The 115,343-nt window shown below is 61.1% G+C and carries 98 protein-coding genes (1 of these 98 running past the window's edge); 58 read left to right on the forward strand and 40 right to left on the reverse strand.

Annotated elements, in window-relative coordinates; genetic code table 11:
• Both ACMYUN_RS11285 and ACMYUN_RS11290 read left to right on the forward strand, forming a co-directional pair.
• On the forward strand, nucleotides 1-1,167 hold the 3' portion of the coding sequence (locus tag ACMYUN_RS11285) for a POTRA domain-containing protein (protein WP_122699971.1). Its footprint begins 504 nt before the window's first position; 1,167 of the gene's 1,671 nt are visible here — the last part of the coding sequence; its start codon lies off the left edge, out of view; its stop codon occupies nucleotides 1,165-1,167.
• A gap of 520 nt (nucleotides 1,168-1,687) precedes the next feature.
• The gene (locus ACMYUN_RS11290) at nucleotides 1,688-2,050 is read left to right on the forward strand and encodes a DUF6124 family protein (RefSeq protein ID WP_129998110.1); all 363 of its coding nucleotides are present in this window, start codon (nucleotides 1,688-1,690) and stop codon (nucleotides 2,048-2,050) included.
• Nucleotides 2,051-2,247: 197 nt separating this feature from the next.
• Here ACMYUN_RS11290 and ACMYUN_RS11295 read toward each other — a convergent pair whose 3' ends face one another.
• The 3 genes from ACMYUN_RS11295 to ACMYUN_RS11305 all read right to left on the reverse strand — a co-directional run bounded on the left by ACMYUN_RS11295 (nucleotide 2,248) and on the right by ACMYUN_RS11305 (nucleotide 3,854).
• On the reverse strand, nucleotides 2,248-2,778 hold the full coding sequence (locus tag ACMYUN_RS11295) for a hypothetical protein (RefSeq protein WP_415763730.1): 531 nt from the start codon (nucleotides 2,776-2,778) through the stop codon (nucleotides 2,248-2,250).
• Nucleotides 2,779-3,168: 390 nt separating this feature from the next.
• Nucleotides 3,169-3,576 carry a response regulator gene (locus ACMYUN_RS11300; RefSeq protein ID WP_310403722.1) on the reverse strand — a complete coding sequence of 136 codons (408 nt, stop codon included), beginning with the start codon at nucleotides 3,574-3,576 and terminating at the stop codon, nucleotides 3,169-3,171.
• Between the two features lie 71 nt (nucleotides 3,577-3,647).
• On the reverse strand, nucleotides 3,648-3,854 hold the full coding sequence (locus ACMYUN_RS11305) for a Flp family type IVb pilin (protein WP_415763969.1): 207 nt from the start codon (nucleotides 3,852-3,854) through the stop codon (nucleotides 3,648-3,650).
• 337 nt (nucleotides 3,855-4,191) lie between these two features.
• On the opposite strand from ACMYUN_RS11305, the gene cpaB reads away from it, so the two are divergent.
• Genes cpaB through ACMYUN_RS11345 form a run of 8 tightly spaced genes read left to right on the forward strand, consistent with a single transcriptional unit; the run spans nucleotide 4,192 to nucleotide 11,639 of the window.
• Nucleotides 4,192-5,133, forward strand: coding sequence for a Flp pilus assembly protein CpaB (gene cpaB / locus ACMYUN_RS11310; protein ID WP_415763731.1), 942 nt, complete (start codon nucleotides 4,192-4,194; stop codon nucleotides 5,131-5,133).
• A 20-nt stretch (nucleotides 5,134-5,153) separates the two neighbouring features.
• Nucleotides 5,154-6,371, forward strand: coding sequence for a type II and III secretion system protein family protein (locus ACMYUN_RS11315; RefSeq protein ID WP_024011445.1), 1,218 nt, complete (start codon nucleotides 5,154-5,156; stop codon nucleotides 6,369-6,371).
• Nucleotides 6,368-7,558, forward strand: a complete 1,191-nt coding sequence (locus ACMYUN_RS11320; RefSeq protein ID WP_129998115.1) for a pilus assembly protein — start codon at nucleotides 6,368-6,370, stop codon at nucleotides 7,556-7,558. Before ACMYUN_RS11315 ends, ACMYUN_RS11320 begins: the two co-directional genes overlap by 4 nt.
• Entirely contained in the window at nucleotides 7,555-8,823 is a 1,269-nt protein-coding gene (locus ACMYUN_RS11325) for a CpaF family protein (RefSeq protein ID WP_129998116.1), read from the forward strand. The genes ACMYUN_RS11320 and ACMYUN_RS11325 overlap by 4 nt, the downstream gene beginning before the upstream one ends.
• A gap of 17 nt (nucleotides 8,824-8,840) precedes the next feature.
• Nucleotides 8,841-9,725: a type II secretion system F family protein gene (locus ACMYUN_RS11330; RefSeq protein ID WP_415763732.1), complete on the forward strand. Its 885-nt coding sequence runs from the start codon at nucleotides 8,841-8,843 to the stop codon at nucleotides 9,723-9,725.
• Nucleotide 9,726: 1 nt separating this feature from the next.
• Nucleotides 9,727-10,611, forward strand: a complete 885-nt coding sequence (locus ACMYUN_RS11335; protein WP_415763733.1) for a type II secretion system F family protein — start codon at nucleotides 9,727-9,729, stop codon at nucleotides 10,609-10,611.
• Nucleotides 10,612-10,634: 23 nt separating this feature from the next.
• Nucleotides 10,635-11,357: a tetratricopeptide repeat protein gene (locus ACMYUN_RS11340; RefSeq protein ID WP_186567268.1), complete on the forward strand. Its 723-nt coding sequence runs from the start codon at nucleotides 10,635-10,637 to the stop codon at nucleotides 11,355-11,357.
• Nucleotides 11,358-11,366: 9 nt separating this feature from the next.
• The gene (locus ACMYUN_RS11345; RefSeq protein ID WP_110647083.1) at nucleotides 11,367-11,639 is read left to right on the forward strand and encodes a DUF3613 domain-containing protein; all 273 of its coding nucleotides are present in this window, start codon (nucleotides 11,367-11,369) and stop codon (nucleotides 11,637-11,639) included.
• A gap of 107 nt (nucleotides 11,640-11,746) precedes the next feature.
• On the opposite strand, the gene ACMYUN_RS11350 is transcribed toward ACMYUN_RS11345, so the two are convergent.
• The 3 genes from ACMYUN_RS11350 to ACMYUN_RS11360 all read right to left on the reverse strand — a co-directional run bounded on the left by ACMYUN_RS11350 (nucleotide 11,747) and on the right by ACMYUN_RS11360 (nucleotide 14,352).
• Complete coding sequence (locus tag ACMYUN_RS11350) at nucleotides 11,747-12,109, reverse strand: DUF6124 family protein (protein ID WP_076565574.1); 363 nt, start codon at nucleotides 12,107-12,109, stop codon at nucleotides 11,747-11,749.
• A gap of 885 nt (nucleotides 12,110-12,994) precedes the next feature.
• Nucleotides 12,995-13,762 carry a response regulator gene (locus tag ACMYUN_RS11355; RefSeq protein ID WP_415763734.1) on the reverse strand — a complete coding sequence of 256 codons (768 nt, stop codon included), beginning with the start codon at nucleotides 13,760-13,762 and terminating at the stop codon, nucleotides 12,995-12,997.
• A gap of 119 nt (nucleotides 13,763-13,881) precedes the next feature.
• On the reverse strand, nucleotides 13,882-14,352 hold the full coding sequence (locus tag ACMYUN_RS11360; protein ID WP_415763735.1) for an A24 family peptidase: 471 nt from the start codon (nucleotides 14,350-14,352) through the stop codon (nucleotides 13,882-13,884).
• Nucleotides 14,353-14,427: 75 nt separating this feature from the next.
• Between ACMYUN_RS11360 and ACMYUN_RS11365 the strand changes: the two genes are divergently transcribed.
• Entirely contained in the window at nucleotides 14,428-14,874 is a 447-nt protein-coding gene (locus ACMYUN_RS11365) for a TadE/TadG family type IV pilus assembly protein (RefSeq protein WP_415763736.1), read from the forward strand.
• Nucleotides 14,871-17,633 carry an ATP-binding protein gene (locus tag ACMYUN_RS11370; RefSeq protein WP_415763737.1) on the forward strand — a complete coding sequence of 921 codons (2,763 nt, stop codon included), beginning with the start codon at nucleotides 14,871-14,873 and terminating at the stop codon, nucleotides 17,631-17,633. The genes ACMYUN_RS11365 and ACMYUN_RS11370 overlap by 4 nt, the downstream gene beginning before the upstream one ends.
• On the opposite strand, the gene ACMYUN_RS11375 is transcribed toward ACMYUN_RS11370, so the two are convergent.
• The 5 genes from ACMYUN_RS11375 to ACMYUN_RS11395 form a co-directional block, all read right to left on the reverse strand.
• Nucleotides 17,618-19,615, reverse strand: a complete 1,998-nt coding sequence (locus tag ACMYUN_RS11375; protein WP_415763738.1) for a pilus assembly protein TadG-related protein — start codon at nucleotides 19,613-19,615, stop codon at nucleotides 17,618-17,620. The genes ACMYUN_RS11370 and ACMYUN_RS11375 overlap by 16 nt on opposite strands.
• 1,690 nt (nucleotides 19,616-21,305) lie before the next feature.
• The gene (locus ACMYUN_RS11380) at nucleotides 21,306-21,863 is read right to left on the reverse strand and encodes a DUF4136 domain-containing protein (protein WP_415763739.1); all 558 of its coding nucleotides are present in this window, start codon (nucleotides 21,861-21,863) and stop codon (nucleotides 21,306-21,308) included.
• Nucleotides 21,864-21,904: 41 nt separating this feature from the next.
• Nucleotides 21,905-22,516 (reverse strand): DUF4136 domain-containing protein, encoded by a 612-nt coding sequence (locus tag ACMYUN_RS11385; protein ID WP_415763740.1) that lies wholly within the window; start codon nucleotides 22,514-22,516, stop codon nucleotides 21,905-21,907.
• 12 nt (nucleotides 22,517-22,528) lie between these two features.
• Complete coding sequence (locus ACMYUN_RS11390) at nucleotides 22,529-23,278, reverse strand: methyltransferase (RefSeq protein ID WP_129998128.1); 750 nt, start codon at nucleotides 23,276-23,278, stop codon at nucleotides 22,529-22,531.
• Nucleotides 23,278-23,580, reverse strand: a complete 303-nt coding sequence (locus ACMYUN_RS11395) for a MazG-like family protein (RefSeq protein ID WP_039757019.1) — start codon at nucleotides 23,578-23,580, stop codon at nucleotides 23,278-23,280. The genes ACMYUN_RS11390 and ACMYUN_RS11395 overlap by 1 nt, the downstream gene beginning before the upstream one ends.
• A 245-nt stretch (nucleotides 23,581-23,825) precedes the next feature.
• Between ACMYUN_RS11395 and ACMYUN_RS11400 the strand changes: the two genes are divergently transcribed.
• Both ACMYUN_RS11400 and ACMYUN_RS11405 read left to right on the forward strand, forming a co-directional pair.
• Nucleotides 23,826-24,119: a hypothetical protein gene (locus ACMYUN_RS11400; RefSeq protein ID WP_415763741.1), complete on the forward strand. Its 294-nt coding sequence runs from the start codon at nucleotides 23,826-23,828 to the stop codon at nucleotides 24,117-24,119.
• 148 nt (nucleotides 24,120-24,267) lie between these two features.
• Nucleotides 24,268-25,617 carry an MATE family efflux transporter gene (locus tag ACMYUN_RS11405; RefSeq protein WP_415763742.1) on the forward strand — a complete coding sequence of 450 codons (1,350 nt, stop codon included), beginning with the start codon at nucleotides 24,268-24,270 and terminating at the stop codon, nucleotides 25,615-25,617.
• Between the two features lie 9 nt (nucleotides 25,618-25,626).
• Here the strand turns inward: ACMYUN_RS11405 and ACMYUN_RS11410 are convergent, their stop codons facing one another.
• From ACMYUN_RS11410 to ACMYUN_RS11435, 6 genes are all read right to left on the reverse strand, one after another.
• On the reverse strand, nucleotides 25,627-26,418 hold the full coding sequence (locus ACMYUN_RS11410; protein ID WP_415763743.1) for a DUF4123 domain-containing protein: 792 nt from the start codon (nucleotides 26,416-26,418) through the stop codon (nucleotides 25,627-25,629).
• Nucleotides 26,415-27,755 (reverse strand): type VI secretion system Vgr family protein, encoded by a 1,341-nt coding sequence (locus tag ACMYUN_RS11415; protein ID WP_415763744.1) that lies wholly within the window; start codon nucleotides 27,753-27,755, stop codon nucleotides 26,415-26,417. Before ACMYUN_RS11415 ends, ACMYUN_RS11410 begins: the two co-directional genes overlap by 4 nt.
• A 233-nt stretch (nucleotides 27,756-27,988) precedes the next feature.
• Nucleotides 27,989-29,902, reverse strand: a complete 1,914-nt coding sequence (gene speA / locus ACMYUN_RS11420) for an arginine decarboxylase (protein WP_415763745.1) — start codon at nucleotides 29,900-29,902, stop codon at nucleotides 27,989-27,991.
• A gap of 220 nt (nucleotides 29,903-30,122) precedes the next feature.
• The gene (locus tag ACMYUN_RS11425) at nucleotides 30,123-30,494 is read right to left on the reverse strand and encodes a translation initiation factor Sui1 (RefSeq protein ID WP_007914613.1); all 372 of its coding nucleotides are present in this window, start codon (nucleotides 30,492-30,494) and stop codon (nucleotides 30,123-30,125) included.
• A gap of 185 nt (nucleotides 30,495-30,679) precedes the next feature.
• Nucleotides 30,680-31,237, reverse strand: coding sequence for an NUDIX hydrolase (locus tag ACMYUN_RS11430; protein ID WP_310403768.1), 558 nt, complete (start codon nucleotides 31,235-31,237; stop codon nucleotides 30,680-30,682).
• Between the two features lie 3 nt (nucleotides 31,238-31,240).
• Nucleotides 31,241-32,308, reverse strand: a complete 1,068-nt coding sequence (locus ACMYUN_RS11435) for a DUF2333 family protein (protein WP_016771859.1) — start codon at nucleotides 32,306-32,308, stop codon at nucleotides 31,241-31,243.
• A 414-nt stretch (nucleotides 32,309-32,722) separates the two neighbouring features.
• Between ACMYUN_RS11435 and gcbA the strand changes: the two genes are divergently transcribed.
• The 5 genes from gcbA (at nucleotide 32,723) to accC (ending at nucleotide 38,944) form a co-directional block, all read left to right on the forward strand.
• Nucleotides 32,723-34,393 carry a diguanylate cyclase GcbA gene (gene gcbA, locus ACMYUN_RS11440; RefSeq protein ID WP_016771860.1) on the forward strand — a complete coding sequence of 557 codons (1,671 nt, stop codon included), beginning with the start codon at nucleotides 32,723-32,725 and terminating at the stop codon, nucleotides 34,391-34,393.
• Nucleotides 34,394-35,347: 954 nt separating this feature from the next.
• Nucleotides 35,348-36,391 (forward strand): methyl-accepting chemotaxis protein, encoded by a 1,044-nt coding sequence (locus tag ACMYUN_RS11445; protein WP_397504600.1) that lies wholly within the window; start codon nucleotides 35,348-35,350, stop codon nucleotides 36,389-36,391.
• A 241-nt stretch (nucleotides 36,392-36,632) separates the two neighbouring features.
• Nucleotides 36,633-37,088: a type II 3-dehydroquinate dehydratase gene (gene aroQ, locus ACMYUN_RS11450; protein ID WP_016771861.1), complete on the forward strand. Its 456-nt coding sequence runs from the start codon at nucleotides 36,633-36,635 to the stop codon at nucleotides 37,086-37,088.
• Nucleotides 37,089-37,112: 24 nt separating this feature from the next.
• Nucleotides 37,113-37,571, forward strand: coding sequence for an acetyl-CoA carboxylase biotin carboxyl carrier protein (gene accB / locus ACMYUN_RS11455; RefSeq protein WP_016771862.1), 459 nt, complete (start codon nucleotides 37,113-37,115; stop codon nucleotides 37,569-37,571).
• Between the two features lie 17 nt (nucleotides 37,572-37,588).
• Nucleotides 37,589-38,944, forward strand: a complete 1,356-nt coding sequence (gene accC, locus ACMYUN_RS11460; protein ID WP_024011424.1) for an acetyl-CoA carboxylase biotin carboxylase subunit — start codon at nucleotides 37,589-37,591, stop codon at nucleotides 38,942-38,944.
• Nucleotides 38,945-39,009: 65 nt separating this feature from the next.
• Here the strand turns inward: accC and ACMYUN_RS11465 are convergent, their stop codons facing one another.
• Nucleotides 39,010-42,969: a type III effector 1 gene (locus ACMYUN_RS11465; protein WP_415763746.1), complete on the reverse strand. Its 3,960-nt coding sequence runs from the start codon at nucleotides 42,967-42,969 to the stop codon at nucleotides 39,010-39,012.
• 194 nt (nucleotides 42,970-43,163) lie between these two features.
• On the opposite strand from ACMYUN_RS11465, the gene prmA reads away from it, so the two are divergent.
• The 8 genes from prmA to ACMYUN_RS11505 all read left to right on the forward strand — a co-directional run bounded on the left by prmA (nucleotide 43,164) and on the right by ACMYUN_RS11505 (nucleotide 53,547).
• Complete coding sequence (gene prmA / locus ACMYUN_RS11470) at nucleotides 43,164-44,042, forward strand: 50S ribosomal protein L11 methyltransferase (protein WP_039757012.1); 879 nt, start codon at nucleotides 43,164-43,166, stop codon at nucleotides 44,040-44,042.
• Nucleotides 44,043-44,072: 30 nt separating this feature from the next.
• A complete protein-coding gene (locus ACMYUN_RS11475; RefSeq protein ID WP_415763747.1) occupies nucleotides 44,073-45,344 on the forward strand; it encodes a DUF3426 domain-containing protein in 1,272 nt (423 codons plus the stop codon).
• 185 nt (nucleotides 45,345-45,529) lie between these two features.
• The gene (dusB, locus tag ACMYUN_RS11480; RefSeq protein ID WP_310403781.1) at nucleotides 45,530-46,540 is read left to right on the forward strand and encodes a tRNA dihydrouridine synthase DusB; all 1,011 of its coding nucleotides are present in this window, start codon (nucleotides 45,530-45,532) and stop codon (nucleotides 46,538-46,540) included.
• Nucleotides 46,537-46,857 carry a DNA-binding transcriptional regulator Fis gene (gene fis, locus ACMYUN_RS11485; protein ID WP_002555375.1) on the forward strand — a complete coding sequence of 107 codons (321 nt, stop codon included), beginning with the start codon at nucleotides 46,537-46,539 and terminating at the stop codon, nucleotides 46,855-46,857. Before dusB ends, fis begins: the two co-directional genes overlap by 4 nt.
• A gap of 83 nt (nucleotides 46,858-46,940) precedes the next feature.
• The gene (purH, locus tag ACMYUN_RS11490) at nucleotides 46,941-48,548 is read left to right on the forward strand and encodes a bifunctional phosphoribosylaminoimidazolecarboxamide formyltransferase/IMP cyclohydrolase (RefSeq protein WP_415763748.1); all 1,608 of its coding nucleotides are present in this window, start codon (nucleotides 46,941-46,943) and stop codon (nucleotides 48,546-48,548) included.
• Nucleotides 48,549-48,715: 167 nt separating this feature from the next.
• Nucleotides 48,716-50,011 carry a phosphoribosylamine--glycine ligase gene (gene purD, locus ACMYUN_RS11495; protein ID WP_415763749.1) on the forward strand — a complete coding sequence of 432 codons (1,296 nt, stop codon included), beginning with the start codon at nucleotides 48,716-48,718 and terminating at the stop codon, nucleotides 50,009-50,011.
• 98 nt (nucleotides 50,012-50,109) lie between these two features.
• Nucleotides 50,110-52,887, forward strand: a complete 2,778-nt coding sequence (locus tag ACMYUN_RS11500) for a hybrid sensor histidine kinase/response regulator (RefSeq protein WP_310403789.1) — start codon at nucleotides 50,110-50,112, stop codon at nucleotides 52,885-52,887.
• A gap of 63 nt (nucleotides 52,888-52,950) precedes the next feature.
• Nucleotides 52,951-53,547, forward strand: a complete 597-nt coding sequence (locus ACMYUN_RS11505) for a MarC family protein (protein ID WP_016771870.1) — start codon at nucleotides 52,951-52,953, stop codon at nucleotides 53,545-53,547.
• A gap of 83 nt (nucleotides 53,548-53,630) precedes the next feature.
• Here ACMYUN_RS11505 and ACMYUN_RS11510 read toward each other — a convergent pair whose 3' ends face one another.
• The 8 genes from ACMYUN_RS11510 to ACMYUN_RS11545 form a co-directional block, all read right to left on the reverse strand.
• The gene (locus tag ACMYUN_RS11510; protein WP_415763750.1) at nucleotides 53,631-60,797 is read right to left on the reverse strand and encodes a TcdA/TcdB pore-forming domain-containing protein; all 7,167 of its coding nucleotides are present in this window, start codon (nucleotides 60,795-60,797) and stop codon (nucleotides 53,631-53,633) included.
• Between the two features lie 296 nt (nucleotides 60,798-61,093).
• Complete coding sequence (cobJ, locus tag ACMYUN_RS11515; protein WP_415763751.1) at nucleotides 61,094-62,791, reverse strand: precorrin-3B C(17)-methyltransferase; 1,698 nt, start codon at nucleotides 62,789-62,791, stop codon at nucleotides 61,094-61,096.
• Nucleotides 62,791-63,525, reverse strand: coding sequence for a precorrin-2 C(20)-methyltransferase (locus ACMYUN_RS11520; RefSeq protein ID WP_370695113.1), 735 nt, complete (start codon nucleotides 63,523-63,525; stop codon nucleotides 62,791-62,793). The genes cobJ and ACMYUN_RS11520 overlap by 1 nt, the downstream gene beginning before the upstream one ends.
• Nucleotides 63,522-64,148: a precorrin-8X methylmutase gene (locus tag ACMYUN_RS11525; protein WP_415763752.1), complete on the reverse strand. Its 627-nt coding sequence runs from the start codon at nucleotides 64,146-64,148 to the stop codon at nucleotides 63,522-63,524. Before ACMYUN_RS11525 ends, ACMYUN_RS11520 begins: the two co-directional genes overlap by 4 nt.
• On the reverse strand, nucleotides 64,141-65,439 hold the full coding sequence (gene cobG, locus ACMYUN_RS11530) for a precorrin-3B synthase (RefSeq protein WP_415763753.1): 1,299 nt from the start codon (nucleotides 65,437-65,439) through the stop codon (nucleotides 64,141-64,143). Before cobG ends, ACMYUN_RS11525 begins: the two co-directional genes overlap by 8 nt.
• A 156-nt stretch (nucleotides 65,440-65,595) precedes the next feature.
• A complete protein-coding gene (locus ACMYUN_RS11535; RefSeq protein ID WP_415763754.1) occupies nucleotides 65,596-66,246 on the reverse strand; it encodes a hypothetical protein in 651 nt (216 codons plus the stop codon).
• A gap of 51 nt (nucleotides 66,247-66,297) precedes the next feature.
• The gene (locus ACMYUN_RS11540) at nucleotides 66,298-67,116 is read right to left on the reverse strand and encodes a hypothetical protein (protein WP_310403802.1); all 819 of its coding nucleotides are present in this window, start codon (nucleotides 67,114-67,116) and stop codon (nucleotides 66,298-66,300) included.
• 142 nt (nucleotides 67,117-67,258) lie between these two features.
• On the reverse strand, nucleotides 67,259-67,930 hold the full coding sequence (locus ACMYUN_RS11545; protein WP_039757002.1) for a hypothetical protein: 672 nt from the start codon (nucleotides 67,928-67,930) through the stop codon (nucleotides 67,259-67,261).
• A gap of 224 nt (nucleotides 67,931-68,154) precedes the next feature.
• On the opposite strand from ACMYUN_RS11545, the gene cbiE reads away from it, so the two are divergent.
• From cbiE to ACMYUN_RS11595, 10 genes are all read left to right on the forward strand, one after another.
• Nucleotides 68,155-69,366, forward strand: a complete 1,212-nt coding sequence (gene cbiE / locus ACMYUN_RS11550; protein ID WP_415763755.1) for a precorrin-6y C5,15-methyltransferase (decarboxylating) subunit CbiE — start codon at nucleotides 68,155-68,157, stop codon at nucleotides 69,364-69,366.
• Complete coding sequence (locus ACMYUN_RS11555) at nucleotides 69,359-70,456, forward strand: cobalt-precorrin-5B (C(1))-methyltransferase (protein WP_415763756.1); 1,098 nt, start codon at nucleotides 69,359-69,361, stop codon at nucleotides 70,454-70,456. Before cbiE ends, ACMYUN_RS11555 begins: the two co-directional genes overlap by 8 nt.
• Nucleotides 70,453-71,181, forward strand: a complete 729-nt coding sequence (locus ACMYUN_RS11560) for a cobalt-precorrin-6A reductase (RefSeq protein WP_415763757.1) — start codon at nucleotides 70,453-70,455, stop codon at nucleotides 71,179-71,181. Before ACMYUN_RS11555 ends, ACMYUN_RS11560 begins: the two co-directional genes overlap by 4 nt.
• Nucleotides 71,182-71,339: 158 nt before the next feature.
• Complete coding sequence (locus tag ACMYUN_RS11565) at nucleotides 71,340-71,642, forward strand: type II toxin-antitoxin system RelE/ParE family toxin (protein ID WP_122606498.1); 303 nt, start codon at nucleotides 71,340-71,342, stop codon at nucleotides 71,640-71,642.
• Nucleotides 71,643-71,645: 3 nt separating this feature from the next.
• Nucleotides 71,646-71,936: an addiction module antidote protein gene (locus ACMYUN_RS11570; protein ID WP_007914567.1), complete on the forward strand. Its 291-nt coding sequence runs from the start codon at nucleotides 71,646-71,648 to the stop codon at nucleotides 71,934-71,936.
• Between the two features lie 98 nt (nucleotides 71,937-72,034).
• A complete protein-coding gene (locus ACMYUN_RS11575; RefSeq protein ID WP_415763758.1) occupies nucleotides 72,035-72,433 on the forward strand; it encodes a DUF2946 domain-containing protein in 399 nt (132 codons plus the stop codon).
• Nucleotides 72,434-72,481: 48 nt separating this feature from the next.
• The gene (locus ACMYUN_RS11580; RefSeq protein WP_415763759.1) at nucleotides 72,482-72,961 is read left to right on the forward strand and encodes a copper chaperone PCu(A)C; all 480 of its coding nucleotides are present in this window, start codon (nucleotides 72,482-72,484) and stop codon (nucleotides 72,959-72,961) included.
• Nucleotides 72,962-72,982: 21 nt separating this feature from the next.
• The gene (locus ACMYUN_RS11585; RefSeq protein WP_415763760.1) at nucleotides 72,983-73,429 is read left to right on the forward strand and encodes a DUF2946 domain-containing protein; all 447 of its coding nucleotides are present in this window, start codon (nucleotides 72,983-72,985) and stop codon (nucleotides 73,427-73,429) included.
• Between the two features lie 84 nt (nucleotides 73,430-73,513).
• Nucleotides 73,514-75,634: a TonB-dependent copper receptor gene (locus ACMYUN_RS11590; protein ID WP_415763761.1), complete on the forward strand. Its 2,121-nt coding sequence runs from the start codon at nucleotides 73,514-73,516 to the stop codon at nucleotides 75,632-75,634.
• A gap of 146 nt (nucleotides 75,635-75,780) precedes the next feature.
• Nucleotides 75,781-77,154, forward strand: coding sequence for a PepSY-associated TM helix domain-containing protein (locus tag ACMYUN_RS11595; RefSeq protein WP_415763762.1), 1,374 nt, complete (start codon nucleotides 75,781-75,783; stop codon nucleotides 77,152-77,154).
• A gap of 50 nt (nucleotides 77,155-77,204) precedes the next feature.
• Here the strand turns inward: ACMYUN_RS11595 and ACMYUN_RS11600 are convergent, their stop codons facing one another.
• Nucleotides 77,205-82,160 (reverse strand): DUF4329 domain-containing protein, encoded by a 4,956-nt coding sequence (locus tag ACMYUN_RS11600; protein ID WP_415763763.1) that lies wholly within the window; start codon nucleotides 82,158-82,160, stop codon nucleotides 77,205-77,207.
• A 29-nt stretch (nucleotides 82,161-82,189) separates the two neighbouring features.
• Between ACMYUN_RS11600 and urtA the strand changes: the two genes are divergently transcribed.
• The 11 genes from urtA (at nucleotide 82,190) to ureC (ending at nucleotide 92,398) form a co-directional block, all read left to right on the forward strand.
• Nucleotides 82,190-83,455, forward strand: coding sequence for an urea ABC transporter substrate-binding protein (gene urtA, locus ACMYUN_RS11605; protein WP_090280971.1), 1,266 nt, complete (start codon nucleotides 82,190-82,192; stop codon nucleotides 83,453-83,455).
• Nucleotides 83,456-83,596: 141 nt separating this feature from the next.
• Nucleotides 83,597-85,099 (forward strand): urea ABC transporter permease subunit UrtB, encoded by a 1,503-nt coding sequence (gene urtB / locus ACMYUN_RS11610; RefSeq protein WP_415763764.1) that lies wholly within the window; start codon nucleotides 83,597-83,599, stop codon nucleotides 85,097-85,099.
• Nucleotides 85,099-86,178 carry an urea ABC transporter permease subunit UrtC gene (urtC, locus tag ACMYUN_RS11615; protein ID WP_129998152.1) on the forward strand — a complete coding sequence of 360 codons (1,080 nt, stop codon included), beginning with the start codon at nucleotides 85,099-85,101 and terminating at the stop codon, nucleotides 86,176-86,178. The genes urtB and urtC overlap by 1 nt, the downstream gene beginning before the upstream one ends.
• Nucleotides 86,175-87,044 (forward strand): urea ABC transporter ATP-binding protein UrtD, encoded by an 870-nt coding sequence (gene urtD, locus ACMYUN_RS11620; RefSeq protein WP_415763765.1) that lies wholly within the window; start codon nucleotides 86,175-86,177, stop codon nucleotides 87,042-87,044. Before urtC ends, urtD begins: the two co-directional genes overlap by 4 nt.
• Nucleotides 87,045-87,160: 116 nt before the next feature.
• Entirely contained in the window at nucleotides 87,161-87,859 is a 699-nt protein-coding gene (gene urtE / locus ACMYUN_RS11625; RefSeq protein WP_039756988.1) for an urea ABC transporter ATP-binding subunit UrtE, read from the forward strand.
• Between the two features lie 44 nt (nucleotides 87,860-87,903).
• Entirely contained in the window at nucleotides 87,904-88,743 is an 840-nt protein-coding gene (locus ACMYUN_RS11630) for an urease accessory protein UreD (RefSeq protein WP_415763766.1), read from the forward strand.
• A gap of 156 nt (nucleotides 88,744-88,899) precedes the next feature.
• On the forward strand, nucleotides 88,900-89,202 hold the full coding sequence (gene ureA / locus ACMYUN_RS11635; protein ID WP_007937143.1) for an urease subunit gamma: 303 nt from the start codon (nucleotides 88,900-88,902) through the stop codon (nucleotides 89,200-89,202).
• 9 nt (nucleotides 89,203-89,211) lie between these two features.
• A complete protein-coding gene (locus ACMYUN_RS11640) occupies nucleotides 89,212-89,745 on the forward strand; it encodes a GNAT family N-acetyltransferase (RefSeq protein ID WP_415763767.1) in 534 nt (177 codons plus the stop codon).
• A 5-nt stretch (nucleotides 89,746-89,750) separates the two neighbouring features.
• Nucleotides 89,751-90,287, forward strand: a complete 537-nt coding sequence (locus tag ACMYUN_RS11645; RefSeq protein WP_415763768.1) for a GNAT family N-acetyltransferase — start codon at nucleotides 89,751-89,753, stop codon at nucleotides 90,285-90,287.
• Nucleotides 90,284-90,589: an urease subunit beta gene (locus ACMYUN_RS11650; protein ID WP_024011400.1), complete on the forward strand. Its 306-nt coding sequence runs from the start codon at nucleotides 90,284-90,286 to the stop codon at nucleotides 90,587-90,589. The genes ACMYUN_RS11645 and ACMYUN_RS11650 overlap by 4 nt, the downstream gene beginning before the upstream one ends.
• A 108-nt stretch (nucleotides 90,590-90,697) precedes the next feature.
• Nucleotides 90,698-92,398: an urease subunit alpha gene (gene ureC, locus ACMYUN_RS11655; protein ID WP_415763769.1), complete on the forward strand. Its 1,701-nt coding sequence runs from the start codon at nucleotides 90,698-90,700 to the stop codon at nucleotides 92,396-92,398.
• A gap of 189 nt (nucleotides 92,399-92,587) precedes the next feature.
• Here ureC and ACMYUN_RS11660 read toward each other — a convergent pair whose 3' ends face one another.
• Complete coding sequence (locus ACMYUN_RS11660; RefSeq protein ID WP_039756978.1) at nucleotides 92,588-92,893, reverse strand: chaperone modulator CbpM; 306 nt, start codon at nucleotides 92,891-92,893, stop codon at nucleotides 92,588-92,590.
• Nucleotides 92,894-92,916: 23 nt separating this feature from the next.
• The gene (locus tag ACMYUN_RS11665; protein WP_039756977.1) at nucleotides 92,917-93,861 is read right to left on the reverse strand and encodes a DnaJ C-terminal domain-containing protein; all 945 of its coding nucleotides are present in this window, start codon (nucleotides 93,859-93,861) and stop codon (nucleotides 92,917-92,919) included.
• Nucleotides 93,862-94,152: 291 nt separating this feature from the next.
• Here ACMYUN_RS11665 and ACMYUN_RS11670 point away from each other — a divergent pair, with 291 nt between their 5' ends.
• On the forward strand, nucleotides 94,153-95,421 hold the full coding sequence (locus ACMYUN_RS11670) for an Hsp70 family protein (protein WP_039756976.1): 1,269 nt from the start codon (nucleotides 94,153-94,155) through the stop codon (nucleotides 95,419-95,421).
• Nucleotides 95,422-95,536: 115 nt separating this feature from the next.
• Here the strand turns inward: ACMYUN_RS11670 and ACMYUN_RS11675 are convergent, their stop codons facing one another.
• The 3 genes from ACMYUN_RS11675 to ACMYUN_RS11685 all read right to left on the reverse strand — a co-directional run bounded on the left by ACMYUN_RS11675 (nucleotide 95,537) and on the right by ACMYUN_RS11685 (nucleotide 97,918).
• Nucleotides 95,537-96,550 (reverse strand): AI-2E family transporter, encoded by a 1,014-nt coding sequence (locus ACMYUN_RS11675; RefSeq protein ID WP_039756974.1) that lies wholly within the window; start codon nucleotides 96,548-96,550, stop codon nucleotides 95,537-95,539.
• Between the two features lie 204 nt (nucleotides 96,551-96,754).
• Nucleotides 96,755-97,060, reverse strand: a complete 306-nt coding sequence (locus ACMYUN_RS11680; protein WP_415763770.1) for a PsiF family protein — start codon at nucleotides 97,058-97,060, stop codon at nucleotides 96,755-96,757.
• A 63-nt stretch (nucleotides 97,061-97,123) separates the two neighbouring features.
• Complete coding sequence (locus ACMYUN_RS11685; protein ID WP_415763771.1) at nucleotides 97,124-97,918, reverse strand: AraC family transcriptional regulator; 795 nt, start codon at nucleotides 97,916-97,918, stop codon at nucleotides 97,124-97,126.
• A gap of 96 nt (nucleotides 97,919-98,014) precedes the next feature.
• Here ACMYUN_RS11685 and ACMYUN_RS11690 point away from each other — a divergent pair, with 96 nt between their 5' ends.
• Nucleotides 98,015-98,902, forward strand: a complete 888-nt coding sequence (locus ACMYUN_RS11690; RefSeq protein ID WP_415763772.1) for a DMT family transporter — start codon at nucleotides 98,015-98,017, stop codon at nucleotides 98,900-98,902.
• 96 nt (nucleotides 98,903-98,998) lie between these two features.
• Here ACMYUN_RS11690 and ACMYUN_RS11695 read toward each other — a convergent pair whose 3' ends face one another.
• Nucleotides 98,999-99,877, reverse strand: coding sequence for an alpha/beta fold hydrolase (locus tag ACMYUN_RS11695; protein ID WP_415763773.1), 879 nt, complete (start codon nucleotides 99,875-99,877; stop codon nucleotides 98,999-99,001).
• 254 nt (nucleotides 99,878-100,131) lie between these two features.
• Between ACMYUN_RS11695 and ACMYUN_RS11700 the strand changes: the two genes are divergently transcribed.
• A complete protein-coding gene (locus ACMYUN_RS11700; protein WP_039756965.1) occupies nucleotides 100,132-100,662 on the forward strand; it encodes a ferritin-like domain-containing protein in 531 nt (176 codons plus the stop codon).
• Between the two features lie 237 nt (nucleotides 100,663-100,899).
• On the opposite strand, the gene ACMYUN_RS11705 is transcribed toward ACMYUN_RS11700, so the two are convergent.
• Nucleotides 100,900-102,975, reverse strand: coding sequence for an AsmA family protein (locus ACMYUN_RS11705; RefSeq protein ID WP_415763774.1), 2,076 nt, complete (start codon nucleotides 102,973-102,975; stop codon nucleotides 100,900-100,902).
• 383 nt (nucleotides 102,976-103,358) lie between these two features.
• Between ACMYUN_RS11705 and ACMYUN_RS11710 the strand changes: the two genes are divergently transcribed.
• The 7 genes from ACMYUN_RS11710 to ACMYUN_RS11740 all read left to right on the forward strand — a co-directional run bounded on the left by ACMYUN_RS11710 (nucleotide 103,359) and on the right by ACMYUN_RS11740 (nucleotide 108,693).
• On the forward strand, nucleotides 103,359-103,865 hold the full coding sequence (locus ACMYUN_RS11710; RefSeq protein WP_039756963.1) for a hypothetical protein: 507 nt from the start codon (nucleotides 103,359-103,361) through the stop codon (nucleotides 103,863-103,865).
• 154 nt (nucleotides 103,866-104,019) lie between these two features.
• Complete coding sequence (locus ACMYUN_RS11715; RefSeq protein ID WP_039756961.1) at nucleotides 104,020-104,652, forward strand: TetR family transcriptional regulator; 633 nt, start codon at nucleotides 104,020-104,022, stop codon at nucleotides 104,650-104,652.
• Nucleotides 104,653-104,951: 299 nt separating this feature from the next.
• Nucleotides 104,952-105,452 (forward strand): urease accessory protein UreE, encoded by a 501-nt coding sequence (ureE, locus tag ACMYUN_RS11720; protein ID WP_039756959.1) that lies wholly within the window; start codon nucleotides 104,952-104,954, stop codon nucleotides 105,450-105,452.
• The gene (locus ACMYUN_RS11725; protein ID WP_415763775.1) at nucleotides 105,449-106,123 is read left to right on the forward strand and encodes an urease accessory protein UreF; all 675 of its coding nucleotides are present in this window, start codon (nucleotides 105,449-105,451) and stop codon (nucleotides 106,121-106,123) included. The genes ureE and ACMYUN_RS11725 overlap by 4 nt, the downstream gene beginning before the upstream one ends.
• A 24-nt stretch (nucleotides 106,124-106,147) precedes the next feature.
• Nucleotides 106,148-106,762, forward strand: coding sequence for an urease accessory protein UreG (ureG, locus tag ACMYUN_RS11730; protein WP_415763776.1), 615 nt, complete (start codon nucleotides 106,148-106,150; stop codon nucleotides 106,760-106,762).
• 27 nt (nucleotides 106,763-106,789) lie between these two features.
• Nucleotides 106,790-107,362 (forward strand): HupE/UreJ family protein, encoded by a 573-nt coding sequence (locus tag ACMYUN_RS11735; RefSeq protein WP_016771911.1) that lies wholly within the window; start codon nucleotides 106,790-106,792, stop codon nucleotides 107,360-107,362.
• Between the two features lie 197 nt (nucleotides 107,363-107,559).
• Nucleotides 107,560-108,693, forward strand: coding sequence for an AGE family epimerase/isomerase (locus ACMYUN_RS11740; protein WP_415763777.1), 1,134 nt, complete (start codon nucleotides 107,560-107,562; stop codon nucleotides 108,691-108,693).
• A 95-nt stretch (nucleotides 108,694-108,788) separates the two neighbouring features.
• Here ACMYUN_RS11740 and ACMYUN_RS11745 read toward each other — a convergent pair whose 3' ends face one another.
• From ACMYUN_RS11745 to ACMYUN_RS11770, 6 genes are all read right to left on the reverse strand, one after another.
• Nucleotides 108,789-109,694, reverse strand: a complete 906-nt coding sequence (locus ACMYUN_RS11745) for a cation diffusion facilitator family transporter (protein ID WP_415763779.1) — start codon at nucleotides 109,692-109,694, stop codon at nucleotides 108,789-108,791.
• A 200-nt stretch (nucleotides 109,695-109,894) separates the two neighbouring features.
• Nucleotides 109,895-110,659 (reverse strand): SDR family oxidoreductase, encoded by a 765-nt coding sequence (locus ACMYUN_RS11750; protein WP_122748055.1) that lies wholly within the window; start codon nucleotides 110,657-110,659, stop codon nucleotides 109,895-109,897.
• 745 nt (nucleotides 110,660-111,404) lie between these two features.
• Nucleotides 111,405-112,121 carry an ABC transporter ATP-binding protein gene (locus ACMYUN_RS11755; RefSeq protein WP_076565449.1) on the reverse strand — a complete coding sequence of 239 codons (717 nt, stop codon included), beginning with the start codon at nucleotides 112,119-112,121 and terminating at the stop codon, nucleotides 111,405-111,407.
• The gene (locus ACMYUN_RS11760; protein ID WP_016771916.1) at nucleotides 112,118-112,990 is read right to left on the reverse strand and encodes an ABC transporter ATP-binding protein; all 873 of its coding nucleotides are present in this window, start codon (nucleotides 112,988-112,990) and stop codon (nucleotides 112,118-112,120) included. Before ACMYUN_RS11760 ends, ACMYUN_RS11755 begins: the two co-directional genes overlap by 4 nt.
• A complete protein-coding gene (livM, locus tag ACMYUN_RS11765) occupies nucleotides 112,987-114,288 on the reverse strand; it encodes a high-affinity branched-chain amino acid ABC transporter permease LivM (protein WP_024011385.1) in 1,302 nt (433 codons plus the stop codon). Before livM ends, ACMYUN_RS11760 begins: the two co-directional genes overlap by 4 nt.
• Before the next feature lie 3 nt (nucleotides 114,289-114,291).
• Nucleotides 114,292-115,206, reverse strand: coding sequence for an ABC transporter permease subunit (locus tag ACMYUN_RS11770; protein WP_039756948.1), 915 nt, complete (start codon nucleotides 115,204-115,206; stop codon nucleotides 114,292-114,294).
• Between the last annotated feature and the right edge of the window lie 137 nt (nucleotides 115,207-115,343).

The following is a 115,343-nucleotide window of genomic DNA, read 5'->3' on the forward strand; positions in this document are numbered from 1 at the left end:
AAGATCCAGGCCGAACGCCCGCTGACGCGCAAGACCTTCGAGCGCTACACCACGCTGATGAGCCGCATTCCCGGGGTGACCATCCAAGCGCAAGTGCCACCGCCGGGCACCACCGATGGCGCGACCACCCTGGTTGCCCAGGCCAGTCGCAAACCGTTCACCAGCACCCTGAGCACCACCGAAGACAACCGCAACGGCCCACAGGCATTGCTCGGTGTCAGCAGCAATTCGCAGACGTCGATGGGCGAACAGTTGAGCCTCAGCGGCCTGTTCCCACCGGGCGACGACAAAGAGCATTACTACCGTCTCGACTACAGCCAGTTCCTCGATACCGAGGGCACCCAACTCAACGTCTCGGCCTCGCGTTACCGCGCCGACCCGGACACCGAAGTGCTGGTGGGCGGTGGCGGACGCCTGAGTACCCACCGCGAGAACGATCGCTACTCGATCGGCTTCAGCACGCCCCTGATCGCCTCCGCCAACGAACTGCTGACCGCCGGCTCGCGCCTGTATGCGGTCGACGACAAGACGCGCTATGACGGCATCAACTTTCCCTTCAGCACCGAACTGCGCACCGACGTCCGCGCCCTGGCTTTCGAAGGCGACTGGCGCAAGGCCGACGCCCGCCAACTGCGCATCCTCAGTGCCGGCGTCTACCAGGGCTTCGACAGCCTCGGCGCGCACACCAACTACGACGACATCGACCTGGATTTCTTCCGCGTCAGACTGTCCGGCGTGCAGAGCGACAAGTTCCTCGACAACTGGCAAGGCGTGCTCTCCGCGGCGCTGTACTGGAGCGACGACACCTTGCCCGACAGCGAACGCGCCGTATTCGGCGGGCAGAACTTCGGCCGTGGCTACCCCGACGACCAGGCCTCGGGCGACAAGGGTTGGGGCGTGGCCTACGAGGTCAACTACAGCTTCAACCGCGACGGCAACTGGGTGCGCATCCTGCAACCCTACGTCGTCGTCGACCGCTCGCGCAGCTGGTTCAACCAACTGCCGGTGCAGGCCAACAACCTGTCATCTACCGCGCTCGGACTGAGGTTCGGCGATGCCAAGTACTACAACGTCGCCCTGGAAGTGGCGAAGGCCATGTCCGATGAAGCGCTGGACACGTTGAACCGCAAGCCGCGGTACAGCATCAGTTTCAGTTATCAGTTGTGATGGCCGAGCGGTGTGTCAGCCAGGATTTTTTTGACTGACGCACCGCCTTCGCGAGCAGGCTCGCTCCCACAGATGCGGCGGTGTTCACGGTTCCTCAGTACAACCGCCGTCCCTGTGGGAGCGAGCCTGCTCGCGAAAGTGTTCGGCTATTCAACCGATTTATCGCAGCGCTTAAACCAGCCGTTTAAACACACGCCCCGTTACCTCGCAACGGCCCACAAATCCTTGCGCCATTGCCTACAGCTACGCCAGAATCCGCCGGCTTGTGCGCCTGGGGCGCGGGCTCTATCGTTTGCCTGCCACTGCTCATCAGTGGTCGGGTTTAGTCGCCCGCTTGTCCACGACGCACAGGTTCCTGTCAGCCAGGTATTGCATACCTGCACTTGATGGTGGCTGTGCGCAGGGCGCCTTCGGGCGCGCCGATTTCGTGGCTCATCGGTCGACTAACCTGCGTGCAGCTGCCTCCCTTTCGTTTAGTCGCGAACCGGTTGCGGCCCTACTCCATCAGGAGACTGAGCCCGTGAAAAAGATAACGCCCGATCCACCCCTTGCCGACCCAACCTTCGCCGACCCGCTCGTCGAAGCGCAAAAGCTCAAGGAAGCCGCCGACCGCGCCATCGATTACTACCTCAACCCCCGCCTCATCAAAGACCCCGCCGCACCGCGCAAACCCAGCACCCTGTTCCTCGTCGACCCGGCTGCGGACAACGAAACCCTGTTGGTGCATGCCTGCGAATCACTGGCCTCGGCGAGCATCATGGCCAGCGACCTGGCCGGATTTATCGATGGACCGCAGCGCAGCTCCCTGTTGGGAATACAGCAAGTGATCATGCTGGGCGAACTGGCGGTGAACCGCGTATTGGACAGGCTTGTGCCGGAGTGACAAGAGCAAGAGGTTGGTTGCGCAGGTGGTGAGTCAGGCAGAGCGTTGTTGACTGACTGGCCGCCTTCGCTGGCAAGCCAGCTCCCACAGGATTGATGGACATCAGGCAGGAATGGGTTGGCTGGCAGGGCGCTATCGCGAGCAGGCTCGCGCCTACAGTTATGATCGCGGGTATTCAGTGAGAGACAGGTCGGCTGTCAGGCCGCCTTCGCTGGCAAGCCAGCTCCCACAGGATTGATGTGCATCAGGCAGGAATGGGTCGGCTGGCAGACCGCCTTCGCGAGCAGGCTCGCTCCCACAGTTTGAATCGAGTACATCAGCGAGAAACAGGTCGGCTGGCATGCCGCCTTCGCGAGCAGGCTCGCTCCCACAGTTTGAATCGAGTACATCAGCGAGAAACAGGTCGGCTGGCAGGCCGCCTTCGCTGGCAAGCCAGCTCCCACAGTTCGATCGGGTGCGTTCAGTGAGAAACAGGTCGGCTGGCAGGCCGCCTTCGCTGGCAAGCCAGCTCCCACAGTTCGATCGGGTGCGTTCAGTGAGAAACAGGTCGGCTGGCAGACCGCCTTCGCGAGCAGGCTCGCTCCCACAGTTTGAATCGAGTACATCAGTGAGAAACAGGTCGGCTGGCAGGCCGCCTTCGCTGGCAAGCCAGCTCCCACAGGATTGATGTACATCAGGAAGAAATTGGTTGGCTGGCAGGCCGCCTTCGCGAGCAGGCTCGCTCCCACAAAAGCAAAGCAGCGCAGCTGCCCGCGGCGAAGCCGCCCCACTCAACAATGAGCGCAAGCTCGCGTGCTCTTGATCTTGATCCACCGGCGACGTCGGAAGGCTGAGTGGAGGGATTGATCCGGGCGTGGGAGCGCAGCGACCGTCTGGCGCAGCCAGACACAGCGGAAGGAGGTGCAGCGAAGCAAACCGGAGCCGCTGCGCCCGGATCAGTCCCGGAGCGAAGGAACCCGAGCCTGCGAGGGCCGAACGTAGGAGCAAGCCTTTTGGGTTACCTTTTTGGCGTTTGAAAAAGGTGACCCGCCGTAAGGGCGGAACCGTAATCAGCAACCCCCGCAGCAACGGATATTCACCAAACCCCCACCAACACGGTCGGCCCAAAGGCCGCCGAGTCACCCAGCCTCAACCCGAGGCTTGGGAAACAAATTATCGAGAGTCTCCAACAACCTCACGTGATAAATCGGCTTGCGAAACAGATCCAGCACCTGCAACCGCAACATATCGCTGACATCCTCCATATCCGCATGCCCCGACATCACAATCACCGGCAAATGCTCGCGCGACGTATGCTCACGCAGCCGCCTGATCAACGACATGCCCGACTCCTCGGGCATGCGCAAATCAGTAATCACCAAAGCAATATCCGGATGCCGGGTCAACAGATGCAACGCCAGCTTCACCGACGTCGCGGTATGACAGACAAACCCCTCCCCTTCCAGCAACTCCGCCAACTCCAGCAACGCGTCTTCTTCATCATCAACCAGAAGCAGTTGTTGGCGGGACGACGAAGGCGCGTTCATAGGCAATACCTGAATACTGAAAGATAAATCCAGTGTAGTGCGATATCAGCCAGACGCAGTGTTCACAAGCCTCAGGGTGTTGGCCGAGCCACAGCCGTACCATCGAGCGACGTCAGAACATTGTTGAAAATCGCCAGCACCCTGTCGCCAAGCGGGCTAACGAAAGCCACAACCACCACCGCCACCATCGCCACCACAATCGCATACTCGATCGCCGAAGCACCCTCTTCACTGCGGGCAAACGCGCGAGCCCTGGCGATCACATAATCAAAAGTCATACGAAACATAGGTCCACTCCTTCGCGCCTCTGGCGCCGACATCACCACCGCGGCATGGTTCCACCGTGCCACTTGAGCATTGTCAACAAACCCCCGCCCAACAACTGTAAGAACGCATTAATCACAAAGCATTAATCCCAATGTGTCCCGGCCATTTCCTGCTGTTAATTGGCCGGGACTCACACTTTGGTGGGTTATTTGCCTGTCATTAATGGCGCTTTTGCTTGGATCAGCTAGCTTGGAAATAGCGAAATAGTTGCATGTTCATAGCTGCCGAAGCAGTCCGCCTTTCGCAAGCAAATGCAGTCGGTTGTGCAGCAGGAAAGGGAGAGCCGTCATGAACAGTCGCGTCACCATGGGCCTTGCCGCGTTGCTGTTGCTCGGCGCGGTTTTTGTCGGTTACTGGGGGCTGGTGCTCAGTCGTCAGCCGGCCCCGGTCGCTGAGGCGCCCGTCACCCCAGCGGTCAGCATTGAACAGACTGTCGCGATTGCCGAAGACCAGACCCGCCAACCGGTGGTGGTGCTGCTCCACGATGTAGCGCCGTTCACGCCGTTGACCGCCACCGATGTGACCGTGGAAAAACTGCGCAGCGCACCGGCCGGCAGCCTGACCAGCATCGAACAAGCAGTCGGCCGCACGCCTTGGCGCCACCTCAGCGCCGGCACCTGGCTCAATGACGAAAGCTTCCGGGCCGGCGGTGCGCTGGCACGGATGATTCGCCGCGACGAGCGCGCACTGACCGTGGCCGTCGATGAAGTGATCGGTGCCGCCGGACAGTTGCTGCCGGGCGATTACGTTGATGTGCTGCTGTATCTGCGCGAGGACGCGAGCAATCTGCAGCAGTCGGCGCAGATCGCCGTTCCGGCTTTGCGCGTGCTCGGCATCGGTGATCAGTACGGCCTGACCAACGACGGCCAACCGGCATCCCCCAACCTCAGCGCCGAAGAAAAACTCAAACAGGACCAGCGCCGCATCGCCGCCCGCACCGTGGTGCTGGCGGTGCCGGAACAACTGCTTAGCCGCCTGATGCTCGCCACTCAAGTCGGCACCTTGCGTCTCGCGGTGCGCAGCAGCGAAGAACAACGGCTGGCCAAATACTGGGCCGGCGAAGCGCAATCGCCCGCGCACCTGGATCGCGCCAACAGCCAGCTCTTCCAGTTCACTCAACTCGCCCTGGGCAGCGCGCAAAAAGCACCTGCCAGCGCCAGTGCAGGCGCGGTGTCCAGGCGTGCGGTGGAAATCATTCGCGGCAACCAGATCAGCCAACAAACCCCATGACTGCGCAAGGATTCACGTGCATGCAGAGTCGACTCAGACCGACATTGAAACCGGCGCTCCGGGCCTTGCTGTTGTTGGGATTGACGATGGACAGCGCCTTCGCGGCGGTGGGTAATTGCTCGGCACTGCCGCGCCTGCCCTCGGTGATCGAGATCGGTGAAGGCTTCCAGCAGGACATGCAGTCACCGGTGGCAATCACTCGGCTGGCGGTCGGCGACCCGAAAATTGCCGACGTGCATGCCAATGGCGGCTCGTCCTTCTTGCTCACGGGCGTCGGCCCCGGCGCGACCAGCCTGATGGTCTGGACCGCCTGCTCGGCGCAGCCGCAGCAAGCCATGGTCTTCGTCCAGGGCGCGGCGACCACGGCGCTGACCAGCAGCGTGCCGTCGGACGATCCGACGCTGCCGTCGCAAGTGCAGACCGACATCCGCTTCGTCGAAGTCAGCCGCACCAAACTCAAGGAAGCCACGGCGTCGCTGATCGGCACGCGCGGCAATTTCCTGTTCGGTTCGCCCGGCACGCTGCCACCGATCGACGGCGTGCCGCAGCCGCGCCTGCCGGTGGATAACTCACTGTTCAATTTCTCCTGGGTCGGCGGCAAGACCATGGCGATCATCAACGCCCTGGAAACCAGCGGCTTCGCCTACACCTTGGCGCGGCCGAGTCTGGTGGCGTTGAACGGGCAGAGTGCGAGCTTCCTGGCCGGCGGGGAAATCCCGATTCCGGTGCCCAGTTCCGGCAGCGACAGCGTGTCGATCGAATACAAGGAATTCGGCATCCGCCTGACCCTGACGCCAACCATCATCGGCCGCGACCGCATCGCGCTGAAGGTCGCCCCGGAGGTCAGCGAACTGGATTTTGCCAACGCGGTGAACATCGCCGGCACCACCGTTCCGGCGCTGACCATCCGCCGCACCGACACCAGCGTGTCGCTGGGTGATGGCGAGAGTTTCGTCATCAGCGGTTTGATCAGCACCACCAACAGTTCGCAAGTGAATAAGTTTCCCGGCCTGGGCGACATTCCCATACTCGGGGCCTTTTTCAAGGGTTCGCAGATCAAACGCGAAGAGCGCGAACTGCTGATGATCGTCACCCCGCACCTGGTCCAGCCATTGGCGGCGGACGCGCGACTGCCGTCGTTGCCGGGGGAGAAACTGCGCAATTACGACCCGAATTTCTATCGCATGTTCTTCCTCGAGAACGGTAACTTCGACAAGCGCAGCGGGTTGTCGCAATGAACCAGAATCTCAGTCAAACCTTCCTCGCCATCACCCGCAACAGCACCGATCTGGAATGGCTGCAAAGCGCCCTCGCGCCACTCGGCCAGGTCATCAGCGCCGGTGCCGGCAGCCTCGACGAATTGCTCGCACTGGTCGATGTAACGTTCGCCAATCTGGTCTTCGTCGGTCTCGACCGCGAGCACGTCGTCGCGCAGAGCGCGCTGATCGAAGGTGCGCTGGAAGCCAAGCCGATGCTGGCGATCGTTGCTCTCGGCGACGGCATGGACAATCAGCTTGTGCTGAATGCGATGCGCGCCGGTGCGCGGGATTTCGTTGCCTATGGCTCGCGCTCAAGCGAAGTTGCCGGACTGGTGCGGCGCTTGGGCAAACGCCTGCCTGCCGTCACTCCCAACACACAGCTCGGCGGGCTTACCGTGATGTACGGCGTGCAGAGCAGTTCCGACGGTGCCTTGCTCGCCAATCACATGGCCATGGTGGTGCAGAAGAGCGGCCAGCAAACCTTGCTGCTCGACCTTGGCCTGCCCCGTGGCGACAGCCTGGCGTTGTTGGGGCTGGAGAGTTCGTTTCACTTCGGCGATGCCCTGCGTCATTTGCGCCGGCTCGACGCGACGCTGATCGACAGTGCTTTCACCAGTGCCGACCACGGCCTGCGCATTCTTGCCTACGCCAACACTGACGAACCGCTGGAAACCACCAGTGCCGCCGAGCTGTACATGCTGCTCAGCGCCTTGCGCCAGCACTTCCAGCACATTGTCGTGAACCTCACCGGGCAGGCCGACAGTGAGGCGTTGCGCACCTTCGTCAGCCATTGCGACAAACTGCTCTGGTACACCGACCAGAACGTGCTCAATTGCCGACGCAACCTCGCCGTGCTCAACCAGTGGCGCGAGAAAGGCATGAAACTCGAGCACGGGCGCTTGCTGATTGATCGCTACCTGAGCAATGTCGCGCCGGATGCCGAGACCCTGGGCAAGACCTTCAATCTGGAAGTCATCGCCGTGCTGGCCTTCAGTCCCGACGTGCGCCTGAACGCGAAAAACCAGGGCGTGAGTCTGTTCGAACTGGCGCCCCGGGAGAAACTTACCCAGAGCCTGCGCGCCCTCGGCGAGCGTCTGGCCAAGCGTTCCGAGGGCCTGAGCAAACCGAAAGTCACCTGGTTCGACCGTCTGCGAGGTAACTCATGAGCGCAGAAAAACTCTTTGGCGCGACGCCACGCGGAGCGATCGGCAACAGCGATCACGAAGGCCTGAAACTGGTCCTGCACCGCTACATCATCGACGCTATCGAGGAGTCGGGAAAAAACCTGCTGGAAGGTTCACGCCAGCAACTGGCGCAGTTCGTCACCGACAAGGTCGCCGAATACATCGCGCGTTTGCACCTGGCGATTTCGCGCTACGAGATGGAGCGCCTCGGCGAAGAAATCGTCGACGAACTCACCGGTTTCGGCCCACTGGAAGTCCTGCTGCGCGACCCGTCGGTGACGGAAATTCTGGTCAACGGCCCGCACCGGGTGTTCATCGAACGCGACGGCGTATTGCATCAAAGCGATCTGCGCTTTATCGATGCGCATCACGTCGAGCGGGTCATGCAACGCATCCTTGCGCCGCTCGGGCGCCGCCTCGATGAGTCCTCGCCGATGGTCGATGCGCGCCTGCCCGATGGCAGCCGGGTCAACGCGATCATCCCGCCGATCGCCCTCGACGGCCCGTGCCTGTCGATCCGCAAGTTTCGCAAGGACATGCTCAAAAGCACCGATTTGATGGCGATGCAAACCATCGATCTGGCGATTTTCGAATTCCTGCAGAACGCCGTGGGCAGGCGCTGCAACATCCTCATCAGCGGCGGCACCGGCACCGGCAAGACCACGCTGTTGAACATCCTCAGCCAGTTGATCAACCCGCACGAACGGCTGGTGACCATCGAAGACGTCGCCGAACTGCAGCTCGGCCATCCGCATGTGGTGCGTCTGGAAACCCGTCCGCCGAATGCCGAGGGGCATGGCGAGGTCAAGGCCAGCGACCTGATTCGCAACGCCCTGCGCATGCGTCCCGACCGGATCATTCTTGGCGAGATCCGTGGCGTCGAAGTGGTCGACGTGCTCACCGCGATGAACACCGGCCACGACGGTTCGATGAGCACCGTGCACGCCAACAATGCGCAGGACGCGTTGCTGCGTCTGGAGACGTTGGTCGGCCTGACCGGGCGCTCGATCGCCGAACGTACCTTGCGCCAGATGATCTGCGCCGCCCTCGACGTGATCATTCAACTGACACGCCTGCCCGATGGCCGGCGCTGCGTCAGTGAAGTGGTGGAAGTGGTCGGCATTCGCGAGGACGTCTACGTCACCAACACTCTGTTCCGCCTCGACCGCCGCACAGGTTTCGGCTTCGCCCGCGAAGCGCTCAACCCGGCCGGCGACAAGCTGCGCCACGACGCTCACCTGGGCTGACGGCGAGGAGCACGCAGATGCTGGGACCGATCATTCTCATCGCCATTTGCCTGATGCTGCTCGGGCTGTCGATCTATCTGTTCCTGCAAGGCCTGCGCAAGACCGCGACGGAGAGAGTCCTCAATCGACTCGCTGCGGGGCAACCGCAATTGGCCGTCGAGCAGACCAGGTGGGTGGGGCTGGAGCGCATGTTTCTGCGTGCAGGACTGGGTCGGCCGAGCGAGCGTTTCGGCCTGTGGCTGAGCCTGTGGGCGGCGGCGATGGGCCTGGGATTCCTGCTCGGGAGCTGGGTTGGGTTGCTGATCATGTTGATCGTCCCGCCCGTGGCGTTGCGGCTGTACATCGCCATTCGTTACCGGCGGAGGATCCGCCGCATGATCGAGCAACTGCCGCAATTGCTCGACCACACCGTGCGCAGCCTCAAGTCGGGGCGCACGCTCAGCGATGCGGTGCTGGGCGGCATCGAGGCCAGTGAAGATCCCTTGAAAGCAGCCATGGGCCGGGTGCAGCGCAACGTGCAACTGGGGGTGAACCTGCCCGATGCGGTCAGCGATTTCGCCGAACTCTACGAGCAGGACGAACTGCGCATGTTCGCCCTCGGCCTGAAGGTCAATCACCGCTACGGCGGCAACGCCAGTGAACTGCTGGAGAACCTGATCAAACTGATCCGCGAGCGCGATCAGGGCGCGCGGCAGTTGCGCGCGTTGACCGGGGAAACACGTATGACCGCTTGGGTTTTGGGTTTGCTGCCGCTGATTCTGGTGAGCTACTTCATGCTGACCAACCCCGGCTACGTGCTCGGTATGTGGCACGACGAAAGCGGCCAGACCATGCTGCTCAGCGCCGCCGCGTTGCAGGTGCTCGGCAGTCTGGCGCTGTGGCGCATGTTGCGGAGCGTTTGAGATGGTCTGGCTCGCGGCGTTGCTGTTGCTCCTCGGTTCGCTGTTATTGGTGGGCAATCACCTGCTCACCGAGCGCCGCCGCGTGCGACAGGTGCATCAGCGCTTGCACGGCCAATTGGTCCGGGAGAACCGTTTCGGCCACTGGCTGCGCGCGCTGGGCAACAGCCGTTTCGGCCGCGGCTCGGTGAGCATCGACAGCGAAACCCAGACCCTGCTCGGCCGCCTCAGCTGGCGCCGCGCCAACGAACGCGCGCTCTTCGCCGCCTGCCAGATCGGCACGCCGCTGCTCGCTCTGGGGCTGGCGATCTTTTTGCAGGAAGTGTTTTTCCCGCAGACCAGCCACCGCTGGATGGCGCCGATGTTCGCTGCGGGCGGCGGCTATCTGCTGCCCAAACGCCTGCTCGCCTACGCCGCCGCCCGCCGGCAGAAAACCATCGCCGTGGAAATCTCCACGTTCATTCCGCTGCTGCGCATCCTCTTCGAATCCGGCATGGCCGTGGAACAAGCGCTGCGTGTGCTCAGCGTCGAAGCGCAGAAACTGCTGCCGGAGCTGACCAGCGAACTGCGCCTGATCCTCAGCCGCGTCGACTCGGGTCTGGAGCTGGGTCAGGAGCTGAACAAGACCGCGGTGATGCTCGCGGTGGACGAATTCACCGACACCTGCGTGATCCTCCAGCAACTGATCCACCAGGGCGGCGGTGCGATGAAATCACTGCTGGCGCTCAAGCTATTACTGGACGACCGACGCCTGACCCGGCTGCAGGAATACATCTCGAAAATGTCCGCGAAGATGTCGGTGGTGATGATGCTGTTTCTGTTTCCCGCCCTGCTGATCGTACTGGCCGGCCCGGGCTTCACCGCCATCGCCCGCGCCTTCGCAAACTGACCTTGGCTCATGGAGAGCGCTAGATGAAAGTACTGATAGTCATGGCAAGTCTGTTGCTGCTCAGCGGCTGCGCCACGGATGGCCAGGCGCCGTGGACCTCGCTGCTGTCGCCGTCCAGCTGCAGCAAACTCACGTCGGAGCAGGAACTGTCGCTGAACCTCGCCGATGATCTGGCCAGCGACGGCAAGCTCCACGCCAGCCTGGCCAATCTGCAAAGCCTGCCGGACAACCTCAGCGAAGTGCGCCTGCGCAAAGCCAAGGTCTATCGCCTGCTCGGTCGCAGCGAAGCCGAGCCGCTCTACCGCAGCCTGCTCGGCGGCTGCCTCACCGCCCAGGCCGAACATGGCCTGGGCCAGGTCTACGCCGCCCGTGGCGACAACGGCCAGGCCCAGGCCCACCTGCAACGCGCCGCGCGCCTGGCGCCCACCGACGAAAAAATCCGCAATGACCTCGGCGTGGTCTACCTCAACCAACTGCGCCTCAACGAAGCGAAATTCGAATTCCTCACCGCCATCGAGCTGAGCCAGAACAATCAACTGGCGACGCTGAACATGGTCACCCTGCTGCTCTACCAGAACGACTGGCCGCAAGCCGCGGAAATCGTCAGCCGCTCGAAACTGACCCCGGAACAATTCACCGAAGCGCAGCAACGCGCGGAAAAACTCAAAGCCCCGACCCACGCCAAAGCCACACCCGGCGACCGCGTCGCCGCCTTCATCGACCCGCTACCGCCGACGCTCGAATAGGAGACAGCCATGACCATCCGCAAAGGCCTGTGCTACCTGACCCTGCTCACCCTGCCCCTCAGCGCCCACGCCATCGACACCGGCCCGGCCTCAGCGCAGCAACAGGAAACCGAAGGCTGGCTGGTCCTGCAAAGCCGCAACAAAGCCGCCTCGCCGAAACCTCAGAGTGCAACAGCCACCGAACGCGAACTGGCGATGCAGCGCTGGTTGAAGAAATACCAATACGAGATCCCGGATTTTTACGATCCGGATGCGGGCGGGAAGATCGAGAGCAAGAATTAGTCTGGTGGTGCCCTTGAAGGCCCCTTCGCGAGCAGGCTCGCTCCCACAGTTTGCAATGCATTTCCCCTGTGGGAGCGAGCCTGCTCGCGAAGAACGATAACGCGGTTTCAGGTCTGCGGATCAACCCGATCCAGCGCCCTATTCACGGCCAGCTCGGCCAGCATGACAATCTGCTGAATCGCCAACGCCGTGCTGCGCTGAAACCCGCTCAGTTCACCAGCGAAATTGCTCGCCATCGCACTCGCTGACGCCAGCGACTCACAGGCATGCGCCAACAGGCTTTCGGTATCGACATTGGGCACCACCATGAACAGCGTGCTGGGCGGGTGCGGTTTTGCGGGTTCGGGGCAGAGATAGAAATCGAGCGCGCGTTTTATCGCTTCGCGGTTTTTCACCAGATCGTCGGCGCGCATGGCGTCTTCGAGCGGGGTGGTGGGGGATGGGGGTGGGTCTGGGATGAGTTTGTCCATGAGAACTCCTACTTGGCTGTGACGCCCTCTTCTGTCGTTTCCACACGACAAAAGGTGGCAGCTGTACGCAGGGTGGAAAACCGATAAGTAGGCAACCGGCCAGACCAAAGTCTGCCCACGCACAGCCGCCGCGACACAGTTTGCAGACGAACGAACACGCCGACAACGATTACGGTAGCAATGCAAAGCAACTACTTGAATTTCAGGTTTCCACACCTGGCCGCTGAGTTGTCAGCGACAGCCAGAGACTAGTGACCCGACGTCCGACGGACAACCTGAAAACCTTGTGGGAAGGTTCTGGTTATTTTGAAACAGATTTAAACGACTTCGAGTTATCGGCGGACCGACTGGCCTCATCGCGAGCAGGCTCACTCCTACAGAACAGCAAAATCAAAATCAAAAGATCGCAGCCTTCGGCAGCTCCTACAGTTGGATCGCGTAAGACTCAAAAACAGGTCGGCTGTCAGGCCGCCTTCGCGAGCAGGCTCGCTCCCACAGAAAGCAAAAGCTGCGCAGCTGCCCGCGGCGAAGCCGCACCACTCAACAATGAGCGCAAGCTCGAGTAGATTTTGATCTTGGAGCCCGTCGGCAGGCTGAGTGGAGGGATTGATCCGGGCGTGGGAGCGCAGCGACCGTCTGGCGCAGCCAGACACAGCGGAAGGAGGTGCAGCGAAGCAAACCGGAGCCGCTGCGCCAGGATCGATCCCGGAGCGAAGGAACCCCGAGCCCCAGCGAGGGGCCGAACGTCAGGGCACAGCCTTTTGGTTACTTTTTGGCGTTTGAAAAAGTGACTCGCCGTAAGGGCGAAACCGCCAGCCGCAACACCCGAAGAAACGGATATTCACGCAATCCAACCAGAACATGGTCGGCCCAAAGGCCGCCAAGTCAATGCGCAGTAACCCGCTGCCGCCCCGCCGAACTACCAGGAGAAAGCGCCAAAGCCAACTGCGTCCGATTATGCATATGCGTCAACCGCAACACCTGCGACACATACAGCTTCACCGTGTTCTCGGTAATCCCCAACTCACAGGCAATCTGATAATTGGTCTGCCCCTTGCCCACCAACCGCGCCACATCCAATTGTCGGGGCGATAACTGACTGAACACCGCCGGCATCTCGCCAGACTCAGACTCGCCCTCACTCACCACCGGCGCAGGCGAGCGCCGCACCTTGTCCAGATCCTGAAAAAGGTCATCAATCGACTCGGACAAAAACTGCAACTTTTGATTCAAATGCCCCAGATGCAGATTCTTCTGTCGTTCCTGCAAAGCCAACTCCTGGCGCTGCACACCCTCGAGCAACTCTGCCAGCTCAATCGGCTTCTGATAGTAATCGGCGATCCCCGCACGCAACGCCTTGATCACATCCTGCTTGTCCGCGCGCCCGGTGAGCATGATCGCCTCGAACACCCGCTGTTTGCCGGCCAGCCGCTGCAACGCCTGGATCAACTCGATGCCGTCCATGTCCGGCATGTGCAAATCACTCAGCACCAGACCAATGTCCGGGTCAGCCCTGAACAGCTCGATGGCTTCGAGACTCGACTCGCACGGCACGCAACGGTAGCCACTGCTCTCAAGAAACTCACAGAGTTCTTCGACGATCAGCGGTTGATCATCGACCACGAGGACTTTTACCGCACTAGGCTTGTTCACGAACCACTCCATTTGCTCGGGCCAACGCTGACGATTCCTGCACTTTGGTGGCGTATTCGCCTGAATTGAAAGTAGACCCACTTTCCGACTATGTACATAGGACTAGTGGCACCCCGCGATCAGGTGATCCAGTACAGCGAGAGCACTACACCTATCCACACGAACGGCGCAAATGGCAGCTTTTTTGACTTGTCCGGAGCGAGATGGCGTACGTGCTCTCTAAGCCCTTGACCGATATGGGGCCAGACTTTTGGCGCAAGCAGCAGCCAAATCACGCTGGCTACTCCAGCACCGATAAACGCGCCAAGAACGAATATGCCGTTCGTCGCAAGAGCCAGGGCTGTCATTAATTTCACATCGCCGGCGCCCATGCGTCCCAAGGCGTAACCGGGCATCGTCAGCAGCAAAGCAATCAGGCAGGCCCATCCACCTTGCGCCGCGTCGGCGCCCAACCAGGTGCTGCCGGTCGCCAGCAACCAGACCAGCGCCAGCGCGCCGACGCCCAACGTCAATGCGTTGGAAATACGCCGCTGCCGGGCATCTTGCGCGGCGCAGATCGCCAGCCAGATCAGAACAAGTGAAATCTGCATCCGCTGAAAGCCGTCCGTTTTGGCTGATTGATTCTATGCTGATACTACGCAGTGACTGTCAGGGTAGACGCACGCATGAAAAACGGCTTTCGCAGGTCGCAAAAAGGTGCGGTGGCGATCGAATTCGCCTTGGTGTTCATCATCTTTTTCGCAGTGTTTTACGGGCTGGTCAGCTACGGCCTGCCCTTCGTGATGATGCAATCGTTCAACCAGGCCACCGCTGAGGCGGTGCGCCGCAGCGTTGCGGTCGACCCGACCACGCCGAACTATTCGACGGTGCTGGTCAACACCGCCAATGCCGCGCTGACCCAGCAACTGCAATGGCTGCCCTCGGCCTTGAATCTGGTGGTCGGGAGCGACACCAGCGCGGCGTACGACGCGGCGACTGGCACCCTGACCGTCAGCGTCAATTACCCGGTGAGCAAGCTCAACCAGATCATGCCGTTTCTGGTGCTGCCGGGGCTTGGCACGGTGCCCAATCTGCCCACGCACCTGACCGCCCGCTCGAGCCTGCAATTTTGACCGCCGGCGATAAGCTCTTCGGCCGTTTGCTCAAGCGTGCCCCCAGCGCTGTTCTTGAGCTGCCGGACCACCTCGGCGCGCCGCCCACCGGCCTGCATCTGTATTTGAATGGCGACGGCGAGGTGTTGCAGATCGCCGGCCCGCTGCGGCATTTGCTTGCCCAGCCCAAACCTCACGGACAACCGCTGCCACTCAGCGCCTATCTGCTGCCACAAAGCCTGTTGACCATTGAAGGTCAGCCGCGAGACTGGCACGGGCAATTGCTCGATCTCGACTTCCCCGGCGTGAATGATCAGCCGCTGCACCTGCGTGGTTGGGTGCAGCCGCTGGGTGATGGCTGGCTGCTGCAACTGCTCGACATCGCTGACCTGTTGCTCGAACGTCAGCAATCGCACGACCGCGATGCCTGCCAGACTCTCGCCGCGCAGGTCAGTGATCATCTGCGCACGTGCAGCCTGACGCGCCTGCCGACGGTGCTCGGCGAACAATTGCAGGCGATCGCCCAGCGCTGGCATATCCCCTGCCTGGCCGTGGCCGTGCTCGATGAACAGGCTCAGGGCTGGCAGATTCATCAACAGTTTCGTGGCCATGATGCTCCACAATTGTGGGAGGACGGTCAGCCATTGGGCACGCCGCTGGACAGCCTCAACGGCAGCGCGCCGCAACGCCTCGCCGGCCCGCAGGGTCGCTATGAACATTCGCGATTGCAGGCCACGTTCGGCAATGCCGATGGTTTCGCCGTGCCCTACAGCAATGATCAAGGCGTGGTCGCGTGGCTGCTTTGCGGGTTTTACACGGTCGACACTATGGCGCCGTGGCTGAGCGATCGCGACTGGCTGACCCTCGCCGGCGCACTGGCCGGGCCGTTGCTCAGCCGCTTGCGCGAGCAGCGCCATGTGCAATCTATGGAGCGCCTGGATTCCCTGCAAAACCTGCTCGGCACCGGCTGGTGGGAAATCAGTGCCGAAGAGCAGATTGCACTGGCGCCGTCGCTGGCTTCGGCACTGAATCTCAGCGATCGCCTGCTGCCGGTAAGAGACTGGCTGTCGCTGTTTCATCCCGCCGACCGCGACGAGTTGCGCAGCCGTTTGCGCGCCCTGCAGTTGCAGGGCGAAGCGCTGACCCTGAGCGTGCGCCTGCATCAGGCGGAGGTCGGCGCAACCGCGACGTGGTATCGGATTCAGGGCCAGGTCAGTGGCACGGGTGAACACCGGCGTCTGGTCGGGTTCATGCTCGACATCAGCGACATCCAGAATCAACAACAGCGCGCCGCCGCAGCCCATGCGCGGCTGGATAATCTGGTCGCCAGTTCGCCGGCAGTGATCTACGTGCAGCGCTATGCAGAAGGCGCGCTGGTTCCCGAATTTTTCAGCGCCAGCCTGCAACCCTTGCTGGGCTGGACGCTGGAAGATTGCGATGCAGCAACACTGGTCGAGCACGTCCATCCCGACGACCGTGAACTGTATTTCCAGCGCAACCGCCAGTTGCTGCGCGAAGGCTCGGTGCGTGCGCGTTATCGCTTGCGTGACCGCCGTGGCGAGTACCACTGGCTGCTCGATGAGGCAAAACTGCTGCGCAACGATCTCGGCCTGCCGGTCGAGGCGGTGGGCTTGTGGCTGGACGTCACCGACGCAACGCTTGCTGCCGAGCAGGTCCGCCAGAGCGAAGAGCGCTACCGGATTCTGGTCGAGGATTCGCCGGCGATGATCTGCCGTTATCGCCCGGATCTGACGCTGATCTTCGGCAACCGACCGTTGGCAACTTATCTGGAATGCACCCCGGAACAACTGCCCGGGGTTGTTCTGGGCGGCTGGATGTCCGAGGAACAGCGCGGCGCTTTTGTGCAGCGTCTGAGCCAACTGACGCCGGAACAGCCAGTGAGTACAGCGGAAATCAGCCTGCAATTGCCCGGACGCGAACACGCCTGGTGGGTCTGGTCGGATCGCGGCGTGTTCGATGAGCAGGGACAGTTGATCGAAGTGCAGGCGGTGGGCCGCGACAACACCGAGGTGCGCCGCTCGCAACAGCAACTCACGCAAAGCGCGAAAATGGCCACCCTCGGCGAAATGGCCACCGGCCTCGCCCACGAGATCAATCAACCGCTGAACGTCATGCGCATGGCCATCGTCAACGTGCTCAAGCGCCTCGGCAACGGTGATGTGCAGGTCGATTACCTGACCGAAAAACTCAACCGCATCGACGCTCAGGTGCAACGCGCGGCGAAAGTCGTCGACCACATGCGCGTATTCGGTCGGCGCTCGGAAATCGAACAACAGTTGTTCAACCCGGCCCAAGCCATCGAAGGCACCCTGTCGCTGCTGGCCGATGGCATGCGCGGTAAAGGTGTCGACCTGCGCATCAGCGAGACCGGTTTCGAAGCGCAGGTGCGCGGCCACATCGATCAGTTGGAGCAGGTGCTGATCAATCTGATGGTCAACGCCCGCGACGCCCTGCTCGGCAAACGCGAGGGCGACTCAACGTTCAAGCCGTGGATTTCGATCTACGCCGAGCGCGACGAGGAAAGCGTGCGGCTGTGGGTCGAGGACAATGGCGGCGGTATCGATCCGCGTTTGCTGGAGCGGATCTTCGAGCCGTTCTTCACCACCAAGCCGATCGGCGTCGGCACCGGCTTGGGCTTGTCGGTGAGCTACGGCATCATCGCCAACATGGGCGGGCAATTGAGCGTGCGCAACTCCACGGAGGGCGCACGGTTCTGCATCGAATTGCCGATCGCCACGGATGATCAGATCACCAGATAGGCCTTGCCGGTCTGCCCGCAGGTCATGTTGGCGCCCACCTCGGTGTTCATCAGATTGATGCCCAGGCCTTTGAGCAGATTGTTCAACAGTGGATCGAGCAATGGGCTGATCAAACCGGTGACCACCGGCAACAAGCGGTTGCTGACATCGCTGATCAACGAGGCCACACCGGTGACGATGGCGCCCAGCGGATTGCTGCCCACAGGTTTGTAGACGATCAGGTTGATGCCCGACAGGGTGTTCGCCAGGCTGCCGACGATGTTGCTGGTCGGCGCGGCGGACAGCAGGCTCGGCGGCCGGTTTAGATTGGCCGGGGTGGCGAAGGGTGTGGTGCTGGAGAACAGCAGATTTTGCGTGGTCTGCGCGACGCTGGTGTCGAGTTTCAGGGCGATGCCGCCGGCGCCGTACTGGACGTGGGAGGCGGCATCGCAACTGCCGATGCCGAGAATCTTGTGGCAGGTGATGATGCCGAGATCGACCAGCGGCAGCGGCGCCACCGTTGGTTCAGCAACTGAAGAGAACGCTGCGATGGGATCGATCTTGCCGAGTTTGAGATCAGCCAGAGAGGTTGTGGCGGCGGCGGTCAGGCTTTTGCTGCCGCTGTCGCCGGTCGGACAACGGTAATCGGTGACATAGCTTTTCGCCCCGCCGGCATCCAGCGCGATATCGATCCGCGGTGAGGGCAGCAGCTTCGGATCGAGCTGTTGGCAACCGGCGCCCAACAGGCAGAACATGGAATTGAGGGTGTCCACCAGATTCAGGCTCAACAGTGCATTGAGCGTCGGCGTCAGCGTACCGACCAGGCCCAGCACCGCATTCGTCAGCCCCGTCACCCCCGAGAGCACCGGCAAATTCACCGACAACAACGTGCGCACCTGCGCGGTGCGCACATAAATCCGGTCCGGTCCCAACGGATCGGCCTTGGCCCGCGCCGGGTCGCCAATCGCCGAGAACTGCGGCGGCTCGATCACCTTCACCCGCACCGTGACACCGGCCAGCCCCAGCACGTTGACCGGCAAGGTCGCCGCCACCGCGCTCTTGCTGTTGGCCAGTTGCACCACGCCTTGCACCAGTTGCAGCAATTGCAGGTTGGCATCCAGCCCCGCCGCCGTGGTGCCGGTTTGCAGCTGCAGGATCTCGCCGAGTCTGACCGGCGCCGCATTGATGGCGGCGGCCTGCAACTGGCCCAGCGCGGTGACCACTTGCGCAGTCGCGCCGTTGAGTTGCACCACCGTTGCGGCGGCCTGGATCAGCTGCGTCACCGTTGCCTGGGTGTTGAGCAACTGGGTGTAATTGCCGGCGCCGACATTGAGGTTGATTGCCAGTTGATCGAGGTATTTGAGCAGGTTGATATCGGTGTGCAGCAAGCCGTCCCAGCCCACCGCCGTGAGGTTGACGTTGCCGCCGAGTAGCCCGGAAAACAGCGGGTTGAGGATGTTCGACTGCGCCGTGTCGATGCTGGCGAGGGTGCTGCGAATATTCAGTTGGGCGACGGTCGGCTGCGGTTTCGCGGCAACTGCCGAAGCATTGAGTGTGGTGTTGAGGCTGACCGGTGTAGCGCTGAGCAACGCCCGCACACCACCAGCAAAACTGCTGGTGACCGTACGACTGGCGGCGACTTTGACTGCGCTTGATTGCGTGGCATCGACAGTGAAACTGCGCATACCGCTGGCAGCGGTGGCCAATGTGCCGCAGGTGGTCGCGAGTGTATTGGCGGCATCCACCACGTAACCATTGCGCAGCGCACTTTGCCCGGCATAACTGGCGGCGCTCAGCCCGGGCAGGCAATTGCCGCCGCGACTGACCGCTTCGAGGGCGGCGGTATCCACCACCCGCTGCAATTTGCGCTGTTCCATGTACAGGCGACCGCTGTCGACCACCAGCAACATCATCACCAGCGCCAGACTCAGGGTGGCAGCCGCCATCAAGCCGATCGCCCCGCGTTGCCGGGCCGGGCCGTTGCCTTGCGATCCTGGCGACATGGCGCACTCCTTTGCCGGCGCAGTGGCGAGCTACCTGCGTTGGTAAAAAGGAGTGTAGACACGGTGGAGCAAGCGCGCTGGCGCCGCGTCATTTAGAGGGCTACCGCCCACTGTGGGAGCGAGCCTGCTCGCGAAAGCGCCAGATCAGGCAATCAAGATGTTGGATGCACCGCCGCCTTCGTGGGCAAGCCCACTCCCACATGGATTTGTGCAGGGTTCAAGATCATTCGTTCAACACCGAACCCTGTGGGAGCGAGATTGCTCGCGAAAGCGCCAGATCAGGCAATCACGATGCTGAATGTACCGCCGCCTTCGTGGGCAAGCCCACTCCCACAGGAATCTGCGCTGGGCCGAGGCCATCGGTTCGACACCGAACACTGTGGGAGCGAGCTTGCTCGCGAAAGCGCCAGATCAGGCAATCACGATGCTGAATGTACCGCCGCCTTCGTGGGCAAGCCCACTCCCACAGGATTCTGCGCTGGGCCGAGGCCCTCGGTTCAACACCGAACCCTGTGGGAGCGAGCTTGCTCGCGAAAGCGTCAGGTCTGGCAATCAAGATGCTGAATGTACGGCCGCCTTCGTGGGCAAGCCCACTCCCACAGGGATTTGTGCAGGGTTCAAGATCATTCGTTCAACACCGAACCCTGTGGGAGCGAGCTTGCCCGCGAAAGCGTCAGCTCAGGCAATCAAGATGCTGAATGTACCGACGCCTTCGTGGGCAAGCCCACTCCCACAGGAATCTACGCTGGGCCGAGACCGTCGGTTCAACACCGAACACTGTGGGAGCGAGCCTGCTCGCGAAAGCGCCAGGATCAGGCAATCAAAATGTTGAATGTACTGCCGCCTTCGTGAGCAAGCTCACTCCCACAGGGATTTGTGCAGGGTTGAAGATCATTCGTTCAACACCGAACCCTGTGGGAGCGAGCCTGATCGCGAAAGCGCCAGATCAGGCAATCACGATGCTGAATGTACCGACGCCTTCGTGGGCAAGCCCACTCCCACAGGGATTTATGCCGGGTTGAAGATCATTCGTTCAACACCGAAACCTGTGGGAGCGAGCTTGCTCGCGAAAGCGCCAGATCAGGCAATCAAAATGTTGAATGTGCCGCCGCCTTCGTGAGCAAGCTCACTCCCACAGGGATTTATGCCGGGTTCAAGATCATTCGTTCAACACCGAACCCTGTGGGAGCGAGCCTGCTCGCGAAAGCGCCAGATCAGGCAATCACGATGCTGAATGTACCGCCGCCTTCGTGGGCAAGCCCACTCCCACAGGGATTTATGCCTGGTTGAAGATCATTCGTTCAACACCGAACCCTGTGGGAGCGAGCTTGCTCGCGAAAGCGTCAGCTCAGGCAATCAAGATGTTGAATGTACCGCCGCCTTCGTGGGCAAGCCCACTCCCACAGGGATTTGCGCTGGGCCGAGGCCATCGGTTCAACACCGAACCCTGTGGGAGCGAGCTTGCTCGCAAAAGCGCCAGCTCAGGCAATCAAGATGTTGAATGTACCGCCGCCTTCGGGGGCAAGCCCACTCCCACAGGGATTTATGCCTGGTTGAAGATCATTCGTTCAACACCGAAACCTGTGGGAGCGAGCCTGCTCGCGAAAGCGCCAGATCAGGCAATCAAGATGTTGAATGCACCGCCGCCTTCGTGGGCAAGCTCGCTCACACAGGGACGGTTCAGAGCGGTTCAACGCGGTGGATAGTTGGCCAGGATCCGTGCCACGGTCTCGCGAATGGCATTGCTGCGATCGGCCGGATTCGGGCGGCTGCTGAGCATTTGTTCATCGCTGCCACGCCACACCAGTTTGCCGTCCTTGCCGTCGAGCAGGTCGATCTGAATGGTCGCGACCTTGTAGGTGACGTTGCGCGTTTCGTTGTACATAGGCGCGCCCCAGTAGCCGTTCCACGGGCCGCCCCAACCGCCGCCGTAATTGGTCGTCACCTGTTGCTGCCGGTCCTCGACGATCAGGTAGGTCTGCACGCTCAGATCTCCCTTGCCGCCACCAGCAGCCGGGCGCAAACCGCGCTGATCGAGTTGATCGGACACTGCCTGGCGAATGCGCTGTTCGGTCAGGTCACTCTTGATGCGCGGATCATCGGGGCGGTATTGCAGGGCCGGGTCTTTCCAGCTCCAGCTGCGATAAGCGGCGAAGTCGCGGCTGGCGTCGAAGTCGTGATTGACCTGATTGGCGGCGCAGGCACTGAGCAGCGCGGCAACAGCGAGTAGAGCGAGACGGCGGAACATGATTTTTCTCCGGGTGAAGACATGAACCTGCTGACACGACGTCAGCTGGGAGGATACGCCGCCATGGCTTTTTCCACAGCCTCGCGGATCGCATCGGCGCGTTCGATCTGATTGCCCTGGGTGCCGGTCTCGGCGCTGGCGCTCCACACTGGCTGACCATTGCCGGCATCGAACAGATCGACCCGCACCACCACGACCTGCTCTTGATAGGTGCGCATGACCGGCACGCTGTTGTACATGCCGTAACCGCGACCATAACGATCATAGCCGCCGTATCCACCGTAGTAGCCGTAGTCGTCGCGAACCTGACGCAGACGGGTTTCCAGACGAAGGTCGGCGCTGACCAGCAGGTCCGCCGGGCGGTTGTCGCGCATCGGCCGCAAGCCGCGCTGGTCGAGAGCGTTGCTGACCGCCTCGGCCACCTGCGCCGAGTCGGCCCACGCCGTGCCCGGTGGTAACTGCCCGTCGCGCCAGGCCCAATTGCGGTAGCGCCCGTAATCACGCGGCGGCGCCGGGTAGGCGCTGCGGTCGAAGGTGGTGGCGGCCTGCGGCGGTGCCGGCGGCAACGGCCGTGACTGGGCCACGTAGGGGTTGCTGCCTTGGCAGGCGACCAACCCCAGACTCATCAGCAATAACCCGCATTGAGCTTTCATGTCGCGCTCCGCTCAGATCGGCCGGCAGATCCAGTGCAAGTAACGCCCAAGCCCGGCGAAGCCTGGGTGACGACGGTGCGCAAGTTCCATTTCCAGCAAGTCCGCCAGTTCGGCGCGGGCCTGGAATTCCACCGGCATGTAGTCGTGAAATACCCGTACGCCGCTCTGACTTTCGACCTGCCACATTCCGGCGAGTTGCGTTGCCAATTCCCGCGGGTCGAGAGGTTGCTGGGGAGTCAGGCTCTGCTTCTCGCCGGCCATGACGTTTTTGCGCATTTTCTTGAAATGGCCCTTGAGCAGATTGCGATAAATAAGCGCATCACGGTTGTAGAACGCCAGCGACAGCCAGCCGCCAGGCTTGGTCAGTTGATGCAGCACCGGCAGGATCGCGTGAGGCTCGGCGAGCCATTCCAGCACCGCATGGCAGATCACCAGATCGTAGGGCTCGGCGAGCTGGCCGAGCAGTTCCTGCCATGGTGCCTGAATGAATGTCGCGGTTTGCCCGGCTTCGGCAAAACGCTCGCGTGCGCCTTCCAGCATCGGTTCGGCCGGTTCGGTAAAGGTGACGTCATGGCCGCGCTCGGCCAGCCACAGCGACATGTGCCCAAGGCCACCGCCGATATCCAGCACACGCAGCGGGCGATCCGGCAAGGCCTCGGTCAGGTCGGCCTGCAACACGGCGAGGCGAATCGCGCCTTTGGCGCCGCCGTAGATTTTTTCGGCGAAGCGCGTGGCCAACTGATCGAAATGACGGTCGCTCATCAGCTGAACCGCCGTTCGCTGTCGGCGAGCTTGGCCCGCACCACTTCATTCATGTCCAGACCCAGCTCGCTGCACAGCAGCAACAGATACAGGACGATATCGCCGACTTCCTGCCCGGCATGCGCGAGTTTTTCCGCCGGCAACTGGCGCGACTGGTCTTCTGTCAGCCACTGGAAGATTTCCACCAGCTCGGCCATTTCCACGCTGGCGGCCATGGCGAGGTTTTTCGGGCTGTGAAATTGCCGCCAGTCATTGCGGTCACGAATGGCGTGCAGGCGTTCGGTCAGTTCAACAAGGTTCATCGGGCTCTCCTGAAGACGCATAGCTTCGGGGGGATGCGGGCTGAAGGCAAGCAGCGCAGATGATCTATTGTGGGAGCGAGCCTGCTCGCGAAGGCGGTGGATCATCCAGACCGGATTTGCCTGACACGCCGCCTTCGCGAGCAGGCTCGCTCCCACACATGATCCGGGCAAACCTTCTATCATGCAGGGAACTCGGCCGCCCTCGGTGTGGCCCAAGGCTCAGCTCTTTCATCAGGGATGCACACATGCGTGTAGAAAGCTTTTTCGAATGGCTCGGCCAGGCACTCGGTTCGGTCATCCGCTTTATCGTCGATGGCCTCAGTGGCCTGTTCAACATGCTCAGCAATGCCGGCGGCAACTTTGTCGACGGCCTCGCGCAGACGCTGGGGATGGACACCTCGATCATCAGCATCATCGCGCTGATTGTCGGTTTGATGCTGCTCTGGTCGGCGATCCGGGCGTTCATGAACGCGTCGATCATTGCCGGGATCATCTGGTTGCTGCTGGGGTTGTGGTTGTTGGGCTGGATCATCCATTAACCCACCGCCCCCTGTAGGCCCTCGCCTGCTCGCGATCGCGGTATGTCATTCGAAGCTTGTGTGACTGAACGGGCGCTATCGCGAGCAGGCTCACTCCTACAGTGAATTGCGTTAATCGCTACAATCCCCGCTCCCCCAAGGAGCCTGCATGTCCTCTCTGATTACCGACTGGCGCGACCGCCCGACTCACCGCAAGGTCTGGGCGCTCGCCGCGCCGATGATTCTTTCCAATATCTCCGTGCCGCTGGTGGCGCTGGTCGACAGCACTGTCATCGGCCACCTGCCGCATGCCCATCAACTCGGCGCGGTGGCAGTCGGCGCCAGTCTGTACACGTTTCTCGCCTGGGCGATGGGTTTTCTGCGCATGGGCACCACCGGTTTTGCCGCGCAGGCTGCCGGGCGCAGCGATGGTGCGGCGTTGCGGCAGATTCTCTTGCAGGGCCTGTTGCTGGCACTGGGCTTGGCCGTCGTGCTCGGCGGCCTCGGCGTGCCGCTCAGTGGCGTTGCCCTGCACTTCATGCAACCGTCGGCTGAACTGGATCAGCTGACCCGGGCGTTTTTCCACACGCGCCTGTTCGGCCTGCCCGCCGCGCTGGCGACCTATGCACTGGTCGGCTGGTTCCTCGGCACGCAGAACGCGCGGGCGCCGCTGGCGATTCTGCTGAGCACCAACCTGATCAACATCGTCCTCAATCTATGGTTCGTCATCGGCCTGGACTGGGGCGTGGTCGGCTCGGCGCGCGCTTCGGTAATCGCCGAATGGAGCGGCGCCCTGCTCGGCCTGTGGCTGACGCGCACGGCGTTGCGCGCCTATCCGGGGCAGATCATCTGGGCGGCACTGAGAGTCTGGCAGAGCTGGCGCCCGCTGCTGGCGGTCAACCGGGACATTTTCATCCGCAGCCTCGCCCTGCAATCGGTGTTTTTCCTGATCACCGTGCAAGGCGCGCGGCTCGGCGACGCGACCGTAGCGGCCAACGCGCTGCTGCTCAACGGCCTGCTGCTGACGGCCCATGCACTCGACGGACTGGCGCACGCCGTTGAAGCCTTGTGCGGCCATGCCATCGGCGCAAGAGATCGCCTGGCCCTGCGCCGGTCACTGGTGGTGGCCGGCGGCTGGTCGTTGATTGCCAGCCTCGGATTCGCCGTGCTGTTTTTGCTGGCCGGGCACCTGTTCATCGAGATGCAGACCGACATCCAGAGCGTGCGCGACACGGCCTTCGTCTACCTGCCCTACCTCGCCGTGCTGCCGCTGATTGCGGTGTGGAGTTACCTGCTCGACGGCCTGTTCATCGGCGCCACCCGCGCGCGGGAAATGCGCAATGGCATGCTGCTGACGGTGTTGTTGCTCCTGCCGTTCGCCTGGTTCTTGCAAGCACTGGGCAATCACGGCCTGTGGATATCTTTCCTGCTGTTCATGGTCTTGCGCAGCGTGACCCTCGGCGCGCAAGCCCTGTGGCTGAAACGCAGCGATGGCTGGTTCAGCGGCAAGGCTCACTGACGGCATCAGTCAGTCCGCCGCACCCCACTGCCGACGCAGATGATCGAGCCGCTCCTGCTGGGTCAGACCCGCCGGTGGAGCAACCAGCACCGCGCGCGGATGCAGCAGGCGCAGCCACAGCCAGCCGTCGAGCACCGCGCGATCACTGAAACCCAGCGCCAGACCCTGTTGCACATGCACAGCGATCGTCTGGTAATCGGCGCACAGGGATTGGCACCAGCGCCAGATGTGTTGTTCCAGCAGACAGGTTTGCAGGCGCTCACGCTGGCGCCGGGTCAGGCTTTCTTCGATGCCCAGCGGTTCGACGAGCAGGCCGGGATTGCGCAGCTGTTGCCAGCCCTGACTGCCGATGGCGCGGTCAGCCCAGGTACCCCCAAACCAGCGCAACTGGCGGATTGGCCCGAGCCAGCGACTCAGTTGCGCGGCATCGCAGGCATCGAAGAAATAGCTGGCGGTCTGCCGGTTGTAATAGCTGAGCAAGGCCCGGTGATTCAAGCCGAATGAGACGGTGAGCATGCGTTGCAAGTGGCTGATCAGCTGCTGCGCCGGTATTTCGCAGCTCAGCAGCAGCCCGCGCCAAGTGTCCGGATCGCGCAGGCACAAGGCGGTCAATGCCGGATTCTCACGCAAGTCGACAAGAACCGGGCCGTGCTCGCTGACCGGTTGAAATTCGGTACCGTCGAACAACCGGTGCCGCTGCACATCGGCAAAGCCCTGCCGCAACGTCAGCAGGGCGCGTAACGCGTCAGGGGTATCGAGTAACAGCCATTGCGCCATAGGCTCAAGCGCCGCGCCGCTCATCTTGCGCTGCTCTGATCAAGCGCGGTCAACAGCCGGCAACTGCACACGGACTCGGCACAGTGGTTGAAGCTCCCACCTCCCGGCATCAGGCACAGCAGCAGCAACGGCTCGCCGGACTGCAACAGCTGCTGCAACCCATCGCTCACCAGCAACTCCGGCAACGGGACATCGTCCTCAACCGTATCCTCCACCAGCGCCGGAGGCTGGAGAACGCCGCTGACCATCGGCTGATCGGGGTCGCCTTCGAGGAAACTCACCACGACTTCCACGCCATCGGCCAGCGCCGCTGATGGCAACTCGCTCAGGGTTGGTGCGAGCGGTAGCCAGCAATGGCTCGGCGCTGCGCCTTCGCCCTGATACAGCCAGTCAAATTGCACCGCGACCGGCCGCGAGCGATCGGGTTGCGCTTCATCGACCGAAACCACCCAGGCACGCTGCAGGCTGTGCATGCGTTGCTTGGCTGGCGTCGCGGCGGGCGCAAAGACGGGCACCCGCGCGGCCGCGAACAGGCGATTACCGTAGGGCGGTTCGAGAGACTGATCGGCACGGTGCTCGATGCGGGTCAGCAACCATGGGCGGTTGCATTCGATGAAGGGATGGCCGTCCAACGGCAACCACTGACCGCTGCGCAGGGCGGACAAATCGCTGTGGCCTTCGGCATTCGGTCCGCGCTGGCCGGCCTGTGAATCTTCTTGCAGTTGCCACTGGCGTACGGCTGGAGTGACGCAAAGGTGGTCATGCTCGCCCTGATAGCGCGCGACGTCTGCCTGCGGCATCCGCGTCGGATCATCGCCCAATACCAGACAATGCCTGTCGCGGTGATGCTCGAAGTAATAGTGAATACGCGCCTCTGCGCACAGGCGCTGGAGCAGTTGCAGATCGGATTCCCGGTATTGCGTGCAGAAGGTGCGGGCCGGGTAGTCGCTGTGCAGGTCGAAACGTCGTTGCAGCCCGACGATGCCGTGCTCACGCAGGACCTGGTCGATGATCTGCGGCACGGAGCGGCCGCTGAATATGCGCTGGCTCAAACGCAGGTCGAGGCAGTCGAGCCTGGGCCCCAGACGCACGCGACTCAAGCGCAGGCCATGGCTGTGCTCATGCTGGACAAGGCTGTGCAGTTGCCCGTGCACACCCTGGCCGGGCGGGCCGAAGCACAGGAACGCAGAACGATGCAGCAGGCCGGCAAGATCCAGATGCGGATCGTCGATCACCACATCGATCTCGAAGACAAAGGGTTCGCTGAGCGCTTCCCTTCCGGTAAAGGCGAGAACTTCGAAGGGGTCGGACAGGCCCGCTACATCGAGACGAAACGACGACTCGTTGACTGGATCGAACATGGGCGGATCTCTACAGGAGGGGCGGCCGGGGATTCTCGCCGAGAGGCATGGCCGAGTAGAGAGGCGAAGTACAACTTAGGAAATGACCTACGCGAAAAGCAGACCAGATGAGTTTGCTGACCGTGATCGCACAGGTTTTCGTGAAAAAATCAGGAGATGTCCCACCGGGTTGTCCGAATTTTCCACAGCTTGCGGAAAAAAATCGGACAACCCGGGCGGAACGCTATCGGGTCTCAGGAAGACAGATAGGAGGAGCGGGTCAGGCCCAGACGCAAGGCATCGAGGAACTGCGTGCGCTCGCTGGCACTGATCCGGGCACTGGCGCACTTGTCGCGGTAGTGGGTCATCAGTTCTTCCGGCGACAAGTGCACGTAACGCAGCATGTCTTCGATGGTGTCGTGGGTTTCGATACCGGCGTGGTACACGCTGCCATCGGCGTTCTGGTAGATGTTCACCGAGTCGGTGTCGCCGAACAGGTTGTGCATGTCGCCGAGGATTTCCTGATAGGCGCCGACCAGGAATACGCCCAGCAGGTAATCTTCGCCTTCATTCAACGCGTGCACCGGCAGGCTGGTTTCGATGCTCTGCTCGTCGACGTACTGGTTGATCTTGCCGTCGGAGTCGCAGGTCAGATCCTGCAGCACCGCACGGCGCAGCGGCTCTTCATCGAGACGGTGCAGCGGGATGATCGGCAACACCTGATCGATCGCCCAGGTGTCCGGCAGGCTCTGGAACACCGAGAAGTTGCAGATGTACTTGTCGGCCAGCTTGTCGTTGAGTTCGTCGAGCACCTGGCGGTGCGAACGCTGACGCGCCTTCAGCGAGTTGTGCAGGCGACGGCACACGGCGAAGTAGCACTGCTCGGCCAGGGCTTTTTCCGCCAGGGTCAGCTTGCCATCGGCGTACTGCGCGGCGACGTCGCTCATGTAGTGCGTGGCGCGCCAGTAGGTTTCGGTGACCATTTCGATGTCGGTCGGGCCAAGCAGATCGACCAGCCATTGCACGGTTTCCGGCAGGCTTTCCTTGTTCTCGATCAGCGGGATCTCGTCGTTGTGTTTCTCGACGTCGGTGACCTGCACCACCAGCATCGCGTGGTGCGCAGTCAGCGAACGGCCGCTTTCCGAGAAGATGTGCGGATGCGGCAGGCTCTGCGCGTCGCAGAATTCCTTGAGCATGCCGACCACGACACCGGCGTAATCGTCCATGTCGTAGTTGATCGAACTGGCGTTGCGCGAGTGGGTGCCGTCGTAGTCGACACCGAGGCCGCCGCCGACGTCGATGTGATCCACCGGCAGACCGAGGTTGCGCAGTTCGCCGTAGTAACGGATCGCTTCCTTGAAGCCGTGCTGGTAGTCAGCGAGGTTGGCGATCTGCGAACCCATGTGGAAATGCAGCAGGCGGATGCCTTGATCGAGGCCGGCGCCCCGGAAGCGCTCGACCACCGACAGCAGTTGCGCCGCCGACAGGCCGAATTTGGATTTCTCGCCACCGGTGTCCGCCCATTTCGAGGAGGCCAGCGACGACAGCCGCACGCGCAGGCCCACCTGCGGCTTGACCTTGAGCGAGGCGGCTTCTTCGATCACCAGGCCGACTTCGGATTCTTTCTCGATGACGATGAACACGTTGTGGCCGAGCTTCTGGCCCATCAGCGCGAGGCGGATGAACTCGCGGTCCTTGTAACCGTTGCAGACGATGGTGCCGCCCTTCGGCGCCAGCGCCAGCACCGCCAGCAGCTCAGGCTTGGAGCCGGCTTCCAGACCGATGGAGACGTTCTGGGTGGCGATGATGTTCTCGATCACCGCTTCCTGCTGGTTGACCTTGATCGGGTACAGCGCAGTGTATTGGCTCTGGTATTCCAGGCGCTCGATGTTGGAATCGAAAGCGCCGGTCAACTGACGGACACGGTCTTGCAGGATGTCAGGGAAACGCACCAGCAACGGCAAGGACAAACCGCTCTTGCGCAGTTGGTCGACTTGCTCGAACAGATCGATAGGCGAGCTGCTCGGGCCGTTCGGACGTACTTCGACGCGACCGGCTTCATTGATCGCGAAATACCCGGCCCCCCAATGGCGAATCCCGTAAACGCTGCGGCTGTCCGCAACTGTCCATTGGCTGCCATCGTCTTTACGTGTGCGTCGTACGGACATCGAAGTCCCCTATAAAGAAGTCAGAGTGCGTCGCCTGAAGTGCAGGCCGGCGCAGTCTAAAGAATGAAAATGACGGTTCGTCAGTGCGGCGGTAGACCGCACTGACTGCGTGGAGTTTAGAAACCGGTCATGAACAGGCTCTGTGAAAACCATGGCAACGACGCCGGATCCGAGAACACTCGAAGCCGGATCAAGCCGCCGGAGGGTTTCACAGAGGCTGCTAGCCGCCGGACTTCTTCGCTTTGAAACCGTGCTTGATCAGCTCTGCCAAGAGTAGCTCGACGTGATCGCCCTGGATTTCGATGATGCCGTCCTTCAACGCCCCGCCGGTGCCACAACGTTTCTTCAACGTCGTCGCCAGCTCCTTGAGCGCGTCTTCGGCCAGGGGCACGCCGGTGATGGTGGTCACCGTCTTGCCGCCACGCCCTTTGCTTTCGCGACGCACGCGGGCAATGCCGTCACCGGCCGGGATCACGGTTTGTTTGCAGATACAGGCGTCCACCGGTTTGCTGCATTCCGGGCAATGACGACCTGCGTCGGTGGAAAATACCAGGCCGCCCAGGGCGGCGAAGGATGCGGCTTTCTTGGCCACCGGCAATCCTCTCGGGAGGACAAAGACTGATCGCAACCTTGGGCAAGGTCAGCGACCGCGAAGCCCCACTCAGGCAGGGGCAGCGCTACTGCATCGGCGCTTATGGGAAGCGTTCGGTGCAGTTTGAAAAGGTCGCGCAGTGTAACGGCAAAAATCGCGATTGCTAAGTGCCAATCGGCGCCAATTCATGTGTTCTTTGCGACGTTGCTTTGCTGCGCCTTGAGATAGCGCTTCAGCGCGGCCAGAGAGTCCGGGCAATACGGCTTTTCGCTGATTTCGCGCATGACCTGCTCGACGGGAATGAAGCGCGCTTCAAGGACCTCTTCCGGCTGCAGTTTCAGCGGCCCGTCCCACACGGCGGAAAACGCCGAACACCATAGACGGTTGCCAGTGTCTTCGAAGTAGAAGTGATCGTGAGCGGTGAGTTCGACGCCGCTGACGCCCAGCTCTTCCTCCAGCTCGCGCGCCGCCGACTCGGCGTAGCTTTCGTCAGCCTGGACCATGCCGCCTGCGGCAACATCCCAGTAGCCGGGGTAAATTGCCTTGCTCAAGGTGCGCCGGTGCACGCACAGCTCACCGGCGGAATTGAACAGCATGATGTAGGTGCCCCGGCCAATCAGACCGCGCTCGCGCAAATCGGAGCGCACCAGCGCGCCGAGCAGGTTGTCCTGCTCGTCGACCCAAGCGATCTGTTCGGCGTCCGAGGCGGCGCGATGGGCCGCCTCTCTGGTTGTTTGACTCACGAATCAGCCCTGATTGAGCAGTTGACGCAAATCGATCACCGCCGCGTTGGCCCGGGAAATGTAATTGGCCATGACCAGCGAGTGGTTGGCCAAGACGCCAAAACCGCTGCCATTGAGGATCATCGGGCTCCACACCGGCTCTTGCGAAGCCTCCAGTTCACGAATGATCTGGCGCACGCTGACGGTGGCGTTCTTCTTCGCCAGCACATCGGCGAAATCGACTTCGATGGCGCGCAGCAGATGCGACAGCGCCCAGGCCTGACCGCGTGCTTCGTAGAACACGTTGTCGATTTGCATCCACGGGGTTTCCACGACTTCTTCGTCAACCTGCGGCACTTCGCCAACTGCCGGAACTTCGGTCTTCAGCGCGGTATTGAGCTTGACCCGACCGACACTGGCCGACAGGCGTTGCGACAACGAACCGAGACGGGTGCCGACATCGCCCAGCCAGTTGTTGAGGTTGTCGGCGCGGGCGTAGAACAGCGCGTTTTTCTGATTCGGATCCGACAAGCGCGACTGATAACGGCTCAGGGAGTTGATGCCTTCCTGGTATTCCGACTCGCTGGACGGCAGCACCCAGCTTTTGTTGTCGAAGTTGAAACGCGGTTCGGCCTTGGCCAGATCGGCGTCTTCGGCGGACTGTGATTGCGAACGGGCAAAATCCTTGCGCAGGGCGCGGGTCAGGTCACGCACCTGCACCAGCACGCCATATTCCCAGCTCGGCGTGTTGTCCATCCACAGGCCCGGCGGGAAACGATCGTTGGAAATGTAACCGCCCGGCTTGTTGAGCAAGGTGCCGGCAACAGTCTTCAGGGTTTCGACCGTGGTGTAGCCGACCACCATTTGCTTGCCCTCTTTCTCGGCAGCGACCTGGGCGTTCTGCGCCACCGGAAACAGCTCCGGTTCCTGGCTCCAGTACCAGCCCAGCGCGATGGTGACCAGCAAATACAGACCGACCACTGTGGCCAGCGCCCGGCTGAACAGCAGCCCGCCGACATAGCTGCGGGTGGCCGACTTGGGCTCGGCGGCACGTTCAGGCGCGCTGCCCGCGCGGTTTTTCCAGTCCAGCATGGCGATATCCTTTCAATCACTTGGGTTCAACGGTTCGACCACAACCATACAACAACGTGCCAAGGCCGGGCACCCGTCGCTAACGATAAGCCGCAAATGGTGCGGCCGGATGACGCTTCGCCACATACTAAGGGATTCCCTGATACGGCAACGCCAGCAACGCAGTGCACTCCGATCTGGATTCGGCCCGAGCAGCGATGGAGAATTCCCGACGCCTCTGCCCCCACCTTCAAGTCGGGCGCCCGGATTTCGGGCATCGAACTGACCTGCAAGTGCATGAGAAAACCGCCCGGTCAGAAACTGAATCGTGTCGTCCAGCAGATTATTGACGTACGACACTCGTCTAAGGGAAAAGAGGTGCTAGCATAGAGCCACCAGTCGATCTCAGCATGCACCCTAACTAGTAGTCAGGATATGACCGAGCCAGAAGACCCCAGCCGTGAGCGTCTCAAGCACCACTTTGCCCAGCGGGTAATTCATCAGGCACGTCAGATTCTTGAGATATGGCAGCGCCTGCAACGCAGTGAGTGGTCCACCGTCGATCTCGCCGAACTGAGCGAGGCGAATCTGCGCCTGCTGCGTTTTGCCGAGCGGTTCGAACAGCCGGAACACACCCAGCTGGCGCATCACATCAGCCAGTCGCTGCAAGCGGTGGATGCCAACCGTGGGCGCCTCAGCAGCGGCCTGATCACTGATCTCAATCGTTTGATGCAGCGCCTGTCGCGCACTGGCCTGCGCCATGGCGATCAGCTCGACCAGACGTTCCTGCCGCCGCTGCGCAAGCCGATCTACGTAATGTTGCAGGATCACGACCGCGCCGAGCGGCTGGCCAAGCAGCTGGAATTTTTCGGTTTGAGCGCGCAGGCGCTGGACAGTGTGGCGGCGTTTCGCTCGTCGATGGTCGAGCGTTTGCCCGCGGCTATCGTCATGGACGTGGATTTCAGTGGCCCCGGCATCGGCCTGAAACTCGCCGCCGAAGCTCAGGTCGGCCTCGAAGAACCCCTGCCGCTGCTGTTCTTCAGCCTGCACGAAACCGACACCCCGACCCGCCTCGCCGCCGTGCGCGCCGGTGGCCAGGAATTCCTCACCGGCACCCTCGAAGCGTCGAGCCTGCTGGAAAAAATCGAAGTGCTGACCTGCGTCGCCCAGTACGAGCCCTATAAAGTGCTGATCATCGACGACTCGCGCGCCCAGGCCCTGCACACCGAGCGCCTGCTCAACAGCGCCGGGATTGTCACCCGCACCTTGATCGAACCGATTCAGGCAATGGCCGAACTGGCGGATTTCCAGCCGGACCTGATCATCCTCGACATGTACATGCCGGCCTGCACCGGCACCGAGCTGGCCAAGGTCATCCGTCACAACGACCGCTACGTCAGCGTGCCGATCATTTACCTGTCGGCCGAGGATGATCTGGACAAGCAGCTCGACGCCATGAGCGAGGGCGGTGATGACTTCCTGACCAAGCCGATCAAGCCACGCCACCTGATCACCACCGTGCGCAACCGCGCCGCGCGGGCGCGCAATCTCAAGGCGCGGATGGTTCGCGACAGCCTCACCGGCCTGTACAACCACACGCACATTCTGCAATTGCTCGAAGACTGCTCGTTCCGTGCGCGCCGCGAGAACAAGCCGCTGAGCTTTGCCATGCTCGACATCGATCACTTCAAACGGGTCAACGACAGTCACGGCCACCCGATGGGCGACCGTGTGATCAAGAGCCTGGCGCTGTTTCTCAAGCAGCGTTTGCGCAAGACCGACTTCATCGGCCGTTACGGCGGCGAAGAGTTCGCCATTGTCATGCCCGACACCGATATCGACGCAGCGCACAAAGTGCTCGACGAAATTCGTCAACGCTTCGCCGAGATTCATTACCCGGCGCAGCCGCAGGATCTGTGGTGCACGTTCAGTGCCGGTGTAGTGGAGATGTGCGATGACTCCGACAGCCTGATGATGGCCAGCCAGGCCGACGAGGCGCTGTACCGCGCCAAAGGTGCCGGACGCAATCGAGTGCAGACCGCGCGGCAGTCAAAGCAAAGTGCCACTTTTTCATCGGAATCCACTGATTCGGTCATAACCTTGTAATGGAACCGCAATAAATTCAGGCGCTTACCATTTCTGCCGTTGGTAGCCGTCATGCGCCTGAAGTTGCTCACCAATCTCAACACTCTGCTGCTGGTCGCCGTCTGCGTGGCCCTTGGCGCCACGCTATGGTGGTCGCAAAAAGCCCTCGAACGCCCCTATCTGTTGATGGAGCGTTATCTGGGGCTGTCGCAACAATTTCAGAATGAAGTGGCGCGCAACGTCGAGGATTACCTCGCCAGTGGTGACGCGCTGCGCCTGAGCAGCGCCGCTCAGGCCATCGACAGCGTGCAGAAACAACTGGATGAATTGCCTCCGCCGCTGGCCGACACCGTGCGGCCAAGTCTGACGAGCCTCGATGAATTCAGCAAAACCGACCTGCTCGCCGCCGGCAAACTGGCCGGCGATCCGCAGGCGCTGCTGTTGCAGGCCGAACGTGAACTCAGCGCCAGCCTCGACCAGCTCAACACCTACGCCAATGGCAACGCCGCCTACCTCGCACCACTGCTCGCCGCATCGCAGCATCTGGGCAAACTGTCGCTGGCGCGGGACAAACTGGTCAGCAGCGGGCGCAGTGAACTGGCTGCCGATGTCGAGCGCGAAGTGGGCAACATGCGCGCCCAGGCCGAGTCCATCGATGCCCTGCCCTTGCTCGGTGTGGTCGCCAGCAACGAATCGAGCAGTGACGATTTCGCCGCGTTGATGGGCATCGAAAACACCGACAAAGCCGCCGCCGAAGATGCCGGTATCGCCCTCAAGCGCGAACTGAACAGCTTGCTTGGCCGCTATCCGGCAGAACTGACGCGCACCCGCGAGCAGATCCAGAAACGCGCCGACCTCAGCGCCGCCACCCACGACAAAATCGCCAGCGTGCAGCACGTTATCGCCGGTCTCGAACCGGTGGTACGCGCGCAACACGGGCAGATCCAGGGCGAAGTGCGCCTGATGCAAGGCGTGATGATCGGCCTGATTCTACTGATCGCCCTGCTCATCGACACCTTGCAGCGGCGCCTCGCCCGCACCCTGACCAACCTCGCCCCGGCGCTGTCGACCTGGGCTGAGGGCGATTTCAGTCGCGACATCCAACTGGGGAAGACCAACCGTGAACTGCACGACATCGAAGCCTCGCTCAATCGCTTGCGCGCCTATCTGGTGGATCTGGTCGGCACGATTCGCGGCAACGCCGAGCAAGTCGCCGGCAGCAGCCGCACCCTCGCCGAACTGAGCAATGATCTGCACAGCGGCGCCGAACATCAGGCCGGCGATACCGCGCTTATTCGCGACTCGCTGGGTGAACTGGAGGCGACCATTCAGCAAGTGGCCGGCGATGCCCGCCAGGCTGCCGACGCCAGCCGCCACGCCGGACTGGCTGTCGAGCATGGCCAGACGGTCATCGGCCAGAGCCTCACCGGGTTGCATGCGCTGGTTGGTGAAGTTCAAGGCAACGCACAGATGATCGAACATCTGGCGGAAGAGTCGGCAACCATTGGCGGCGTGCTGACGGTAATTCGTTCGATTGCTGACCAGACCAATCTGCTCGCCCTGAACGCCGCAATCGAAGCGGCCCGCGCCGGGGAGATGGGCCGTGGTTTTGCCGTGGTCGCGGAAGAAGTGCGCTCGCTGGCACAACGCACCGCCGGGGCCACGGCAGAAATCCAGACGCTGATCGCCGGCCTGCAGACCGCCGCCCGGCAATCGGTCGAAGGCATGCGCGCGCAGGTCGAACACGCCGAAGCCACGGCCAATCAGGCGCAGGCGGCCGACGGCGCATTGGACAAAATCGTCGGCGCGATCCAGACCATCGCCGACACCGCCGTGCGCATCGCCGATGTCACCGCGCAGCAAAGTGGCGCGGTCAGCGAGATCCGCGATCACAGCGAACGCATCCATCAACTGGGTGGGGATAACCTGCTGCGCATCGGCCAAGGGCGTGAACAGGGCGAGAATCTGTTGGTTCTGGGCGGCCAATTGCATACGGCCGTTCAGGCCTTTCGCGTCTGACACACCGCTATCGCGAGCAGGCTCACTCCTACTTTGGAATGCATCTCCCTGTGGGAGCGGGCCTGCTCGCGAAGAGGCCCACGCCACCACCACTAATGACCGGATCAGCTCACTCGGTCACAAATTTCGCGCAAACATCGCCCATCGTGCCGCCTATTGCATGGAACTGGACAGTCACAAAGGCTTTGCGGCATAGTCGCCGGGTTCTGACGACTGCTCATTGATAACAAGGACAACGCAGATGGCAACGCTACTGGTGCTGCACGGCCCCAACCTGAACCTGCTCGGCACCCGGGAACCGGGGACCTACGGGTCGACGACCCTGGCGCAGATCAATCAGGATCTGGAGCGGCGCGCCCGCGAAGCCGGCCATCATCTGCTTCATCTGCAAAGCAACGCCGAGTACGAATTGATCGATCGCATTCACGCTGCGCGCGGTGAAGGCGTGGATTTCATTCTGATCAATCCGGCGGCTTTTACGCACACAAGTGTCGCATTACGTGACGCGCTGCTGGGAGTGAGCATCCCATTCATCGAAGTGCATTTGTCCAACGTGCACAAGCGCGAACCTTTCCGCCATCACTCCTACTTCTCCGATGTAGCGGTAGGAGTGATCTGCGGCCTTGGCGCCAGCGGTTACCGACTGGCCCTGGAGGCCGCACTAGAGCAGCTTGAACACCAAGCTATACGCCCCTGACCGACCCTTGGGAGTTGATGATTCATGGATATCCGTAAAGTTAAGAAACTGATCGAATTGCTGGAAGAGTCCGGCATCGACGAGCTCGAGATCAAGGAAGGCGAAGAGTCCGTACGCATCAGCCGCCACAGCAAGACCCCGGCGCAGCAGTACTACGCGCCAGCCCCGATGCAGGCTCCGGCCGCTGCCCCTGCTGCCGCGCCAGTCGCTGCCGCTGCTCCGGCTGCCGCTGCTGCACCCGCGCTGAACGGCACCGTTGCCCGTTCGCCGATGGTCGGCACCTTCTACCGTAAATCTTCGCCAACCTCGCCAGCCTTCGTTGAAGTCGGCCAGACCGTGAAGAAAGGCGACACCCTGTGCATCGTCGAAGCCATGAAGATGATGAACCACATCGAAGCTGAAACCAGCGGTGTGATCGAATCCATCCTCGTCGAAGACGGCCAGCCGGTTGAGTACGACCAACCGCTGTTCACCATCGTTTGAACCGCGGAGAGCCTTTGATGACTGCGAAGTTGGAAAAAGTTCTGATCGCTAACCGCGGTGAGATCGCCCTGCGGATTCTGCGTGCCTGCAAAGAGATGGGCATCAAGACCGTCGCCGTTTACTCCAAGGCCGACAAAGAGCTGATGCACCTGGGTCTGGCAGACGAATCCGTCTGCATCGGCCCGGCTTCCGCCGCTCAGTCTTACCTGCACATTCCGGCCATCATCGCTGCCGCTGAAGTGACCGGCGCTACCGCCATTCACCCAGGCTACGGTTTCCTCGCGGAAAACGCCGATTTTGCCGAGCAGGTCGAGAACTCCGGCTTCGCCTTCATCGGCCCGAAAGCCGACACCATCCGCCTGATGGGCGACAAGGTATCGGCCAAGCACGCGATGATCGAAGCAGGCGTACCGACCGTTCCAGGTTCTGACGGCCCGCTGCCGGAAGACGAAGAAACGGCGCTGCGCATCGGTCGTGAAGTCGGCTACCCGGTGATCATCAAGGCCGCCGGCGGCGGTGGTGGTCGCGGCATGCGTGTGGTGCACAAGGAAGAAGACCTGATCGCCTCGGCGAAACTGACCCGCTCCGAAGCAGGTGCGGCGTTCGGCAACCCGATGGTCTATCTGGAAAAATTCCTCACCAACCCGCGCCACGTCGAAGTGCAGGTACTGTCCGACGGCCAGGGCCACGCCATCCACCTGGGCGACCGCGACTGCTCGCTGCAGCGTCGGCACCAGAAGGTTCTCGAAGAAGCGCCGGCACCGGGCATCGACGAGAAGGCGCGCCAGGAAGTATTGGCTCGCTGCGTCAAGGCATGCATCGACATCGGCTACCGTGGCGCCGGGACTTTCGAGTTCCTCTACGAGAACGGTCGTTTCTACTTCATCGAAATGAATACCCGTGTTCAGGTGGAGCACCCGGTTTCGGAGATGGTCACCGGTATCGACATCGTCAAGGAGATGCTCAGCATCGCCGCTGGCAACAAGCTGTCGTTCACTCAGGATGACGTGGTCATCCGCGGTCACTCGCTGGAGTGCCGGATCAACGCTGAAGATCCGAAGACCTTCATGCCGAGCCCGGGCACGGTCAAGCATTTCCATGCTCCAGGCGGCAACGGCGTTCGCGTCGATTCGCACCTGTACAGCGGTTATGCCGTGCCACCGAACTACGACTCGCTGATCGGCAAGCTGATCACTTACGGCGCAACCCGCGACGAAGCCATGGCCCGCATGCGCAATGCCCTGGACGAAATCGTGGTCGACGGGATCAAAACCAACATCCCGCTGCACCGCGACCTGGTTCGTGATGAAGGCTTCTGCAAGGGTGGTGTGAACATTCACTACCTCGAGCACAAGCTGGCCAAACAGTCGTAAGGCTGAAGCGGTGTAAAAAACCCGATCCCTGCGGATCGGGTTTTTTTATGCCTGGAACAACGCCATCAGCTCAGCGACACCAACGAAAAAGCCTGCCCTTGAATCAATTCAGCAGTGGCCAGGCGCCCGCCCTGATCGACCACAGCGCCAGAGGCATCTTGTTGCAACGGCTTTTGACGAAACCGCTGCATGAACAGCTTCGCGCGTTTCGCTACCGGATCGGTGGCATATCCCGCTCGCTGCAAAACCGGCGTATACAGGCGCTCAACCTGATTGGAGGACGTCTTGAACACAGTCGAAACACCGCTGTTCAGATTCAGCGAAACCGCATAGTTATTACCCAGACATGAAGAGTAGGACCAGTAATCCCAGCTTGGCCGCAGCCCCTGCTGGCGCAATGCCCTTCTGACCGCCCCGCCGATATCCGCCCCCGTCAGCCAGTCTCCGCCCACCAGGGTGGCACGAATATCCTTGGCCGAGCCTCCCAGGCGCGCCATCACGTCCTGGACGGCTCGCTCAATCAGAGAGTGAATGTTGTGATCGAAATGGATGACCGCGCCGACCTTGGTCGCCGGGTTGTACATCGAGGCAATCACGCAGGTTTGCGCGTTCAGCGAAAACAGATAATTGTCCACAGACCCGGCGACGAACTTCGCTACCACGGCTTCGCCCTGCAACGCCCCACGGCTCAGCGCTGGCTCGACGCGACCGGGAAATGCATCGCGCAGATTGCTTACATGACCAAGGTTGCGCACCTGATCATGGCCGCCGCGCAGCCCGACTCGATCATGGGTCCATTTGCCGCTCGCAGCCAGGCGTATGGGGCGCTGATAAATGGCGGCGGGACGCCGGGCATCGACCAGGCTCAGGCCACCGAAATGCGGGTTTTCCCTGACCTGGAAGTACCTGCCTCTGTGGCGAATGTAATAGCTCGGCTGCGGCTGGACAGCACTCGGCGGACTGCGCCATGTGCCATAAAAAACACCTTCTTCAGTGACCCGCTGCAAATTACCCGGCTTGTTGCTGACGGCCTGCCTGGCATGAAAACGCACCTCGCGAACCGCCGGCAACGCTTCCTTGCGAAGCGGAGCCACGGTGTTCAAGCGCTCGCTGAGCAATGAGGCCGGCCGTGTCGTGTACTTCAGGTTTCTGACCGTACGCCCAAGCAATTTGACCGTACTGCCAGCGCCAACCGAGGCAAACAGCGCGCCCCACGACGCCTCAAGCCAATGCCCGAGCGCGCCCTCGACATCGCCTTCCAGATGCGCCGCGACGGCTTGACCGGCGCTGACGGCAACGAACACGACGTCCAGCAGCAAGGCGAAGGGCGGAAACACCATGCAGAACGGCGCGGCACCGAACATCAGGCCTTTGACCACTTGTCGCTCGATCATTTCTGCGCGACTGGTGGTGATGTCTTCCACATCGGTGACGGTGCGCTCGATATAAGCATTGAATTCGCTGCGAGCATCGCTCACTCGTTGCGCTTCGAACAGCGTATCGACGCGTTGTTTTTTTGCCGCTATCGCATACAGCGAACGCGACACCGTGGCGCGCGCAGCAACCGGCGTGCGTGCCAGCAAATAGTCATGCAACGATCCGGCAATGTCGCCATACAGTGACTGATACGCACGCAACACAAGATCATCGGGAGCATCTGGGGTGTACAGCCACCAGGACGGTTCGGGATAGAAACAGGTGAAAACGTAAACCCCGAGCACCACGTGGCTGCGTACGGTAAAGCTGAAAACACCGTCACTGCTGACCACGCTGGCGCCCGGCAAATGCGTACCCGGCGCTGGCGGCTGACTCAACAACGAGACCTGACGGACCAGCGCAAAATAGACCGCGTCGCTTAACCGCGCCTGACTTCTGGCGACGCGCAAATCACGATCCATCTTCGACAGCAGCACGTTGCGCCAGGCGAACCGACGCGGCTCGTAAGCGTCATCGCGGGCGTCGAGATATTTGCTGCGGATCTCGCTGGCGTACTTTTCACCCAACCAGGCCCGGCGCAGATACAAGGCCAGATCGGCGCTGCGCACTCGGCTCAAATCCTGGCCAACGGAGGAGCGCACACCTTTTTTCGGATGATCGATGCCGGCGTTGTCGTCATAGCCGTAGATCGCCAGATCGAGCAGGCTGGCTACCGACTGCTGCCTGCGATCAGCGAGGCCGGCGTTGTAATCGATCAATACGGTGGCCGGGTCGACCGGTTCCAGTACCTGTTTGCTGCGCATATAAGGCGCGATCTCGGCGGCAACCGTGCGTCTGGCGAAGTCGATAAAGACTTCGAAACCGCCGAGCCACTCGTTGAAGACCTGCTGATGGACAACCAGCTCCTGATTCAGGCTGCTGAGACGTCGGCGCGCATCCAGGGGCAGCGTTGAGTACCAGCGCAGTGAGTTGTCCTCTTCGACCTGTTGCAAATTTTTCGCCAGACCCATCTGCACCGCCGCTTCGACGCATTCGGCGAACGGCATGGACGCACGCCGGATATCACTTTTCATTCCCCAAAGGCCAGGATCGGCCGCCACGGCAACAAGATACTCACGGGCTTGACGATGGGCAGTCGGGGAAAGCTGCTGCACAAGGTATTCGCGACCGGACTCGCTCTGCGTCCAGCCCCAGACCTCTCCAGTCAGTGCCGCCAGCGAAGGCAGGCGGATCCACTCTTGACCGTCCGGCTTGTTTGGTGCGTACAGCAGCAGGTCGCTCACCGTTGATGGAGTGTCTTCCCGATAAAACACCAGAAAGTCGGCACACTGCATGCCGTTGGGTAGCGCCAGCGCGGCGACGCGCAAGGACGCGTCCATGGCCTTCCCCGCCCACATCGGTTCGAGACGGTCATGCTCTTCCACCGCCATATGCCCTGCGCAACGCGCTATGAACGCGCTTTGCTTGAGCCGTGCGATAAACCAGTCGATCGAGGCTTTTTGCACTTCTTCGCGCGCATATTGCCCGGCGAGGGCTCTGAGGTATCCGACCGGGTAATCCTGGCCGGCCAGCATATCGGCGATGAATGCCGGCTCCAGCGGCTGATTGCGTCGCGAAGGGCCCCTGGTCACTTCCAGCACGACGGCGAAATCCGCGCCGATCGGTCCCGCCGCGAGCAATTCGCTCAGACTGCGGTTCTGCGTCGGCTCGCCAACCGCTGAACGCCATTTCAGGCGAACGTCGATCCGGTCCGGTTCGACCTCCATGTCGAGCTTGAGCCGGATGTAGTCAATCGCCTGTTGCCGGGCATAGGCGCGCAACGAGCCGTAGCCTTCCAACAGATCATCGAGCGCTGCCTGGGCCTGCGACGTCTGCTCTTGATAACTGCGCAACCTGGCTAACCCGGGTTCATTCAGCACCCGCAACCAATGTGGCAATTGCGCGTATGACTGCGCTTCCAGCCTTTTCTTTTCCGCGCCCGTTGCCAGCGCGGTCAACCGATAGCGGCGAGCGCCTCGTTCCTGAACCTTTTCGATCTGCCTGCGTAATCGATCCGGCGTCAGCCCCGCGAGACGGTCTGGGTGGAACAGCGCGTCGATGTCGTTGATGTAGCGCCGCAACTTGCGCAAGACCAACTGATCGAACGCAGTCTCCTGTCCCTTGGTTTGCCAGTGTGTTCGCAGATAATTTTTGTAATGATCAAGGAAATGTTCCGAAACGCTATCTACGGCCTGGATGACCGCTTGACGGCGGCCGGCCGGCAAAGCCCGATCAGCAGCGCCCGGCCAGCGGTACGGAGCGTTACGGATCGCCAGGTACATCAGCGATTTGCCGTCGATGATTTTCTGCAGGATCGCATCAAGCAAAGCCAGCACGAACCCCGGATCGATATTGCCGTGCGGGTAGTGATCGCGCAGCTCGGTCAACGCAAAGTTTTCCATGGCCGCCAGTAAGGTCATCTGGCTGCTCAGACGCTTGTCGATCAGCACCTGCCAACGCGTGATCCGCAGCAGAATCTCCTGGGCCGTTCCTGTGGACGCAGCGGCTTGCGCTCGTTTTTCTTCTACAATCCCTTGTTCACCCGCCATGTCGTCCAGCCCGTTATTGCGTATAAATGAGCTTTCACTCTATTTGCCGGCAACCGCACTCAGGCAATACATATGTATATCGCCCCGGTGATTGTGTAACAGCAAAGCGGCGTGTCCACTTTGCCGGCGACCTGGCGTAAACTGCGCGCTTTTGCAGCTTCGGGCTGCCCCACAGATTTTCAAAGGTGCCCGCCATGCCTTGGCTGCAAGTCCGTCTCGCCATCACCCCGGAACAAGCCGAAACCTACGAGGACGCATTCCTCGAAGTCGGTGCCGTGTCGGTGACTTTCATGGACGCTGAAGACCAGCCGATCTTCGAGCCAGAACTCAACACCACGCCACTGTGGTCGCACACCCACTTGCTGGCCCTGTTCGAAGGCGGCACTGAACCGGAGCCGGTCCTGGCCCATCTGGAACTGCTGACCGGCGGTCCGCTGCCCGAGCACCACAGCGAAGTCATCGAGGACCAGGACTGGGAACGCAGCTGGATGGACGGTTTCGAGCCGATGCGTTTTGGCCAGCGCCTGTGGATCGTACCGAGCTGGCATGCAGCGCCTGAGCCTGACGCGGTCAATCTGCTGCTGGATCCGGGCCTGGCCTTCGGCACCGGCACGCACCCGACCACCGCGCTGTGCCTGGAATGGCTCGACGGCCAGGATCTGAAAGACTGCCACGTGCTGGATTTCGGCTGCGGCTCGGGGATTCTGGCGATTGCCGCGCTGCTGCTCGGCGCCAAGGAAGCCGTGGGCACCGACATCGACGTGCAAGCACTTGAAGCCTCGCGCGACAACGCCGGGCGCAACAACATTGCCGATGAGCTGTTCCCGCTGTATCTGCCGGAAGATCTGCCGCAGGTTCCGGCCGACGTGCTGGTCGCCAACATTCTCGCCGGTCCGCTGGTGTCTCTGGCGCCGCAGCTGTCCAGTCTGGTCAAGAGCGGCGGGCGCCTGGCGCTGTCGGGCATTCTCGCCGAGCAGGGCGAAGAAGTCGCTGCGGCTTATGCGCAGGACTTCGAGCTCGACCCGATCGCCAATCGCGATGGCTGGGTGCGCATCACCGGGCGTCGGCGCTAAAATGACCGCTTGCCTGAACCGGATCGCCGCATGACCGACAGTTTCGTCACCCAGTGCCCGCATTGCCAGACCAGTTTCCGCGTCAACCATGCCCAGTTGAGCGTGGCGCGCGGGGTGGTTCGTTGCGGCTCCTGCCTGCAAGTGTTCAATGCTGCCAAGCAGCTGCTCGAGCAACATGCCGGCAAGGACGCGGTGACGCCACTCGCGCCGCCGCTGCCTGAAGCGCCCGCGCCTGTCAGCGATTCTGCGGTCGTCGAACAAATTCCTGCACCGCGCGCCATCAGCCAGAAGCAATGGAGCGCGTCGGAACTGGATCTGGACAGCCTCGATCTGGACGAAGAACTCGCCCGCCTCGAACAACGCGAAATCCAGCCGGTCGCCGAGTTCGGGCGTGCCCGCGAAGATTCCTTGAGCGCCCGGCGCGATAGCCCGGAACCCGACGAAGGCACTTGGCCCGACAGCCTGTTCAGCGAGCCTGCCGATGAGCGCAGCGTAGCGCCTGATGTCGAGCCAGATATCGAGCCAGATATCGAGCACATCGAAACCCTCGAACCCGAGCGCACCGAACCTTCGCTGTCGCTGGAGCCGGTGGATCTGGACGACGAGCCGCCGATCCCGCAACTGCGCCTGCACGATCCGATCGATCCCAACGCCCGCCGTGAGCGCCTGTCGGCCAGCGACGACAGCGATGACGACGATCTGCCGTTGATCACCTCGCCGCGCAAAAAGCGTGAACGGGCCGAGCCCGGCGTGCGCGCCGAGGTGCTGCAGGATCTGACCGACGATCCGCTGCAACTGGACTGGCAGCAACGCCGTTCCCCTTGGGGCCGGCGCCTGCTCTGGCTGCTGCTGGTGGTGTTGGCCGCCGGCGCTCTTGCCGCTCAGTACATCGCCTATCACTTCGAGGAACTGGCGCGGCAGGATCAATACCGCCCATGGTTCCAGCAGGTCTGCCCGCAGATCGGCTGCACCGTGCCGTCCAAAGTCGACATCGGCAAGATCAAGAGCAGCAACCTGGTGGTGCGCAGCCATCCGGAATTCAGCGGGGCGCTGGTGGTCGATGCGATCATTTACAACCGCGCGACGTTTTCCCAGCCGTTCCCCTTGCTCGAACTGCGCTTTGCCGACCTCAACGGTCACCTGATCGCCAGTCGTCGCTTCAAACCCGGCGAGTACCTGAGCGGCGATCTTGAAGGCCTGGCGGAAATGCCGCCGCAGACGCCGATCCACATCGCCCTGGATATTCTCGATCCGGGGCCGAAAGCGGTGAACTACAGCCTGAACTTCCATTCGCCGGAATGAACCGCTTCAGCGTTTCCCGATTGACGGCATTTTTCTGACTGGATCGGAGCCAACCAAACCGTTGGCGATAACAGAATAACTGTTCAGATTTTGTTCAATTCAGCCTTTAACCAGTCATCGAGAGCGGGTATCATGCCCACCCTTTTTCGAACTCTCATGATCCGGCCCCACTTCAGGGAAGTCCTATGTCGGCGGTACGCATCGGCCCATATACATTGCAGAACGGTTTGATTCTCGCCCCGATGGCGGGCGTCACCGACCAGCCCTTTCGTCAGCTGTGCAAGCGTCTGGGCGCAGGGCTTGTAGTCTCGGAAATGGTCACCAGCGACATGAGCCTGTGGAATACCCGCAAGTCGCGCATGCGCATGATCCACGAAGGCGATCCCGAGCCCCGCTCGGTGCAGATTGCCGGTGGCGATGCGCAGATGCTGGCCGATGCGGCACGGGCCAACGTCGAACTGGGCGCGCAGATTATCGACATCAACATGGGCTGTCCGGCGAAGAAGGTCTGCAACAAGGCCGCCGGCTCCGCGTTGCTGAAAGACGAAGCACTGGTGACCGAGATCCTGCAGGCCGTGGTGGCCGCGGTTGATGTGCCGGTCACCCTGAAGATCCGCACCGGCTGGGATCGCGAGAACAAGAACGGCCTGACCGTGGCGAAGATCGCCGAACAGGCCGGGATCGCAGCGCTGGCCGTGCATGGCCGTACGCGCGCCGATCTGTACACAGGCGAAGCCGAGTACGACACGATTGCCGCGATCAAGCAGGCGGTGTCGATCCCGGTGTTTGCCAATGGCGATATCGATTCGCCGGAAAAGGCCCGATACGTGCTTGACGCGACCGGTGCCGATGGCCTGCTGATAGGCCGTGCCGCTCAAGGGCGGCCATGGATTTTTCGCGAGATCGAACACTTCCTGCGCACCGGCGAGAAATTGCCGGCGCCGGAACTGAGCGAAGTGGAACGCATCCTGCTGGAGCATCTGGCTGCCCTTCACGCCTTCTATGGTGACGTGATGGGCGTGCGCATTGCCCGCAAGCATGTGGGCTGGTATCTCGCAACCTTGCCGGGCGCCAGGGAGTTTCGCGCCCGTTTCAATCGTTTGGATGGTACGGAAACACAATGCGCCGACGTTCGGGAGTTCTTCGCCGAGCGTTACAAGAGCCTGACAGGGGACGAAGAAGGGGTGGCCGCATGACGATGATGACCGAGACTTTAGTGAGTGGAACAACACCCGTGAGCGACAACGTGAATTTGAAACAGCACCTCAACACGCCGAGCGAAGAAGGCCAGACCCTTCGCGGGAGTGTCGAGAAGGCGCTGCACAATTATTTCGCCCACCTTGAGGGCGCGTCCGTCACGGATGTGTACAACCTGGTGCTGTCCGAAGTCGAGGCGCCCCTGCTCGAAAGCGTGATGAACTACGTTAAGGGCAACCAGACCAAGGCCAGTGAGCTGCTCGGACTGAACCGCGGCACGCTGCGCAAGAAACTCAAGCAGTACGATCTGCTGTAAGCATTCAATCAAACCAGAAAGGCGCCCGCGTAAAAAACGGTCGCCTTTTTTGCTGACTTCCTTTGCTTTTGATGGAAATTGAGATGACCGACCAGACTACCCGCCTGCCGATCCGCCGCGCCTTGATCAGCGTTTCCGACAAGACCGGGATCCTCGAATTCGCCAAGGAGCTCGAAGCTCTGGCCGTCGAGATCCTCTCCACCGGCGGAACGTTCAAGCTGCTGCGCGATAACGGCGTTGCCGCAGTGGAAGTCGCGGATTACACCGGTTTCGCCGAGATGATGGACGGTCGGGTAAAAACCCTGCACCCGAAAATCCACGGTGGCATCCTCGGTCGTCGCGGTACTGACGATGCGATCATGAACGAGCACGGCATCAAGCCGATCGATCTGGTAGCGGTCAACCTGTATCCCTTCGAAGCGACCATCAACAAGCCAGGCTGCGACCTGCCGACCGCTATCGAGAACATCGACATCGGCGGTCCGACCATGGTCCGTTCGGCAGCGAAAAACCACAAAGACGTAGCCATCGTGGTAAATGCCAGCGATTACGCCAACGTTCTGGAAAATCTCAAGGCCGGCGGCCTGACCTATGCTCAGCGTTTCGACCTGATGCTCAAGGCCTTCGAGCACACCGCGGCCTACGACGGCATGATCGCCAACTACATGGGCACCGTGAACCAGGCCGCTGAAACTTTGAGCACTGAAGGTCGCAGCGAATTCCCGCGTACGTTCAACAGCCAGTTCATCAAGGCTCAGGAAATGCGCTACGGCGAGAACCCGCACCAGAGCGCGGCGTTCTACGTGGAAGCCAAGCCTGCCGAAGTCGGCATCGCCACCGCGACCCAGTTGCAAGGCAAAGAGCTGTCGTACAACAACGTCGCCGACACCGACGCTGCGCTTGAATGCGTGAAGAGCTTCGTCAAGCCAGCCTGCGTGATCGTCAAGCACGCCAACCCTTGCGGCGTAGCGGTCAGCCCGGACGCTGAGGGCGGCATCCGCCAGGCATACGAACTGGCGTACGCCACCGACACCGAGTCGGCGTTCGGCGGCATCATCGCTTTCAACCGTGAACTGGACGCCGAAACCGCCAAGGCGATCGTCGAGCGTCAGTTCGTTGAAGTGATCATCGCCCCAAGCGTCAGCGCAGAAGCCCGTGCCATCGTTGCCGCCAAAGCCAACGTACGCCTGCTGGCCTGCGGCGAGTGGTCGGCTGACCGCGCCACTGCCTGGGATTACAAACGCGTCAACGGTGGGCTGCTGGTGCAGAGCCGCGACATCGGCATGATCAGCGCCGATGACCTGAAAGTGGTGACCAAACGTGCGCCGACCGAACAGGAAATCCACGACCTGATCTTCGCCTGGAAAGTCGCCAAGTACGTCAAATCCAACGCCATCGTCTACGCCAAGAACCGCCAGACCATCGGTGTCGGCGCCGGCCAGATGAGCCGCGTCAACTCGGCACGCATCGCCGCGATCAAAGCTGAGCACGCCGGTTTGCAGGTCGCCGGTTCAGTCATGGCTTCCGATGCCTTTTTCCCGTTCCGCGACGGTCTGGACAATGCGGCCAAGGTCGGCATCACTGCGGTGATCCAGCCAGGCGGTTCGATGCGTGACAACGAAGTGATTGCTGCTGCTGATGAAGCGGGCATCGCGATGGTCTTTACCGGCATGCGCCACTTCCGTCATTGAAGCAGCCGCAAGTTTCAAGCTGCAAGCTGCAAGAAAGAGCAGACAGGTGTCGCTCCTTCTTGCAGGTGCAGCCTTATTAATTCAAAGCCGTAAGCTGTAATTGAGCGCCACGCAGTCGCTCTTACTTGCAGCTTGTAGCTTGCAGCTTTCTCCGAAGGAGTCTCTCTTTGAATGTTTTGATCATTGGCAGCGGTGGCCGTGAACACGCTCTGGCCTGGAAAGTGGCTCAGGATCCGCGTGTGCAGAAGGTTTTCGTTGCACCGGGCAACGCTGGCACCGCCATTGAAGCCAAGTGCGAAAACGTCGCCATCGATGTGTTAGCGCTGGAGCAACTGGCCGATTTCGCCGAAAAGAACGTGTCCCTGACCATCGTCGGACCGGAAGTGCCGCTGGTGGCTGGCGTCGTTGATCTGTTCCGCTCTCGTGGTCTGGACTGCTTCGGTCCGACTGCCGGTGCTGCACAATTGGAAGGTTCGAAGGCCTTCACCAAGGACTTCCTCGCCCGCCACAAGATCCCGACCGCCGATTACCAGAACTTCACCGAGATCGAGCCGGCCCTGGCTTATCTGCGTGAAAAAGGCGCGCCGATTGTGATCAAGGCCGATGGCCTCGCTGCCGGCAAAGGCGTTATCGTCGCCATGACCCTGGCCGAAGCCGAAGACGCCGTGCGCGACATGCTCGCCGGCAACTCGTTTGGCGACGCCGGTTCGCGCGTGGTGATCGAGGAGTTCCTCGACGGCGAAGAAGCCTCGTTCATCGTCATGGTCGACGGCAAGAACGTGTTGCCGATGGCCACCAGCCAGGATCACAAACGCGTCGGTGACGGCGACAGCGGCCCGAACACCGGCGGTATGGGTGCCTACTCCCCTGCCCCGGTAGTCACCGCCGACGTGCATCAGCGCGTGATGGACCAGGTGATCTGGCCGACCGTGCGCGGCATGGCCGAGGAAGGCAACGTCTACACTGGTTTCCTTTATGCCGGTCTGATGATCGACAAGGCCGGCAACCCGAAAGTCATCGAGTTCAACTGCCGCTTCGGCGATCCGGAAACCCAACCGGTGATGCTGCGTCTGCAATCGAGCCTGGTGCTGCTGGTTGAAGCCGCATTGGCGCAAGCGCTGGACAAGATTGAAGCGCAGTGGGATCCGCGTCCGAGCGTCGGCATTGTGCTGGCCGCTGGCGGCTACCCGGGCGACTACGCTAAAGGCGCGGCGATCAATGGTCTCGATGCAGCGGCGGGTCTGGAAGGCAAAGTCTTCCACGCCGGTACCGCATTGAAGGACGGTCAGGTCGTTACTGCGGGCGGCCGCGTACTCTGTGCCACGGCCATGGGCGCCACCGTCGGTGAAGCGCAGCATCAAGCCTACAAACTGGCCGCTGCCATCGATTGGGAAGGCTGCTTCTACCGCAAGGACATTGGCTACCGCGCCATTGCCCGTGAACGCGGCGAAACCCAGGAGTAAGCGATCATCAGGCCCGGCGCGGGATGCCATTCCTCGCCGGGCTGTTCGGTCGTCGCGCATCGTTATATTCTGGCATCAACCTACGAAGGGATTTCGCCGTGCGCTGGCTCAGGATTGCCATAAGCTTCACCGTCACGCTGATGACCTTGCTCTGCATGCTCCCGGCCCAGGCCGCGCAAGGCAGTGGCTGGTCGGTATTGCTTGACGATCAGGGCATCCTGCAACTGAGCGACATCCGCTCCGCTCGCTACACCAATCAATTCAGCCCCACCGAGCTTGACCGTCTGACTGCGGCCGAACCCGAGGGCGCCCTGTGGCTGCGCTTCAAACTGGCGCCGGGCAAGCACGAGCAAGTGCTGCGCATCTTTGCCCCTGACTTGTCACAGCTCAATCTCTACGTGCTCGACGGCGACCGGCTGATCGAGCAACGCAATACCGGCAACGAGCGGCCCCAGGCCGAGCGACCGTTGCCGAGCAGCGATTTCATGCTGCCGCTGCCCCAGGCCGACAAGCCCCTCGATGTCTACGTGCGCATGGTCTCCGACCATCAGTTGCGCCCGCACATCACCCTGCAGGCAGCGCTCGAAGGCGCGGCCGATCAGAAGCAGACGCTGATTTTCGGCCTGCTGTTCGGCTGTCTTGCCATGCTCCTGCTGCACAATCTGGTGCGCTACGCCTACTCGCGCTCGCGCAGCAGTCTGTGGCTGGCAATCTGTGAAGGCCTGCTCGGGCTGAGTCTGTTCCTGTTGCTCAACCTTGCCGGTCCGTGGCTGCCGAACTGGCATGCGTTCCAGACGCCAGGGGCTTATCTGGCCCTGTTGCTGACGGCTCCCGCCGGGTTGATGTATGCCCTGCGCTTCTTCGCGCCTCTGGGCCAGCACCCGCTGAACAAACTGCTGTGGGGCGACATTCTGTTGATTGTCACGTGCAGCCTGTTGCTGCTGTTCGTCAACACGTTGCCGCTGAACATCATCACCTACGCACTGGTCGCACTGGCCGGCCTGAGCATGTTGCTGGTGGGCTTCTATCACTGGCAGAAGGGCTATCGCCCGGCGCGTCTGTTCGTCGCCGCCATGGTCGTGTTCAACATCGGCACGCTGGTCATCCTCCCGGCGCTGCTGGGGTTGACGCTGGTCACGCCGCAAGGCCTGATCATGACGCTGATGGTGTTCATCTGCATCAGCGGCCTGTTGATGAGCATTGCCTTGGGTGAGCGACAGCGCAGCATCACCGAAAGCCGCTTCAGCATCAGCCGCGACCTGGCGGCCAGCAACGCCGAAATCAACGCCAAAGCCGAATTCCTCGCCAAGATCAGCCACGAAATCCGCACGCCGATGAACGGTGTTCTGGGCATGACCGAGCTGCTGCTGGGCACGCCGCTGTCGGTCAAGCAGCGCGATTACGTGCAGACCATCCACAGCGCCGGCAACGAACTGCTGACACTGATCAACGAGATCCTCGACATATCCAAGCTCGAATCCGGGCAGATCGAACTCGACGACGTGCAGTTCGACCTCAACGCGCTGATCGACGATTGCCTGAGCATCTACCGGGCCAAGGCCGAGCAACAGAACGTCGAGCTGATCAGTTTCATCCAGCCGCAAGTGCCACGGGTGATCAGCGGCGATCCGACACGCCTGCGCCAGACCTTGCTGAGCCTGTTGGAAAACGCCCTGAAGAAAACCGAGGAAGGCGAAGTGTTGATCGTCGTTGCCCTCGACGAGCGCAGCAGCAAACCGCGCCTGCGTATCGCCGTGCAGGACAGCGGCGCGCCGATGGAGCAGGAAGAGCGTGAAGCATTGCTGCACGCTGAACTGCACAGCAAACATTTCCTTTCGGCCAATCGCCTCGGCGGCAATCTCGGCCTGGTGATTGCGCGACAACTGATTCGTCTGATGCAAGGCGAGTTCGGCATCAAGAGCGGCGCCACTCAGGGCAGCACGCTGTGGCTGACTTTGCCGCTGGACCCGGATCGCCTCGAGCATCCGACGTCCGATCTGGACAGCCCGCTGCAAGGTGCACGGGTGCTGGTGGTCGACGATAACGACACCTGCCGCAAAGTGCTGGTGCAGCAGTGCAGCGCCTGGGGCCTGAATGTCAGCGCCGTGCCGTCGGGCAAGGAAGCGTTGGCACTGCTGCGCACCAAGGCGCACCTGCGCGATTACTTCGACGTGGTCCTGCTCGACCAGAACATGCCCGGCATGACCGGCATGCAACTGGCAGCGAAGATCAAGGAAGACCCGAGCCTGAACCACGACATCCTGCTGATCATGCTCACCGGCATCAGCAACGCGCCGAGCAAGATCATTGCGCGCAACTCGGGAATCAAACGGATTCTGGCCAAACCGGTGGCCGGCTATACGCTCAAGACCACCCTCGCCGACGAACTCAATCAGCGCAACAAGGGCCAGGTGGTGTACCAGCCGCAAGTGCTCACGGCGGCTACGGCAGCCAAAGTGCCGAGCGACTTCCGCATCCTCGTCGCCGAAGACAACACCATCTCGACCAAAGTGATTCGCGGCATGCTCGGCAAGCTCAACCTGCAGCCGGACACCGCGAGCAATGGCGAAGAAGCGCTGCAAGCGATGAAGGCCCAGCGTTACGATCTGGTGCTGATGGACTGTGAGATGCCGGTCCTTGATGGCTTCTCCGCGACGCAGCAATTACGCGCGTGGGAAGTCAGCAACCAACGCATCCGCACGCCGGTCGTGGCGTTGACCGCGCATATTCTCGCTGAACACAAAGAGCGCGCGCGTCAGGCGGGGATGGACGGGCACATGTCCAAACCGGTCGAGCTCTCTCAGTTGCGCGAGTTGATCGAACACTGGGTCGCCCAGCGCGATCAGCAGAACCGGGCCACGACCCAGCCGTCGTAAACCGACAGATTGTCCGGTGCCTGATAGACTCCCCCCCGACTCCATCGCCAGTGAGCTTGCATCATGCTCCATGTGTTGTTCAGCGTTTATCTGAAGATGCTGGTGCTCTACAGCCCGTTCTTCGTGTTGTCCTGTTTTATCAGCCTGACCCGCGGCTATTCGCGCAAGGAGCAGCGGCGCCTGGCCTGGAAGGTGGCGCTTGCGACCCTGATTTCCAGCGTTCTGCTGTATTTGTTCGGGCGAGTGATTTTCGATGTCTTCGGCATCACCGTGGATGCTTTCCGCATTGGCGCCGGCAGCGTGCTGTTCATTTCTGCACTGGGCATGGCGCAGGGCAAACCGGCGGTGCAGGCCGACAATGTGCAGCAGGACGTGACCATCGTGCCGCTGACCATTCCGCTGACGGTCGGCCCGGGCACCATCGGTGCATTGCTGGTGATGGGCGTCAGCCAGCCGCACTGGGACGACAAGCTCACCGCGATCATGAGTATCGCGCTGGCCAGTTTCACTGTCGGTGTGGTGCTGTACCTGTCGAATCGCATCGAGCGGATTCTCGGCGATCAGGGTTTGCAGATTGTCAGCCGCTTGATGGGATTGTTTGTTTGCGCGCTGGCGGCGCAGATCATCTTTACCGGCGTCAAAGGTTATCTGGTGCCTTGAGCGCCCGCAGTTTTACGCACAGGACACGATAAAACGCCGCGAACGGCAACGTTCGCGGCGTTTTATCGTGCAGGCTCAACCCGTCAAGGCAACTGTTCAGTCACGGCCGCCAGCGTAGCGGTGGCGTCGCTGTCCTGCGCAGCCTCAAACGCCAGCAACCATTGCTCCAGCGCGAACAGATACAGGCGACCCGACACGCGGAGCGCCAACTCGCATGCGCTCTGCGCTTGGGCGTTGCGCACGATCAGACTGCGACCATTGTCCGGATCGGCAAGCAACAGCTCGTCAGCAACCCGCGACATCAACCAATGCCCACAGTCCCCCACGTCGAGCGCGAGCAAGCCTGGCTCCGACGCTTCGCTGGCGGACGGACGCCGCACATCGACAACAACGCAATCAAGACGCGGCCAGCTATCGGCCGAAATCCGATAGCCCTCCGTGTGCGAACCAAAGCTCAGGATCAATGTGTCCACGCCGTCAACCAGCAGCGGCAGGACTTCGGTGAGGTCATCGCTCACTTGCAGCGTCATGACCTGAGCATCACGGCGGGCATGGCTGCCCGGCAACCAGACGCTGTCGGTCGTTCCGGCACTGAAAACCAGCTCGTCGATCGAGTCGAGCAATAGCGGATTATCGGTATCGCGCGTACCGAGGAACGTCGCCCACTGGCCATCCTCCCGGGCAGTCACATCAAACAGCCGATTCAGCGTCGGCACGTAATACTGGTAACGATTGCCCGTATTTTCGACGGGCAGGAAGGCGGCATGAGATTGTCCGTCCAGCAGTTGCTTCAAACGCTCGCACAATTGTGCGGGCGTTTCGCCGAGGCGATAGGACCAGCGATTTTCCGTGCCGATAATTCGTGCCGGTTGTTGATCCTGCAGTTGCAGCGTCACGCCTTCGCGGGTGCGCCCGAGCAGGCCATCGCCCTGCGGCAGGACTTCGCCGAATGTCCACGATGACCAGACCGGTTCGGCCTGTGGCAAGGCCTGGCGATGCTGCACGACGCTGCTGTTGCCGAACGCCGCGCGAGCTTCCTCGAATGACACTAGCGTTTGCCGCCAGATTGCTCCGGCATCGGAATCCAGCAGCCAGACGGCTTGCCGGTCCGGCGTCAGGCCCAGTAACGTCAGCTCACGGTTGCCAGGCGTTTGCGCCAGTACCAGCTTTTCGTCCACGCACCATGCGGCCAGAAAGGGCTGGCCTGCCTGGGCGCGCAAGCCGATGATCGCAAATGCTGCGCTGTTGTATTGCCTGGCCAGCGCCGGCAGTGCGGCCAGCCAGTCGGGATGTTGTTGCAGCCAGCGCTGGCTGAGGCCGACGAACTGCAGCACATCCCTGTCTATCTCGGACAACCAGTTATCCTCACGGGCACCGAGGTCAATCTCGAACAGTCGACCATCGCTCAACGTGGCGAGATAGCTGTCACCGACACGTCTGATGTCAACCACATCCCGCGCCAGCGCTTGCTGCATGAAAACATTGTCACGCAGTTCGATGCCATGGCTGAGCATCTGGCTCTGCTTGCTGTAGAACAGCCGTGCCATGGCCGGATCAGCGGATCGCGGCATGAGCAACACTCTGTCCGCGTCACTGTACGGGTCCGCGCGGAAGTAGCGGCCATTTTCCGCGCCGATCCAGGCTCGCTCGAGCAGTTGATCGAAGGAATAAGCCTGCGCATGAATATATGGTGCGTAGCGCCATGTGCTGATGGCCGGAGCCATGCCGGGGGTTTCGTCGGCATAGGGGCGAGGCTGTTTCTGGCGATGACGGAAAAACACGATCCGGCTGCCTTCTTCAGGTTTGAGGGGGGAATTTTCCAACCCGCGCGACCTTAGCGTGATATCGGTCAGCGTCACGTCCTTGTCAGCCAGGTGAAATTCCAGCGTGGTTCGCATGTTGAGGTTTTTGCGCTCAACCAACTGCTGCGAGACGCGCAGAGTGCCGTCTGCGAGTTGCGCGAAAGCGCTGATTTTCGTGCCGGTTTCAAGACTCAGCAAACGATAGCGCTGCACGACCAGCCCGCTGAGCACATTGACGCGCCAGACGGTGGCGTGATCGGGATGATAAAACCACGCTTCATCTGCCGTGGCGGCGCCCAGCAGCAAGCCATCGCTGACCGCGCCAGGCAGGTTGCGCGCGTATAACAGGCGTCTGCGCGGGCCATCGTAAAAAGCCGTGGTCCTCAGCGGCTGGCTGGCCGGGGTGAACGGCACGTTGAATCGCTCAAGCCTCAGATAGCCGGCGGCCAGACGATCCTCGTCACCGAGTTTGCTCAGTCGCGCAAGGACATCGCGGGAATGGTGGGTATCGCCAAGGGTAACGGACACCAGGCGCAATGCATTGTGCTGCCAGTCCAGCTCGTACAGTTCACCTCCGGCCAGTTCGATCAGCCCCTCGAAAGCCGAAAGCACGATGCCGTCAATCGTCAATTGACGCCCCGCCAGATATGACCGTGGGCCGTCGTCATCCGCGATCACTGCATCAGCAAAGCGGACCTGCTCGAGATTGACCCAGGGCGCATGCACCAGCCATTTGCCAACGCCGTTAAATTTCACCTCGCTCAAACCGCGAGTCAGGCGCAACTGACAGTGACCGGGCATGGAGGTGATTTCATAGGAAATTTTGTGCAGCCATTCCACCGGCAACGTCGGCACCGCCAACTGACGAACATGCTCGTTGAGCTGCACGCGAATCATGGTCGGTTTATAAACCGGATGCAGCTTGTAGAGAATGTGTTTGAGCGACGGCGTGCTGTGCAGATAAAAACGCCGGTTGCCTCGCTCATCGTATTCGAGCTTGTCCGCCACACTGTTGCGCAATTGCGGGTAGCGGGTGTGGATGCGCTCATCGAGCTGTATTCTCAGAGTATCGCCCACTGCTATGACCGGATTGAAATACGACAACCAGTTCGGGTCGGGATGTTCACTGGCGCTACGCGGTTCAACCTGCTCTCCCGGCAAGGCCTCGTAAACATAGCCGGCGCCCCCCAGTTGATATTCGTAACCGTAATAGCAAAGCGGCGTGCAGGGCAGCACCACGGTATGCAGCGCAGCATCGTCGCGGATAGCCAGCGTTGCGCTCTCGCGCAGACCGAAGGCCTGGCGAATGTTCAGCGATCGGTGGATCTGCTTCGGATCATCGTTGTACTGCGGCAGCTCCAGCGGGCCGCCGCCCCACGGATAAAACCGCTGGCTGTCGAAACGAACCTGCCGGTCTTGCAGATCAAGCTGGGTAATGACGGCTTCGGGCGGGAACTGCAGCGTCCCGTCGGCAAAAGTAAAAGCGCCTGGCTGGTAAGCGTTGTGGACGGCACGCAAATGATTGCCGACCGCCGTAGCCTTGTCGGCGATTTGCCCCAGATTACTGGCAATCGCGGTGGCACCGATGCCGATACCAAGCAACGGCACCGACAGAATGGCTGCCGCCGCGCCGACCGTTCCACCGACTGCCAGCGCGGCAATGTCCAGCCCCAATGCCGCCACATTGAACGCCAGCGACGTGGAAAACCGTGAGCGCTGCTCGTGGTTCTGCGCCAGCGAAAGGTTGTAGATGTCGAAGCCGATGTTGACCAGCGAGAACGCAAAGCCGACACCAGTGGCTGCCGGCCCGAGCACACGGCCGGCCAGCGACGACTGACGCAACAGCAGCGCCTGCTCACTGGCGGCGACCTGCCGCACCAGGTTGATCACCTGAGCGGTATCGCTGACCACGCCGAAACCCAATTGGGCATAACTGACATAGACCTGCACTTGCAGGGCAATCGACAGGGCTGGCAACTGATCGCCAGCCTGGTAATCGCGCTGGCGCATTTCGGTGATCAGGGTCTGGATCGCAAAGGCAAAGCTCAAGCGACTGCCGCCATCAGACTCACCCGGGGCCGCGGGTTTGGCCGCTTTGACCAACCGCTGCAGATGCTCTTTGAGCGTGTTGAATCGCGGGTCGATGGTACTGACCGTTCGCGCCTGACGCGGGTTTTGCGCATCGACCAGAGTCAGCGAAAAAGCGCCGTCCGCCTGCGGCTTGAGGGTGTCGAGCAACGGCAGATATTCGCGCCCGAGCGAGTGTTCACTGCGCAATTGCTGCGTGGCCTCGCCGAATGCCTGCGCCCAGTATCGTGCATCCACTTGTGCCAGGCTTGTGCCCATGCGCGCGTTTTCGCTGAGCGAGCGCTGGCGCGCCAGCGCTTGTCTGGCCCAGACCGAGGCACGGCGCGAATCGCTCGATGGCGAGTGTAAGAAACTGTCCACGCGCAACCCCGCCGACAGCTTGCGCGCGGCAATCACCTCAGTGTTCAGCTCGATGACGTTGAAGCGCGCAGCCGCCATGTCGCCCAGCCCGTAAAGCCTGGCCAGTGCGCTATCGCCTGCACTCAGATAACGCTCCACGCCAAGCCTGGCCTGGGCACCTGTGGCGAACGCGTAGATGGCAAAGTTCGGGTCGTAGAAGCGATAGACGAACCGGCCGTCTACTTGCACCTTGGCCATCAACAACGCGTGATCGCCGGTGTCGAGCAACAGGACGGTAGAAGCCGTTTTCGCCTCCAGCTGCTGCATCAGCGAGTCCAGATTCTGCAGGCCAAGAGGCTTGCCAATGGTGTTGGTGGGGACAGTCCGCAATTCGTTCAGCGCACTGAGCAACGCCCGTGAACTGGTGTGTTCAGGATCGATGTTGGCCGTAGCGACATGCCCGACCAGCGTGCGCTCGGCCGACTCGCCGGCGACCACCGCTGCGCCCATCAACAGCGCCAGCGGATAACACCGTCGCCCTGGGTCGCTGGTCGTCTGCATCAGCAAGTCCTGCGACAATTGCCGGGCCGAGGTCGCGCCGGCGCTGATGAACATTTCCCGCACCTGCGCACTGCGCTGAATGATCCGGGTGCGGTATTCACGCTGCGCGGTGCGCTTGATCTGCCCGATACGCTCGCGCCATTGTCGCACCGTCAGCGCTTCGAAGAGTGCCTGGACCTTGAGTTCACGCGCCGTCAACACTTCATGCGCCTCACCCCGCGTCAGCGCCGTCTCGAATTCCGGGCGCTGATGAATGGCTTTTTCGATGGCGTCAAAACGCGCGAAAGTGCCGTCTCCATCGGTTGCCACGGCAAGCTCACGCACGGTTTTCCAGACGCTCGCAAAGCCCGCATCGTCCAGACTGTCTGCGCCGAAAATCCCGCCGAGCATGACCCGCACCAGCGGACTGAGTTGTTGCAGCGGCAGCGCGTCATGGGCAACCCGACTGAACAGTTCGTTGAGATTGCTGGACGTTTCGGCGCCATGGGAAACCGGCAGCACGCCCTGCGGTTGCGCCGCAATCAACTGCCGCGTGTCGAAGCCGAAGGCAAAAGCATCGGTGAAGGTGATCTCACCGCTGAGTTTTTCGCGCATAGCCCGGACAAAGGGCTCGCCCAGGTCATCCATCCATTGCTGCAGGACCGACGTCAACAATACCGGTTTACCGCCCACCACCGGCCAGCCCTGCTTGAACGTCAGCGTCTGTTGCGGTTTGAGCAGATCCGCCAGTTGGCCGGTATAACGCGACTTGAGTTTGCCGCTGCGCCATTTTTCCTGCTCTTTGGCCAGCCACTGCGCCTCATCGTCATTGACGGTCCAGCCGGAGATCATTTCCTCCTCGGTAAAAACGTTATAGCCCTCGACCAGTTTCAGATGATTGCGGATGCGGTCGATCTGGTCAGGCAGCAAATGTTCTTCGATGTATTTGGTCAGCCCGGCGGCCGCTGCCCCCGGTCCGGTAAGGGTAATCGTGCTTCGAGCACCGACCCGAATGCCGTCCTGATAATAGGAATGGATGGCTTCGATGAGCCTGCCCGCGGCGAAATGGATCGTTGAAGCCGGGAATTTCTTTTGCACGAGCACTTCATTCACGACGTTCTGAATAACCGCGACCAGACGCCCCGCGTCGTTCATATCGATACCGGCGGCGATCGCACGACGCTCCACTTGTAGCAGGCAGTCATAATTCAGACGGATCATCTGCATGTAGGCCATGGTCATGCCACTGCCGGCGTGGGCGAGGATATGCGCGTTCATTTCCCCCGCAACGGATACCCCATGAGCCGTTCCCAGACGCATCGCATCCCGTGGTACCGAATGCTGCTGCGGGGCGACGAAGATCTCCGCTAGAGGAGGCTTGTTGCGAGCAAACGTCTGTAACGCCTCCCGATCTGCAGCAGCAATAGTCTCTACTCTGTCGAGATAGCGATGCCGGTCGCGACCCGGCATCAAGGTTTCATCGTTATTGAGCAACACTTGTAATACGCCAATACGTTGCTCTTCGCTGTAACCGCTGATATCCACGCCACCCAATTTGTCGGCCAACGGTGGCAAGTAATCCATGTCAGTGTAACGACCACCCTCCAGATACTCAGCCTGCAAGCGCACAACATCACTGGCCGCTGCGAAGTTGCCGCGCATCGCCACTTCACGTTGATAGACATCGGCCAGAAAATGCCCGTGAAATTCTTGGCGAACATCGCGCAACTGCAAATCGCTACCGGCCAATTGTTCATGAGTCTGCAAACATTGCTGCCGAAAGCTCTCCAGTGTTGCCCGGTCTTTACCGTAGGCGCGCACCATCAATTCAATACGGGCATGATCGGCTTTGCCTTGCCATTGCGGTTGTTGCAGAAAATCGAACATCTCGTGTTTCAAGACTCGCGCCCGGTCTTCGATCATCTTCGCCAATTCGCCGGGCTTGCTCACGGTGTCACCACCCGACTCCATCGCATCCACTCGCGCGCTGTCGGAAATGACCCGATTCATTTCGAAAGCAAGCAAGGCATCGCTGTCATACCAGAGATTGAACTGGTAGCCCTCTGTGGCCAGAACCTTACGCCAGACATTCATGTAATCACGCTGGATAGCGCCGACCTGGCTGCCGCCGACCCAGACAAAGTGCATTGTTTTGGGCACTGGCGCGGGTATGTCACTGAACATGCTCACGGTTGCCGCCAGGCGCGTCGCGTAATCGCGCAGACCGTTTTCGATTCGATCAATGGCCACCGGCATGGGCGCCTTCTTGCGCTTGGCCAGGCGCTCGAAGTTGTCGAGGAAAAGCGTTACGACTTGCAGTTTTTCAGTGAAATCCGAGGCCCTGCCTGCGCTCTCGTAAAGCGCTGTCAACTGGGCATATTCTTCAGTAGCGGAAAACTCCTTCAAGGCGCGTTGCAGCGCTGAATAATCGTTGGCAGAAATAAGATCCGCTTCGCCGACATACTGTTCCATGACACTCATAAGCCTTCATCCCTGATTCATTAAAGTAAACCTGGACGAAGTTATGCTGCCGATGCATTGACTTCAAAAAACACAAAACTCAAATGATTACCGGGGAAATATCAAATAACAGTGACGTTACTCACGCGCACCATCCGGCAACAGATAAGTTGGCCGCCAGTTACTGGCCAGACAGCCAAAGCGGCGTTCTTGACGCAATCATCGTCCGGTTTCAAAAGGGAAAGATTCAGACAGGAACTTTGACCGGATGTCACGCCGAGACAAGTTACTTACAACTTGCCTCGGCATGCACATCATTAAAGCGGCTTCTCGCCGTACCAACGCGGCGTATAAACCCAATCACCACCACCGGCACGGGCAAAGGTGCAAGTGGTTGAAGAACCGATCAGCACCATCGTGCGCATATCGACCTGTTCCGGCGTCAACGCGCCCAGTGTCGTGGTACGCAGCGTCTGTCCCGGACGGCCAATATCGCGCCCCAGCACCACCGGTGTTTCAGACGCGCGATGTTGCGCGACGATTTCCAGCGCCCGGCCCAACTGCCATGGGCGAGCTCGGGAAATCGGGTTGTAGAACGCCAGGGCCAGATCCGCTTCGGCGGCCAGATCCAGACGTTTCTCGATGATCGCCCACGGTTTGAGGTTGTCCGACAGCGACATCACGCAGAAGTCGTGGCCCAGCGGCGCACCGGCCTGAGCCGCAGTGGCCAGCGAGGCGGAAACGCCCGGGAGGATTTCCAGATCGACGCTGTGCCACGCCGGATCGTCCGATTCGTGCAGGGCTTCGAGCACCGCAGCGGCCATGGCGAACACGCCCGGATCGCCAGAAGACACCACGATCACCGAGCGTCCTTCGGCGGCAAGCCGGAAGGCGTGGCGGGCACGCTGCATTTCTTCGCGATTGTCGGTGCAGTGCTGCACCTGATCGTCGCGGAAGGGGCCGGCCATGCGTACGTAGGTTTCGTAACCAAGCACATCGGTCGCGCGGGCCAGTTCGGCTTTCACCGCAGGCACCATCAGTTCGGCGGCGCCGGGGCCGAGGCCGATGACCGCGAGACGACCGCGTGGCCGGCCGATCTGCGCGACGTCCAGCGGTTGCTCGGCAATCGCGATCGCCAGATGTTCTGCGCTGATCACGTTCGCCGTGGGCACCGCAACGCGGGCCAAGGTCTGAAGATCGCTTTGCGCCGCCACAAAGCGCAGCGGCACGCCCAACTCGAGCGCTGCCTCACGCAAATTCGATGCGGCCATTTCAGCGTCTGCTGCCACGAGGCAGGCCAGTGCCGGCACGGCGACGTTGGCCTGTTGCAACGCAGCGCGAAGGACGTTTGGCAGGTCCGTCAGTTCAGCACTCACCGCCACTGCCACACTGCGCGGGTAAATCAGCAATTCATCGGCGCTGGCCACCCGCTGCGCACTACTCACATGAATCGACCGCTGCGCCTGCGGATCCTGCGGCAACTGCGCCTGATCCAGCCACGGCGCAGCGCCTTCGATGCGCACGCTGTGCCCGGCAAGCAGATCGGAGACGAAGCGTTTGCCCGATTCCAGATCCGCCAGTGCGTAGCCGCTCGGCGGGTTGAGCAGGCAGGTGCCAAAGCGCAATTCGCCGCTGGTGGTGATTGCCGGTGCCACTTGCAGCGCCGCCGCGATCTCACGGGCCATGACGTTGACGCCGCCGAGGCCTCCGAGCAACGGCACCACCGCACTGCCGTCCTCCGCTACTACGAGCACCGCAGGTTCGGCGCCTTTCTCCAGCAACAGCGGCGCCAAGGTGCGAATGACAATCCCCGCCGCGCACAGGGCAATGATCGGCGTGTCCTGCTGATACAACCCGCGCAGGGTGGCGCCGAATTCCTGATACGTGCAGTCGGCGCCTTCGACGCGCCCGGCAAGGCCGTGGATCCGCGCCGCTGGATAGACCTGCTGAATGCGCCGCGCCGTGGCGAGGCTGCCCTGGCCGAGAATGACGATGGCGGGAGTCGCTTGGCTCATCAACCTTGCCACCGTTCGCCCGGGACGATGATCAGCGAGAAGTACGGCGAAGACATTGGCTCGACCTGATCCATCGGCACGATCTTCTGATTGGCCATGGTCGCGCGCTCGACATACAGAGCGCGCTCGGCGAGACCGAGTTCTTCCAGCACCTGACGCACCTTGGGAAAGTTGCGCCCCAGCTTCATGATCACCGCCGCGTCGGCATCGGCCAGACGCCGCTTCAGCTCTTCATGGGGGAGCACGCCGGAAAGCACCGACAGGCTCTGATTGCGATACACCAGCGGCGCACCGAGCACCGAAGCGCCGCCGAGCATCGAGCACACGCCCGGCACGACTTCGGCCTCGTAACGGCTGGCGAGGCGGTCATGCAAATACATGTAGGAGCCGTAGAAGAACGGGTCGCCCTCGCAGATCACCGCCACGTCGCGGCCGGCATCCAGATGCTCGGCGACCGCTACAGCAGCTTCGTCGTAGAAATCGCTGATGACCTGCTCATACGACAGCGGCGCCGGCAACGCCTCGGTGGTCACCGGGTAGACCAGCGGCAGCAGATTCTGCGCCTCGACCAGATGCGCCTCGATGATCCCGAACGCATTGCCCTTCTTGCCCTTGGCCACAAAATACGCGACCACCGGCGATTCGCGCAGCAGGCGCAAGGCTTTGACAGTGATCAGCTCCGGATCACCGGGGCCGACACCGAGGCCGATCAGACGTCCTTTGGCCTGCATCATTCGATCTCCGTGGCGAGGGCATTGACGGCGGCGGCGGCCATGGCGCTGCCGCCCAGGCGACCCTGCATGATCACGAACGGCACGCCGCGACTGTCGGCAGCCAGCGCCGCTTTCGATTCGGAAGCGCCGACAAAACCCACCGGGAAGCCGAGGATCAGTGCCGGTTTTGGCGCGCCGGCGTCGAGCATTTCCAGCAAGTAGAACAGTGCGGTCGGCGCGTTGCCGATCACCACCACGCTGCCTTCAAGGTGCGGGCGCCACAGTTCCAGCGCGGCGGCCGAGCGGGTGTTACCCAACTCGCGAGCCAGCTCCGGCACGCTGTCGTCGCGCAAGGTGCAGATCACTTGATTGTTGGCCGGCAGGCGCGCGCGGGTCACGCCTTCGGAGACCATCCGCGCGTCGCAGAGAATCGGCGCACCGGCCGCCAGTGCATTGCGCCCGGCCTTGCCCGCGCCGTCGGAAAATTGCAGACCGTCGACGGCCTCGACCATGCCGCAGGCGTGGATCACCCGCACTGCGAGTTTTTCCAGATCGGCGGGAATGCGCGCCAGATTGGCCTCGCGGCGAATGATCGCGAAGGAGTTGCGGTAGATCTCCTGACCGTCGCGGATGTAATCAAGCATCAAGGGGGCTCCGGGAGCGGGCGTCGAGCAAAGTCGCGGCCGCTTCAATAGTAAGGTTGCAGGCGTGCAGCGAGCCGAAACCGGGTTGTGCTGCATCGCGAAAATAAAGGTCGTAATGGCCGGGGCTAACGGCCAGCAGTGTGGCGGGCGCGCAGTGAGCGGCGGCGCAGGAGCGCGAGCAGCCCGACAGGTGCACGCTGAGCCCTGCGGGCAGCAAAGGTGCCAGTTGCCGGGCGTCCTGCTTGGTGTCGGCAAGGCCTTTGCCGCAGCCATCGGCGCCGGTGCAGGCGATCAGGCGCGCCAGTGGTTCGGCGTCGCTCGACAACAGGCCCAACGCCCGCAACTGCTCAAGCACGTTGTCGGTATCAGTGGCGTTCACGTTCGGCAGCAGCAGGCTCTGCCACGGCGTGAAGCGCAGACTGCCATCGCCAAACTGTCGGGCCAGTTGCGCCGCGCCACGCAGCATCGCCGGATCAAGTCGGCCCAGTGGCGGCACCGCGCCGACGTAGCAGAGACCCTGCGTGTTCTGCTGGTGAGCGCCGATGTGCAGCGCGTCTGCCGACGGCGGGCGCTGCCAATTGCTGATTGCCTTGAGCGATACGCGCTCGCGCAACGATTCCAGAAACGCGAGCCTGGGCAACTCATCGAGCAGATGGCGCATCCGTGTTTGCTCTGGCCGGGCCAGGTCGAGGAACAGTTCCAGCGCGGCGACCACCAGCGCGTGAGCGTTGTCCTGAGTCACAGCGCCGAGAGGGCGATCGGTCGGGCAACCGGCCAGACCGTATGCCCAGAGGGTTTCGCCGTCACGCTCGAACGCCGACAACCACAGATCATGGGGATGCTCGAGCATCGCCAGCGCTTCGCCGCCATCGAGCTGCACGGCGAACTTGGCGCTCAACTCATGGAAGCGCGGATGGCTTTGCAAGGTGTCGAGGATTTGCCCTGCGAGCGGGCGCGTGTCGATCAGCATCTGCCGATCAATGCCGGCGGCCGGGCTGAGCATCAGATTGCGCACATCGTCGCCGGCGGCGTTCTTCGGCCCGAGGCCAGCGGCCAGCAAGCGCTCGATCAGCGCCGCCGATTGCGCACCGATGCCGCGAATCTGCAGGTTGCCGCGATTGGTCGCTTCGATCGCACCGCTCGCAAACGCTCCGGCGGCAGCGGCCACCGCATCGGCCTGATCAGCGCTGATCGAACCGCCATCGAGCTTGATCCGACAGATACCGCCGTCCAGTGCCTGGACGATACGCAGTAACCCCGGACAGGCCGAGGGGCGTATGGCGGTGGACATCGGGCGTTCGTTCAAGGGGCTGACCGGTTGCGTGGCAGAAGCGCTTCGCGGGCGAAGGCGCAGTATTATGCCTGCTTTGCCCACCGGTATGAAAAGTCTGCCCTCTGTCTCGACCGGTGGGGCAGGCAGGCTTCAGTTGTTGCCTCAGCCGCGCTTTCAGGTCAGGGCGATAATCTGCTTTTCGCGCCGCTCACCCAATAACGCAATAATCCTGGCTCTCGAGAAACAGTAATCATCGGCATCTATAAGAGCCTTGTAGCAATCAACAGCAAGGTTGCCCACTATCTGCTCAGCATTGAAGCGTCGCTCAAGCACATTGCCCTGAACAGGCTCTTTGACGGCAAACGAAATGACGACCATCGTAATCGTTGATTCCGCAGATACGCTGCCAAGCATGAAGCGAATCGACTTGCCCTCTTGCAGAATATTTCGCTGAAGCAGCTCAAGGGCAGCACCGTCGCTCTCCAGTTGCGAGGTCAGATTGGCAATTACCTGTTGGTTCAAAACTGCCGGTGCCCAACCTTGCAAGAGTTCTTGAGTCAGCTCCAGCAACGTAAAAGTATCGAGCGTAGTGACTGGCAAGCTGATAACCGGATCGTCGAAAAACAAAGCACCGGTGACTTTCAAAGCGGTTTTATTGGCATCATTCCATGCCTCGTGCTCGACAGCATCGGGAACTTTATGCGAAGCGACCGTTTGTGAATAAAGCAGCGCATCGAGACTGTCGTCAATGCCAGATGTCGACAGTTCTTTACTCACCAGCACTAATGCCCCTGCGCATACGAAAACCTTCGAAATCGCGAACATGTGCATCTCCCACAAAAAACCAGAGGCTTGCGCCTCTGGCATTAATCACTTTCAGACCGATTGGCCAAATTCGTAGCTGAGCGCTTTCTCACGCTGCTCCGTCAGAGCCTTGACAATCAACGGCTCTACCATTGCATAGTCTTCCTCATCCATATACATCGTGGCGCCGGCGTTATAAATCTCCACAGCAGATGTAGCCCACTCTACAAACAGTACTTTGGTAGGTTGAGCCGAAGCCAGATATTGCACAGCAGCGATTGCCAGGGTGATACCACCTTCATCATCCTGCGAAGCCGCACTCATGCAAAAGTTGCCACCTTCGGCTTTCTTCGAGTTGTTCTCGAACAGCGTCAGGGCCTGTGGTTCATTTTTCAGCGCATCCATGGTCGCATCTGCCACAGTGGACAGTACTTTAAGGGCTGCCTGGCCCTGTCCTACTGCTGCACCAACAGCGGTATGCAGAACAGACAGGGCAACATTATCCATGGTCAGTTTTTGCGAAGTAGCGGTATATCGATTATAGGGCTGGCTGAAAGCAAACCAGCCAGCCAGTTTCATTAATCGCATAAACTCGTTATAGCGCTGTTCCTTTTGGTTGGGTGCCGGATATTTGAGCAAGGCAACCAGATCAGCATACATGTAGGTGTTTTTAACGATTCGCTTGCTGCGCTTGGACATGCTTGCATCAAAGCCTGCAATACCCGAGCCCATGATTGCTGCATTCAGTTCATCTTTATCAATTGGCAAGCTACTGCCAACACGTGCCGAACGCGAGCGCAACACTGGCTGCGCTGCGATAAACTCATTGGTTTGCGCAATCAAACTAAACCGCTCAACAGCGGAGATTACATCTTTATTCAGCTCAGTCATAAATGGATTCCTTTCATGGTTAAAACACCGACTTGGTGTGGAAAACAAACTAACCACAGCATCGGAGTTAATCAAATCGAAAATCCATGCATTTAATTTCAGACCATCATACAAACCAGCAAACACAGCTTTCCAACTAATATCAAACGCCCTGAGCCAACTCAATTTCACGCGTGCGCATATCAAGCACTGCAGCAGCCAACTTAATCCGATTTTCATTTATCGCGGCAGACCTGATCAAAAAGCGTCTGGAGCGGATATCAAGCTCCGAACCCGTATGCTGAATAGTCCAGAACAAATAGGTAGAGGACCACTTCGCATCAAGCAAGCGAACATTACTGATGACAATCTCCAACTCCCTATTGAAATTGTACTGAGCAGGGGAAAAACGAAAATCGCTCCATTCACGAGCGCTGCCTCTAAATACGTCTATTGCGTCCGAATGTGTCTCAAGCATGTGAAACGCTTCCTTCATTAGCCCGACTTTTTCCCGACTTAATTGTTGCGCCAAGGATCGCGTCCAGACTTCCAGCGCATTACCGGTAAAACTCTTGTCAACATGGATTACCGGAGCTTGCTCCAAGCTCCAGCCGACAGACCAAAGCACCCCAGAATAATATTCAAACCAAGCAGCTGGCTCACTGTTTCTGTTATGACGCAAATCGGCTCTGTATTCTGCCCAGCGCATACTGTCTTTGACGAATCGTTTGTCTTCCGCAGTCAATCCAGAAAAGAAGGACACCAGATTATTCCCCATCACCGTCGCACTGCCTTGGTCGGGAAGTGCTGAAACATTGTTCAAAACATCGCTCATTTCAATTATCCATCCGATTATTCAATTTACTAAAAAAGTACATTCCAGATAGTCACAAGCATTTCCAGCGGAATGCCAATTCAATACTTGCGAAGAACTCGAAAAATCACAAAAGACAATGTAAACATTCAATGTCGGCGCTCCTGAAAAAGGACAGCAGCCAGTTATCGATTGTCGCGTTATCATGTCGCCCGCTTCGCTGGACGCAGGATCTGGAGTATGAAATGGGCGATTGGCTGACCGTTGTGGGTATTGGTGAAGACGGCTTCAAGGGCCTGGGCAAGAACGCCCGGCGTGCTCTGATGGGCGCTTCGCGGATCGTCGGCGGCCAGCGTCAGCTGGATCTGCTGCCGCCGTGCATTGGCGGCGAGCGGCAATTATGGCCGAGTCCGTTTTCCCTCGCGCCAGTGCTCGAGTCGCGTGGCGAGCCGGTCTGCGTGCTGGCCAGCGGTGATCCGATGTTCTACGGCGTCGGTGCCAGTCTGGCGCGGCAGGTACCGAGCGCCGAGATGGCGATCATTCCCGCCCCTTCGTCCTGCGCACTGGCCGCGGCGCGCTTGGGCTGGCCGTTGCAGGAGGTGACGACTGTGTCGCTGGTGGCGCGTCCGTTGGCGGCGCTCAATGCGCATCTGTTCAGCGGCGTGCGTCTGTTGCTGCTGAGCAATGATGGCAGCAGCCCGGCCGCGGTTGCGCAATTGCTGCGCGAGCGTGGTTTCGGCCCAAGTCGCATGACAGTTCTGGAGCATCTGGGCGGCGATGCCGAGCGGCGTATCGAACGCAGCGCCAGCGAATGGAACGACGCGTCCGTTGCCGATCTCAATGTCATCGCCATCGAATGCCTGGCCGAGCCCGGCATCACAGGCCTGTCGCGCCTCGCCGGCTTGCCCGATTCGGCATTCCGCCACGACGGCCAACTGACCAAGCGCGACGTGCGCGCCATCACCCTCGCCCGCTTGGCGCCGACGCCAGGTGAGCTGCTCTGGGATGTCGGCGCCGGCAGCGGCTCGATCGGCATCGAGTGGATGCGCGTCCATCCGAGTTGCCGCGCCATCGCGATAGAGGCCGACGAGGGTCGTCAGCAATTGATCGAACACAACCGCGATGCGCTGGGCGTGCCCGGCCTGCAACTGATCCGTGGCAAGGCACCGCAAGCGCTGGATCGCCTCGAACGGCCGGACGCTGTGTTTATCGGCGGCGGCGTCACCCGTGAGGGTGTATTCGAGACCTGCTGGGACCAGCTCAAGCCCGGCGGCCGATTGGTTGTCAACGCCGTGACCCTGCAAAGCGAAGTCACCCTGATGCATTGGCGCGAACAATACGGCGGCGAACTGACGCGCATTCATGTCGCCCAGGCGCAACCGCTCGGCGAGTTCGACACTTGGCGTCAGGCCTTGCCGATCACCCTGCTGGAATTGGTCAAACCCCTCGATGCGTGACGAAACCGCCGAACAACCCGCGCCCCTGCGCAGCGGCCTGACCACCGGCAGCTGCGCCACCGCCACCAGCCTCGCCGCCGCGCGCCTGTTGCTCACCGACATCGCTGCCGACGCGGTGCAGATCACGCTGCCCAAGGGCAAACAGGTGCAGATGCGCCTGGAGTTCTGCCGCCTGAGCGAGGGCGGCGCCGAAGCCGGGACGATCAAGGATGCCGGCGACGACCCTGACGTCACCCACGGCGCACTGCTTTACTCACAGGTGCGACTGTGTGCCGAGCCGGGGCTCCGCTTCAACGCCGGTGTCGGCGTCGGCACGGTGACCCGGCCGGGTCTGGTATTGGCCGTCGGCGAACCGGCGATCAATCCGGTGCCGCGCAAGATGATCAGCGATCACCTGGCCTTGCTCGCCGCCGAAACCGGCTATGGCGGCGGCTTCGAGGTCACGGTCAATGTCGAGGGCGGCGCAGAACTGGCGCTGAAAACCATGAATCCGCGGCTGGGCATTCTTGGCGGCCTGTCGATCCTTGGCACCAGCGGCATCGTCCGGCCGTTTTCCTGCGCCGCTTACATCGCCTCGATTCATCAGGGCATCGACGTGGCGAAAACCAACGGCTATCTGCACATCGCCGCGTGCACCGGCAACGCCAGCGAAGACACCATGCGCCGTGTCTACGATATGCCGGAAATCGCCCTGATCGAAATGGGTGACTTTGTCGGCGCGGTGCTCAAGCACCTGCGTAAAGTACCTGTGGATAAACTCAGCCTGTGCGGCGGCTTCGGCAAGATCAGCAAACTCGCCGCCGGGCATATGGATCTGCACTCGCGACATTCGAGCATCGATTTGCCGCAACTGGCCGAGTGGGCGGCGGCAATTGGCGCGGATGCGGCATTGCAGCAAGGCATTCGTGAGGCCAACACCAGTCAACAAGCCTTGGCCATGGCCAATGCGGCAGGCATCACTCTGGGTGACGAGGTGTGTCGTCATGCGTTGAATTTCGCCCGCAGCGTGGTGCCAGCGCAGGTGCAGGTCGAGGTGTTTGCCATTGATCGTCAGGGCGGGATTGTCGGCCATGCCGGAGGTTTCGTATGAAGCGGATCTTGCTGCTCGGCGGCGTGACTGAAGCGCTGGCGATTGCCCGCACGCTCGGCCCACAACATATCTACAGCCTCGCCGGCGTTGGCCGGGTGCCGAGCGATTTGCGCTGCCAGGTTCGGGTCGGCGGCTATGGAGGTGCTGAGGGTCTGGCGCAGTTCATCGCCGATGAAGGTGTCGATCTGCTGCTCGACGCCACGCACCCGTACGCCGCAAAAATCAGCGCCAACGCCGCCCGCGCGGCACAGCTGTCCGGCATCCCCTGCTGGGCCTTGCGCCGCCCGGCATGGCAACCGCAAGCGGGCGATGACTGGCGTGAGGTGGCTGACTGGGCCGAGCTGATCGCAGCGCTGGAACCGTTCCACCGCCCGCTGTTCACCCTCGGCCGCGAGCCGCTGCAACACCTCGAGGAAATCCCCGCCCACCAGTTCTGGACCCTGCGCGCCCTCGACGTCTATCCCGGCAACACGCGCTGCGAAGTGATCGGCGCCCGCGGCCCGTTTTTGCTGGAAGACGAGCAAGCGCTGTTCGAGCGCCGGCAGATCGATGTGCTGATCAGCAAGAACAGCGGCAGCAGCGCCACCGAGCCGAAGCTCGAAGTGGCGCGAGAGCGTGGCGTGCCGGTGCTGGTGTTGAAGCGCCCGGGGTTGCCGGGGGTTGATCGGGAGTTTGGATCAGCGTCTGAAGTCCTTGAAGCCCTGACGACGTCAGACATTTCCTAAAATTGAATTTATGTGCGAATTGGCCTGCATATTTTACAGACGCAGCCGACTGTTCCTCCCTACCTCCTGAATCCAATACTTCGGTTCCTTTAATCAAAACAAGCAGACAGCCAGAAAAGCGGCTTGCCAGCTTGTATCCCAAGGAATACGATCCCAACATGATCGCTTTTGAACGATCCCGCATATTTTCCGAATGGCTCGACTCCTTGAAAGACATCAAAGGGAAAGGCCGAATCATCTCCAGAATTAAAACAGCCGAAAATGGCAACTTCGGCGATTGCGGGTTCGTCGGTGACACTGTTTATGAAATGCGTGTTCATTACGGCCCTGGTTACAGGATGTACTTCACACGCAAAGGCGAAGTGATTTATCTGCTGCTGATCGGGGGCGATAAATCGACACAAAAAAGAGATATCAAACGCGCCGTGCAGATGGCTCATAACATCGGAAATGAGGAGTAAATCATGACCGAAGAATTCGCCCGTTTTGACGCCGCCGAGTACCTCAAAACTCCCGAGGACATGGCGGCATATCTAGATGCCTGTTTTGACGATGACGAAGGCGACGGCGTCCTTATCCGTGCAGCGCTCAATGACATCGCCCGGGCTCAAGGCATGACACAAGTGGCGCGGGATGCAGGTTTGGGCCGCGAAAGTCTTTATAAAGCCCTGAGTAGCACTGGCAATCCCGAATTCGCAACTATCATGAAAGTCATGAAGGCTCTGGGTTTGAGATTGCATGCCGTAACGCTGTGAATGAACTGCGACACCAAACCGCACGACGCTTTTTTACTTATCGGCCCTGATCAGGCTAAATGGGCCGCGCCTGATCGCCCACCCAACGGACCTGTCCCATGAACCGACGCCGGTTAGCATTTGCCTGGATCGCCTGCTTTGCAGTGCTGTTCAACATGCTCGCCATGCCGCTGAGCGGGGCGATGGCGCAGGCGGCCAGTTCACCGGCCGAGCAGATACTGTGGAGCAGTTTCTGCACCGGCAGCGGCATGAAGATGGTGGCGATCGACATCGGTGCCACGGATCAGAAGGCCCCGCAAAACGACAACCATTCGAACATGCAGCACTGCTGGTGTTGCTCAGGTGGGGCGCCATTGCTGGCGCTGCCGGGGCATTCGCCGCAGCTGTATTTCGCGCAATTTGAAAGCAACCGCAGCGTTGCGCCCGCCTCCCTGCAAGCCCCGACGCTGCGCCAGCAATGGCCGAGTCTCAATCCCCGTGCTTCCCCTCTGGTCTGATTTGTTCGCGCCACAAATCCGCGTTTCAACTCGTTCTGGAGAACTGCCATGTTGAAGAAACTCTTCGTCCTCGCTGCGCTGTTGTTGCCGGCGTGCTTCGCCCATGCCCATGAATACAAGGCGGGTGCGCTGGACATCGCCCATCCGTGGTCGCAGGAACTGCCGCCGAATGCGCCGACCGTCGCCGCCTATTTCATCATTCACAACACCGGTAAAAGCGCCGATCGCCTGCTCAGCGTCGACTCGCCCATCGCTGCACAAGCTCAGTTGCACGAGCACGTGATGCAGGGCGATCTGATGAAGATGCAGCAAGTGCCAAGCGTGGAAATCCCCGCCGGCGGCACCGTGACCTTCGCGCCAATGGCTTACCACGTGATGCTGCTCAACCCGAGCGATCGCAGCCTGCTCAGCGACGGCAAGCGTTTCCCGATGACCCTGCATTTCGAAAAGGCCGGTGACGTCAGCGTTGAAGTTGCCGTGCAGAAGAAACCGCCGGAATCCGCTCAGGGCCACGTGCACGCTCAGTAACCGTTTCGGCTGACTTCGCCCATGCGTCCGTTACGCGCCAGGCCCGTCCCGCATCACCGTCAGACTCAAGCGCTGACGCGTGGCAGCTGGATCGCCCTGTTCGCCATGCTGATGATTTTCATCGGTCCACTGATTTCTCAGTCGATGCCGATGGATCGACACGCCTCGACGTCGATGCCAATGAGCATGGACATGTCGATGGACATGCCCGGCATGGATCACAGCGGCCATGCAGCCCAGCCTGCGGCCGAGCATTGCCCGCCGCAATCTTCGCACCACGTGCTGTGGGAAAAATGCGGCTATTGCAGCCTGCTGTTCAATTGCCCGGCGCTGACCGGCGGTGTCGATTTCGTCGCCTTCAACATCCCGCCACTGAACACCTACACCCCACCCTTCCCACGCTTGGGCCACGCCCGCCAAACCTTCTTCCCAGGCGCCCGCACCCGCGCCCCGCCCATCGCCACGTAAACACGCACCTCTGATTGCACACGGCGGAGAAGCCAGCTCCAGGCTGCCGGCCGTGGTGTTTACGACTGTTCGATGGAAATTGTCATGTCCAGGTTTACTGCTGTCCCCTGCGCGAAATCTGCCCGCGCGCACTTTGCCCTGAATGAATTGCGGATTCGTTGCAGGCACGCTATTGCCGTACTTTGCGGCGTAATGCTTGCACCATTGGTGTTGGCCGATGATCACGCCGCCCATCAGGAAGAACTGAGCCCAACGGTGATCACTGCCATCGCCCCAAGCTCACCACTGACGATCGTCACCAACCCCAAGGATCCGCGCCAACCGGTGCCGGCCAGTGACGGCGGCGATTACCTGAAGACCATTCCCGGCTTCGCTTTGGTGCGCAATGGCGGCACCAACGGCGACCCGGTGCTGCGCGGGATGTTCGGGTCGCGGCTGAACATCCTCACCAACGGCAGCATGATGCTCGGCGCCTGCCCTGGCCGGATGGATGCGCCGACTTCGTATATTTCGCCGGAAACCTACGACAAACTCACCGTGATCAAAGGTCCGCAAACCGTGCTTTGGGGTCCCGGCGCATCGGCCGGTACGGTGCTTTTCGACCGCGAGCCGGAGAGCTTCGGTGAACTCGGCACTCGCGTAAACGCCAGCATACTGGCCGGTTCCCACGGTCGTTTCGACAAGGTCGTCGATGCGGCTGCCGGCGGTCCTCTGGGTTACGTGCGGGTGATCGGCAACACCGCGCATTCCGACGACTACCGCGACGGCAACAACGACATCGTCGCCTCGCGCTACGACAAGTGGAACGGCGACATTGCGCTGGGCTGGACGCCGGATGCCGACACCCTGATCGAACTCACCGCCGGCAAGGGCGATGGCGAGGCGCGGTACGCCGGGCGCGGCATGGACGGTTCGCAGTTCCTGCGCGAAAGCCTCGGCCTGCGTCTCGAGAGATCCAACATCAGCGACGTGCTGGAAAAACTCGAGGCGCAGGTCTACTACAACTACGCCGACCATGTGATGGACAACTACACCCTGCGCACGCCGTCCGGCACCGGGATGATGGCCGGGCCCATGGCGTCCAACGTTGATCGGCGCACCCTCGGCGCGCGGCTCAAGGCGACCTGGCGTTGGGCGGACATTCAGCTGATCACCGGGCTGGATGCGCAGGCCAACGAGCACCGCGAGCGCAGTGCGATGGGCGTCGACACCTACAAAGAGCTGCCGTACAGCAAGGACGCCGAGTTCCACAACTATGGTGTATTCAGCGAACTGACCTGGTATGCCGCCGAGCGTGATCGCCTGATCACTGGTGCCCGGGTCGACCGCGCTTCGGCCAAGGATTATCGCCAGAGCAGCGGATCGGGACTGATGGCTCGCCCCAATCCGACCGCTGGCGACACCCGCGCCGATACCTTGCCCAGTGGCTTCGTGCGCTACGAGCACGATCTGGCCGACAGCCCGACCACGCTTTACGCAGGCCTCGGTCATGCGCAGCGCTTCCCGGACTATTGGGAGCTGTTTTCGCCAGACGCCGGTCCGGCAGGTTCGGTCAACGCTTTCGATTCGATCAAACCGGAAAAAACCACTCAGCTGGATGTCGGCGTGAATTACAAAAGCGCCGACCTCGAAGCCTGGGCCTCGGGTTACATCGGTGTGGTACGCGATTACATCCTCTTCGACTACACGCCGGGAATGATGAGCATGAGCACCTCGCGCGCCGAGAACATTGACGCGCGGATGATGGGTGGTGAACTCGGTGCTGCCTACAACCTCACCGACAACTGGAAAGCCGATGCGACCCTGGCCTACGCCTGGGGCAAGAACAGCAGCGACGGCTCGGCATTACCGCAGATGCCGCCGCTGGATGCACGTTTCGGCCTGACCTACAGCCAGGATAACTGGAGCGCCGGCGCATTGTGGCGGGTGGTCGCCGCGCAGCACCGCATCGACGCGAACAAGGGCAACGTGGTCGGCAAGGATTACGACCAGAGCTCGGGCTTCGGTGTGTTCTCGCTCAACGGCGCGTACCGCATCAACAAACACTGGAAGGTCAGCAGCGGCGTCGACAACCTGTTCGGCAAGGCCTACGCCGAGCACCTGAACCTGGCCGGCAACGCCGGGTTCGGTTACCCGGCCAATGACCCACAGGCAATTAATGAACCGGGGCGCACGCTCTGGACCAAAGTGGATATGAGTTTCTGACACCTACCCATGTGGGAGCGAGCCTGCTCGCGAAGAGGCCGACGCATTCAATAATGATGTCGTCTGGCATGACGCCTTCGCGAGCAGGCTCGCTCCCACAGGTAAACAAACAACGAAAAAGAACCAAGCCCAGCGGAGCACACGTGATGCAAAAGCCTCAACCCAATTTCTACAACCTGGCCTGGCGCTGGCATTTCTATGCCGGACTGTTCGTCGCGCCGTTCATGGTGATGCTGGCCCTGACCGGGATCATTTATCTGTTCAAACCGCAACTCGATTCGCTGATGTACAGCAGCCTGCTCGACGTACCGGCCGGGCACCACACGGCGCCGGCCGATAACTTGCTGCAACGGGTGAAAGCTGCCTATCCGCAGGGCCAGGTCACCCAGTACCTGCCGCCGGTGAATGCCGAGCGCAGCGCGCAATTCGTGGTGAAAAACGCTGGTCACGAACTGAATGTATTCGTCGATCCGTATCACGGTGACATCCTCGGCGAGCAGGATGCCAAGCAAAATCTGCAAGCCATCGCCCGTGCGATCCACGGAGAATTGATGATCGGCACAGTCGGCGATCGGCTGATCGAAATGGCCGCTGGCTGGGGCGTGGTGCTGGTGGTGTCGGGGCTGTTTCTGTGGTGGCCGCGCGGTCAGGCGGCGGGCATTTTGTGGCCGCGGCTGAACGCGCGTGGGCGCGTGCTGTGGCGTGATCTGCACGCTGTCACCGGGTTCTGGGGCGCTACATTGTTGCTGGTGATGCTGCTCAGCGGCATGACCTGGACCGGTTTCTGGGGCAAACAATATGCGGCGGTATGGAACGTGTTCCCGGCCGCGATGTGGAACAACGTGCCGACCTCCGACATCGAGGCACGCAGCCTCAACAGCGCGACCCGCCAGACCGTGCCATGGGCGATGGAAAACACACCGATGCCGATGTCCGGCGACCACGCCGAACACATGAATCACGGCAACACCCATGCCGGCCCCGCTGCACCCGCGATCAGCCTGCAGGACGTGCAAAACATCGCCAGCGAACGCAAGGTTGAACCCGGCTACAGCATTACCCTGCCGGCTACCGCCACCGGCGTGTTCACCATTGCCGTATTCGCCGACGACCCGCGCAACGATGCCACCCTGCACGTCGACCAGTACACCGGCAAGGTTCTCGCCGATGTGCGTTTCGAGCACTACGGTACCGTCGCGCGCGCCACGGAAATCGGCGTGATGCTGCATGAAGGCAAGATGTTCGGCACCTTCAACCAGATCGTCGTGCTGCTGATCTGCCTGATGATCCTGCTCAGCGCCGTCAGCGGCGTGGTGATCTGGTGGAAGCGCCGTCCCGAAGGCAAGTTCGGCGTGCCACCGCTGCGTCATGATTTGCCGACATGGAAAACCGGCGTGGCGATCATGCTGGTGCTGGCGGTGGTGTTTCCGCTGGTGGGGGCTTCGCTGCTGGTGGTGTGGTTGCTAGACCGGTTTGTACTGCCGAGAGTCGCCCGCAACGCCGCAGAGCTACCACGCTGACGGGAGTGGCGCGGGTTGTTCCAATCGCCCGCACCAGTTGTTTCACTGACTTACAACTCGTCACGCCACCTGACAGTAGCCGGGCTCGGAGCTTGCTGGCGACGGGTTCGCCAAGCGCTGCCCATTCGTCCCGACTGGCGCCAGTAGTAGCCTGCGATCAAGACCCTGAATTCTCCCAGATCCATCAGCCGCGATAAAAATCCACCCGGGCTCAGTCGGCTTACCCATTTCCCGCCCTCAAACGTCACCGTCCGGGTCGATAGCAGATTTTTTTCCGCCGCCGAATACACAGGTGTGTATTTGAGCAGAACAGCGTGCGGCGTCGAGTAGTAATAATCCTGGATCTTCAAACCTTTTTCGACAGGCTCATGGGTATGCGCAAGCATCAGCGCGGGCGAGGCGAAATTCGCGTAGACCTGATCGGCGTCCGGCACCAGCAAGGTGTTGCCCGAAACGTGGAACTGATGGCTGGCCACCAGTGCGTACCCTTGCGGATAACGCGGCACCGGGTTGCGCCAACTGACGGAAGAATCGGTGGCGGTGCGAAATATCCGCGACAGCGGGTCGTCCTTACCCACGACATAGGCTATGGGTTCCAGTGGCACAAATCGGTCGCCACGCTGCTGCGCCAGCACCGCACCCTCGTAACCTGTTTCGATCACGACCGTGCCGGTTCGCTTGTGGGCATAGCGAGCCGCATCGTCAGCGTGGTGGAAGATCGGCCCCAACGCGGGGACGGGATCGTCTCGCCAGCGTTGCTCGGCGGATATATCGGCCTGACGCGGCTGCCAGCTTTGCGTGACCTGACCACGACGAGACCAGTACTCACTGGTCTCGATCACGTCGAGCTGACCGGCGCGTGCCATCCGGCGCACGTAGTCGATAAAGCTGAAAGTGCCCTGGGCAATGTCGCGTTCATCGATTGCCGCCTGATTTTTCGATACGAAAGCATTGGGGCGCAGTTCGATCTGGCCGAAACTGTCAAAGAATTCACCCGGTTCAAACGCGTGAAGTGCCAGGCGCAAGAGCGCGCCATCGGCGCAGGAAAAGTAGATTGGCCAATAGCCTTGCGACGTATACGCCCGTGCACAGGCCTGCTGCACGTCGCCCGGAGGGAAGCAGAAATACTGAAAATCATCGTTCGGCGCGCCCAGTGACGGCAGCGCCGCGCGCAGATAAACCGCGTGCAGAGCAAACCCATCAATGAGCTTGCCTTGTTCGAATACCCGATCGAGCGCCAGGTGCGAGCCCTGCACCTCGACCGCCAGGCTGGCGATGTACACGCCCTGCGGCGAGCGCGAGATGAAGCCGAAGGTCTGGCTGGCGCGACTCACCGCCGCCTCATGGACATACCGTGCAGCTGCATCGGCCTGAACAAACGCCGGACTGCAGGCCGCTGCACTGGTGGCCTTGGTGTAAGCCGGGGCCGGCGACAGGCTGACCGAAGCGTTCTCCCACTCGCTCACCGGACCGGGCACGCCCCATAACGGGCTGCCGATCACAACGTGCAGATCGCCGGCCTTGGCCAGAGCGTCAAGCCAGGCCGAAGGCTGCAATTCACCCAGGTACATGCACTGCCTGATTTTTATCGCGTCGAAGGACTCGGGCACCGCCTGGTATTCCGCCAGAGTAAACAGGAAATCGATGAATAACTGATCCCAGAGCCCGGCGTCATAGCGAATCAGCGAACCGTCCGGCGCGAACAGGTATTCACGCAATTTCCGGTCCTGCAGGCGGACGAATGCCGAGTACAACGTTTCGACCGACAGCATGTTCAGGTAGATCTGCTTCTGCATTGGCGACAACAGCAAGGAAAACGCTCTGGCGACTCTTGAGCGATAACGTGCCATGACCCGGCAGCCTGTTGGAAACAAGCCGAGTGTCGGGTTTTCATCCGGGTAGATTTCGCTGATGTCGAAGTCTTCTCGGGAGACTTCAATGGGCGTGGTGGCGACATACAAGCCATCAGCTCTTTTCAGAATCACCCCGCCAAGGGTCTTTTGCGTCATGCCGGGTAACAACCCTTTGGCATACACCGCCGCATCGTCAGCACTCAGAAAAACCGGCGTCAGTTCCAGGCGCTGCGCATATGCAATCGGTTGCCAGTCCATCGTCACCAGACCCGCCTTGTCCCAGCAGCGACTGGTGCGCATGACAGTCAGCTCACCACTGTCGGCAACCATCCGGACAAATTCCGCAGGCGACAGCCTTCCGGCTGCGATCCGGCGCTTGATGGCATCGAGCGTCAGATCGGGCGTGGCATCATCGAACAGTTTGCTGGCGCTGTGCATGACGTACTTGAGCAGAGCGCCGTCGTGAGTGGCCAGATAAAGCGCAACAAGTGGCTTTGCTCCGGCGATCGGGCGGCGGCGCGCGTAATACATCGAGATGGCCAGGTCATCCGGCGGTATGAAATATCGCGCCAGCCAGGCGTCTGCAGCGCCTGGCGGAAATTTCACGCGCTGACGCGAGTAGAAAAAGGCATGCGGGGCAAAACCCTCCGGAAACTGGTACCAGGGCGGTGATCGCCGGACACTGAAAAGCGCTTGCAGTTGAAAAACGTTATTGCGCTGGTCGCCGACGGCCACCAATTCCGTGGCGACATGATCGTTGCGGTTCTGGTGCTGGAGAATGAAGCCGAACCACGCTCGCTCCTGATCGTGCGTTCGCCTGTCGCGCCCATAGCAATCCTGCGCCGCGTCGTCCGCCGAGGCAAAGAGCGCACCGAACATCAGCGGATCCGGGCGGTTGCTCGGCAGGGCCCGCAACGGCATGACCCAAGTGGCTGAGACCTGCCCGCGGGCGCCCCACAGGTCGTTGTCGATCAGAACCGTCAAACGCCCTGCTGCCGCCTGCTCGCGGATGAACTCCTGCGGCCGCATGGTTCCGTTGCTCAGGCCCTGTGCCAGTGGCCCCGGATGTTCGGCGCTGCCAAGACGAATGGCGAGGGCGGACGTGCTCTGCCCAGGCTCGAACCGCAGCAGGCTGTTCTGTGCACCGGATGAATACACGGGCCTGGCGTCAAGCAAAGCCTGCCGTGTCTCCTCGACGCTGAGCATTTGCAGACTCAGCACAGCGTCCTCGCGCGTCCACTTCAAGCGCTCGACCATGGAGGGATCAAGTCGCGACAACGCTTCGTGAGAAACATAATGCGCGTGCACTGAACAGTCATCCGGCAATACGGGACGGCCATCATTGTCGCTCGGGAAAAACGTTCCGCGGCTGAGCGCGACGATGCCGCCTTCCAGTGGTTCGGTGACCACGAAACGGCCATCGCTGCGTTCCAGCACATAGCCCGCGTATTGCCGATCACGGCGCTTGCCGACTTGTTCATGGGCATAACGGGCCGCGTCGTCCGCAGACAGGAAATCGCGACTCAACACCGGCCAGGGAAAATGCGCAAAGGGTTGCCATTCCAGCGTCACGCGCCCCAGACGCGCCCACAACGCACTGCCGCGCAGCACCTCCAGTCTGCCGGCCAATACCAGCATTGACACGAATACGCGAGGACGCAAGGTGCCGGCCAACAAGCGCGCCTGCACACCGCTGTCGCCGACCGATCCGTCCGCCTCGACCACACTCAGCGCCGACTCGACCGGATCGCCGCTGAAGCTGTACTTCAACATCGAATGGTCTTGTGCCTGCATATACAGGGATAACCCTCGCCCGAGCGTGCCGAGATGTTTGTTGCGCCGATGGGCTTCGATCGCCAGGGCGACTTCCTGCGGGGTGAAAAAATTGGCATAGAGCCACGGTTGAGCGGGCGGGAACGTCGCAGGATCTGGCCGGGAGGAAAAGTAAAAACCCTCCAGCCGATAGCCTCGTGGCAGTTGCGATTGCCCTTTGGCATCCACCGGAAATAGCTGTTTGGCATCCCATGCCGTCAGCCCGGTCGGGCGTGAATGGGTCGCGACGTATTCTTCGCCGGAGAGTTTTTTCAGCACCAGCCCGGCGGTCTGCGCCCCTCTGGATTTCAGCGCAGCGAGCACGGCGCGTTCAGCGCTGGCGCAGACGCGGGTCATCAGCGGCAACTCGCGCACGATGTTCTGAGCAAATGCTTTGCCGCGCTGCCAGTCTGACGGCACGACACCGATCGAATGGCCCCAGTCCGCATTGGAAACGATCACCTTGAGTTCACCCACTGTGGCGAATTTCCGGATGATGCTCGGCACGTCATAGGTCCCATGCGGATGACCGGGCGGCGACCCCGCATCGTGCCAGCTGTAATACAGAAACTCTGCCTCGGAACCGCTGGGCGAATACTTCAGCAAGGTGCCATCGGGGCCAGAAAGGTAAGCACTGGGAAAGACCTCCTGGTTCGCCACGTCGCCAAGGAAATCGTCACTGGAGAAGAAATTGACGAACAGCCGCAGGTTCATTTCATCCAGGTCTGGATAGAGCTTGCGAAAGACATCGTGACGAGGCGGATGGCTATGAATGTTCGCAACGAAGGTGTACCCCTTGGGCGGCACCAACGAACCCGATGCGTCGAGTTCGACGATGGTGCTCAGGTCGAAACTGCTAACGCCGCTAGGCACGGGCGCCGTCGCCACGAACTTTCCATCCGGGCGCAGCAGAATCACACTGCCATGTTCCCTGTCCGAGCCGAGCGGGATCCGGCTGTGCACCCAATAAGCGGCGTCCTCTTGGGTGAGAAAAGCGGGGCTGAGGGTAGGAAGTCGTTTTTTCGCGGGACTTGCCGCACGGCCAGACCGGCCTGACACATCACTCATAAAATATCCTGTTGGTAAATCGGGATAACGATCGAATGAGTCTGTGCCCGCCGTACCTGCGAACGGCGGTACATGTATATCGTTTCTGTGTCCGCATCCGCACGTCCGCCACGCCCCAATCTGGCGCACCTCGACGCACCATCGCCCGCAACCCGTCCTCTCGTGGTGCAGACCTTCATCGAGCAAGCGCGCTGATACGACATTTTCTTGTTGAAACCCGACCAGGCACAGCCCTTGCAAAACACCCTTCAGTCGTCCGCATCTGCCAACCATAAAAACTCAATGTTCATGGAGATCGCACAATGAAGCGTCGCAGTTTGATCAAGGCTTTCACACTCACGGCATCCATTGCCGCGATGGGCATGACCTGGACTGTCCAGGCCGCCGAGACCATCAAGGTCGGGATTCTGCATTCGTTGTCCGGGACCATGGCGATCTCCGAAACGTCGCTCAAAGACATGGCCCTGATGACCATCGACGAGATCAACGCCAAGGGCGGTGTGAACGGCAAGATGCTCGAGCCGGTGGTGGTCGACCCGGCATCGAACTGGCCGCTGTTCGCGGAAAAGGGCCGGCAGTTGCTGACCCAGGACAAGGTCGCCGTGGTGTTCGGCTGCTGGACGTCGGTCTCGCGCAAATCGGTACTGCCGGTGTTCGAAGAACTCAACGGCCTGCTGTTCTACCCGGTGCAATACGAAGGCGAAGAGATGTCGCCGAACGTCTTCTACACCGGCGCAGCGCCGAACCAGCAGGCGATCCCGGCGGTGGAATACCTGATGAGCGAAGAAGGCGGCAGCGCCAAGCGCTACTTCCTGCTCGGCACCGACTACGTCTACCCGCGCACCACCAACAAGATCCTGCGTGCGTTCCTGCATTCCAAAGGCGTGGCCGACAAGGACATCGAAGAGGTCTACACGCCGTTCGGTCACAGCGACTATCAGACCATCGTTGCCAACATCAAAAAGTTCTCCGCCGGCGGCAAGACTGCGGTGATCTCGACCGTCAATGGCGACTCCAACGTGCCGTTCTATAAAGAACTGGCCAACCAGGGCCTGAAGGCTACCGACGTGCCGGTTGTCGCGTTCTCGGTCGGTGAAGAGGAGCTGCGCGGCATCGACACCAAACCGCTGGTGGGCAACCTCGCGGCGTGGAACTACTTCGAATCCGTCGAGAACCCGGTGAACCAGAAGTTCGTCGCCGACTGGAAAGCCTACGCGAAGAAACACAACCTGCCGGGCGCCGACAAAGCGGTGACCAACGATCCGATGGAAGCTACTTATGTCGGCATCCATATGTGGGCGCAGGCCGTCGAGAAAGCCAAATCCACTGACGTCGACAAGGTTCGCGAAGCCCTCGCCGGCCAGACCTTCGCCGCGCCGTCCGGTTACACCCTGACCATGGACAAGACCAACCACCACCTGCACAAACCAGTGATGATCGGCGAGATCCAGAGCGACGGTCAGTTCAACGTCGTCTGGCAGACCGAAGGTCCGGTGCGCGCCCAACCGTGGAGCCCGTTCATTCAGGGCAACGACAAGAAGCCCGATTATGCGGTGAAGAGCAACTGAGTCATCCCGCTCAACCTGATCGTTCCCACGCTCTGCGTGGGAATGCCTCGACGGACGCTCTGCGTCCGCCAGGGACGCGGAGCGTCCCGGGCTGCATGCCCACGCGGAGCGTGGGAACGATCACTATGCAAGGCCAAGCATATGCCCATTGCTCTCTACCGATTTATCTGCGCCATTGCACTCTTGCTGCCAATACTGGCCCACGCCGGCGACGCCGAAGACTTCGTCGCGGCCAACCCGACGCAACAAGCCAAACTGTTGGAAGCCTGGGCCGCGCAGCCCGCTCCCGCGCGTATCGAGTTGCTTGGCGCCTTGCAACAAGGCGAGCTGAGCATCGACGGCCAAACCAAAACCCTGCGCCTGAACAATCGCCTGCGGGGTCTGATCGACACCGCGATGGCCAGCCATCAATTGCTCGCCGCCGACGCCAAAATCCGTCTGAGCGCCGCGCAGCAATTGCAGAAAAGCGCGAAACCCGCGCAGCTGAAATTCCTCGACCAGCAACTGGCTGGCGAAAAAGATCAAAGTGTCCACGCCGCGCTGAGTCTGGCGCTGGCCAATCTGCAACTGGTCGACGCCGATCCGGCGGTGCGCCTCGCCGCCGTGCGCCTGCTCGGCGAAACCGGCGATCCGCTGGCGCGTACACGCCTCGAAGGTCTGCTCGAACCGGGTGTGGAAAACGACGCTGGCGTACGCACCGCCGCTGAAACCAGCCTCGCTCAGGTCAAACGCAAACTGCTGATCGGCGAAGTCCTCGGTCAGGCATTCAGTGGCATGTCCCTCGGCTCGATTCTGCTGCTGGCGGCGCTCGGTCTGGCGATCACCTTCGGCCTGCTCGGGGTGATCAACATGGCCCACGGCGAGATGCTGATGCTCGGTGCCTACTCGACCTACGTGGTGCAGTTGATGTTCCAGCGCTACGCACCGCAGGCCATCGAGTTTTATCCGCTGATCGCGCTGCCAGTGGCGTTTTTCGTCACCGCCGCCATTGGCATGGCGCTGGAGCGCACGGTGATTCGCCATCTCTATGGTCGGCCGCTGGAAACTCTGCTCGCGACCTGGGGCATCAGCCTGATGCTGATTCAGCTTGTGCGTTTGTTGTTCGGTGCGCAGAACGTTGAAGTGGCCAACCCGGCGTGGCTGTCCGGCGGCATCCAAGTACTGCCCAATCTGGTGCTGCCGTACAACCGCATCGTCATCATCGCTTTCGCATTGTTCGTGGTGGTGCTGACCTGGCTGCTGCTGAACAAGACCCGCCTCGGCCTCAACGTGCGCGCCGTTACCCAGAACCGCAACATGGCCGCCTGCTGCGGCGTGCCAACCGGGCGCGTGGACATGCTCGCCTTCGGTCTCGGCTCGGGCATCGCCGGATTGGGCGGCGTGGCGCTGAGCCAGATCGGCAACGTCGGTCCCGACCTTGGCCAGAGCTACATCATCGACTCGTTCCTGGTGGTGGTGCTCGGCGGCGTCGGACAATTGGCCGGTAGCGTGCTGGCGGCATTTGGCCTGGGCATCGCCAACAAGATTCTCGAACCGCAGATCGGTGCGGTGCTCGGCAAGATCCTGATCCTCGCGCTGATCATTCTGTTCATTCAGAAACGTCCGCAAGGCCTCTTCGCACTGAAAGGACGGGTGATCGACTGATGAACCAGCCTCTATTAGTCACGGCCACACAAAAGGCCGGGCCGAAAGCCACGCTCGCGGTCGGCGGGGTGATCCTCGCGCTGCTGATCGTTCTGCCGCTGCTCTCGTTGTTGTCGCCAGACAATGCCCTGCACGTCTCGGCCTACACGCTGACCCTGGTCGGCAAAATCCTCTGCTACGCCATCGTCGCCCTGGCGCTGGATCTGGTCTGGGGTTACGCCGGCCTGCTGTCGCTGGGCCACGGTCTGTTCTTCGCCCTCGGCGGTTATGCGATGGGCATGTACCTGATGCGTCAGGCAGCCGGCGATGGTCTGCCGGCGTTTATGACCTTCCTGTCGTGGAGCGAATTGCCGTGGTACTGGAGCGGTACCAGCAGCTTCCTCTGGGCCATGTGTCTGGTGGTGCTGGCGCCGGGTCTGCTGGCGCTGGTGTTCGGCTTTTTCGCCTTCCGTTCGCGAATCAAGGGCGTGTATTTCTCGATCATGACCCAGGCGCTGACCTTCGCCGGCATGCTCCTGTTTTTCCGCAACGAGACCGGGTTTGGCGGCAACAACGGTTTCACCAATTTCCGCACGATTCTCGGTTTCGGCATCACCGAACCGGGCACCCGCGCGGCGCTGTTTCTGGCCACGGTGTTGCTGCTGGTGGTGAGCCTGTTCATCGGCTGGCGCCTGGCGCAGAGCAAGTTCGGTCGCGTGCTGACCGCGTTGCGCGATGCGGAAAACCGTTTGATGTTCTGCGGCTACGACCCGCGCGGTTTCAAGCTGTTCGTCTGGGTGCTGAGTGCGGTGTTGTGTGGACTGGCCGGCGCGTTGTACGTGCCGCAAGTCGGCATCATCAACCCCAGCGAAATGTCGCCGACCAACTCGATCGAAGCGGCGGTATGGGTGGCCCTTGGCGGGCGCGGCACGCTGATCGGGCCGTTGCTCGGCGCCGGCGTGGTCAACGGCATGAAGAGCTGGTTCACCGTGGCCTTCCCGGAATACTGGCTGTTCTTCCTCGGCGCGCTGTTCATCGTCGTGACGTTGTACTTGCCCAAGGGCGTGATCGGCCTGCTGAAGAAACGAGGTGAACAATGAGAGTCACAGCGAGTGCGGAATTCATGCTCGAACCGGCGTTTTTCCCTGTGGAACCGAACAAGGACGAAGGCACCAGTCGCGACTCGATCGGCCTCGGCCAGCGCGTCGGCCCCGGCCTCGATACGCGCCACGGCACGATCCTGACCCTGGAAGACATCAGCGTCAGCTTCGACGGCTTCCGTGCGCTGAACAATCTCAACCTGTACATCGGCGTCGGCGAACTGCGCTGCATCATCGGCCCCAACGGCGCCGGCAAGACCACGCTGATGGACGTGATCACCGGCAAGACCCGGCCCCGCCACGGCAAGGCCTGGTTCGGCGAAACCCTGGACCTGATGCAGATGAGCGAAGTGCAGATTGCCCAGTCCGGCATCGGCCGCAAGTTTCAGAAACCGACGGTATTCGAAGCCTTGAGCGTGTTCGAAAACCTGGAGCTGGCGCAGAAGACCGACAAGTCGGTGTGGGCCAGTTTACGTGCGCGCCTGAGTGGCGAGCAGAAGGATCGCATCAGCGAAGTGCTCGAGACGATTCGCCTGACCACCTCGGTCAATCGCCAGGCCGGGCTGTTGTCCCACGGCCAGAAGCAGTTCCTCGAGATTGGCATGCTGCTCATGCAGGACCCGCAATTGCTCCTGCTCGACGAACCGGTGGCGGGCATGACCGACGCCGAAACCGAGTTCACCGCCGAGCTGTTCAAGTCGCTGGCCGGCAAGCATTCGCTGATGGTGGTCGAGCACGACATGGGTTTTGTCGGCTCGATTGCCGACCACGTCACGGTGCTGCATCAGGGCAGCGTGCTGGCCGAGGGCTCGCTGGAACAGGTGCAGGAAAACGAGCGGGTGATCGAGGTCTATCTGGGCCGATGAATCGGCCAGCTGCAAGCGACAAGCTTCAAGCAGCAAGTAAAAGCAAAGTCATAAACAGCACTGCTCTTGCTTGCAGCTTGCAGCTTGCGGCTTGAAGCCCAACTAACGGAGTTCCGATGCTACAGGTCCAACAACTTCATCAGTACTACGGCGGTAGCCACATCCTGCGCGGCCTTTCGTTTGACGTGAAAGTCGGCGAAGTGACTTGCCTGCTCGGGCGTAACGGCGTGGGCAAGACCACCCTGCTCAAATGCCTGATGGGCCTGCTGCCGGCCAAGGAAGGCGCGGTGAACTGGGAAGGCAAACCGATCACCACGTTCAAACCGCATCAGCGTGTGCAGGCCGGTATCGCCTACGTGCCGCAGGGTCGTGAGATCTTCGGCCGGCTGACCGTGGAAGAAAATCTGCTGATGGGTCTGTCGCGGTTTCCAGGCTCAGAAGCCAAGGAAGTTCCAGGTTTCATCTACGAACTGTTCCCGGTGCTGCTACAAATGAAGCAGCGCCGTGGCGGCGATCTGTCCGGCGGTCAGCAACAGCAGTTGGCGATCGGTCGTGCATTGGCCAGCCGACCACGCCTGCTGATTCTCGATGAGCCGACCGAAGGCATTCAACCCTCGGTGATCAAGGAAATCGGCGCGGTGATCAAGCAGCTCGCGGCGCGCGGTGACATGGCGATTCTGCTGGTCGAGCAGTTCTACGACTTTGCCGCCGAACTGGCCGATCAATACCTGGTGATGTCGCGGGGCGAGATCGTCCAGCAGGGTCGCGGTGAACATATGGAGGCCGAAGGTGTACGCGGGCTGGTCACGATCTAACGCGGCGGTCTAATCTGTAGCTTCCTAACGATAATCACAAAACCATGAATTCGATTATTGCACCTGCCCTGTTTACCCCGAGCTGGCACGCCAAGCTGGAACTGGCCTACGCGCGTTTCGGCGATTGCACGCGCCCGGTCATGCGCCGCCACCTCGGCCCGCTGCGCGTGCAAAAGCATCTGTACGCCGAAGGCCCCGAGGTCTGCCAACACATCATCGTCCATCCACCGGGCGGAATTGCCGGTGGTGATCGTCTGGATATCAGCGCTCGCGTCGAAACCAACGCCTGGGCGCAAATCACCAGCCCTGGCGCGGCGAAGTGGTATCGCGCCGGTGGGCCGGCTTATCAACAACTCGATCTGCGCGTGGCCGCCGGCGCGACACTGGAATGGCTGCCGCAGGAAACCATCGTCTACAGCGCCGCGCAGGCTGAGTTGACCACGACCATCGACCTTGAAGGTGACGCACGGCTGTTTTATTGGGACGTGGTCGCGCTCGGTCGTCCGGCCAGCGGCGAGCGTTTCGACCTCGGGCATTTTCAGGCGCACCTGGACATCCGCCGCGACGGTCGGTTGCTCTGGCACGAACGGCAGCGCATTGTCGGCAACGACGGGTTGCTCGACTCGCCAATCGGCCTGGATGGCAATCCGGTGTTTGCGACGCTGCTGGTGACCGGTGAGATTGAGGCCGGGTTGCTGGAGCGTTGCCGCTCGCTGGGGCACGAAGTGCGTGGTGATTTGACCCAGTTGCCGGGTTTGCTGGTGGCGCGGTGTCTGGCCGGTGAAGCGTTGCTCGCGCGTGCGTGGCTGATTGAGTTATGGCGACTGCTAAGACCTGTGCTGCTGGGCCGCGAAGCCCAGCCACCGCGAATCTGGAACACCTGAAATGCAATCCAACTGTGGGAGCGAGCCTGCTCGCGAAAGCGTCATGTCAGCCACCCCATACGCTGAATATGAAACCGTATTCGCGAGCAGGCTCGCTCCCACAGGGGATGTGCGCAATCAGACAATTTTTCAATCTGCCCTGATGGAACCCGAACCATGGACCTGACCCCACGCGAAAAAGACAAGCTGCTGATCTTCACCGCCGGCCTCGTTGCCGAGCGGCGATTGGCCCGTGGCGTGAAACTCAATTACCCGGAAGCCATGGCCTACATCTCTGCCGCGCTGCTCGAAGGTGCGCGTGACGGCCAGACCGTCGCCGAGCTGATGCACTACGGCACCACCCTGCTCAGCCGCGAGCAAGTGATGGAAGGCATCCCGGAAATGATCCCGGAGATCCAGGTCGAGGCGACGTTCCCCGACGGCACCAAACTGGTCACCGTTCACCAGCCGATCGCCTGAGGCCGCGCCATGACTTACAGCATTCGCGATGCGAGCCAGGCCGACCTGCCGGCGATCCGCGACATCTACAACGACGCCGTGCTCCACACCACGGCGATCTGGAACGAACAAGCGGTCGACCTCGGCAATCGCCAGGCATGGTTCGACGCGCGTCAGTTGCAGGCGTACCCGATTCTGGTGATCGTCGACCGCGAAAACGCAGTGCTGGGTTACGCCTCGTTCGGCGACTGGCGGCCGTTCGACGGTTTCCGCCACACCGTCGAGCACTCGGTGTACGTGCGCAGCGATCAACGCGGCAACGGCCTCGGCCCGCAACTGATGACCGCGTTGATCGAACGCGCCCGCGCTTGCGGCAAACACGTCATGGTTGCCGCCATCGAGAGTGGCAATGCCGCCTCGATCCGCCTGCACGAACGCGCCGGTTTCCGCATCACCGGGCAGATGCCGCAGGTCGGCACCAAGTTCGGCCGCTGGCTCGATCTGACCTTCATGCAGTTGACCCTCAACCCCGGCGCTCCGCCGCCGGATGCCCACAAGGAGTGATGTCGATGAACGCTGCCCAGTTGCGCCGCGTCAATGCTGAGAGCTTTGCCCACTACCGCCAGGGCCTGATCGATCTGCTGCTCGACGCCGTCGGTTACGGCGCCAGCGTCGGTTTCATGGCCGACCTCGATGCAGCCCAGGCGCGCGCCTATTTCGATGAGGTGCAGGACAACGTCAACAAGGGCAACACGCTGCTGTGGGTGGTGGTCAAGGACGAGCAGGTGCTGGCCAGCGTGCAATTGGGCCTGTGCCAGAAAGCCAATGGTCTGAACCGCGCCGAAGTGCAGAAACTGCTGGTGCGCGAACACGCGCGGCGCCGTGGCCTCGGTCAGCAACTGATGCAGGCGCTGGAACTGGAGGCGCCGAAATACAGGCGCGGCATGCTCTATCTCGACACCGAGGCCGGCTCGCCGGCAGAAGATTTCTACAAGGCGCTGGGCTACGTCCGCGCCGGCGAAATCCCTGATTACGCCTGCGACCCGAACGGCACCTATCGCCCGACCGCTCTCTATTACAAAGTCCTGCAAGGAGCCCAGCGATGATTCCTGGCCAATACCAGATCCAGCCCGGCGACATCGAACTCAACGTCGGCCGCCGCACCGTGAGCCTGAAAGTCGCCAACAGTGGTGACCGGCCGATCCAGGTCGGTTCGCACTTCCACTTTTTCGAAACCAACGACGCGCTGACCTTTGATCGCGCGGCCAGTCGCGGCATGCGCCTGAACATTCCCGCCGGCACCGCCGTGCGCTTCGAGCCAGGCCAGAGCCGTGAGGTCGAGCTGGTCGATTACGCCGGGCATCGCCGGGTGTTCGGCTTTGCCGGCCGCATCATGGGTGATCTCTGAAAAGACAGCTTTAAGCTGCAAGAAAAAAGCAGTCTTGTGGCGCTCGCACATTCGCTTTTACTTGAGGCTTGCAGCTTGAAGCTTGCAGCTCAGTTCCGAGGAACGGAAATGAAAATCTCCCGCCAAGCCTACGCCGACATGTTCGGCCCCACCGTCGGCGACAAGGTGCGCCTGGCCGATACCGAGCTGTGGATCGAGGTCGAAAAGGACTTCACCACCTACGGCGAAGAAGTGAAATTCGGTGGCGGCAAAGTCATCCGCGACGGCCAGGGCCAGAGCCAGTTGCTCGCCGCCGAAGTGGTCGACACGCTGATCACCAACGCGCTGATCATCGACCATTGGGGCATCGTCAAGGCCGACGTCGGCCTCAAGGACGGGCGCATCGCTGCGATCGGCAAAGCCGGCAACCCCGACGTGCAGCCCGACGTGACCATCGCCATCGGCGCCGGTACCGAAGTGATTGCCGGCGAAGGCATGATCCTCACCGCTGGCGGCATCGACACGCACATCCACTTCATCTGCCCGCAGCAGATCGAAGAAGCGCTGATGAGCGGCGTCACCACCATGATCGGCGGCGGCACCGGCCCGGCTACCGGCACCAACGCCACCACCTGCACCTCCGGCCCGTGGCATCTGGCGCGCATGCTCCAGGCCGCCGATGCGTTCCCGATGAACATCGGCCTGACCGGCAAAGGCAATGCCAGCCTGCCGGAACCGTTGATCGAACAGGTCAAGGCCGGCGCCATCGGCCTCAAACTGCACGAGGACTGGGGCACCACCCCGGCGAGCATCGACAACTGCCTCAACGTCGCCGACCAGTACGACGTGCAGGTGGCGATCCACACCGACACCCTCAACGAATCCGGTTTCGTCGAAACCACCCTCGGCGCATTCAAGGGGCGCACCATCCACACTTATCACACCGAAGGTGCCGGTGGCGGCCACGCGCCGGACATCATCAAGGCCTGCGGCTTCCCCAACGTGCTGCCGAGTTCGACCAACCCGACCCGGCCGTTCACTCGTAACACCATCGACGAACACCTCGACATGCTGATGGTCTGCCACCACCTCGACCCGAGCATCGCCGAAGACGTCGCGTTTGCCGAAAGCCGTATCCGCCGCGAAACGATCGCCGCCGAAGACATCCTCCACGACCTCGGCGCGTTCTCGATGATCAGCTCCGACAGTCAGGCCATGGGCCGCGTCGGTGAAGTCATCACGCGCACCTGGCAGACCGCCGACAAGATGAAAAAACAGCGCGGCCCACTGCCCCAGGACGGCGAGGGCAACGACAACTTCCGCGCCAAGCGTTACATCGCCAAGTACACCATCAACCCGGCGATTACCCACGGCATCAGCCATGAAGTCGGCTCGATCGAAGTCGGTAAATGGGCGGACCTGGTGCTCTGGCGTCCGGCGTTCTTTGGCGTCAAGCCGACGCTGATTCTCAAAGGCGGCGCGATTGCCGCCAGCCTGATGGGCGACGCCAACGCCTCGATTCCGACGCCGCAACCGGTGCACTATCGCCCGATGTTCGCCAGCTACGGCGGCTCGCTTCACGCCACCAGCCTGACCTTTATCAGCCAGGCGGCGCATGCAGCCGGATTACCCGAAGCCTTGGGGCTGAAGAAGAAAATCGGCGTGGTGAAAGGCTGCCGTGACGTGCAGAAAACCGACCTGATTCACAACGATTATCTGCCCGACATCGACGTCGATCCGCAGACCTATCAGGTCAAGGCTGATGGCGTGTTGCTGTGGTGCGAGCCTGCGGAAACCTTGCCGATGGCGCAGCGGTACTTTCTGTTCTGATCACAAAAAAAGGCCCTTCAGGGCCTTTTCAATAATGAGTCAGAAACTCCGCGTCATCGTTCATCGCTGGCAAACCAGCTCCCACAGTTTCTGCGTAAAACTGACATCCATGTTCCAACTCAAAAACCTGTGGGAGCTGGCTTGCCAGCGATGAGGCCAGATCAGCCAAGCGGAAAACATCAGCCTGAGCTACTCAACCACCAACCGCCCCAACCGCTGGCGCAACATGCGGTTTTCAGCACGCAACTCGCGCACCTCATCCAGCAGATCCAGCGCCAGCGCCACGCCTTCCCATTCCAGCTCGAGATCACGGCGCAGCTTCGCCGCACGCTTGGCCAAGGCCAATTCGTAATCGGTGAAACGCCATTCCCGGGGCTGCGCGCCCTGAGGTTCGAGGATGCCGTGCTCGACGATTTCGATCACGTAGACGTCCGACAAATCGGCCGCCTCACAGAATTCTGCCAGGTCCAGTTGAACGATCAGGGGGCTGCTCATGATGGGCTACTCCGTCGTCGGGTTCAGAAGTTCTCTCGCGGGTTGAACGCGGCTTTCTTCGCCAGTTCCTGCCACAGCGCCTTGACCTCATCGTCGGACGCTTTCGGCATCACGGCCTTGAGCTGCACGAACAGATAACCGCGCTCGCCGGCCTTGTTCAGCAAGCCATGGCCCTTGGCGCGCATGCGCTGGCCGTTCTGGCTGCCGGCCGGGACCTTGAGGTTGATCTTGCCGGTCAGGGTCGGCACGGCCACTTCGGTGCCCAGCGCCAACTCCCATGGAGCCAGAGGCAAGGTGATGATCAGGTTCTCGCCTTCAACATCGAATTTCGGATGCGGCGCAAACCGAATGGTCAGGTACAGGTCGCCATTTGCCCCGCCACCGATGCCCGGTGCGCCCTGACCTTTCAGGCGGATCCGCTCGCCGTCGGTGACGCCGGCCGGAATCTTCACGTTCAGGCTCTTGCTGGTGTTGCTGACGTGCTGGCCGTGCGCGTTGTATTGCGGCACCTGGAAGGTGACTTTCTTCGATTCGTTCGACAGGGTTTCTTCGAGGAACACCGGCAATTCCATTTCCACGTCTTGCCCTCGGCGTCCGCGTGATTGGCGGCTCTCGGCGCCACCGAAACCGGGGCCGCGATTACCGAAGATCGAACTGAAGAAGTCCGAGAAGTCGCCGGTGTCGGCACCGCCGCCACCGAAACCGCCACGGCTCTGCCAGCCCGGTGGCCCCTGGAATGGCTGACCGTGCTGGCCATAACGGCGCAGTTCGTCGTATTCGGCACGCTTGTCGGCACTTTTCAGCGCTTCATAGGCTTCCGAGGCATCCTTGAACTTGGCCTCGGCGTCTTTTTCCTTGCTGACATCGGGGTGGTATTTGCGCGCCAGCTTGCGATAGGCCGCCTTGATGGCCTTGTCGTCGGCTGTCGGCTCCACGCCGAGTATCTTGTAATAGTCTTTGAAGTCCATTGAAGGATCACCATCCGTTATCGATTTCGCGCCGAGACCAGCGTGCGCCCGATTGGCGCTTGCCGGGTTGACCGATCTCAAGGTTGTGACCGGGTGGCGCCGCAGAAGTTTATCGGCAGTGGACGACGGTTCTTGCGACCGCCGGTGTGTCTGCCGGCCCATGCCAGCAAGTTTGGGGCGAAGCGGCGGTTTTCAACTGGGTTGGCGCGAAATAGCGGATGACCGGCCTTCGAATCTGCCGCGCACTGACATACACTGCGCGGCCGTTTTTTTGACCGGAATCCGAAAGACATGAAAGACGCCTCTCCAGCCCGTGCCTGCGGCATCGACTTCGGCACGTCCAACTCCACCGTCGGCTGGCTGCGCCCCGGCATGGACACCATGATTGCGCTGGAAGACGACAAGATCACCCTGCCGTCGGTGGTCTTCTTCAACATCGAGGAGCGTCGCCCGGTTTACGGACGCCTGGCCCTGCACGAGTATCTGGAAGGCTACGAAGGCCGGCTGATGCGCTCGCTGAAAAGCCTGCTCGGTTCCAAGCTGATCAAGCACGACACCAGCGTCCTCGGCACGGCGATGCCGTTCAAGGACCTGCTCGGGCTGTTCATCGGCCAGCTCAAGAGCCGCGCCGAAGCCGCCGCCGGTCGGGAATTCGAGCAAGTGGTGCTGGGCCGTCCGGTGTTCTTCGTCGATGACGATCCACTGGCCGACCAGGAGGCCGAAGACACGCTGGTCGAAGTGGCGCGCAAAATCGGTTTCAAGGACGTGTCGTTCCAGTATGAGCCGATCGCGGCAGCGTTCGACTACGAGTCGACCATCGAAAAAGAAGAGCTGGTGCTGATCGTCGACATCGGCGGTGGTACCTCCGACTTCTCGCTGGTGCGCCTGTCGCCCGAGCGCCGCGGTGTCGATAACCGTCACGACGACATCCTAGCCACTGGCGGTGTGCACATCGGCGGCACCGACTTCGACAAGCAACTGAGCCTGCAAGGCCTGATGCCGCTGTTCGGCTACGGCAGCCGCATGAAAAGCGGCGCATACATGCCGACCAGCCACCACATGAACCTGGCAACCTGGCACACGATCAACTCGGTGTACTCGCAGAAGTCCACGCTGGCGCTGGGCAGCATGCGCTACGACATCGAAGACACCGGCGGCATCGATCGCCTGTTCAAGCTGATCGAACAGCGCGCCGGGCACTGGCTGGCGATGGAAGTCGAAGAAACCAAGATCCAGCTGACCCACGCCGACAGCCGCCACGTGCCGCTGGACCGCATCGAAGCCGGGCTGAGCGTCGAGCTGAGCCGCGCGTTGTTCGAATCGGCAATCGAAGCCTTGCTGGAGCGCGTGCGCGGCAGCGTTACGCAGCTGTTGAATGACGCTGGCGTAGCAGTCGATCAAGTCGACACGGTGTTCTTCACCGGCGGTTCCAGCGGCATCCCGGCCCTGCGCAACAGCGTCTCGGCAATGCTGCCGAACGCGCGGCATGTCGAAGGCAACATCTTTGGCAGCATTGGTAGCGGTTTGGCGATTGAAGCCCGCAAACGCTATGGCGTTTAGGGGCAGCTGCAAGTTTTAAGCTGCAAGCTGCAAGTAAGAGCAAAAGCAAAAGCCACTGCGGCTCTCGCTTCTGCTTTTTACTTGCAGCTTGAAGCTTGCAGCTCGAAGTTGCTTTTCAAACCATCCCGCCCAGCTTCAATTCGCTCTTCAGGTACGCGTAATAAATCGGCCCCGCCACCACCCCCGGCAAACCGAACGCGGCTTCGAACACTAGCATTGCCAGCAGCAATTCCCACGACTTGGCACTGATCTGCCCGCCGACGATGCGCGCGTTGAGAAAGTATTCGAGCTTGTGGATAACGATCAGGTAACCCAGCGCGGCGAGCGCTACCCAGATCGACAGCGACAGGCCGACGATGGTGATCAGCGTGTTCGACATCAGGTTGCCGATCACCGGCAACAGGCCGAGCAGGAAGGTCAGCACGATCAGGGTTTTGGTCAGCGGCAGCTTGATGCCGAACATCGGCAGAATCACCGCGAGGAAGATGCCGGTGAATACGGTGTTGAGCAGGGAAATCTTGATCTGCGCGAAGACGATATTGCGAAACGCCTGCACCAGCAGATGCAAACGGTCGAACAAAGCGGCGGCCAACGGCTTGCGCTTGGTCACGTCGGGGATGCGCTGCAGGGCGATGATCGCGCCGAGGACCATGCCGATCAGCAGAGTGACGAACATGTGCGCAGCGTCCTTGCCGACCAGTTGCAGGTCGGCCAGATGCTTGCTCGCCCACTCGCCGATCGCTACACGAAATTCCGCCGCGCTGGCCGGCAGATAGGCGTCGATGAACGGCGGCAATTGCCCGCGCGCGCGATCGACCACGCCCATGAACTTGTCGAGCGAGGCGCCGGGGTTTTCCGCTTCATGCAGGAGGAAACTGATGGCGCCGGCGAAGATCAGCGCCAGCACACTCACCACCAGCGTGCCGAGCAGCGCCACCGCCAACCAGCGCGCACGCCGCCCTTCGATCAGCCGTTGCAATTGCGGGGTGAGCATGTTGACCAGCTCGAACACCAGCAACCCGGCCAGCAAGCTCGGCAACAGGCGCAGCGGCAGCACCAGCAACAGTCCGCCAAAAATGATGATGCAACTGACCCAGAACACAACATGACGCTGAGAAAACGTTGGCATACAGCCTCAAAACGAACGGCGTGAAAGGATGGGCAGTCTGCCAGCGATCCGGGGTTAGCACTAGGGATATGCGGGGCGTGGGAATGGCGGTGCATTCACCGACGCTTTCGCGAGCAGGCTCGCTCCCACAGGAGTGCGCGTTTCAAATGTGGGAGCGAGCCTGCTCGCGAAGAGGCCGGCACGCTCACCACATTATTTACCGTTTCACTTTTTCTTCAGACACTCACTCATGAACGCCTTGCGCGCATCACCGGTCAGCGCCTTGGTTTTCGCATCGGCATTGCAGGTAGTCATCTTCTGCTGTTGAGGCGTCAGCACCTTGCCATCGTTGGCCGCAGGCGCCGCTTTCAGACAGGTGCTCATGAATGCCTTGCGCTCGTCGCCCTTGAGGCTTTTGGCGGTCGCATCGGCATTGCAAGTGGTCATCTTGTTCTGTTGCGCCGTGGCGGCGAAACCCTGGGAACACAGGAGCAGACCGATCATCAACAACGGCACACGCAACATCTTCATGGAGTTTTCTCCTTGTTGCCGCACCGATGGATGCGGCCTCTATCGCAGTGTAGTCAAAGCTTGTTACACCTTCCTGCCCTCGAGGTGGCTGCGCCGATACTGCTCCGGCGTGCAACCGGCCTGGCGGGCGAACATGGCGATGAAGGCCGAGCCGCTGCTGTAGCCGAGGTCGAAAGCGATTTCCTGCACCGAACGCGAGGTTTCCAGCGCCTCGATCGCCGCCAGATAACGCAAGCGCTGGCGCCACTCGCCAAAACTCATGCCCAGTTCACGAGCGAACTGCCGCGCCAGCGTGCGCTCGCTGACATGCACCTGCGCGGCCCAATGCGCCAACGGTTGGTTGTTGCCCGGCTCGGCCTGCAAGGCTTCGAGCATCGCCAGCAGGCCGGAACTGCTCGCATACGGCAGGTAACATTCCTGCACCGGCGCCTGTTGCAATTGATCGACCAGCACCTGAGCCAGCCGCCGATCGGCCTCCTGCTCGGGGATCTTCACATCGCGGGCGGCGAAGTCCTTGAGAATCGCTTTGAGAATGTCGCTGATCGCCAGTGTGCAGGCGCGCCCCGGCAATCGCGCGCAGACCTCGCGATCAAGGCACACCGCGCGGTAGTTGACCGGCTGATGGCTGTAGAAACTGTGCTCGACCTCGGGCGGCACCCACACCGCGTACTGCGGCGGCGACATGAAGCGGCTGCCGTCGACATCCATGTGCAGCACGCCATGGGCTGCGTACTCAAGCGTGCCCCAAGGGTGCCGGTGCGGCGCGGCGTATTCGTGGGCGTTGAAATCGGCGTAGCGGAAGTACACCGCCGACGGCAATTCGCTGAAATCGAGCAGATCGATGTGTTTGCTGTTCATGCTGTCCGGATGCAGAGGCAGGTTGTCCGGTTCGCAGTATAGGCCTGCATCCAGACAGGCGATAATCGCGCTTCATCAACGTTCTGGTTTTGTCCCATGCAATACGCGTTTCCCCTGCTGGCGATTTTCATCTGGGCCGGCAACACCGTGATCAACAAACTGGCGGTCGGTGCGATTTTCCCGGCCGAAATCGGTTTTTATCGCTGGCTGCTCGCCGGCTTGCTGTTCACGCCGTTCATGCTGAGAAAAGTCATTGCCCACTGGCCGCAGATTCGGCCAAATCTCGGACGGATTTTCGTCCTCGGCGTGCTCGGCATGGCGGTGTATCAGAGCCTCGCCTATTTCGCCGCAACACTGACCACCGCAACCAACATGGGCATCATCCTGTCGTTGATGCCATTGATGTCGCTGGCCATGGCGATCATCAGCCTCGGCCAGCGCCTGACCGCCGGTGCGCTGGTCGGTGCGGTGCTGTCGTTCGCTGGCGTGCTGGTGGTGGTGTCGTCCGGCAGCCTCGGTGCGCTGCTGCAACACGGGGTCAACATGGGTGACGCAATGATGCTGATCGCCACGCTGGCCTACGCGGGTTACAGCACGCTGTTGAAAAAATGGCAGCTGCGCCTGCCACCGCTGGTGTTGCTGTACTTGCAGGTGCTGGTGGCGATAGTGGTGCTGTTTCCGCTGTTCGCGATATCGCGGAAGACCGGGCTCAATCTGCAGAACGTGCCGCTGGTGCTGTATGCGTGTCTGCTGGCTTCGATGGTCGCGCCGCTGGCCTGGATGCAGGCGGTGCAGCGACTGGGGCCGAGCCGGACGACGTTGTTCTTCAATCTGCTGCCGCTGATTACCGCGCTGATTGCAGCAGTGGTGTTGAAGGAACAATTGGCGATGTATCACCTGGTGGGTGGATTGCTGACCCTGGGTGGGGTGGTTTTGTCGGAGCGCTGGACCACGGTGCTGGGCCGGCAGGTCGGCGTTGCCTGATAAGGCCCCTTAGCGAGCAGGCTCGCTCCCACGTTGAAATGCAGACACCTGTGGGAGCGAGCCTGCTCGCGAAGAACGATGACGCGGTCTGTTTGGCTATAACCCTGCAGCCTCCAGCCGCGCCGCATGCTCGACAAACAGCCTTACCGGATCTGCGCCTTTGCCCACCAGGCCCAGCGACTGATTGACGATGTCGAAATGATCCAGCGGATAGTCATCACCGATCACCGTGCCCAGATGCGAGCTGTAACGCCCGACCATGCCATCGCACTGCTCCGGCTCGCGAACGAAGGTCTTGGCGAACAAGCGGCAACTGCGGTTGGTGCCGTCGAAAAGATTGCCGCCACGATCGGTCTTGCCCGGTTGCAGTGTCCCTGACCAGGAGTAGTAACGCACACCGTTGACCTCTTCCGGCCCCTGCCCACCCCAGCTTTCCGGCAGCCCTTGTGGAAAGCGCTGATTGAACAAGGCGACGCCCGACGTCGTCAGCGATTGGTGAGAGGCGTGGATATCCACCGGCAGTTTCGGCCCGTGATAACCGGTGTCGAGCAACGCCATGATCCAGCCGATCAAACGCAGCAACGCTTCGAGTACGCGCCCTTTCGCACTGTCGGCGGGATAGTGCTTTTCCAGATAATCGGCCAGTTCGGAGCCGTGATTCGGCCCGGCCACCGATGTTACCGAGGCCACCAGATCCGGGCGCTTCGCCGCCGCATACCGCGCGGTCAACGCGCCCTGACTGTGGCCGAACAGATTGACCTTCTGCGCCCCCGTTTCGCGGAGGATTTCCTCGATCCGCGCCAGCAACTGCTCGCCGCGCACCTCGGTGGAATTGAGTGGCGACACCTGCACGGCAATGACCGTCGCCCTCTTGCGGCGCAACGCCTTGATGATGCCGTACCAATACGGGTAGAACACCAGCCGGACAAACCCGAGCATACCCGGCACCAGCACCAGTGGATAACGTGTCGACATGGGATACATCCTTGTGCGCTGTGTGTGGAGGCCAGACGTGCAAGACGCCCGCCAAGCATCCACCTCGACGATGACAACTCAACGATAACCCTATTCCAGCTCTGACCCTCCCGACATCGCAGTCTTCAGCAGTTCCTGAACCGAGCCCAGCGTAAATCGTATAAAACTTTTCGCTTCGCTAAAGACTCACACCCTGAGTAGCGACCGCGTCTTCAGAACGTGGCGCCTATCGGATTAGCCTCCAGGAGAATGAAATGAGTGACCTGCATTTGTCTGATGTTCAAACCCTGCGCGAGCGCGCACGGCAACACGTGGAAAACGGCGCGGTCACCGAGGGTTACAACGCCAATCGTGAAGAAATACTGCGTTTGCTCAACGAGTCGCTGGCCACCGAACTGGTGTGCACCTTGCGCTACAAGCGCCACTACTTCATGGCCAACGGCCTGAAAGCCAACGTCGCCGCCGACGAATTTCTCGAGCACGCCAACCAGGAAGCCGAGCACGCCGATCGCCTCGCCGAACGCATCGTGCAACTGGGCGGTGAGCCGGAGTTCAACCCCGACCTGCTGAGCAAGCTGTCCCACGCGCAATACGTGGCGGGCAACTCGCTCAAGGAAATGGTTTACGAAGATCTGGTGGCCGAGCGCATCGCCATCGACAGCTACCGCGAGATCATTCAGTACATCGGCGACAAGGACCCGACCACCCGCCGCATCTTCGAAGACATCCTCGCCCAGGAAGAAGAACACGCCGACGACATGGCGGACATCCTTAACGATCTGTAATGTTTTCAAATCGCTATCGCGAGCAGGCTCACTCCTACAATTGGAACGCGTTCCCCCTGTAGGAGTGAGCCTGTTCGCGATGGCATCTTTGTAGACGCTGGAGATTATTTTGTTGGTTTGATCGTTCCCACGCTCTGCGTGGGAATGCAGCCAGGGACGCTCCGCGTCCCAAGAGCGGACGCAGAGCGTCCGTTGAGGCATTCCCACGCAGAGCGTGGGAACGATCAGATACAGGGACTACTTGGTCGGTTTGACGGTCACCGGTGCCTTGCCCTGCTTCATCTGCTCCAGCAACGGCGCGCACTGATTCGGCTCGCCACCGCTCGGCGCCACCAGCGCCAGCAATCCCGCCGCCGGTGCGGCTATCACGCCCAGCGCAACCATCCCCGCCCCGCGCAGCATCAACGGTACGGCTTTGACGCCGGCATCCGGTTTGATGAACTTGCCGCGCACATACAGCGGCGAGCGCAGGGAGATCAGACGCCAGCCTTTGGATTCCGGGGTCACAGTCAGATCGAGTTGTTCAGTGGCCATATTTGCCGTGCCATCGATGTAGATGATTGCGTTCTCGGTATCGAAGACAAACAGCCGCGTGGTCGCCAGGCCGGTCTTGATATCGAAGTCCGCCGCCGCGCAGTTGATCTTCACTTCCTTGTCGCCAAAGATCTTGCCGACCACGTAGTTGCCGACGTTGAGCCCGGCCAGTTCCATCAGCTCGCGACTGATCGCACCGTCATTGATCAACATCTTCAGATTGCCATTGGCGCCGCCGAGCAGCTTCGCCACGGAGTTGCCACGGCCACTGATGTCGGCATCGCCATTGAGCTCACCGAAACTGGTTTTCATCGGCTCGAACGTCGGGAACAGTTCCTTGAGCTTGAACTTGCGTGCGGTCAACCGCGCCCGGCCTTCCAGCGGCTCGGTGCGGCCATTGAGACGAATCTGCGCATCCAGCGTGCCGCCGGCAACGCCAAAGCGCAGCGGCTCCAGGCTGAGCTCGCCGTCGTTGAGTTTCAGATGGGTATACAGATCCTTGAACGGCAGCTTCTCGCTGTGGACGATACGTTTGCCGGTGAACTCGACATCGGCATCCATGGCGCGCCAGCGGTCGGTCTTGAATTCTTCCACCGGCAGGACTTTGTCTGCTGGCTGCTTGCTCGCCCCGCCGCGGGCCTTTTGCTCGGCGTTGGAGTCGGCGCCGATCAACGGCGCAAGGTCAGCGAAAAGCAGTTGATTGGAGAGCAACGCACCCGTGAGTTTCGGCCGTGGCTGGCTGGCCACGTAGGTCAGGTCGCCGTGGATGTCGCTGTCGCCGATCTTGCCGTTGAATTTCTCATAAGTGAACTTTGCCCCGGCTTCGTCATACAGCTTGGCGATCAGGTGGCCGTCGGTGGAATACGGTGGCGTATCCGGCAGGGTCACGCCGGTCAGCGGGTAAAGATTGCCGAGGCTGTCGCCCGCCAGCTTCAGGCGCAGGTCGAGGGCGCCGAGATTCAGCGGGTCAGTCAGGGTGCCGGCCAGTTCGATACGGGTGTCGCCGATTTTCGCCTGGGCCTGCAACGGAAACGGTTTACTCGCGTCCTGCAACGCCAACAAGCCACCAATCTTGCCCTGCCCGGTGAGGTTCTGCCCGTGATACTGGCCTTTGACCTTGAGTGCAAAGGCATAGTCCTGCGGTGCACCGCCCTTGTCCTGAGCAGTTTTCGCCGCTTTGTCGCCGACAATCTCGTTGAATGGAATCGGCTTGCCGAGCGGGTCGATCAGCACATCGAGGTTGGTCTTCAGGGTCTGGTCGTCGAGAGTCACGTGGCCCTTGTCGAAGCCGATGGCACCGATGTCGACCACCCAGTTGGATGGCTCGGCATTCGGATCCTTGGGGTCGAATTTGAACGTCCAGTTGGCGCGGCCATCGGCCAGCCGTTGCAGCTCGGCATTCGGCTCGGTCAGGTCGATGCGCGGAATCACCACGCGCTGCGCCAGCAGGGCCAGCGGCGAAATGCGCAGCTCGACGCGTTTGAGCGTGACCATCTGCGGCTGCTTCGACCAGTCCGGGTTGCCCAGGCTCAAGTCCTCGGCGACCACATGCGGCCACGGCACCCAGGCGCGCCAGCCGCCTTCTTCCGGCTCGCGCTGCCAGATCACCGCCAGGTTGCCATTGATGGCAAACGCCCGATGCAGTTCTTCCGAGACTTTGGCGTTGATGGTGGGTTTGATCCGGTTCCAGTCGAAAAACACGATGATCAGAATCAAGGCTGCCAGCAGCAGCGCGAGGATGGCGAAGGTCCAGCTGAAGATTTTTCCAGTGCGCGTCATGCACAAAGCTCCTGATCACGACCGCACGCCGGCTACCCGACGTACAGCTGAAACGGCAGACCGAAGCGGCCCTTATGCAGTCTGTGACTGGCGAAAGGCTCGCAGGTTTAATTGAAAGGCAGTTTAAGCCATAAAAGGCCCGGCAAAACTGACCGATCGGTCGAGCAGTGTTACCGCGACCCGCACTCTTGCGAGGCGCGAGTGAGTCGAAAATACCCACGACGGTGCAAAACCGTCGCCCGCAAAGGCCCGATCTAGAGCCTTCGCGCCGAACAATCAATTCTGTTGATTATTACCATTGCGTTTATGAACTTTTATATCGACTTATCGAGAGTAGCATTGCCCTCGTACCCACTTTATCGCCCTCCCGAGGAGCCACTATCATGAAACGCCAATTACTGCTCAGCCTTACCCTGTCGATGCTAGCCAGCACTGCTTTCGCCCTGCCCGCTGCCGATCAGGCTACTCCGCAAATCAAATCGAGCCACTCGGTGTTCAGCCAGACCGTAGCTTCTGACGGTTCCGAGCGCACTCCACAAGGTCAGACCCTGGCTGAAAACGGCCGCAACCGCCTCGAAGAAAAAGGTCTGGTTCAAGACGGCTCGGATCGCACACCACAAGGCCAGGCCCTGGCTGAAAACGGTCGCAATCGCCTCGAAGAGAAAGGCCTGGTTCAGGACGGTTCGGATCGCACACCACAAGGTCAGATCCTCGCCTCCGACGGTACCGAGCGCACCCCACAAGGCCAGACTCTCGCATCCGACGGTACCGAGCGCACTCCACAGGGCCAGACCCTGGCTGATGACGGCTTCGATAAAACCCCACTGGGTCAAGCCCTCGCTGAAGGTGGTGGTGACCGTGTGATCGAACGCAACAGCAAATTGAGCTGAGCCCATGACGGCCCGGCAAAAAAGCCCAATCAGCGGATTGGGCTTTTGACTTTTCAGCTTCTGTAAAACCCTCGCTGCACGACTCCCCGTTCGACGCCGACAAAGCCGATTTGCTAGAGTGCGGCGCTTGTCCTGCCGAAGAACACACCCTGCGATGCTGCCCCGCGCCGAACAGAAACAACAGACCCGCAACGCCTTGATGGACGCTGCCCGCCACCTGATGGAAAGCGGCCGAGGATTCGGCAGCCTGAGCCTGCGCGAAGTGAGCAAGACCGCCGGCATCGTGCCCACCGGTTTCTACCGTCATTTTGCCGATATGGACGAGTTGGGGCTGGTGCTGGTCAGTGAAGTCGGTCAGACCTTCCGCGAGACCATCCGCCTGGTGCGTCACAACGAGTTCGTCATGGGCGGCATCATCGATGCCTCGGTGCGCATCTTCCTCGATGTGGTCAACGCCAATCGCTCGCAATTCCTGTTTCTTGCCCGCGAACAATACGGCGGCTCGCTGCCGGTGCGCCAGGCGATTGGCCGATTGCGCGAGAACATCAGCGCCGACCTGGCGGCGGATCTGGCGCTGATGCCCAAGCTGCAACATCTGGACATCGCCGGGCTCAGCGTGATGGCCGACCTGATCGTCAAATCGGTGTTCGCCACCCTCCCCGACATTATCGACCCGCCCGCCGAAGCCTTGCCCGAGCACCTGACCCCGCAGGCGAAGATCACCCAGCAACTGCGCTTCATCTTCATCGGCCTCAAGCACTGGCAAGGGCTGGGCAGTACCGAGTAACCCCTTCTTTATCTGGCACAGCGCAGCCCCCTGTGGGAGCAAGCCTGCTCGCGAAAGCGCTGGGTCAGCTGAATACATCTTGGCTGACACTGCGCATTCGCGAGCAGGCTCGCTCCCACATTGACCATCCGTCACGGCCTCGATTTGGTGCATGACAAATCCTTCATGCACCAAAACCTTCCAGAATCACCGCGCCTGTTGAAAGATCAGGCACGCGCCGACAGCTATTTCCTACACATCGCCCGATTGGCGCGGCGCTTGCTCTAGCCCAATCAACGTTCATTGCTGGAAGCTTTCCGATGCTGGTGATTCATCGCAGAATCGACCCTCAACCCGTCTGGGCCGCTGAGTTGCACCTGACCTTCGAAGCGCGCAGCAAAAGCCGTTTGCGCTGTTTCAGTGCCGAAGGCGAAGACGTCGGGTTGTTTTTGGAGCGCGGCCAGCCACCGCTGTATGACGGCGAATGCCTGCAGGCCGAAGACGGCCGTGTGGTGCGCGTCTGCGCCCGTCCCGAACAACTGCTCCATGTCACGTGCGCCAATGCGTTCGAACTGACCCGCGCGGCCTACCACCTCGGCAACCGCCATGTCGCTCTGCAAGTCGGCGATGGCTGGTTGCGCCTGCTCGACGATTACGTGCTCAAGGCCATGCTCGAGCAGCTCGGCGCACAAGTCGAAGCCATCGAAGCGCCGTTCCAGCCGGAACACGGCGCTTATGGCGGCGGCCATCATCATTCCCGCCACGGTGACGAAGACTTCAACTACGCACCGAAACTCCACCAGTTCGGCGTGCGCCTGTGAATCCGGCCTGGGCGCTGCTGCGTCTGGCCAGTCCGCAACTGCCGATTGGCGGCTACAGCTATTCCCAAGGCCTGGAAATGGCGGTGGATAACGGCCGGGTAAACAATCCGGACAGCGCCCGCCGGTGGATCAGCGATCAACTGCTGCTCAATCTCGCCCGTTTCGAAGCGCCACTACTGTTGGCGCATTGCCAAGCCGCAGCAAAAGAAAACTGGACCGAACTACGGCAACTCTGCGAGAGCCACCGTGCCAGCCGCGAAACCCATGAGCTGCATCTGGAGAGCCGGCAGATGGGCTACTCGTTGCAGCAACTGCTCAACGGTTTACCGGAACTCGACACGCCGTCTCGCGACTTTCTCGGACAGATCAGCGAACCGCATCTGGCCTTGTGCTGGGCACTGGCAGCACGGGCCTGGGGCATCAGCCCGCAGGATGCTCTTGCTGCGTGGCTGTGGAGCTGGCTGGAAAACCAGCTCGCCGTGTTGATGAAAACCCTGCCGCTGGGCCAGCAAGCCGCCCAGCGCCTGACCAGCGAACTGCTGCCGCTGCTGCAACAGGCGCAGCACGAAGCGACCCGCATCAATCCCGAACACATCGGCAGCGCCGCTTTCGGCCTGTCCCTGGCGTGCATGGCCCATGAGCGCCAGTACAGCCGTCTGTTCCGTTCCTAGGGCCCGTCCACTTTGGAGAATCACATGAACACACAACCTCTGCGCGTCGGCATCGGCGGCCCGGTCGGTTCCGGCAAGACCGCGTTGACCCTGGCCCTGTGCCTGGCCCTGCGCGAGCGCTACAACCTCGCCGTGGTCACCAACGACATCTACACCCGCGAAGACGCCGATTTCCTGGTGCGCAACGAAGCCCTCGCGCCGGAGCGGATCATCGGCGTGGAAACCGGCGGCTGCCCGCACACGGCGATCCGCGAAGACGCCTCGATCAACCTCGAAGCGGTCGATCAACTGAACCGGCGTTTTCCCAGGCTGGATCTGATTCTGGTGGAGTCCGGCGGCGACAACCTTTCGGCAACTTTCAGCCCCGAGCTGTCAGACCTGACCATCTACGTGATCGACGTCTCCGCCGGCGACAAGCTGCCGCGCAAGGGCGGCCCGGGGATCTGCAAGTCCGACCTGCTGGTGATCAACAAGATCGACCTCGCACCACTGGTGGGCGCCTCGCTGGAAATGATGGACAGCGACACCAAACGCATGCGCAACGGCAAGCCGTTCGTGTTCAGCAACCAGAAAACCGGTCAGGGCCTCGAAGAAATCATCGCCTTCATCGAACGTCAGGGCCTGCTGACCGCCGCCTGATCCATTTATTCACAAGGAAGCTTATCCATGACACTCAAACGCATTCTTGGCGCTCTGGCGTTGCTGCTGACACCGGCGCTGGCCTTCGCTCACCCGGGCCATGGCGACAGCGGCCTCGTCGCGGGCATCAGCCACCCGATCGGCGGGCTCGACCACTTGCTGGCAATGCTCGCCGTCGGTTTGTGGGCGGCGCAGCAACAAGGCGCGGCGCGCTGGGCGCTGCCGTGCACTTTTGTCGGCACCATGTTGCTCGGAGGTTTGCTCGGTTTTGAGGGGCTCGAGTTGCCGGCGCTGGAAAGCGGGATTGCCGCTTCGGTATTGGCGCTAGGCCTGGCCGTGGCACTGGCGGTGCGTCCGCCGCTGGTGATGGCGGTGGCCGCGACGGCACTGTTTGCGCTGTTCCATGGCGTGGCGCATGGGCTGGAGCTGCCGGACATGAGCAGCCCGTGGGCGTATGCGGCCGGGTTTGTCGCGGCGACGGCGGTTTTGCATGCGCTCGGTTATGGCGTGGTGCGAGTTCTTCCGCAGGCAGCGGCGCCGCTGGTGCGGTTGGCGGGTGCGGCTTCGGCGGCGACCGGGGTGTGGTTGTTGGCAGGCTAATCTCTATCGCCTGAGCCGGCCTCATCGCTGGCAAGCCAGCTCCCACAGGTTATCGGGTAAGTCCACAATTGTGTGAACACTCAATTTCCTTGTGGGAGCTGGCTTGCCAGCGATGACGGCCGATCAGACACCAAACCTTTAAAGGCTGCCTCTCTGCTACCATGTCGCGCAATCGCCCCAGCCCGTGACGCCCGCCCATGCCCCACGCTTCCCGCTCCACCGCCCTGCCCGAATTGACCGCCCTGTTTGGCCAAGTGCAGCAGCACTTCCTCGACGTGATCGTGCCGCTGTGGCAAGGCCCGGGCTGGAATGCCGACATGGCGTTGCCCTATGAGGCGCTGGACGCCGCGCATCAACCGCTGCCAGCGCAACGCTATCGGGCGATGGCCTGCGCACGGCAGCTGTATCTGTTCTCCAGCCTGATCGGGGTTGTGGATAACGCCGAAGTCCGCGCCGCCGCGCTGTTCCGTTCCCTGCAACGGCACTTCCATGATGCCGAGCATGGCGGCTGGTTTTACAGCATCGACGCACAGGGCAAGCCGCTGGACCAGCGCAAGGATCTCTACACCCACGCCTTCATCCTGTTCGCCTGCGCGCATTACTGGGACAAGTCCCGGGATTCGCTGGCCGAGTCGACATTGAACGCCGCGCTGGAAATCATTGGCCGCCGGTTCGCCACCGGCGACGGTTTGTACGAAGCCTGCCTTGAGCGGGATTGGCTCACCCTGCAAACCGGCCCACTGCAAAATCCACTGATGCACTTGGCCGAAGCCCTCCTCGCCACTCTGGCGGTGCGCGAAGACCCGCAGACGCACAACGCCCTGCTTGAGTTATGCACAGCCATGCACAAGCAATTCGTCGATCCGCAATATGGCGTGTTGATGGAGAAGCCGCTGGGTGCTGTGGATAACTGGTACGAGCCGGGACACCAGTTCGAATGGTATTTCCTGCTCGAATCGTCGCCGCTGTTACGCGGTTCGAAACTGCATCGGGCGCTGGATCGGGCATTTGCCTTTACCGAGCAGTACGGCGTATTGGTGTCCTGCGGCGCGGTGCGGGCGATGCTTGATCTGGAAAGCAATGGCCGTCCAAGGGATTCGACCCAGCGCATCTGGGCTCAGGCCGAATACCTGCGTGCGCTGACCTTGCGCGCCGATAGCGAAGCGGTGGTGCTGCGTCAGTTGCAGGCGTTGCAGCAGCGGTTTCTGCATGCCGGCGGCTGGCATGAGTGCCGGGATGAAAATGGTGAAGTCAGCCGCAAGGACATGCCATCGACCACGCCTTATCATTTGGCGACTTGTTATAGCGGACTGGCTGAATATCTTCGCTGACCGAACAATTGCTTTCGCGAGCAGGCTCGCTCCCACAGTTTGAAATGCATTCCCCTGTGGGAGCGAGCCTGCTCGCGAATGCCGTTACGCGGTCATCAGGCTATCCACTTCTTGTCCCCGGTGAAGCTGATCGTCAACCAGCGCGCCGCATCCGGCTCGCCCAACTGCGCCGATATCTGCTCGCGTAGCGCATCCAGCTGCGCGACATTGCGCAGCGGATACTCCGCCGGCAACACCACATGAATTTCGATGAACCGCGCCCGACCGTGCTTTTGCACGTAGGACACGTAATCGTCGAAACCATGCTCGACCTTCGCCACCTCCATGACCTGCCTGACCTGCTCATCCAGAGTGTCCGGGGCAATACCCAGCACATCACGCAACGCCGGGCCGAGGATTTTGAACGCCGGGGGCAGCATGGTCAGCGCCAGTACGATGAGGATCAGCGGGTCGACATACACCGCCCACTCGCCATAGCCCTGGGACTTTAGCAGCAGCGCGGCGAGGAAACTGATCAACAACCCCACCGAGAGCATCGCGTCGACCAGCCAACTGATGTTGTCGAACTGGATGAGGCTGGATTTGAGCGTGCGATTGCGCTGACGCACGTAGAAGAAGTAGGCGAACTCGACGACGGTGAATACCGCCGCGTAGACGATCACCAGACCCAGCTCGATATCGCGGCCACCATTGATGATGCCGAACACGCCGTTGAGAAAGGCGTAGATGGCGATCAACAGCAGGAAGCTGCCTTCGATCAGCAGCACCATCGGCTCCAGATGCCAGAAGCCGAACTGGAAACGCTGATTGCTTTGCTTGGCGATCAGCCGGGCGGTGATCAGCATCAGGATTTTGATGAATGTCGCGATCAGCGAAAAAAAGCCATCGAACAGGATGGATTGCGAACCTGAAACAAAACCGGTGACGATCCCGGCAATCGACACCGCCAGCATCAGCAGCGTCGATTGTTTGAGCAGTGCCTGCTCACCTCGGTTACTCACTTGAACGCCTCATGAAACCTTGAGCGCCGCGGGGTGCGGCCTGATGGTTGAATGAGGAGTTTAGCTTATCGACTTGTTTTGCCTGTGCCGACCTCATCGCTGGCAAGCCAGCTCCCACAGAGACCGAGTACCTCACAAGATTTGTGTTCACCGGGGATCCTGTGGGAGCGAGCCTGCTCGCGAATGGCCTCAGCGCGGTATCAAGCCTTGTTACGCTCGATGGCAAACCCGGCCCAGGTCTGGCTCACCGGCATCAGCTCCAGGCTGTTGATGTTGATGTGCGCCGGGGTGTTCATCACCCAGAAAATCGTCTCGGCGATGTCCTGCGGCTGGATCGGCTCGGCGCCGGCGTAAGTGGCGTTGTAGCGTTCCTGATCACCAGCAAAACGCACCAGCGAGAACTCGCTTTCGCACAGGCCGGGTTCGATGTTGCTGACCCGCACGCCAGTGCCCTGCAAATCGCAACGCAGGTTCAGCGAGAACTGTTTGACGAAGGCTTTGGTCGCGCCGTACACGTGGCTGCCTGGGTACGGGTAATTACCGGCGATGGAGCCGAGGTTGACGATACCGGCGCCACGGCCGTGGGCGATCAGCCGAGGCAGCAGCAGGCGGGTGGCGTACATCAGGCCTTTGACGTTGGTGTCGACCATGGTGTCCCAGTCATCCAGATCGCACTTCGGCGCCGGGTCGACGCCGAGCGCCAGGCCAGCGTTGTTGATCAGGCCACGGAGTTTGGCAAACGACGGCGGCAGGTTGGCGATTGCCTCCTCCATCGCCTTGCGATCGCGCACATCGAGGACCAGACCATGCACTTCGGTCTGCTTCGACAGTTCAGCGCAGAGGGCATTGAGGCGCTCTTCACGACGGCCGGTCAGTACCAGCTTCCAGCCAGCCTCGGCAAAACGCCGGGCACAGGCTTCACCAAAACCGGACGTCGCGCCGGTGATAAACAGGGTGTCGGACATCGTGTTCTCCTTGCTTCGGCCGCCACGGCAGCCCTTGGAATAGAAAATCAGCAGGCAGCATGCCCGCCCTCGCGGATACGGGCAACACTTGCCAGCTGTACAAAAATCAACCAGACCTGCCAAGGCCTTGGCCAGCGTGGCCTGTAGCCATGTGCACGCATGTTATCCACAGTCTGCTCCACAGTTTCCGGGGGCAAGTGCAAACGCGCAAAGCCGCGCCACACAAGGCTTTGCGGGCGAAATGGAAAGTTTTTTGCTTGACCGTGAGGCGGGGGATGTGCGGGACAGGGCATTTTGCACGACGGACGGTGCAACCGGGTGATTGCGCGAGGCCAGCAATTACGGCGCTCCGCGAGGTCTTTCCAGAGTTTAGTCACAGACTTATCCACAGGCTTTTACACACAACAGTACCCGACCTGGATGCGCTATAAAAAGGTTGACAATGGCGCCTCACGCCTGCCTGAAACTGACTGATCAAAAAACAATCACACGCCTGGAGACCACGGATTACAAGGCCTGCAACCATATACACCCACGTTATTCACAGCCAGTTCCACAGTAACCGGGGACAAGTCAAAACTGTGGAAAAACAGCCATTTGCAGCGTCTATATGTCGCGCTTTGGCAGCTTGGGGAATTTGTTTTCCACAATTTCGGTAATTACCCAATTTACCTGTGGTGGATTCCAAAAAATAAAAAAACCCCGGGACTCTCGTCGCCGGGGCTGTGTACAACCGCGAGAAGAATCAGTGCCCGCCCAGATAGGCGTTACGCACCTCCTCATTCACCAGCAGCTCTTTGCCTGTGCCGGTCAGACGGATTTCGCCGTTGACCATCACATATGCCCGGTCCGACAGCTTCAGCGCATGGTTGGCGTTCTGCTCGACCAGAAAGATGGTCATGCCGGTTTTGGCCAACTCGCGCAGGGTGGCAAAAATCTGTTTCACCACGATCGGTGCCAGACCCAGGCTCGGCTCATCGAGCAGCAACAGCTTCGGCCGGCTCATCAGCGCACGGGCGATGGCGAGCATCTGCTGTTCACCGCCAGACATGGTCATCGCCCGCTGATTACGCCGTTCTTCAAGCCGCGGAAACAGCTCGAACATGCGCTGCATGTCCTCTTTGGCGTACTTGTCGCCAATCGGGATGGTGCCCATCAGCAGGTTTTCCTCGACGGTCATGTCGGGGAAAACCCGCCGCCCTTCCGGCGACTGCGCGATGCCGTTGGAGGCGATGTAGTGCGAGGACTTGTGGGTAATGTCGACGCCCTGATAAAGAATCTGCCCGCCCGCCGCTCTCGGCTGGCCGAAGATCGACATCAGCAAGGTCGACTTGCCGGCGCCGTTTGAGCCGATCAGGCTGACGGTCTCGCCTTCGTTGATCTGCAGGGAAACGCCTTTGAGCGCCTGAATCGGGCCGTAGAACACGTCCAGATTACGCAGTTCGAGGATCGGTTGACTCATACCAGCTCCTCCTCGTCGGCGCCCAGATAGGCCGCGATCACTTTCGGATCGTTGCGGATCGCTTCCGGCCCGCCTTCGGCGATGACGATGCCGTGGTCGAGAACCACGATGTGATCGGAAATGCTCATGACCATGCCCATGTCGTGTTCGATCAGCACCACGGTCAGATCGTGCTCGTCGCGCAGCAGCCGGATCATCGCGCTGAGCGCTTCGGTTTCCTGAGGATTGAGGCCGGCGGCCGGTTCGTCGAGGCAGATGATCTGCGGCCGCGTGCACATGGCCCGGGCAATTTCCAGACGGCGTTGTTGGCCGTACGAGAGTTCACCGGCGAGACGGTTGGCGCAGTCCACCAGATCGACCACTTCGAGCCAGTAGAACGCGACATCCAGCGCATCGCTCTCGGCCTTGCGATAGCCCTTGGTATTGAGAATACCGGCGAGCATGTTGCGGTTGACCCACATGTGCTGCGCCACCAGCAGGTTTTCCAGCACCGACATTTCCTTGAACAGGCGAATGTTCTGGAACGTCCGAGCCAGACCTGCACGGTTCACCAGGTGAGTACCGCCGAACATCTTGTAGTACATGCGGCTGAGGAAGGATTTCGGCGAGACGAAATCAGTCGGTTTGAACGACTCGCCCAGCAACTGGATGACGTTGGTCTGCTGGCCGCGCACATTGAGTTCGATCTTGCCGCCCGTGGCCTTGTAGAAACCGGTCAGGCAGTTGAACACCGTGGTCTTGCCGGCGCCATTGGGGCCGATCAGGGCGAAGATCGAATTGCGTTTGACCTTCAGGCTGACATCGCTCAAGGCCTTGATGCCACCGAAATGCATCATCAATTTTTCAACAGAGAGTACGACTTCACTCATGGCGCAGTCCTCTCGTAGTGAATGGCACCTTTGCGTGGTTTGACCCCGGTGCGGCTGATGCGGATCAGCCCGCGTGGTCGCCAGATCATCATCAACACCATCAGGATGCCGAACAGCAGCACGCGGTATTCAGCGAAGCCGCGCAGCAGTTCCGGAGCGACGGTGAGCACAAACGCGGCGATGACTACGCCAATGGTCGAGCCCATGCCGCCGAGCACGACGATGGCGAGGATCAGCGCCGATTCGAAGAAGGTGAACGAAGTCGGGTTGACGAAGCCTTGATAAGTGGCGAAGAACACCCCGGCCAGACCCGCCGTCGACGCACCGATGGTGAACGCCGAGAGCTTGACCAGCACGTGGTTGAGACCCATCGAACGGCAGGCGATTTCATCTTCACGCAGGGCTTCCCAGGCGCGACCCACCGGCATTTTCACCAGCCGATGCTTGACGTACAGCACCGCCAGCACCACCAGGAACAGCACCGCGTAGATGAAGTAATACTTCACGTCGGGGTTGTAGGTCAGGCCGAAGAACTCATGGAACGGTACCCCGCCATCCTTCGCCCGCTTGCCGAACTCCAGGCCGAAGAACGTCGGCAGTGGCGCCGGCATGCCGTTCGGGCCGCCGGTCAGGGACAGCCAGTTGTTGAGCACCAGACGAATGATTTCGCCGAAGCCCAGGGTCACGATCGCCAGATAGTCACCGTGCAGACGCAACACCGGGAAACCGAGAATGCATCCCGCCAGGCCTGCGGTGATTGCCGCCAGCGGCAGCACTGTCCAGAAACCCAGACCCAGATATTGATAACCCAATGCCAGACCGTAGGCGCCGATGGCGTAGAACGCCACGTAACCAAGGTCGAGCAGCCCGGCCAGACCGACCACAATGTTCAGCCCCAGCCCCAGCAGCACGTAGATCAAGCCGAGGATGACCACGCCGAGCAGGTAGGAGTTGGAAACAAACGGCACGATGATCGCCAGCACAATGATCAGCGGGATGATCCAGCGCAGCCGCGATTTGTAGTCCGCCGGCAGCACGTGCACACCGGAACCGGTGCTCTCGAATCCGTCGAGGATCTTCAGGCCCTTGGGGGTTTGCAGGAACAGGCTGAGGGCAAAGCGACCGGCCATGACGATGGCAATGATCCACGCCACGCGAGTCGCTTCGAGGTTGAAGCTGTAGCCGTCGAGGACCACGCCGACAATCGGGCCGAACACGATCAGCGCAATCAGGCCGGCAAGAATCGCCTCGACCAGACTTTTTTTGATATCGATGGATTTTTCAGTGGTTGCAGACATCGCTTACACCTTCGACACAAGAGGACGGCCCAACAGGCCCTGCGGCCGGAAGACCAGTACGAGGACGAGCAGCGAGAAACTGAACACGTCTTTGTAGTCGGAGTTGACCAGACCGGAGAACAGCGACTCGGAGATGCCGAGGATGATCCCGCCGAGCATGGCGCCGGGCAGTGAACCGATGCCGCCCAGAACCGCTGCGGTGAACGCCTTGATGCCGATGATGAAGCCGGCATAGAAGTCGAACGTGCCGTAGTTCATGGTGATCAGCACACCGGCCAGTGCCGCCATGGCTGCACCGATGATGAACACGTAGGAAATCACCCGATCGGTGTTGATCCCCAAAATCGAGGCCATCTTGCGGTCTTGCTGGGTTGCACGGCACATGCGGCCGAGCTTGGTGTATTTAATGACATAGGTCAGCAGCCCCATCCCGACAAACGCGGCGATCAGGATGAAGACTTTGGTGTAGGTCAGTTGCACGAAGCCGCTGCCGACTTCAACACGCCAGGCACCGGTCAGCAGCGTAGGCACGCCCTGTTGTTTGGCGCCCTGAGCGATCTGTGCGTAGTTCTGCAGAATCAGCGAGATACCGATGGCGCTGATCAGCGGCGCCAGGCGGGTCGAGTTACGCAGGGGTTTGTAGGCAACACGCTCGATGACCCAGCCATACACCGCCGTGACGACGATGGTGAAGATCAGCGTGCCGAGCATCAGCAGCGGGAAGGATTCGATACCGAAGTAAGCCAGCAGAGCCAGACTGATTGCCGCCAGGTAAGCGGAAATCATGTAAACCTCGCCGTGGGCGAAGTTGATCATGCCGATGATGCCGTAGACCATTGTGTAGCCGATGGCGATCAGGCCATAGACCGACCCGAGGGTCAGGCCATTGACCAGTTGCTGCAGGAAAATACCATCCATAACGCAATCTCACGCAGTGAGAACCTGCGCGCCCATGGCGCGCGGTTCTTCTAGGAAAAATACAGATGTACGTCGGAGCAATGTCGGAGCGTGATCAGCCCGATCGCCACTGAATCCTGTGGGAGCTGGCTTGCCAG

The sequence above is a fragment of the Pseudomonas sp. CP4 genome, assembly GCF_047758505.1.
Taxonomy (GTDB): domain Bacteria; phylum Pseudomonadota; class Gammaproteobacteria; order Pseudomonadales; family Pseudomonadaceae; genus Aquipseudomonas; species Aquipseudomonas fluorescens_AO.

Bases quoted from the DNA above. Each gene is read 5' to 3' on its own strand.
- accC (WP_024011424.1), top strand. From the start codon at position 37,589: ATGACTGCGAAGTTGGAAAAAGTTCTGATCGCTAACCGCGGTGAGATC.
- ACMYUN_RS11665 (WP_039756977.1), bottom strand. From the start codon at position 93,861: ATGGACTTCAAAGACTATTACAAGATACTCGGCGTGGAGCCGACAGCC.
- ACMYUN_RS11750 (WP_122748055.1), bottom strand. From the start codon at position 110,659: ATGTCCGACACCCTGTTTATCACCGGCGCGACGTCCGGTTTTGGTGAA.
- ACMYUN_RS11640 (WP_415763767.1), top strand. From the start codon at position 89,212: ATGACTTACAGCATTCGCGATGCGAGCCAGGCCGACCTGCCGGCGATC.
- ACMYUN_RS11760 (WP_016771916.1), bottom strand. From the start codon at position 112,990: ATGAGTGAAGTCGTACTCTCTGTTGAAAAATTGATGATGCATTTCGGT.
- dusB (WP_310403781.1), top strand. From the start codon at position 45,530: ATGTCGGCGGTACGCATCGGCCCATATACATTGCAGAACGGTTTGATT.
- ACMYUN_RS11415 (WP_415763744.1), bottom strand. From the start codon at position 27,755: ATGTTCGATCCAGTCAACGAGTCGTCGTTTCGTCTCGATGTAGCGGGC.
- ACMYUN_RS11590 (WP_415763761.1), top strand. From the start codon at position 73,514: ATGTCCAGGTTTACTGCTGTCCCCTGCGCGAAATCTGCCCGCGCGCAC.
- ACMYUN_RS11380 (WP_415763739.1), bottom strand. From the start codon at position 21,863: ATGTTCCGCCGTCTCGCTCTACTCGCTGTTGCCGCGCTGCTCAGTGCC.
- urtC (WP_129998152.1), top strand. From the start codon at position 85,099: ATGAACCAGCCTCTATTAGTCACGGCCACACAAAAGGCCGGGCCGAAA.
- ACMYUN_RS11675 (WP_039756974.1), bottom strand. From the start codon at position 96,550: ATGCCAACGTTTTCTCAGCGTCATGTTGTGTTCTGGGTCAGTTGCATC.
- ACMYUN_RS11360 (WP_415763735.1), bottom strand. From the start codon at position 14,352: ATGCAGATTTCACTTGTTCTGATCTGGCTGGCGATCTGCGCCGCGCAA.
- ACMYUN_RS11705 (WP_415763774.1), bottom strand. From the start codon at position 102,975: ATGACGCGCACTGGAAAAATCTTCAGCTGGACCTTCGCCATCCTCGCG.
- ACMYUN_RS11330 (WP_415763732.1), top strand. From the start codon at position 8,841: ATGCTGGGACCGATCATTCTCATCGCCATTTGCCTGATGCTGCTCGGG.
- ACMYUN_RS11320 (WP_129998115.1), top strand. From the start codon at position 6,368: ATGAACCAGAATCTCAGTCAAACCTTCCTCGCCATCACCCGCAACAGC.
- ACMYUN_RS11555 (WP_415763756.1), top strand. From the start codon at position 69,359: ATGCGTGACGAAACCGCCGAACAACCCGCGCCCCTGCGCAGCGGCCTG.
- ACMYUN_RS11350 (WP_076565574.1), bottom strand. From the start codon at position 12,109: ATGGACAAACTCATCCCAGACCCACCCCCATCCCCCACCACCCCGCTC.
- ACMYUN_RS11315 (WP_024011445.1), top strand. From the start codon at position 5,154: ATGCAGAGTCGACTCAGACCGACATTGAAACCGGCGCTCCGGGCCTTG.
- ACMYUN_RS11390 (WP_129998128.1), bottom strand. From the start codon at position 23,278: ATGAGCGACCGTCATTTCGATCAGTTGGCCACGCGCTTCGCCGAAAAA.
- speA (WP_415763745.1), bottom strand. From the start codon at position 29,902: ATGTCCGTACGACGCACACGTAAAGACGATGGCAGCCAATGGACAGTT.
- ACMYUN_RS11600 (WP_415763763.1), bottom strand. From the start codon at position 82,160: ATGGTTGGCAGATGCGGACGACTGAAGGGTGTTTTGCAAGGGCTGTGC.
- ACMYUN_RS11560 (WP_415763757.1), top strand. From the start codon at position 70,453: ATGAAGCGGATCTTGCTGCTCGGCGGCGTGACTGAAGCGCTGGCGATT.
- ACMYUN_RS11445 (WP_397504600.1), top strand. From the start codon at position 35,348: ATGATCGGCCTGATTCTACTGATCGCCCTGCTCATCGACACCTTGCAG.
- ACMYUN_RS11735 (WP_016771911.1), top strand. From the start codon at position 106,790: ATGACACTCAAACGCATTCTTGGCGCTCTGGCGTTGCTGCTGACACCG.
- cbiE (WP_415763755.1), top strand. From the start codon at position 68,155: ATGGGCGATTGGCTGACCGTTGTGGGTATTGGTGAAGACGGCTTCAAG.
- ACMYUN_RS11650 (WP_024011400.1), top strand. From the start codon at position 90,284: ATGATTCCTGGCCAATACCAGATCCAGCCCGGCGACATCGAACTCAAC.
- ACMYUN_RS11405 (WP_415763742.1), top strand. From the start codon at position 24,268: ATGTCCTCTCTGATTACCGACTGGCGCGACCGCCCGACTCACCGCAAG.
- ACMYUN_RS11580 (WP_415763759.1), top strand. From the start codon at position 72,482: ATGTTGAAGAAACTCTTCGTCCTCGCTGCGCTGTTGTTGCCGGCGTGC.
- cobG (WP_415763753.1), bottom strand. From the start codon at position 65,439: ATGTCCACCGCCATACGCCCCTCGGCCTGTCCGGGGTTACTGCGTATC.
- ureC (WP_415763769.1), top strand. From the start codon at position 90,698: ATGAAAATCTCCCGCCAAGCCTACGCCGACATGTTCGGCCCCACCGTC.
- ACMYUN_RS11385 (WP_415763740.1), bottom strand. From the start codon at position 22,516: ATGAAAGCTCAATGCGGGTTATTGCTGATGAGTCTGGGGTTGGTCGCC.
- ACMYUN_RS11375 (WP_415763738.1), bottom strand. From the start codon at position 19,615: ATGTCGCCAGGATCGCAAGGCAACGGCCCGGCCCGGCAACGCGGGGCG.
- ACMYUN_RS11365 (WP_415763736.1), top strand. From the start codon at position 14,428: ATGAAAAACGGCTTTCGCAGGTCGCAAAAAGGTGCGGTGGCGATCGAA.
- ACMYUN_RS11570 (WP_007914567.1), top strand. From the start codon at position 71,646: ATGACCGAAGAATTCGCCCGTTTTGACGCCGCCGAGTACCTCAAAACT.
- ureE (WP_039756959.1), top strand. From the start codon at position 104,952: ATGCTGGTGATTCATCGCAGAATCGACCCTCAACCCGTCTGGGCCGCT.
- ACMYUN_RS11410 (WP_415763743.1), bottom strand. From the start codon at position 26,418: ATGAGCGGCGCGGCGCTTGAGCCTATGGCGCAATGGCTGTTACTCGAT.
- urtD (WP_415763765.1), top strand. From the start codon at position 86,175: ATGAGAGTCACAGCGAGTGCGGAATTCATGCTCGAACCGGCGTTTTTC.
- ACMYUN_RS11525 (WP_415763752.1), bottom strand. From the start codon at position 64,148: ATGCTTGATTACATCCGCGACGGTCAGGAGATCTACCGCAACTCCTTC.
- ACMYUN_RS11510 (WP_415763750.1), bottom strand. From the start codon at position 60,797: ATGAGTGTCATGGAACAGTATGTCGGCGAAGCGGATCTTATTTCTGCC.
- cpaB (WP_415763731.1), top strand. From the start codon at position 4,192: ATGAACAGTCGCGTCACCATGGGCCTTGCCGCGTTGCTGTTGCTCGGC.
- ACMYUN_RS11685 (WP_415763771.1), bottom strand. From the start codon at position 97,918: ATGAACAGCAAACACATCGATCTGCTCGATTTCAGCGAATTGCCGTCG.
- ACMYUN_RS11400 (WP_415763741.1), top strand. From the start codon at position 23,826: ATGCGTGTAGAAAGCTTTTTCGAATGGCTCGGCCAGGCACTCGGTTCG.
- ACMYUN_RS11505 (WP_016771870.1), top strand. From the start codon at position 52,951: ATGCTCCATGTGTTGTTCAGCGTTTATCTGAAGATGCTGGTGCTCTAC.
- ACMYUN_RS11670 (WP_039756976.1), top strand. From the start codon at position 94,153: ATGAAAGACGCCTCTCCAGCCCGTGCCTGCGGCATCGACTTCGGCACG.
- ACMYUN_RS11545 (WP_039757002.1), bottom strand. From the start codon at position 67,930: ATGAGCGATGTTTTGAACAATGTTTCAGCACTTCCCGACCAAGGCAGT.
- ACMYUN_RS11565 (WP_122606498.1), top strand. From the start codon at position 71,340: ATGATCGCTTTTGAACGATCCCGCATATTTTCCGAATGGCTCGACTCC.
- ACMYUN_RS11305 (WP_415763969.1), bottom strand. From the start codon at position 3,854: ATGACTTTTGATTATGTGATCGCCAGGGCTCGCGCGTTTGCCCGCAGT.
- ACMYUN_RS11325 (WP_129998116.1), top strand. From the start codon at position 7,555: ATGAGCGCAGAAAAACTCTTTGGCGCGACGCCACGCGGAGCGATCGGC.
- ACMYUN_RS11335 (WP_415763733.1), top strand. From the start codon at position 9,727: ATGGTCTGGCTCGCGGCGTTGCTGTTGCTCCTCGGTTCGCTGTTATTG.
- ACMYUN_RS11660 (WP_039756978.1), bottom strand. From the start codon at position 92,893: ATGAGCAGCCCCCTGATCGTTCAACTGGACCTGGCAGAATTCTGTGAG.
- prmA (WP_039757012.1), top strand. From the start codon at position 43,164: ATGCCTTGGCTGCAAGTCCGTCTCGCCATCACCCCGGAACAAGCCGAA.
- ACMYUN_RS11680 (WP_415763770.1), bottom strand. From the start codon at position 97,060: ATGAAGATGTTGCGTGTGCCGTTGTTGATGATCGGTCTGCTCCTGTGT.
- purH (WP_415763748.1), top strand. From the start codon at position 46,941: ATGACCGACCAGACTACCCGCCTGCCGATCCGCCGCGCCTTGATCAGC.
- ACMYUN_RS11690 (WP_415763772.1), top strand. From the start codon at position 98,015: ATGCAATACGCGTTTCCCCTGCTGGCGATTTTCATCTGGGCCGGCAAC.
- ACMYUN_RS11475 (WP_415763747.1), top strand. From the start codon at position 44,073: ATGACCGACAGTTTCGTCACCCAGTGCCCGCATTGCCAGACCAGTTTC.
- ACMYUN_RS11540 (WP_310403802.1), bottom strand. From the start codon at position 67,116: ATGACTGAGCTGAATAAAGATGTAATCTCCGCTGTTGAGCGGTTTAGT.
- ACMYUN_RS11770 (WP_039756948.1), bottom strand. From the start codon at position 115,206: ATGGATGGTATTTTCCTGCAGCAACTGGTCAATGGCCTGACCCTCGGG.
- ACMYUN_RS11595 (WP_415763762.1), top strand. From the start codon at position 75,781: ATGCAAAAGCCTCAACCCAATTTCTACAACCTGGCCTGGCGCTGGCAT.
- livM (WP_024011385.1), bottom strand. From the start codon at position 114,288: ATGTCTGCAACCACTGAAAAATCCATCGATATCAAAAAAAGTCTGGTC.
- ureA (WP_007937143.1), top strand. From the start codon at position 88,900: ATGGACCTGACCCCACGCGAAAAAGACAAGCTGCTGATCTTCACCGCC.
- ACMYUN_RS11585 (WP_415763760.1), top strand. From the start codon at position 72,983: ATGCGTCCGTTACGCGCCAGGCCCGTCCCGCATCACCGTCAGACTCAA.
- ureG (WP_415763776.1), top strand. From the start codon at position 106,148: ATGAACACACAACCTCTGCGCGTCGGCATCGGCGGCCCGGTCGGTTCC.
- ACMYUN_RS11695 (WP_415763773.1), bottom strand. From the start codon at position 99,877: ATGTCGACACGTTATCCACTGGTGCTGGTGCCGGGTATGCTCGGGTTT.
- urtA (WP_090280971.1), top strand. From the start codon at position 82,190: ATGAAGCGTCGCAGTTTGATCAAGGCTTTCACACTCACGGCATCCATT.
- accB (WP_016771862.1), top strand. From the start codon at position 37,113: ATGGATATCCGTAAAGTTAAGAAACTGATCGAATTGCTGGAAGAGTCC.
- ACMYUN_RS11435 (WP_016771859.1), bottom strand. From the start codon at position 32,308: ATGCTGGACTGGAAAAACCGCGCGGGCAGCGCGCCTGAACGTGCCGCC.
- ACMYUN_RS11710 (WP_039756963.1), top strand. From the start codon at position 103,359: ATGAAACGCCAATTACTGCTCAGCCTTACCCTGTCGATGCTAGCCAGC.
- ACMYUN_RS11395 (WP_039757019.1), bottom strand. From the start codon at position 23,580: ATGAACCTTGTTGAACTGACCGAACGCCTGCACGCCATTCGTGACCGC.
- ACMYUN_RS11645 (WP_415763768.1), top strand. From the start codon at position 89,751: ATGAACGCTGCCCAGTTGCGCCGCGTCAATGCTGAGAGCTTTGCCCAC.
- urtB (WP_415763764.1), top strand. From the start codon at position 83,597: ATGCCCATTGCTCTCTACCGATTTATCTGCGCCATTGCACTCTTGCTG.
- fis (WP_002555375.1), top strand. From the start codon at position 46,537: ATGACGATGATGACCGAGACTTTAGTGAGTGGAACAACACCCGTGAGC.
- ACMYUN_RS11740 (WP_415763777.1), top strand. From the start codon at position 107,560: ATGCCCCACGCTTCCCGCTCCACCGCCCTGCCCGAATTGACCGCCCTG.
- ACMYUN_RS11700 (WP_039756965.1), top strand. From the start codon at position 100,132: ATGAGTGACCTGCATTTGTCTGATGTTCAAACCCTGCGCGAGCGCGCA.
- ACMYUN_RS11345 (WP_110647083.1), top strand. From the start codon at position 11,367: ATGACCATCCGCAAAGGCCTGTGCTACCTGACCCTGCTCACCCTGCCC.
- cobJ (WP_415763751.1), bottom strand. From the start codon at position 62,791: ATGAGCCAAGCGACTCCCGCCATCGTCATTCTCGGCCAGGGCAGCCTC.
- ACMYUN_RS11755 (WP_076565449.1), bottom strand. From the start codon at position 112,121: ATGAGTCAACCGATCCTCGAACTGCGTAATCTGGACGTGTTCTACGGC.
- ACMYUN_RS11300 (WP_310403722.1), bottom strand. From the start codon at position 3,576: ATGAACGCGCCTTCGTCGTCCCGCCAACAACTGCTTCTGGTTGATGAT.
- aroQ (WP_016771861.1), top strand. From the start codon at position 36,633: ATGGCAACGCTACTGGTGCTGCACGGCCCCAACCTGAACCTGCTCGGC.
- ACMYUN_RS11520 (WP_370695113.1), bottom strand. From the start codon at position 63,525: ATGATGCAGGCCAAAGGACGTCTGATCGGCCTCGGTGTCGGCCCCGGT.
- gcbA (WP_016771860.1), top strand. From the start codon at position 32,723: ATGACCGAGCCAGAAGACCCCAGCCGTGAGCGTCTCAAGCACCACTTT.
- ACMYUN_RS11575 (WP_415763758.1), top strand. From the start codon at position 72,035: ATGAACCGACGCCGGTTAGCATTTGCCTGGATCGCCTGCTTTGCAGTG.
- ACMYUN_RS11340 (WP_186567268.1), top strand. From the start codon at position 10,635: ATGAAAGTACTGATAGTCATGGCAAGTCTGTTGCTGCTCAGCGGCTGC.
- ACMYUN_RS11630 (WP_415763766.1), top strand. From the start codon at position 87,904: ATGAATTCGATTATTGCACCTGCCCTGTTTACCCCGAGCTGGCACGCC.
- ACMYUN_RS11535 (WP_415763754.1), bottom strand. From the start codon at position 66,246: ATGTTCGCGATTTCGAAGGTTTTCGTATGCGCAGGGGCATTAGTGCTG.
- urtE (WP_039756988.1), top strand. From the start codon at position 87,161: ATGCTACAGGTCCAACAACTTCATCAGTACTACGGCGGTAGCCACATC.
- ACMYUN_RS11465 (WP_415763746.1), bottom strand. From the start codon at position 42,969: ATGGCGGGTGAACAAGGGATTGTAGAAGAAAAACGAGCGCAAGCCGCT.
- ACMYUN_RS11715 (WP_039756961.1), top strand. From the start codon at position 104,020: ATGCTGCCCCGCGCCGAACAGAAACAACAGACCCGCAACGCCTTGATG.